The following is a 115,343-nucleotide window of genomic DNA, read 5'->3' as shown; positions in this document are numbered from 1 at the left end:
TGTAAATTCTAAATTTTCTTTCTTCATCAGTATCAACCCCAGTTTTGGCTACTTCTGTTACTGTATCAAAAATCTTCCCTACTATTGGAGGTTTAGGATAAAAACTATTAAAATCATCCATGGCTTTTTTAGCCTTTTTTGCCGTAGTTTCATCGCCTATTTCTATCGGCTCAGAAATTTTATCTTTTATATCTAGTTTCTTCTTGCTTATATTAAATAAATCCATTATTTATTCTCTTTTTTTAACAATTTCAATAAGTCTTTTTCATCATTTATAAGCGTTAGTACTTTCTGTAAAAGAATATAGCCTCTTGGGTCTTGTCCATGTTCTAAGAGTTTTTTAATTAGCTTAAATTTCTCTTCTTTAAATTCTTTATATTTTTGAGTTTTAATAAATTCTAATAGCTCAGGACTTGGGGACTGTCCTTCTAGTTTAACACCATTTTCTTCGAAAAAAAGCAAAAAGTCTAATCCTATTGAACCAGCCAACCATACATTAGGTACTGCACCTTTTTCTAAAATCTCGTCAATACTTTTAGGCTTATTTGCGCTATATGCAAATTCTAATAAACTGGCCTTCATTGTGAAATTCGGTAAATTTATACTAGCATTAGCATCACATCCAAGATCATCTATATAGTATTTTATATACTTAGTAGTTTCAGCGTCACTTAAATTTTTATTAAAAATGAGCCCAAACATATCCGTACAATTTGCTTCGTGTGAATATAAAGATGTTATGAGAAATATGATTATTGCCAATTGCTTCATTGCGCTAATTCCTTTTGAGTTCTATTCTTTAATAAATTATCTAGATCTTTTTCATCATTTACGAGTTTCAAAATGTATTTTAAATATTTGTAGTCTTTAGGGTCTTGTCCGTATTGTAGTTGCTTTTTAATTAATTTAAATTTCTCTTCTTTAAATTCTTTATATTTTGGAGTTTTTATAAATTCTAGTAGCTCCTTGCTAGGTATTTTACGCTCAAATCCAACTCCATTATCTTGAAAAAATAATAAAAATTCTGATCCCATAGAAAAAGCTAATCTATCATTTGGCTTTATGCCCTTATCTAAAAGGTTATCAAAAGTCTTAAATTTTTTCATTAAAAAGGCGATTTCTAATAAATTTGGCTCATATCTAAGTTCATTACTTTTAAAAGTTATATTCGCATCGCAATTAAACTTATCTATATAGTAATCTATGATTTTAATGGTATTTTCATCACTTATATTTTTATCAAATATAGCAGCGAACATATCCGTACAATTTGCTTCGTGTGAATATAAAGATGTTATGAGAAATATGATTATAACTAGGTGTTTCATATCGCATTTCACATATCATGTTAATTTAAAAGATAAAGATAAAAAGGGCTCATCTGTGTCCTTCTAGCTAGAAGATGATTTTATTAACCCTAGGGGTAAACCCTAGGTTGGTTTTAAGCTTTTTTAGTAGCTTCTCTCCAGTCATCGCTTCCGCTTGTACCTGCAGCTACGTGTTCCCAAACTATCTTTCTATAGTTCATTGAAACTTTGAAAAGCTCTGTTTTGTCGCTGTTTAGCTTATCTTGAGCATTTGGACTTACTAGAGTAATATCTGTTATAGTTGCATCTTCTAGTTTTGTAGTAAAGAAATGCTCCGCACCACCACTAGTTGATGTTCTATACCAATAGATCTCAACCTCTGGAAGTCTTTCACCTTGTGTTAAGGCATTGTAAAGAAGTGGAACAGCTTTATTTAGTGATGTAGTAAAACTAAATGGCTTATGGACTCTTTGACCTGATGGTTGGCCACTTTGTGGATCAGTTGGAACTGTTACTATATGAGAAACCTCTTGAGCCATAATCTCATCTTCGTGACCTGACTGATAGCGATTACCTATACTAGCTTCTGTTGAAGCACCACTTGAAATAAGTCCTTGTGTAGAACCTTTCACTTTAATATACACTGGTTGTGACATATTTACTCCTATTAAAAAGTTTGGATTATTCTATCTTTTATTTACTTTCTGTTTTATTAAAAACATTACTTTTTTAACATATAGCTTTGAAGAGCTTTATGTAATAGGTAATTAAAAGCTTCCTTATCTTCCTTAGTGCTTTTTAGTACGGCTCCTGAAAGATATTTAAAAAACGAGTTATTCTCAACTATATCATACATTTGGCTATATAACTCTTTGCATATAAGCTTAACCAAAACAGTATTTATTAGTTCTGTCGAGTCACTAAGAGGAAGAGTTTTCATGATTGTTTCCATATCTTTTGTATTTAAAGTCCTAGTCTGCTCACTTATAGGGCTCATATTTGGTTGCAATTTTATACTCTCAACTATCTTTGTCAAAAGCTCATCCATGCTTTTTGCAGTTAGCATATTTTGATTATTTGCATTTTCTTCTTCATCAAAATTTTGAGCTATCTCATTTAAATTTAAAACTGCATCGTGCGCATTTTCATTTAAAGTGATATCTTTTTTATCATTTATTAACGAGTTTATCTTTGGTTCTTCTTTAAAATCAACATTTGAAATTTTACCAACTGGCTCAAAACGTTTATCATCAAGTTTGTCAAAATTTTTCGTATTTTCTATTATCTTATGGGCTTTTCCTATATATTCATCAATCCTAGAAGGGTCTATAAATATAAATTTTAACTCCCCTATCCTAAAGACGTCGCCCAAATTTATGACACTCTCATAGTCATCCGGAAGCTTTGAATATGAATCACTATAAAAAATTTCACAATCTTTATAGCCACAAATTGTGAAAACCCCCTCTTCAAATCCAACATGAGCGTGTTTTGGTGCGATTGAATCGCTCATATCATTACAAGAAAATTTTGTAGTATCTAACGAGCCTATATCGCCACCATTTTCATCAAAAATGATAAATTGAGCTGAAAAGCTTGACGCTTTATCGTAATTTTGTATAACTGCTGCTATTTGTTGCATATTTTATCCTTAATAAAGCATCTTCTTTGGTAAATTTATCGTTGGTATGATATCCATAAGCTCTAAAAGCTCTCCTCCATTTGGTGTTACTTCAAAGCCAAAATACGAATCTCTTCTACCATCAAAATTAAGCGTACTAACGCCAATGCTACTAAAATTTGAAGCTTTTAATATCTTATACCAGCCCCACTCTCCATCAAAGCTTAGCTCTTTTCTCTCGCTTCCAGTACTTGAAACTGCATTGAATTTAAACTGTGTTGATATATCAAAATTTTTACTTGAAACTATCAAATTTGAGGCAATTGTATGATCATAAGTCAAAGAGTTATTAGAATAGCTAATATTTATATGGCTAAAATTTGCCGATAAGTCGACAGCTTTTAAATTATAATTTAATTTTAGCTCATCATTTGAATCAAGCATTAAATTTGAAATTCTGTCTATATAGGCAATATTTTTAAGGAAATCTCTGCTAAATCTTAGCTCTTTTGCATATTTTGGTCTTATTTTATAACCATCGGCAGTTTTGCTTAAGATTTGTTTTAGATATCTATCATAAAAGCTATTCCAAGTTCCGTTTTTGCCAAAGAATCTTTTAAATTCTTCTATACTGACAGCCTTTGGAGATTGTTCGTTAAATGGATAAAATGGCTTGATAAGACTTTCAAAATCATCAAAAACATCATCTCTATATGCTGTTGATAAAAGCGCTGAAGCGCCATTTTCTACTTGTTTCCACGCAAGTGTCGATAACTTTTGATAATATTCATTTAACTCATCTGGAAGCTTCTTAGCATCATTATTTAAGACAACAAATGGATCATTTTCGTTTTTTATGCCATTTATTGCATAAACTATTTTATCATCGTTGCTTTGAAGCATTTCAAAGTTATAGTCACTAACTTTTTTATAAACGCTTGTTACATCGTTACTTATAATATCTAGCAAGTCATTAGAATTTAACGCATGATAGTTAGTAAATTTAGCACTAAAATCGCTGAAAACACGCTTTATCTCACTTGAAGCAAATCCTAGAGAATAGATATATTTTAGTAAATTCTCATCATTTAAATTTGTATTTTGATTAGTTAATTTTATTAAAGAATTTAAAGGATTTTCTCTTTTTGACAAGATGTCGAGCTCTTCTATGACCTCTTTTTTTGTGGTAAATTCATTTGGTTCTATTTCTCTTAAAATTTGGCTCCACTTATCAGCATAGTTTTGCAAATAAAGCTCTATTACAGCAATGCTTAACTCTTTCTTATCATTTGAGCTAATATCTTTTAAAGAAGAATTTGTCTCCATTAGCCAAGATTCTATTCCAGCTGTTTGATCTATGTTTGAGCTAAGCTTTGATAAGAAATCTCTTAAATTTTCTTTTGTATAAATTTTATTAAATGGCTTAAATGCTTCTTTCTCTTGGACTACTGTGTATAAATTTTCAATATCTTTTTTAATATCATAAAAAGATTTATCATCTTTAAATGATATGAACTCAAGTATATAGTAGAGTCTTTGTGCTCTTTGGACAGGTGATAACCTCGTATTTGCTATACTTTGAGCAACTGTGTCCGCAGTTATGTTTAAATTTTCTGCCTTTAAAATAGCCTCAATATGAGCTAAGAATTCATCTTTTGCAACGCCATATTTTTCAAATTTATCCCAGTTTGTGCTAATCCAAATTTTAAATAAATCCACATTTGTGTAATCTTTGTCAAAGAGCGAATCATACATATAAAATGCTTTTATTAGCTTATCTGGATCGCTTTCATTTTTTAGTATATTTTCCATTTCAGTTAAAACTGTATTTTTGAAAAAATCAGCATTCAAATCATAGTAAAGTGCTTTAACTGGAGTGAAGCCTTTATACGAAGTATCTAGTGTTATATACTCAAATTTAGTATCACCGCTGAAGATTCTTGGATAGTCATTTAGACTTTGTTTTAGTAAATTTAGAAGCTCAATCTTTTGTGTTGGAGAGAGATCCTTGTATTTTTTGCCATCAAGGTATGAAGAAATTTTATTTGCATTGTTTATAGCATTTTGCTCTTTTATGTTTTTGGTATCTAGAATAAAACTAGCGCCCAAATATACTCCAGCACAAAGTATGGCTACTAAAACAAAATTTGCAAATTTTGTAAATCTATTTTGAGCACCAAATTTATTTAAGTTGGCTTTAAAAGCTATCTCTTTTAAAAATGATTTTACAAAATAGCTTTGTTTACTATAGTTATTTACTGCTCTTAAAAGTGGTTTTTTGATGTTATATCTATCGCAAATAGTATTTGTAAGGTAGTTTATAGGTATATTTTCTTGGTAAGCACTGACGAAATAAATTCCATTTATGGTTGAGCTATTTTTAAGTGCATTTTGAGAGCTTAGCTTTGTTACAAAATCTTTCACTAAAGCAAAAAAATTGTCAAGTTGTTTTAAAAAGAGATATGAGCGTTTTTTATCTTCCAAGAGGTGTGAAATCGAATTCTTACTCATGAGATGTTTAAATAATGACTCGCTTAGGTTTTTTAGTTCAGTTTCTAGTGATTGTTTTGAGAAATTTGGATCTAAGTTTATTCCTAGAGCTTTATTTGCCACATCTTCATTGAAAAGCCTAAAATAATCTCCCATACCATCTATTAAGTCAAGTTTGCTAAAAACAATATAAATAGGGAATTTAATATTTAGATGTTTCTCACAGTCATTAACCCTTTTTATCATATATCTAATTAATTCATCAAAATATTCTTGCGTGCCTTCGAGGAATTTTTTAGTATCTATGATTAAAACCGCGCCACTTAATCTAGCGTTAAAATCATTTCGTTTTAAAAAGTGTAAAAATTCACTCCAGATACTTTTTTTAAGCAAGTAATCCCTATTTTTATCCACATCATCTTCAGGAAGCTCTTCAGTAGCTGTTGGCTGATACAAACTCTCTTGTGCAAAATGTATGCCCTCAGTATCTAAAAGTGCGCCAAATTTTGAAATGTAAAGATTAAAGTTTGTTGTACTTTTGTGTATTTTTTTATAAGTATCCAAACTATCAGATAGTGGAAATTCGATATTTGAGTAGTTTATAAATGCGCTCTTTCCAGCACCTTCATTACCCATTATCATTATTAAAGGTAATTTTTTAAAATTTATATCTTTTTTCCATGTTGTTTTGGCATCTTTCAAAGAAAGCATAAAATTTCTTTTTGCCTTACCAAAGCTATCCATAGACTCTTTTTTTATCTCTTTTAGCTTATTATTTTTTTCATCTTTTTGAGATGCCAAATAGTGCATTAATGGTTTGATTAAAACAAAAAATAAAATAACTACCCAAAATGCAATTAATATAGTGACTCTTGAACTTATGCTAGCAAAGCTATATACATCATTAAAAGCTATAAGTGGAGCATAAAGCCAAAATAAGATACTTAATGCAATAGAAGCTACCAAAATGGTGCTGTGTTTAAATCTAAAAAAGACAAAAAATCTTCTTAGGTAATCGATAAATGCCATTGATGCACATCCTTTTACAAATAAATATATTTCTTTAATGTAATAATAACAAATATTTTAGATTTTATATCTGAAAATTTAAGAGCAGAGCCTAAATTTTATAAAATTTGACATATTTTTATTACTTTTAAGCCTTGCACCAAGGCCTATTTTACTATAACTTTCATCTATCCCAAGCTTTAATTGCATCTTTGGAGAATAGTTTATTTTTATGTATAAATCGGCAACAAATTCATTATTCGTAAAAAAGATAAGAGTATCTTGAAGCTCTTTAAACTTTCTTCTTTTTGGGAAAAAATCAATAGCTTCTTCATAATCTATGCCATTTATATAAACTGCTATCTTAGTTTGTTTCTCAAAAAGCTTTTTACCAAGTATAAAATTTCTACCCAAAGCCCTATTTTTGATACCAAGCGAATTTAAATTTGAAGGCGCTATAAAAATTTGATTTGGTAGATTTTCTAGCAAAAATAGCTTATTTTTTAAATTAAAATGACGCTGCAAGGCAAACTCGATCTCTCTTTTAGGCCTTCTTTGGCTAATAATAAGCGGAGAAAATGGTAAGAATTTTTTTGCTAATTTTTTATTACTTATGTTTAATATATCCAATAAAATCTTTGAAATTTTATCATCAAGTTCTTTTTCAAAAGATCTTGCATAATTTTTTAGACTAATGCTATCAAAGAAAAGCCAAAGCAAGTAATTGTCAAAAAAGTCAAAAAATTTCTCGAAATTATTATCGCTACTCTTTGAAATCTTCTCCAAGATATAGCTTGTAAGATGCGAGCCGCTTCCTAAAAGACCCATAAAATTTACGACAATTTTTACTGCTTCCTCTTTATTTAAGCTTTCAAGCTCATTAATTGGATAAGCAAAACTTGGGCTATTTTTTAAAAAAATATCTCTTCTGTCGTGATGCTTTAGGCAGTTTTTTACTAACTTAAAAAAAGAAGCTTGATTTAGTTCTTTGTTCATATTAATTTTTTTGTTCCACCTAAAAAGTCATAATTAAGCAAAATTTTACTCTTTATACACTTTATTTTAAGTTCACAAAATGAATTGATCGAGGCAAATTTTGATAAAAATTTAGCCAAATTTATACCTAAAACATAGACATTTCCGATACTCTCAAATTCACTTTCATCTATATAGAATATGCAGAGCAACCCTCTTTTTGCAAAGCCTTGGTCAACTCTATAAATTTGCTTCGTTTTTATATCATAAAGCGAGTTAGCAAATTTTTTAAAAAACTCATCATCTGGTATGCTAAAGGTATTAAGAAGTGCTAAAAAAGAGCCCTTCTCTAGTATACTTTGATAGCTAAAAGATAATATGCTAACCAGTTTCCAAAGAAGATTTCCATCTATTTTTACTCGCTTTACACTAGTTGGAATGGTTAAATTTTTAGTTGTTACACCTTGGTGGGACAAAACTCTATCTATCTCGCCAAGTTTTAGCTTGCAAGGTAAATCACCATTGCAACAAAGTGCATCTATGCTGATGGTCTGATCTTTAGGGTCGCTTTTAAAAAAAGAAATTTCTTTATAAGAGTTTAGTTTTATATCTGTTTTATTGCTGACAAAATAATAATCTTTTGCTCGCTCATCATTTAAAAATTCAAATCTCTCAAAACTTTTATAGTTTTTTAATATCCTTTTTTCATTATTATTGCTATGGGCGACCACCTTATTTATTGAAACGATTTCATAAGCATCGATATTTGAGCGATCTAGAAAAATTCTATATTCGCTTCGTCTATTGTTATTCAAAATAGGCTCGGCACTCATTGCAAATAAATTTATTACAGGTGTAGCAAAAAGAGAAAAATACTCTAGCCTTGGCACATATCCACTTGGCATATCTTTTGAAAATATGAATTTAATATTAAAGCTTTTTGTAGAAAAATTTTTAAGAAAGCTAAGGCCGTTTAATCGTACAAAATTTAACTTTGAAGGAAAAAATGATAGCTCTTTTAAAAGCTCAAATGCTTCAAATCCAAACTCATCACTCTTTATCAAACGCTCATCAAACTCATCTAAACTAAGTTTATCAGGGCTTAACTTTATCTCTTGATCGCTATCTTCAAAACTTATTGTAATAAATTTCAAGTAATTTTTTAGCCACATTAGGAGCGTAGAAGAGAAGTAAACATTATTTCCAAGATATAAATTTAAAAAATCTATATCAAGTTCTTTTGTGCTAAGCTCGTCCTTTGTAACGCTTATATTTAAATTTAGAAGATAATCACTCTTGTTGTTTGACATAAAAGCTTTTGTTATCTTTAAGGGAAGTAAATTTATGTCAAAGATCGTTTGAAATTTGCACGTTATGCCATTGATCTGCTTTGACTCGACTATACTTCCTTTTGGTATAAATTCTCTCACCCCAGAGAAGTCATCTCTTAAGGTAAATTCTTGCATACAAGCTGATGGAAAAGGATTTGTATAGCTTGGCATTAAGATATTTACTAAAGACTCAGCGATTAGTGGGATATTTTCATCTAGTTCTTGCCTAATCCTAGATGTCAAAATAGCCATATTTTCTATTATACTCTCGACATCAGGATCTTTGCTTTTAGTATCTAAAAAGGGTGCTACTTTTGGAAAATTTTTAATAAAAAGAGCTCTTGTTTCATCAAGATACGCCATCTCTTTTTGAAAATAAGCTAGATTATTTTCATTATAATCCATTATAAAATCTCACAATATCTATTGTTTTTAAAGATAACCTTTAGCAAATATTCTTTGAAATTATCGTTTTTATGCTTGTAGTTTATATTAAAGATGATACGCCAAGGCTTTAGTGAGTCATCATATCCGATAGATGTTACTTCTATTCTATTCTCATTTGAGCTGATTAATTCATATATTGCCATACCAAGTTTATGACCAAGCTCGTTTATCTCAACACCCATCGACCAAAGATCAATAATACTATCATTTAATCGGCCGTAGTTACCAAGTCTAGAGTTTAAGATAGTATCAATGTGATCTTTTATGTCGCTGTCTAGATCTTTAAAATATGGACGTAGCTTTGATTCATCACTAAATTCATACAAAATTTTATCTATCAGCGACATAGCAAGCTTACTCTTTGTCTAGTTTTCCGACCAAAGAAAGCTCGAAATTTGCTCCCATAAATTTAAAGTGAGGTCTAGCTAGAAGCTCTATTTTATACCAACCAGGCTCGCCGGCTATATCACTGACGATTACTTTTGCACTTCTAAATGGTCTTCTACTTCTAACATCTGCTGGTGGGTTTTCCTGATCTGAGATGTATTGTCTTAGCCATTCATTTAAGCCGCGCTCAACATCGCTACGCTCTTTCCATGTACCTATCTCTTCTCTTTGAAGCACTTTTAGATAATGAGCCAAACGAGAGATCAAGAACACATAAGGCAGTTGAGTTCCGAGCCTGAAATTTGTCTCAGCAGCTTTACCTTCTGGCGTATTTGGAAAAATTTTAGGCTTTAACGCAGAGTTTGCTGAGAAAAATGCAGCGTTATTACTATCTCTTCTTAAAGTAAGAGCGATAAATCCATTTTCTGAAAGTTCAAATTCTCTTCTATCTGTGATCAAAACTTCGGTTGGAATTTTTGTTTGGACGCTTCCATAATTTTCATAAGTATAAGTTGGAAGATCTTTTACGGCACCGCCACCTTTTGGCCCAATAATATTGCCGCACCATCTATAATCAGCAAAACTATCTGTAAGCCTTGTAGCAAACGCATAAGCTCCATTGCCCCAAAGCATATCATCATGATTATTTACAGTTTCTCTATAATTAAAGCTCTTTATAGGGTTATCTTCTGGCACATAAGGAGATCTTGTAAGAAATCTATTTACCATACATCCTGTGTATTTTGCATCTTCATTTTCTCTAAAAGTTCTCCATCTTGTATATTGTGGGCCTTCTAGCATGCTTTTTAGATCTTTTATATTTTCAAGCTCACCAAAATTATCAAGTCCGAAAAATTTAGCAGAAAGAGATGTAAGAAGCGGTGAATGGCTCATTGCAGCAATTGATGACATTTTATTTAAAAAAGTCATATCTTGATTTGATTTATCTAGCTCATAATCAGCCACTATCGCACCAACTGGCTCACCACCAAATTGTCCATATTCAGCTGAATAAATTTGTTTATAAAGTGTACTTTGAGTTATATCTAGATTATTTTCAAAATCATCTAAAATTTCTTCTTTTGTGGCGTCCAAAAGATCAATTTTTACATTTTCATTAAAATTTGTTCTCTCAACCAAAAACCTAATTCCACGCCAAGTTGATTCTAGCTCTTGAAAAGATTTATTGTGTAAAATTTCATCCATTTGAGCAGATAAAAGGGTATCAATGTGAGCTATCATCTCATCAAGTGCGAGCTTATTTATTTTATCTTCAGCATTATTTGTTGTGATTATATTTGAAATAAACTCAGCAACTCCTTGCTTTACAACACTATAACTCTCGTCATCTTTTGAATATTTACTCCTTTGCATTATGCTTTCAATGATAGGAGTTTTAACTTTAGTTTCAGACATTTTTATTCCTTATCTTGTTCGTCTTTAATCTCTAAAAGAAGTTGTTTTCTACTATCTTCATCTTTTATAGCTTCTAAAACCGCTTTTCTAAAATCAGGCATATTGCCCATAGGACCTTTTAGTGCAACTAAAGCTTTTCTAAGCTGCAAGAGTTTTTTTAGTTCAGGGATTTGATTCATAATGTTATCTGGATTAAAATCATGGATGCTCTCAAAATCAAGGTCAATATTTAAGTCTTCATTATTAGAATTTAGCTTATTTTTTACAGAGAAATTTGTATGAATATCTAAGCTTTTCATAACCTGATCAAAATTTATTTTATTGATAGAAATCACTTCACGATCTTCAAGTGGAGTTTGGTTTTTACCAGTTAAATTTGCAACTACCATAAGTTTTAATGGAAGCTCTACATCAGCCTCTTGGTCATTTGTCTTAGTTTTATAAACTATATTTATGCGTTCTTTTGGTGGGATTAGATTATCTGCCATAGCAACATCCTTTTTTCATAAATGATTTAAGAATTATATTTAAATAAAATTAAAGGTGATTTAAAAAAACATATTTTATCACACAAATGTTTTTGCCTTTATATATATGTCTGATAAATAATCTTTAAGCTCGGTATTTTCTATAAAATTAACTATTTGTGCATAGGTAGCTTTTGCATTATTATTCATACCTTGAGCAGTAAAAATTTTTGATAATTCAAGCATAAAATTAAGCTCACTTTGAGCACTTGAAGCATGCTTGCTTTTGTCTAGTTCTTTTATTAGATCTTCAAAACTCATATCTTTTTTACTATCACTGCTGGAAGTAAATTCCAAAGAGTTGCTTTTAATAAAAAATTTATTTATATCTTCGCTAAAAAAAGCTTCTCCGCTTTGAAATTTAAGCTTTTTTATATCTGGAAATTTATCAATAAAATTTAAAACTATATCACAAATAAGATCACTTTGCCTTGCAAGTCCAGCACTATTTAAAAACTCGCAAAATATCTTAATGCCTTCTATCCAAAATGGGTTAAGTGCTAAATTTCTTATAAATTTTTCTAAGTTGTCAAGATTTAGTTCGTTACTTTTTTTAAAAAGCATAATCAGATTTTCATCAGGATAACGTATCTGTGTTATTTGATCGCTACTTGATGGAAGCGCCTTTATTCTGCCCCACATTGCTTCAAAAATTAAAGTATAAGCGTTAAAATTTTTAATATCACTCTTTAAAAGCATTAGTGATAAATTTATAAAATATTCTCTAAAATCTCTATCATTAAATGTACTAATGTCATTGCCGCTAAATGAAACGTTTTGATGGTAAGTTGGCTCAGTTTTTGTAATTACTTTTAGCTCTTTGGCTTTTAAAATTTCTTCTTTTTTTTCTTCTATATAAAGCGTATCAAAATGCGTACCAAGCTCTTGCGAAAGCTCAGGCACAAGATCATTAAACGCTTTTGCGTCAGCTTGATCCAAAGCTTTATCATTAGCTTGCGTAAAAAGCTCTATTGTCTGAGCTATTATCTTTTTTTTAGCAGGTAGCTGCTTTTCGTTTTTTGCAAGCGAATTTGGCTCTTTTTTCAAAATAGATAGAAAAAAGGTAAAGGCTTTTATAAGTGTCTTAAAAGCCTCTTTGTCGTTTAAATTTATAGCAGAAATCGCTAAGAAATTTAAAAGCTTGGCGTCAAGACTAAATTCACTTAAGGCTTTTAAAGATGAGCTAAATACGTAATCCCACTTTATGCTATCATGCATCAAAGTTTTATACTTTGACATCTCATCAGTTAAACTAATATAAAGCTCATTCTCTAAAAAATCTTCATTAAATTTATTACAAAAATTATCTTGCACTTACTTGTTATCCATAAAATTCTCTATCTTGTTATTTAGGATACTATCGTTTCTGATATTGTTTTGATCCATAGAATATGTACTATATAAAAATGCAGCTGCGATCATAGCAATGGCTAGCAAAATGAAATAAAATTTTAAGCGCTTTAGCGAAAATACCTCAAGAAAGCTTTTCTTTGTCTGTTTTAAGTAACTCTTTTCAAATACATTTTCATCGGCCTTTATGAGCGGAGAAACGGCCGCAGCTATATTTTCACAAAGATAAGAGATTTTTTCATTGCAATCTTCTTGGGTTTCATATTTTCCTTTATAACCAAGCACCAAACAAGCATATATAAATTCCAAGAAATCTTTATTTTTGCCAACATTTTCAAACCACTTATCCATAATGCCAAAAAATTTATTTCCACCTAGATTTTCATTAAAAAATCTTGTTGTCAGTGTATTATTGGCCCAAAAGCTGTTCATAAAAATTTCATTTTTTAGCAAGCTCTCATCTATAAAAACACAAAGGCAATATCTAAGTCTAATAATATCGTCTTCCTCGTAAATACCTAGATTTGATATCTTTGAAGTAGTGCTTAAGATATCATTTATCAATTTTTCACGTAAATTTGCCATTTCACTTTGTGAAAAATTTTGTAATTTTGAAACCCTATTCGCCAAAAGAAGTAGTGGTAACACGTGATCTAGTGCAAGATTTGTGCCAAGACCCAAAAGATTTGTTTGACTTAAAACTGAGGTTTCATTTTGATTTTCGTTCATTTTTATCCTTATAATAAAGCCCACATTTTAATGTCAGCATTCGGTAAATTTGCCGTTATATAAACGCTAATCACATTTTGATTTGCAAAGCTTTTAAAAATTTCATCTTTTTTGTCTATCTTGTAATAGATATAATCATTTAACTTTGGTAAAGTACTAGGAACAACAGAAATTTGCTCCACGTTTATACCTCTTAGCTGTGAAGAAACTATGCCTTTTATATTTGATTGAGTATGGATTTTGCACTGCTCTTTAAAATTTTTAAGAAGATACTCATTTTTCGTATCGCTGTGAATAGCAAAATAAATTTCTGAGTTTTCAATAATGCTTGGATTATCAAAAATACAGTCATAAAAACCGTGATTATTTTTAACAATCTGTGCCATTATATATTTTGGAGATAAGATATGTGAGAATAAAAGTCTTAGATTATTTATCAAAGGCACAAAAGTTTGAGTTAGATTATTGTGATCGTATGATATAAATTCGCTAAAACTATTATCGTGACTAAGTGCCAACAGATCAGCCTGAAAATCAACTAATTTTTCATACAAATACTCTGGGTGAAATTTATCTTTCTTTAACAAATAAGAGAATATCAAATGCCATTTTTTTAGCATATTTAGTGTTAAATACGTTGAAAAATCAAGTCTATTTTTAGCTTGATCAACACCTCCTAGCAACCCAAAATAACTCTCTTGATGTTGCTTTGTAGCAAAGCTAAGTTCCTCTATAAAATTTGTTATAAAGGTATTTTTACTGATATCAATACAAGTTGGAATAAATTTTTCATCAAGTGTTATTTGTTTGTTTAGGTCTATATTTTTTATTTTACAAATTGGTATGCTAAGCTCGTAAGGCATCTTTGAGCCAAATACTCCAAGAGACGATCTTTGGCTCGCTAGGATTAGATTTTCTTTATCTTGTGTAAAGGCAGAAGATAGCTCAAAATCATCTTTATCATCTAGCTCGTTTAATATATCGTTGCTAGCTTCATCATGCACTCTTGAGCTAATAAGTGCTTGCTTGGCTATAAATTTTAAATTTGGTAAATTATTTTGCAAGCTAATATCGACCAAACCTGAGCTAATAGGTAGTTTTAGCACTATAATGGCTGAGTTTAGCTCACTTGGACTTATCTCAAGTGGTTCTGGTAATTCATCTTGATCTGGCGCGTTAAAAATCGTACCATCTTGAGAGATACAAGAAATTTTAGTTAGTCCTATTTTGCCTTGAAGCAAAAGATCGCTTGAAATTTCTAAATCTAAAACACCGTATAAATTTGAAAAAGAAGAGATGGTTTTTAAGTTTAAATTTCTCTCAAAATATCTTTCTTGTTGCTCGAAATGAACCTTATCAACGTTCATTCCGTTATACCAAACGACTTTTAGCTTTTCAGACATTTTATTTGCTTGCTTGTATTTTAGAGCTACTAGCGTCTAAAACATTTACGCCATTTTTTGTTATTTCAAAAACTATATTTTTTTCTTTTATCTCTTTTGTAGCCTTGTAAGCCTTGATATTTGTCTTGCTCTGATCAGCATAAAGTACCAAAATACCAACATACGGAACTTCATCAGGATATACATTTGTAAAAGCATATCTATTTGTATTTGGCTGAATTTGTGTTTTTATAGAGTCAATCTTATCATAACCTAGTATTTCACCATTTCTCTCGGCTAGATCGATAATGCTAGCTTCTTGAAATTTAGCCACATCTCTTAATTTATAAGCTATGATAGTTATAGGAACATTATCGCCATGATAGTTTAAATTTGAATTTGGCATATTGCTTATAATAAGATCTTTTGCACATCCTGCAAGAAATAGCATAAATACTAAAAAAGATAGAAATTTAAATATTTTTTTCATGAGTTCCTTTACCTGATTTTAATAATATTATTTTTGCGTAATTATATCTAAAAAATTTAGATGATGCTCATTTTAAAATTAATGTTCTTAAACAAAACTTTTATATCAGTTCTCATTCTTTTTTATCGTCTTTGTTATTTTTTATTATCTTTGCTACTCATACTATCTACAGCTACCTGAGTTATTCCAGTAAATATACTTGCTCCAGCTTCAGCCGCGGTCTTATTCTACTCGCCAACTTTTATGTTTATCCCCTTGTTGCATTGTAAAGAAGCCAAAATATAAAAACTAAAAAAGAGTGGATTAAAGCGATACCGCCTCTTTTTATTTCCATTTTTTGTATATATTCTTTTTTAAAATCGCTCTTTTTTATACCGTTTTTAATCATAAAACATACATTGGCAAATATTAGCAATACAGCCATGGCATCAATATAGTGTTCTCCAAAGAGAAGTTTTAGGATTATTATAAAGCCGATACATAAGATGCTACCAAAAAAAATAATTAGAAATTTTTTCATTTTTTGTTATCTTTCTTCTCTTTGTCATTTTTGCTTTTTATGCTATCGGCTACTGCCTGAGCTATTCCAATAAATATACTTGCCCCAGCTTCTGCTGCAGTCTGTAAATCTCCATCGCCGACTTTTATGTTTACCATCTTGTGGCGTTGTAACCAATCCACATTATAAATACAAATATAGCCTGTATCAAAGAAACGCCGCCTATCGTGACGTCCATTTCTTTCAAATTCTTTTTCGAAAAGTCACTCTTTTTTATACCGTTTTTTATCATAAAATATACATTTGTAAGTATAATTAATGCGGCTACGGCATCAACATAATATTCTCCGAAAAGAAGTTTTAGGATTACTATAAAGCCAATACATAATATGCTACCAAAAAAAATAATTAGAAATTTTTTCATTTTTTGTTATCTTTTTTGTCTTTATCGTTTTTACTTTTTATGCTATCGCCCACCGCCTGACCTGTTCCTGTCACAACTGATACTATACTTTCAGCCGCAGCCTGTAAATCCCCATCGCCGACTTTTATATTTTTACCAAAATTTCCTGCTATATTGCCGAATGCACCAAAAGTTCCACCGGCAAAACCTTTTCCGACCACTCTCTCTGCATCTACATCTTTTGATCTGTCTTTAAGCTGAGAGTATAGCTCAGTAGATGAGTTGACAAAAGCGCCTCTGACTATTGCTGAGAATAAACCGCTAGCAGCTCCGCCATATGCACCGCCTAATGCATTTATTACTACTTCTGTATGGTCAATATTTTTAAAACTATAGCCGTTATTTATATACTGCGATCCAATATCTATACCTCCGCCTATGGTGGCGCCTGCTACTATACCCGGGGTTTTTGAGCTATCATAAAATTTAATATCTTTTGTTGCGTCTTTTATTAAAGTACTAGGACTGCTTTGCGAAGCAGAGAGCTTTGGTTTAGAAGCTGTCACTAAATAACCTTTATCGTTAGTAATTTTATAAACCTCTACCGGTTTATTATTTTTACCTAATTGTTGATATATCACTTTATTTCCCGTTATATCCATACTATGAGCTACATACTCTTTGCCGTTATGTCTTAATATACCGTCGCTACCTAATTTTCCTCCTTTTGGAGTATTGGCCAATAGTTTTTCGTTTATTCTTTCAGTCATTCCTGTTTTAGAGATATTTTTAAAATTTCTATTTATCATCGCTGCTTTGTTTATTTTTTAATTTTACATTTGTAAAATTTAACGAATTCTTACTTTTTTCAAATTTAACTTTTTGCTTCTTTTGTTTTTTAGGGTTTCTATTCTGTGGTTTATCTGGTATAAATTTTTCAAGTCGAAAAGCCCCAAAAATCACGCCGATAGTAGAAATCCACGAAAAGATGCAAAAATAAACTAAATATCCATTTGATTTGTAGATTGTGAATTTAACGAGAAAGTAAAAAACAATAACAATAGGAATAAAAAATGATATACCTATTTTTAAAATTTTTATATTTTTAGATTTATTATAGATTATATAACAATGGCGAATAAACTTAAAACAAAAATATAGTACAAGCAAACCCAAAAAATATAAAATAATCCAAGCAACTAATGGGTGATGATTGGCTAAATATAGGATTAAATCTACGATTTTATATTGAAATTCTCGCCAGAAAGCATTTAAAAAATCATTCATTACCACTACCGCCGATAGTATTGTCTTTTATTATATTGCGAAGATCATAATTTGCTCCTTGAAAAATTGTATGTCTAAAAATATTTCCACCATTTTCTATCATATTATTTAATAATTTATCTTTCCTATTTATTGATTTTGTATTTAAGAAATCTCTCCATTGTTTTGATATTGCCCCAATTGGATGCTTTACTTCTCGCAAAATTTGAGAAATTTGATGCGTATTTGGTATCATCGTCTCTATTTTTATTTATATCCCTATGATATTGTATATCCATCGATCTTTGGTTTTCATGAGTTATGGTCTTTACCAGATCTTTCGTATCGGTTATGTTTTTGAAATTTATATAGCTGGCGCCGGTTTGCAAGCTTGTATAACCTTTTATTTCTTCGTCATTATATCCTCTTTCATTTTTTGTACGTAAGGCTATGCGGTATAGTCTTTCTCAAAGCTTTCTTGAAAGCCTTTAAGAAAATTCTTTACAAAGGCTCTACTATGAAGCTCTTCATCTTTACTGTTAAGCTTACTGAAGCTTAATGGCAGTATCTGGATATTCCTTGGGGTATTTTAAAGGTAACCTAAAATAAAAGATAGAAGCAAGAATTTAAAACAAATTTATTTTTATGGTATTAAAATGGTGATGACTTTATAATCATTGGAATTTTTAAGAGACTGTCCCACTTTAGTAACTAAGTATTCCACTCTTAAAGGAAATTTTAAAGAAAAGGAAAGAACAAAAGCATCACTGCTAGTGCCTAAAATAGGGTATTATGGTGTCACGGGGGAGACTTGAACTCCCGACCTCCGGCTTATGAGTGTTTAAAAATGAACCTTGTGTAAGCACCAAAAAGACGGCACACAGCCAGTTTCACACTAAGTATCTGCTACATTTTGCTACAAAGTTATATTGCATATGCAACAAAGATGCAATATCTAGTCAAACGAAATGGCATATACTACTTTAGAGTAGCTATCCCACTATATCTGAGGCCTTATTTTGGTAATAAAACCGAATATATAACCTCCTTCCTCACAAAACGCTTTGATACAGCAAAAAATCGTGCTAAGATCTACTCTATAATTTTTAACGCGATCAAAAAGGCATGGAAGATGAATTTGAGCAGCGAACTTATAGAGCACTTGGTGCTTATGCTTTTAAAAGCCAAGGAGGCCAAAAGTATCAAAGAGCATGATATACTTGGCAGATATATAAATTTAGATGGACTACTATCACTAAATTTGTTTTTAAAACAGAGTTTAAAAGAAGATAGCTTGCCCAGTGTAATATCAAAAGAGGTTGATGATATCTGCAAAAAGCTATCTTGCACTGACTCTCACACCAAAAAGCTTCTTGGCAAAAGAGTGCTTGAAGCAACGATAGATAACATAAATCACATATCATATAAGATGTGCAAAAACCAAAAGCTACTAAATGATAAGCAACAGACATTTGTACCACTTGGTAAAAAGCAAAAGAGTGCAAATTTAGATGAAAGCACCAAAGAGAAGATAGTAAAGAGCATCAATGAAGCTAATATCAATAGCTATCAAGATGATATAGAGACTTTAAAGAAGCAGAATTTGGTGCTGCCTTTTACTAAAAAGTCCTTAAAGCACTCTATTTGCGAGCTAACAGAAGCTATAAATGAGCTAGCTAAACAAAAGGGTGCATTAACAAACAATGATATATTGAGGCTATTTGGCTGTGAGCTAATACCAGATGGAGATAACGAGCTAAGCAGTGATCTAAAATTTGGGTATGGAAATTTAAATGATCCTACTTTTGGTGGTCAGATAAAGCTATACAAGGCAGATAAATATGAAGATAAAGGTATAGTTTTAAGTGACATTGAGACTAAAGATCTTGCAGTAGATGATACAAGTGATGTTAGTGGCATGACTTTCAATGAGGCTATAAATTTCTTTCAAAAGCTCTTCTCAAATAGAGCTAGAAGCTTTAAATCACAGCTAGTCTCATCTACTAAAAGCGAGAGCAAAGCTGACATGGTCACGCTAAAGAGTGCATTTGAAAACTATGTATCAAACACTAGTATTTCAAACAACTGGAGTGATAGCACATTTGGTCTTGTTAGACATGTAGGACGGCTAATGTTTATGAAATTTGGTGATGGGCTAGATATTAAAAAGATAAAAAGAGATGACTTGCTAAATTTTAGGAATGTCTTACTACAACTACCAACCAAGCTCTCTCAAAATAGTCTCTATAAAGATAAAAGCTTAGATGAGATCATAGCTTTAGCAAAGGATAGACCAAAAATTTCTAAATCAACCATTAAGAAGTATATCGTTAGAGTTAGTGAGTTTTTTAAATACTGCTACGATAGCGACTATATAGATAAGAACCCAGCTATAGATCTGCAAATAAATATAAACCAAGATGATGTTACAAATAAAAATCCTTATGAAGATAGTGACGTAAACGCACTTTTGGATATTGTGAACAAGATCAGATCAAGTGGTGATACTAAAAGTCAAAGAATTAGCAAAGATGAGCTATTTTTCGTTACCCATATAGCAGCTTATTCTGGCATGAGACTAAATGAGATAATCCAGTTAAACACAGATGACATAGTTGAAAAATATAACATAGTATGCTTTAGTTTAAATACAAAAATAGATGTAAAAACAGGCAAGAGTAAGACTTTAAAGACCAGAAACTCTGTAAGGATAGTTCCTATCCACTCTAAGTTAAGTAGCATTGGGCTATTTGAATTTATAGAGAGTAAAAAGAAGCTAGCTAGGAAATGTGGCAAAGCAGTTAGGCTATTTAGCTGTGACAATAAAGACTTTTCTGAGTATTTTAGAAAGAAGATCAATACTAAAGTTATAAAAGATGATGATAAGACAAGGACATTTCACTCATTTAGACACACTTTCATAAACAAGCTCATTCAAAGTGGTCAAAGGGTTGAACATATAGCTGCTCTTGTAGGACATGAACAACAATACAAGATCACCATGAACACTTATGGAGAGCCAGTAACTCCAAAAATTCTAAAGGATCTAGTTGAAGAGGTAAATTTTTATCAAGGAGGGGAAGGGTGAGCGTAGTAAACTATTTAGAATGATGGGATTGTTAACATAAATAGTAAAGGTTGATTTATAATTTAAGGTTATTTAAGATTCTGAAATTATGCTTAATTTTATGACTTTTTAATATTTTGCTATATGTTATTTTATTTATCTTAAACGGATCAATAAACAACGAAAAGCATAACCTGAACCAGCTTGCATATATATTCTATATATGGTATTTGCTATCAAAAAGCCATCTTGTATTTCATCTGGGCGAGGATACTTTTTGTCCGACAAGTCAGACAAAAATACCTCGTTAGGGATAGTCCCTAAAACCCCATATTTATTATACAGCCTAAAAAATTACTGTATTTTTTCCATAAGAACCAAACACTAATAACTCAAACGCATCTTTATTTTCAAAAAAATACCCTCCTTACTGGTTTGTCCAGTAAAGAGGGCACATATCAAAACCCTTCTCTTTTTCTTTTATAGAACTTTTGCGTTATATACTTCTTCGGGCTTAGCGGCCAATAGTCTTGCTGCCATATCTTTTTTCATCTGAATCAAAGTAGTCTCTTCTTCTTCACTTCTATCTTCTTTTCTTGATAATTCAATAAATTCTTTTAGTACAAAACCTGGCTTTATGGTTATAACGACTGTTTTATCTCTATACTTGAATTTAAAATAATATCTTCCATGGGGACTTTCTAAGACTTCTTCAGCTTCTTTTAAATTAATATCAACGGAAATTCTACCACCTGTTACGCATCTTGTTACCATTTCAAAAGCATCTAGCCCTCCCGGTCCCGGAAATGCTGTAATAAGATATATCTCTCTTCTTTCTAATAATTTCCCATCATCTAAAAGTGGAAAGGCTCTACTCATGACTTGAAATGCATGAGCTACTCCCCCGGGATAACCTACACCATGATAGTTTAGTAAATCATCAAAGCTATATTCTAATTCATGTCCTTTTTCTAATACTTTTATTTTATCCATGTTTCTTCCTTTCTTGTTAAAACTACTTCCTCAATATTGTAGCAACTTCATCATCTGATAATTTGTAATCATATTTCTAATACTTTTATTTATCCATGTTTCTTCCTTTCTTGTTAAAACTACTTCCTCAATATTGTAGCAACTTCATCATCTGATAATTTGTAATCATATACATATTCAAAGAAATTCTTTAACTCTACTTCCATGTCCATATCTGAAAACAATTGTGGATACTGTATTTTTGCAGCCCATTTAACTGTAAGCGGAGTTTCAACCCCAGGAGGATCCCACCTATAAACACCTATAGGAATTTTGTATACTTGTTTGTTAGCTACAGCTTTAATTGTTGACCAGTCTCTACCTTCCTGCTTATTTTCAATAAAGTCTTCCGGCATTAAGTCTGAATGATTTCCTAAATAAATGATATCAGGGTTCCATACAATCATCTGCTCCATGTCCACTTCAGCCAATTTACCCTTAAGCTCGTGGGCCGGATTATAGGCTCCACTTGGTTTCATCCAATGGTCGTATGTTTTTACAGCTATTTTCATGTCACTATAAAACTCTATAACTTTTGGTTTATCTTCATCTTTTATTTCAGCTAACTTTGATGTTACTTCATTAATTCCTTTGTCCATATATTCAACTAATAAGTCGCCACGTTCTTTCTTTTGAAGTACTTCAGATATCATTTTTATATTTTCTTTTATACTGTCAAATTCTGCCCTCTTTAAAGCTACTACCTTAAGTCCTGCAGCTTCCATTTTTTCAATTTCTTTCTCAATATTCGAATAAATAAACACTACATCCGGTTTTAGCTTCAATAACTCTTCCACGTTAACAACTGAGTCTTTTGAACACCATTTAGTATTCGCATTAGCTAGTTGTGGATACATGTTTTTTAAAACACTTTCTTCAAAAGCTTTAATAGAAGATGGGTTGCATCCTACAATTTTATCTGTCTTTCCATCAATTGCATATATTATAGACGGAAGAGGCTTGTCCACCGTTGCAATTCTTTCCGGTGTTTTTTCAAATTTAATCGTTTTTCCTCTAACATCAGTAACCGAGTATTCGCTTTCTTTTACCTCTTTAACTTCTTGCACTTGACTAGCTTCTTTTTCGCTGCCGCCACAAGCATTTAAAATTAATGCTAGTACTAAAAATAATAATAAACTAATCCTTCTTTTCATTTTTCCTCCTTTGAAAATTATACACTTAGTGGATAAACTCCAAACAAATCTGCAACTTCTTCTCTTAATATATGAGGTCTTTGTCTAAGAGCTTTGCCAACTTCTATCTTTCTTTCTAAATCAACTTGATTAATTCTTTCTTTTAATTTTCCTTCTTGTTCACTCCTTTCTTTAGCAGAGTAAGGTTCTTGATATAGGGTTTTAATAGCTTCATTAATTTCATCTTTTGAATTAAAGGTTCCCAGTACAGAATCTATAAAAGGAAAGGACAGAATATATGCATATGCCGCTTGAACCAAAGTTTGGTCTTCTTTTATACGAATAGCGTTAAATATATCTTCATAAAGCAACAAGTCTCCTGTTGCCAGCGGATTCATAGCTATTGTCCCTATATCTTTTTCATGAGTCTTCATTATTCCTTTTAATCTGTATTTGGAATTAATTATATTAAAGCCCTGTAAACTATAATCAAATTTATACTCCCCAATCATCTCAATTAGTTCTTTATTTTGTAAGTGTGAAGAAAAAGTAATATGCTTAATAAGTCCTTCTTCTCTTGCTTTTTCCATCTCTCTTATAGCTCCATAGTTTTTAGCTCCTCTCCATTCTTCAAAAGATTTTACACCCCAAAGACAAGTAAAGGAGTCAATACAACTTATTCCTAAATTCTTCAAAGAATTTTCAAGATTTTTTCGAAATGTTTTAGAATCTCCGGCATGTGTCTTTGACATAATATAAAATGGTTTTTTATGCTTCTTCATTTCTTTTATGGCTGTACCTAATATAAGTTCTGAACAATTGTTTCCATAAGTATCGCCGGTTTCAAAGAAATTTATTCCTTGTTTATATGCATAGAAGAAATTTTCTGCATGTTTATCTATATCTTGGGGATTCTTTAAGTGATGACTTCCCATAGATATTCTTGAAATTTGTATGCCTGTAGATCCTAATTTTCTATATTCCATTCATTAACCTCCTTCTAACAGTTCTATATGGTTTTATAAGGTGCAACTGTTTTGTATTCAACTTCTTCTGCTTGAAAAACTAAAATTTTAGCTTTGATCTGAAAATACTTTTGTAAGTTATCTTCAGTAATGGCTTTCGAACTTTCATCAAAGGTTGTTTTGTAGTCACTACCGATAAACAAAGTTTTGTCAGATATCTGCAATGCATGACTAGGAAAATGAGTGTTTATTATGCAAGCAGATTTTTTATTTACATTTATATGTTTAATTGCCTCTATGATTCTAATTTGATTCTTCATATCCAGGTTTGACTCCGGTTCATCTAAAATAAGAAGTTTTGGATTAGAAACAAGAGCTCTCGCAATCATAACCATTTGAAGCTCTCCTCCGGATAGCTCATCACAGTATCTATTTGATAGCTTTTCAACTCCTAATTCTTTTAAAGTTTCATAAGCTTTATCATAATCTTCCTTCGTAGGGATATGGAAAAAACTGTTTTCCTTGTCTAAACCCATCACAACCATTTCTAAAACCCCATAACTAAACACACTTTTCTTAACTTGAGGAACATAACTTAAGTTTTCCCATAATTCTTTTTCTGCATATTCATTTATATCTTTGCCGAACAATAAGGCTTTTCCCGTGTCCCATTTTAAAAACCCCATAAGACACCTTAAGAAAGTAGTTTTACCCACCCCATTGGGTCCAAGAATGGACATTATTTCTTCTTCTTTTAAATCAAATGAAATATCTTTTAAAATTTTTCTCTTGCCATATGAAAAAGTACCTTTTTTAACTTGGAGTATCATCTTCTTTCTCCCAAATTTTTTCTAAGTATAGTTATGAATAATGGCGCACCTATAAATGCTGTTAATATTGAAATGGGAATTTCATTGCTTGTAGCTGCTCTTGCAAGGGTATCTATCAGTAATAAATAAATTGCTCCCATAACACAACAAGTTGGAATAAGGTACCTATTATCATTTCCGATAACCATTCTGGCCAAATGGGGAATTATTAAACCTATCCATCCTATAATTCCACATACAGAAACTGTAGTTGCAGTTATCAATGTTGAGAGTAAAATAACCACAATACGTAATTTTTTTACATTAATTCCTAAAGACCTAGCCTCATCAGAATCTAGAGATAAAAGATTCAATTTCCACCTTAATAGAAAGAAGCCGAAAATACAAGGTATTATTATTATTGAACAAATAACAAGGTCTCTATAGGATACACTTGCTAAACTTCCCAGCAACCACATAGTGATAGTTGGAAGCTTATCTTCCGGATCTGCTATATATTTAATAAATGATATTGAAGCATCAAATAGTGACTTTACAATTACTCCGGATAAAACTAACACATACAAATCTGTTCGTTTTTTTACTCTGGATAGGTTTAAAACTATATAAACTGCTAAAAGCCCCAGAAGCAAAGAAACTTGCTGAGTCACTATCATGTCTAGGGATAATAATATAGATAAAGCCGCCCCAAAACCTGCTCCTGAAGACACCCCTAGTAAGTCCGGGCTAACTAAAGGGTTTGAAAAAACAGTTTGATATGCTGCTCCTGCCAGTGATAGCCCTGCACCTACTAAAACTGCCATAAGTATTCTAGGTAGTCTTATGTCAATTACTACACTAGTTTCATGTACGCCTAAGCCGCTAACATCTCCGGTTATTGTTTTGTATATAATCATAAATGCTTCATAGGGGCTAACCGGATATCTTCCTAAACAAATAAAAGTTAGTATTAAAAGCAATAGCAATACAGAGAGAACCAATATGCATAATTTTTTATTCTTAAAGAAACCTTTCCCCATTTATCCACTCTTTCTAATTAATAGTAAAAATCTTTTATATAGTCTCCTATCCTCAATATAAAGAAGTTAACAAAATCTTTTTAGATATTTGCTCTAAATTAGGACTTAAGGATAAGTCATAAGAGATTATTTCATTTGTATACATATCAAGTATTGGTAAAATGTAGCATTTGCCCCATGAAAAGTTAAATTGAGATACATCAGTACTCCATTTTTGTGACGGCTTATCAGCTTTAAAATTTCTGTCTATTATATTATCAGCAATCTTGCCTACTTTACCTTTGTATGAATGATATTTTTCTTTCCACTATTAAGAATCCTATTATGAGTTACTTCATAATCTCCGTTTGCCATGATTTACCCTATAACTTAGTTATATTATAGCACTTGTTATATTTGAAAGTCAAGATATTGATACGCATATTCATCTTTAAAATGGTCATCATCATACTCTTCATATACATAATCATAATTTAACCTAAAATGCACATTACCAATGTACGCATCTACCATTGTTGTATTAGCAGTCGGTTTTTTAGTGTAGGCTTCGATAGTTAGGCTTGCTGGCAAAAAAGATTCTTGGTAAGTAAATTCACTTTTGGCAATAACACATTTTTCATTTAGGTATGAATTGCAAAATTCTAAAAACTTAGCTCCTAATTCATCTGCTAGCTCTCTTTGTGTGCTAGCCAAATCTACAAACTGATGTGCCCCGTGAGGTAGATCACGTCGCCGATCTTGATATCTGCTAGATCCTCGGCGCTTATAGGCGTGGTTAAAATTTTCTTACTCATAGCGCAAACTCCTTGTGCGATTTTACGTCGAAATTTAGATCAGCGTCCCAGACGATATGACCTTTGCGGTGCGACCAACAGCCCACATTTACAGCAACGGCTATGACGCTTGGATGGCGGGCGCAGTTTTCTATATGTACGCCCATAACCGAGCTTGCACCGCTCATGCCTTGTGGGCCCAGACCTATTTTATTTATGCCATCTTCTAGCAGCTTTTCGGTTAGTGCGGCACGTTCGTTTGAATTTTTAGAGCCAAGCGGCCTCATCAGCGCCTTTTTAGACAGCAAAGATGCCACATCGATCGAAGTTCCCACACCAACGCCCACTAGTAGTGGCGGACAGGCGTTTATGCCGTAGCTTGTCATTATATCCATAGCAAATTTAACGACGCCCTCATAGCCCAGCCAGGCATCAGCACGGTCGCCTTGCCAGGTAGGCTACAGCCGCCGCCTGCCATATATGTGTCTATCTCACACTCGCTGCTATTTGGCACGATCTCCCAAAACAGGCTAGGCGTGCCCTTGCCGACGTTTTTACCGGTGTTATACTCGTCAAATGTCTCGACACTGTTATGGTGCAGCGGAGCCTCGTGCATCGCTCTCAGTACGGCCTCTCGAAGCAGCTCCTCAAGCTCTCCGATGAGCGGAAAATTTGCGCCACAACGGACGAAAAACTGGATCACGCCCGTATCCTGGCAGGACGGACGGTCTAGCTGCTTAGCTAGGCGCTGGTTTTCAAACATCGTTTTATAGATCTCTTTTGCCAGTGGTTGCGTTTCACGCTTACTAAGCTCAAGCAGCTTCGCCGTCACGTCATCAGGCAGCACCTTGCCCGTGTATCCAACAAATTTTGCCATAACCTCGGTCATCTTTTGCACGGCTTTTTCTTTATCCATCGCTTCTCATTTGCCAAATTTTACTTTCAAATTTTTCATAAGCGCCCGCTAGGACGCAGCCAACCGCGTAGCAGAGCAGATCGGCGAAATCAAACGTTCCGCCGATCATTACTTTTAAAATTTTATTTTCTATGCCTAGAATTTGCACGGCACCAAAATACTGCGCGAGCTCCGAGGCTGCCGCGAACGCGAAAATTTTAAGTGGCAAATTTGACGGCGGCGCGCTAAATGTAGCCCGCGTCAAAGCGTAAAGCAAGATAACCGCCAAAACGTCGCCCGTGTAGTGGCGCACAAAGCCGCCCTTTACGCAGATCGCGATGTAAATTTCTACCGCTAAAATCATGCCAGCCGCGGCTAAAAATACTAGCCTAGTTCGCGCGCTTTGCCTTGTTTGCAGCTTTTGCATGCGCTTTGCAGCACTTTTTTGCTCGCTTAAATTTTCCTCTAGCAACGCTTTTCTTTTAAATTTAGCCGTTAAATTTGCCTCGCAAGCGGCGTAAATTCAGAGATGATTTATCAGGCTCGCGTTATACGCGGCGCCGAATCCGTTGTCGATATTTACGACGCTGACGCCGTTTGCGCAGCTGTTTAGCATCGCTAGCAGCGCCGCCAGTCCGCCGAAACTCGCGCCGTATCCCACGCTGGTGGGCACTGCGATCACGGGTACGCTCACGAGGCCTGCTAACACGCTAGCAAGTGCGCCCTCCATGCCAGCAACGGCGATGACGACCTTTGCACCACGTATCTCATCGAGCTTTGCGACCAGCCTATGTAGTCCTGCCACGCCTGCGTCGCTAAATTTACGCGTGTCGTTGCCTAGAAATCTCGCCGTTTCGTACGCTTCCTCCACTACCGCGCCGTCGGCGGTGCCTGCGGAAACTATCGCGATGTAGCTTTGCGTGAGCGCGGGCTCTTTAAATTTGACGCTGATGACGCGGCCACGAGCATTAAAATTTGCCTGCGGAAAGATCTCACGTATGCGTTCAAAAACATTCTCATTTGTTCTTGTGATTAGGATATTTTCATTTTTTTCGCCGATCACACTAGCAATTTGCAAAATTTCATCATCTGTTTTATTTGCCCCATATATCACCTCACCAGTACCATTTCGCAAAGCACGCTGAGTGTCGATCTTGGCGCATCCCACGTCGCTAAAAGGAAAATCCCGTAAAAACTCTATCGCTTCGCGCTCGCTTTTTTCGCCCGATTTTACGGTACGAATGAAATTTAAAGCCTCATCTCTCGTCATTTAAAATCTCCCCGCGAAGCCCTTTTAAATCAAGCAAAATATCATACTCGCCAAGCGAAGCAATCTCGCGTACGACGGCGCTAAAATCTCCCGCGCAAAAGCGCCTAGTCTCGCTCGCACCCATTTGCAGCCTAAAGGCTTTGCCGTCAAATCGCGCGCGAATATTTAAAAATCCGTGCGAGATTAGCAGATTTTCGGCTCGCTCCACGAGCGAAATTTCCTCCGCGGAAAACTCCCTATCGTGCGGTAAACGCGTCAGAAGGCACGCGTAGCTGGGCTTATCCGCGGTCGGTAGTCCAAGCTCGCGGCTAAGCTCTCTAATCTCTGATTTTTTGAGGCCTTTAAGCGGCGAAAGCACGCCAAGCTCGTCTTTTGCTTTAAGCCCCGGGCGGTATTCGCCAAGGTCGTCTAAGTTCGTACCGTCGGCGACGTTTGTAAAGCCTAGATGCTTTGCCAGCTCGATTAGCCGCGTAAAAACCGCCTTTTTACAGACGTAGCAGCGATCTTGCGGATTATTTTTTACCGCTTCGGGCGCTTCTAGCTCTAAAATTTCGTGCCTGATGCCGTAAGTACGGGTAAATTCCACCGCCTCTTTTATCTCGCGCCCCGACATATAGGGCGATTTTAGCGTGATAGCTACCGCGCGCCGGCCTAGCGTATCGGCGGCAACGCGCAGCAGTAGCGAGCTATCCACGCCGCCGCTAAACGCTACGGCTAAATTTTCCAGCTTTTTTATATCATTTTTTAGAATTTCTAGTTTCGTCATATTTTTTTAAAGTCTCGTTTCTAACCTCGCAGATCGTCGTTTGAAATCTCTGCGCGGCTTTTTTGCAGTCCTCGAATTCGGGCTTGATTTTTAAAATTTCGGGGTAATTTCGGGCTAAATTTTCATCCGTCGAATTTTGCTCGGCGTTAAAACCGTAAACCCGGCCGCGCGAAATTTTAAGCCTTATTTTGCCGTATTTAGTCTCTACTTCGCAAAACTCGCGCGCAAGCTCGGTTTTCCTCACGGCGCACTCTCTAACTCCGATCGCCGTCGTATGCGCGAAAATTAGCCCCTTTATCCGCGCGGCGTCCTGCTTGCGGCACAGCGCGTTTAGCTCAAAGCCCGCGCGCCCCTTTTTCATAAAAATAGACCTGCTAAATACGTCCAGCGCGCCGCTATCTCGCAAAATATCGCACGCAAAGGCAAAGCTCTCGGCGTCCATGTCGTCGATATTAGTGGAGATTAAAATCCGCTCGCAAAGCTCGCCATAGCCGATCTGCACGCTCAAATTTGGCTCATCTTTTAAGCCTAAATCCTCGCTCGTTTCGCAAAGTATCACGCGAAGTGCGTTGGCAAAATCTGCGACGTCTTTATCGCCAGCGCCGTAGCCCGTGCTTAAAATTTTAAAATTTCGCGGCGACTCGCGGCGGTCTTGCTCCCTTAAATTTAGTGCGCAGGCCTTTAAAATCGCCGCTCCTGTGGGCGTAGTCATCTCGAAATTCGCTCGCCCTAGGCTTACTTGCGCGCCTTTTAAAATTTCGCAAACCGCAGGCGCCGGTACGGTCAGCCTGCCGTGAGCGCAGTGCGCAAAACCGCCGCCAAGCTCGATAGGCGAAGCAAAAATTTGCGGCGCACCCAAGGCCTCCAAGCAAATAGCCGCACCCACTACGTCCGCGATGCTGTCCGCGGCGCCCACTTCGTGGAAATGTACTTGCTCTGCGCTAGTGCCGTGGATTTTGGCCTCGGCCTGCGCGATAACGCTAAAAATTTCGCTTGCCGTTTTTTTTACGAAAGCGCTTAGGCTAGAACCCTCAATAAGCTCTAAAATTTGCGTGAAATTTCGCGGACGAGGATGGTTTTGGGCGGGCTTATCTGCTCTAAATTCGGCGCCGTGAATTTTGCCGTTTAAATTTTGACGCGGGCTAAATTTAGCGCCTAAGAGGCCAAGCGGAAGCTGACCCCGATTTGCCGCGCAGACGACGTCTATTTTGGTTGCGGAGATACCGTGTTTTAGCACTTTGCGCTTGCGTAGGTAAAACTCGCTAGCTAAATTTAGCTTAGCAAGCTCGGCGCAAAGATAGCTAAAATCCGCGCCCAGATCCACCAGCGCGCCTAAATTCATATCTCCGCTAATACCGCAGCTAGCATCATAGTATAAAATTTTAGCCATACTTAAACCTTAGGCACAGTCATAGAGCCAAACGGCAAGATGACTATTTTTGCGTCCGCACCCTTTTGCGCCTGATAAAGGTCGACGTCCATCGGATAGGGCGCGACCGAGATCACGATATCTGCCTTGCGCGGAATATTTACGCAAAAGACCTCGTCTGCCTTTTTCACGCAGTCATAAAAACTATCGTTTAGATCGCCAGCACTTGCGTAATAGACGCCATGTTCGCTATCAAGCACGGTTTGTATAGAAAATACGTCGATATTTGAAAGCACCTTCATCGCATCGATCATATCTTCATGCACGGGGTTACCTTCAAGGCGCAGTGCCTGAGCGTCAGGACTAAGGGCTAGTTTGTGGTTTTGTGTGATGCTCTCGTATGATGCGGTGCCTGGCAAAAAGGCCTTTCTGCCGCCAGTATAGCCTGCAAAATAATGTGGCTCAACCGAGCCTATGACGATCACCTTTTTCGCCTCGGCTACGATTTTGTTTAGATACATCTGCGTGCCGTTTTTGCTCTCGCCTAAAAATACCATCTCATCATGCTTTGAGTCATGATCATGCACTTCATTTTTGGCTCTAATCTCAAGGCAAATTTCTTTAGAAAATATCATATTGTATTCGTCTAATGTTCCCTCTCTATGGCAGCCCGTGGCGATGATGAAAATTTTATTCTTATCGCGAATTTTTGGGTAAATTTGCTTTAAAATTTTAGCTGTAGGAGTCGGACGAGTGCCGTCGTTTACGATGATGACGATTTTTTCATCGCCAGCGATAAACTCATCAAAGCTTTTTTGATTTATCGGATTAGCTAGAGCCTTTGCGATGAGTGTCGTTTCGTCGAATTTAGTCACGGGGTTGGGGTTAAAAACTCTCAGTAAATTTTTTTCCGGAACGCTTAGGTCGATAATATCATCTTTGCCGTAGCGAATAGGAATTTGCACGTTTACTCCTTAAGTATAATTATTAATTTTTTATCTTAGGATTATATTTAAATTTTTCTTTTAAATCTATGTAAAAAGGGTATTCAATTTTTAAAATTATAGAGCGGATAAAATTTATTATAGTTCTTTGTCAATAGTGGGGGTGTAAAAACACCTCTATCTATTGCAAAGACGTAAATATATCAATTTTCTAAATCTTTCATAGTTTCTTAGTCCATAAGATACTCTTTTTATTACTTTTATTTTGTTGTTATTTCCTTCTACAAACCCATTGTTTATTTTATATTCTACTATATTTATTATCTCTTTTTTCCAACTTGTTATTGTATCTGCTAGTTTTATACTTTGCTTTATATTAAATACTCTCAATTTTTCAATTAATTGTTCTATTCTCCTTCTCATTGTCTTTACTGTCTTGCTCTCAAACATCTTGTAAAATTCTTTTATTATTCTATACATCTTTTTCAATGTCTTATCTACTTTTAATATCTCTTTTAATATTTCTTTTTGTCTTTGACTAAACTGACTTATTGGGCTTTTACTTAGTATTTTCCAATATTTTTTTTAACTTCTTATACTTTTCATTGTCTTTGTTAAATAATTCTACTCTTAAATCTCTTAATGCCCATATCCCTTGTCTTATTACATGATATTTATCTGCTACTATTTGGGCCTGAACTATATTACTATTTATTACGCTTCTAAATGGCTTAAACATATCCATTACAACTACTTGTGGTTGTATTTCAAATTCGTTTATTATATTTTTTATTGTTTGTGAATGTCTATTTCTTAATATATCTACTAGTTTACGGTTTTTATCATACATCGCTAGCTGATATTTCTCTTTTTCTATATTTCCTTTAAATTCGTCTATATATATGACTGATGTATCTGGAGAGGTTTGTCTTTTTAGGGCGATTGCATTTTATGAGGGTGATATCAAGCACATTTATTTTGTCGCGGAGACTAAAGGGTCTATGAACTCTATGCAGCTTCGCCAAGTCGAAGAGTCCAAAATCCACTGCGCAAAGGAGCATTTTAAGGCTATAAGCAACGATAGCGTGGTCTATGACGTAGTGGATAGCTATAAATCACTACTGGATAAAGTTATGAGGTAAAAATTTATTGGGAAGTTAGGTCGCAATATAAAAGAGCCTGTGCAATATTCCAAAAATGGTTATTGTGCTGCTCCTTTTGAGGTAAAATTTGGCCACCATTTGTCAATATGAAAATCTGAGGTGATATTGCTTAAAACTCTACCAATAAAATACTCAGTGTGATGGAAAATCACAGTGACTGACTTAATCTTGCCAGTTTTAGTTCGAATTAAATTTAAATATACAATTATCTTAACCAAACCATCCTTGTAAATTTATATATATTGTAGTATTATACTCCTAAATATTTAAGGATAAAATACTATGTACATCAAACGAGCCGTAGCTGATGAGATAAAAGAGTATATGAAAAGCTTTCCTGTGCTTTTGATAAGCGGAGCTAGGCAAGTTGGCAAATCAACCCTTGCATTAAATTTAGATATACCAAATTACGTAACGCTTGACGATATTAATATATATGAATCCGCAAGAAACGACCCAAAAGGCTTTATAGAACACTGTAGTAAGCCTATCGTGATAGATGAGATACAAAGAGTTCCCATACTGCTTTTAGCTATAAAAGAATTTGTAGATAAAAACAGAACAAACGGTCAGTTCATACTAACCGGCTCTGCAAATTTAAAAGGCTTTAAAGATATATCAGACTCACTTGCTGGTAGGATAGGCATAGTGGAACTCTATCCGCTTTCTCAAAAAGAGTTAGGCCATAGTGATGAAAATTTGATAGATATTTTAAGTAGCGATATAGGCCATCTGGTGCTTAGAAAATATGACAACGACGGCTTATCTGAGAAGATCATAAACGGCGGCTACCCAGAGATCACAAAGATAAGCTCAGAGAAATCAAAATATCTCTGGTTTAGCTCATATATAAGAACATATATAGAATCAGACGCCAAAGAGATAGGCAACATCAGAAATATGGATAAATTTATCACTATGTACCGCCTATGTATGCTAAGAAGCGGCAACATCTTTAACAAAAACGAGCTATGTTTAGAGTCTGGGCTTGATAACAAGACCTTTGATAGCTATTTTAGCGTGCTTGAGCATACCTATCAGATCCAAAAGCTTCAGCCATACTTTAACAACGCTCTAAAAAGGCTCATAAAAACACCTAAAATTTTTGCTACCGACACAGGGGTGCTGGCACACTTACTTCAAATTTCTTCAGCGCAAGAGCTTGCAAATTCTTCATATAAAGGTGCCATATATGAGACGTTTGTATTTGATGAACTACTAAAGGCAAATACAAGTAGCAAAAAAAGAGCAAATATATATTATTATAGAACGAGCGATCAAAAAGAGATAGACTTTATACTTGAGATATCAGGTAAACTCATAGCCATAGAGGTCAAGTCCTCAAAAACAATCAGCAAAGATGACTTTAAACATATCTACCATCTAAAAGAGAATTTGCAAAGTAAATTTGACAAGGGCATAGTTTTTTATGCTGGAGATACGGCTATGAAGCTAGATGATGATATGTTTGCCTTGCCGTTTGGTTTTATGGGGTGAGAGATGGCCAAGAAGATATAATGCCAATAACTTGACCTCTATAACAGCTTACGATAATCTACCTTCCCAAACTATCATATCCTGACTTCACGTTTTGCTCTATAGCTTTTATCTCACTTGATTGTTGTGTTGATTGCTCCACTCCAAAGTCCTTATCAAGTCCTTGATCGCATAGCTCTTGCTTTGTTATTTTTAGTGAACCAAAAGATATATGGTCATTTGTTAGATAGATCTTATCTGTTTTATAACGCTCCTTTAGCTTATTAAAACCTTGCATATCCTGCCAATCTTTCATATAGGTTTTTATATTATAAATTAGGCCTTGGTAGTTAATTCGAACTATATCTGATAGATATTTTTTAAAGTTTTCTATTCTATTGATAAACACCAAATAGTACCTATTTATATCTAGATGACCATCAATACCTTTTACAAAGCCTTTATATTCATTTTGTGTAATACCTAGCTTTTTAATGAAATCATCATCATAAAATCCAGTTTTTATCTTTCTAGCTGCTTCATAAAATTTATCTCTAATGTAGATATATGGAGTATAGTGTCTATTTTGGCTAAAAGAATAGGCTGTGTTTTCTTCTGGCAAGTATAGATATCTACTGCTATTATTAAAAAGTATTTGATAATCTTTATATTTTTTAACCATAGTGCTCTCGTCAAAGTATTCTATTAACTCTTTTATTGAAATCTTTGATGATATAGCTTGGTAGCTTGCTCTTTTAATATGCGAGTTGGTATCTTTTGGTTCATGACTAAGCTCATATTTTCTTAGATTTTGTAAATCTTCATATATGGCTTTAATATCCATATTATTAATATCTGTTTTTAAGCCAGCATCTTCAATGGCTCTTGTATTATCAAAAGTTTTTCCACTAATGCTTACAAATTCAGATCCTGGCACTGGAGTGTAGTGAAATTTACTAGGATGCAAGCTGGAGTTATTTACTATGTTATATAACCCAAGCTCTCTTGTTATCTCTTTTATGTATTCGTCATATTCATTTAAGCTTGGAGCATCTGTTGTGGGTATGATGAGTTTAAATTTCTCTATTTTTGTGTCTGGCGCTTGATAGGTGGTTGGGTATATGAAGCCTTTTATTCCTTTACTTTGTAGTAAATTTTGAGCATCATTTGCAGTAAATTTTGAGTTATCTATATCATATATAAGTGTAGGAATTATGCTGTCAATACTGCTAGCTTCTTCACTTTTATCTTTGAAGCTTGCCACTGATATAGCTGAATAGTTTTTAAGTATTGATTTTAGATTATATGGCTCTATTTGTATCGTTTTCCAGCTATTTAACACTTGAGCTTTTGGGTCTTTATTTGGCGTGCCAAAGTCACTACTTACACTTAATGTTATCTTTGGCTCATTTTTATTAGCTTGAAGCTCTATAAGCATTTGCTCTAGCTCATTAACTACGTGAAATAACGCTCCTTTTCTACCATTATAGACTATCTTACACATTAGATCAGTTAGATTATAAGTCCCCTTAAAACCATCCACTCTTACTTTATATTTGTCATTTACCATTTCAGGTTTTGCGGTAATGTTAAATTTTGCATTGATCATAGGCAAAAATTCTCTTATATCCATTGCGTTAAGCCTCTTTGCTCTATCATGATAGTCTTTTTTGAAACTCTCATCTTCTTCTATCATTCTTAATAGATAATCAGCTGTAGAATTTCTAGCATCAGCTAGCAGCTCTTCAACACTTATATCCTGCTCTTTTGTATTAGCTTTTGGCTCGATCACTACATTTGTTTCTATCTTCATCTGTGTATCTTTTTCTTTGCCTTTTTTAACTTTTTGTGCTGCATTTTTAAAGCTTTCATATTGCTTATTTAGTTGGTCTTCATCCATACCTAAAGGCTCTATATTATTTAGACCATACTTGTTAGATAAGATGTCATTAACCACTCTTTTAAATTTCTCTGCTGATTTAGCCATAACAGCTTTTATTTGTTGCTTGGCTGCACCTTTTGTATATATAACTCCACCGGTTTTTACACTATGGGTAAATTTCATATTTTCAAAAGAGACTATTAGATGAACATGAGGCTCTCTTTTTAGTGGTTCACCATTTTTATGTTTCTTGTTTAATGTTCTATTTTCTAGCGCCCCTTCTGGGCGAGGAATGTATGGCTCTTCTTTGATTATAGGCAGATGAGCTTCAGCATAAAAAAGCAGCTCATCTATGTCGTGATTTGGGAAAGTTAGCCTCAAAAAATCCATTATAAGCTCATATATATTGCCACTTTCATATAGTCTGCTCCACTCCTCTGAAGTAAATGACAAGGATATATGATAGTAGTTATGTTTCTTGTTCTTTTTCTTGCTCTGGTACTTTTCAGACATCTCAATAAGATCTAAATTTCCAGCTAGTGGCAATCTATCATCTTTTTCATCTCTAGTTAGCTTTGAATCTCTTTTCTTGCCAGTTTTTAGATAATCAGCTATGCCTTTTTCTCCCTTTGAGATCTTAACTATCATAGCTACTCTTTATTAGGCTTAAAATTTCAGTTAGCACTGATTGAACTTTGTACAACTCTTCTTGTGTTTGCAGTATCACTTCTAAAGCTATATTACCACTAGTCTTATAAGCTATATTTAGTTTCTTTGCTATTTGATTAATGTTATTAAAAGGTCTAGCAAAATTTGCAATGATTGCTGGATATAGCTCTTTCTTTTTTATAGATTCAGAATTTATAGTGCCATTATCTATAAGATAGGAAATGATTTCTGATTTTGATATTTTTAGTTCTCTAGCTATATCAGATATTTTGCTATTTTGCTGAGAGGTGATCCTTGTGGAGAGCACCTTATCCTTGACATTTTTTGACATATGATATCCTTTCATAAAATGTGTTAGCGAGATGAAGCGTTTTAACGCTTCTTATATCTCGCATTGTAGCCCTCGGCAGAGCAAGATTATACAAGGTATGAAAACGAAGTGTCATACATTGTATGTGTCTTGCTATTAGAAAAATTTGCTTACTACTGAACATTACCATCACCATTTGTGTTTAGCCATTTAGTAAAATCTTCACTAGCTTTTTGACCATCTTGGTTGTAGATATGGATAATAAAGCCTTGAAGATTAGACACGTTATAAAGTGCTTTATCTAGCCTATTTTGTAGTGCAGATTTGGTTTCATTTGTCTTATGGCTATCATAAAACAAGTAGCCAAAAAAGAAGAGTGCTTCTATAAACACAATGGTAATTAACACATATGCTATCTTTTTCATCAAAGAGGTAAAAGATGAGTTAATCTTTGATATAGTTTTATCTGCACTCTTTAGAGTATTTTGAAAGTTGTTTTGAATCTCTTTTGTTGCATTTATAAGTTCAATACCTCCTTGCTCTATAAGTTCTATTTTTTCTTTAAAGCTTTTATCAAAGCTATCTGCGGCTTGATTAAAAAGTTCAATATTATTTCTAATATTTTCACTAGCCTTATTGCTCATTTCGATATGTTCTTGTAGAGCAATTACAGCATTTGCCGCAACTGCTGTATCGCTACTCTTGATTGTTAGTGCCATTGCTTAGCTCCTCATCGTTTTTTTTCGTCTTCTTTAACCTCAGGAATTTGATCTGTATGAGAGGCTTGATGTGTGTCTTTTGCATCATACTCTTTCCTCCATTTGGAAAACTCTTTATTTGATAGCTTTACGCTATAACGATTTTCGATTAGTAACTTGCATTCTTTGAATGTTACCTTTTCTGGAAAAAAGACATCCAAGCATGCTTTTTTAATCTCCTGTTTTGTTTTATTTTTTCTAATAGCTTTTAAATCATTTAAAAGCATTTTTTTATTCGCCATATTTTTCTCCTATGACTTTTTAAAAATTTTATAAAGACAGCAATAGCCATCTCACCGAATAGACATACTTATAGTGTGCCCAATAAACTCAATATGGTTGGTACTAATGAAGTTTTTTATTTAAGTAGTTTAAAAGTAGAGAACAATTACAATAAGGGTTCTCGCAACTTATCGTAGGGGTTCTCTTTAATTAAATACTTAAATAGAACCTCTACTTTTAATTAGTTTTATTCATGCTGGTTCCTTTTTTAATTAATATATTTTTAAAAATTGTGAGCATTATAATCTTTTTTTATAGTCGAGTCAATGAATTTGATAGTAAGTAGAATAAAAAAATGATTTTATGTTTTAAAAAGCACGATATATCAAGGGGTTTTTGCTTATAATTGATTGTATAGCATAAAAATACTTATGAATTACTTAATGCTAGTATTTATATGAGGAATCGAAACAAATATCTTAAAATTACCAAATAAAAATTATTGCATCATCATCAATTGCGCACCAAATACTCTCCAAGCAAATTCTCAAATTTTGCCTTTAAATACTCTGGCTCTTTTATCTTTATAAATGGGAGCCGGTATTTGACACACGCAGGATCTCGTGATGCTTATGCAGCCTATCTCTATTTTGTGTTTTATTGCTAGGAAATATGAATAAATCATAATCATCAAAAATATTTTTTAGCCCATATTCAATAGCTATAAACGCCATTTTTACTACACATCTATACTCATTTTATTTAAGTTATGATAAAAATTTAACACAGTAGAGTGACAGATTATATCATAGTAGATGATTCGTTAAAAAATTTTACTTGTTTTTTAAAATTTTACAAAAAACGTGTTAAAATTACTGCAAGCTTAAAAATTTGCTACATAAAATTTTGTTTTGCTACAAACATTAAGCTATATTTAATGAAAGGTAACTGCAATATAATATTGTAGAAACATCGTAGTTTAGGTATTTATGGTGTCACGGGGGAGACTTGAACTCCCGACCTCCGGCTTATGAGACCAGCGCTCTAACCAGCTGAGCTACCGTGACACTTTAAAATAAGTTTCGGATTATATAATTTTTAAACTTATTTATAGATAAAAACTATCTTTATCTACAAACACAAAGTAAAAGTACCAAGAATAGACAAAACGTCTATTTTACAAAATGATTTTGAGCTAGAGATTTATCCTCAGGTGTGATACTAAATTTCTCGCCAGCGACGCTAACTTCAAATTCATTCTCTTTACTTGCTTTTGTATAAGCTAATGCAAGCCTTGCAGCAAGCTTTTTGTCGGCTTTACTAGCGTTTTTGCTTATGAAGCTAACGGCTCCTACGATGTCATCGCTCTCTTTAAATTTTACTTGTTCAAATTTATCGTTTGGATGTGCTAAAAGTGCGTTATTATCGCTCTCGTCACGGCCTATTATCATTTTTGCACCATCTGGCAAGCGCAGATGCCTACCAAGCTTTAGCCACGTTACATCGATATCTCGCATCTCTTTATCAAAATTTAGATAATCCTTTATCTTCACAGCAAAGCTCTCGATCGTTAGCAAACATCCGCCTCCTGGCGTGGCAAAGTCCTCAAAGCCAAATTCCTTTGCCAAAGCAAGCTGCGGCTTTCTATCACGTCCACTTATATCAAGTAGCTTCTCTCTATCGACCCAACCCTCGCGCTCTGGCTTTGTTGGTGGTAAAAGCTTAGCGCACATCGGACGAAGTACTAGATCATCCTCATCATCAGCTAGACGCTTAACCTGAAAGAGTGCATCTCTTCGCTGGCTCATCGGCCTTTGACCCAAAACTTCGCCCGTGATGATAAAATTTGCATTTTCACTTTTTAGCATATTTAGAGCTGTTTTAAACATATATCCGTGACAATCAATACATGGGTTAAACTGCTTGCCGTAGCCGTATTTTGGGTTAAAAAGCACATCACGAAGATACTCATTTCTCATATCAACCACTTTTAAACTAGCCCCAGCCAAAGCTGCACGGCGTCTTAAAATTTCATGTTTTTCTTCATCTACGCCAAATCCAGTATCCATATAAAGTGCGACCACTTCGATGTTTTGATCGCTTATTAATTTCATTGAGAGCATGCTATCAAGCCCTCCGCTAAACAAAGCTAAAGCCTTCATTTTTATCCTGAAAGTAAAATTTAAAGCCTAAATTTACTAAATCTAGGCTTTTATGAAGTTTATTTAGCAGCGTTAATTACGATTTTTTTAATCACTTCACTCGCGGCTTTTAGACTGCTAACTGGCAAATACTCGAAGACGGAGTGAAAGTTATTTGCCCCTGTGAATAAATTTAGCGTTGGCACACCTTTTGCAGATATCACAGCGCCATCATATCCGCCACGCATCGGCTTTATATTTGGCGTGATATTTAGCTCGCTAAAGGCATCTTTTGCCAGTTTTATCGGGAGTGAATTTTCATCTTTTAAGAACTTAAAGACGTTTTCATAGCGTATTTTTAGCGTGATTTCGCAACGATCTCCATAAATTTTGTTAAATGAATTTGCCATATCGCTTAAAAACTCAAGCCTTTTTTGAAATTTCACCTCATCAAATTCTCTTATATCGATCTTAAGAGTTGTTTTCGCACTATTTCCGCTAAGCTCTTTTACCCAGAAGTAGCCCTCCTTGCCCTCGGTACACTCTGGTACTTCGCCACCTGGCAAAAGCGAGATAAATTTATGCGCAAGAAGTAGCGAATTTACAAGCTTACCCTTTGCGTTCATCGGATGAGCCGAAACGCCTTTAAAGACCATTGTGCAGTCAGCTGCGTTCCAGTTTTCATATATTAGCTCGCCTATCTCGCAGCAGTCTAAGCAGTAGCCAAAATCAGCTCCAAGTAAATTTACATCAAGCGCCTTTGCACCAAGCAAGCCCTGCTCCTCATCAGGCACAAAGCAGATCACGATCTTGCCATGCTTTACATCAGGATTTTGCATGAAAAAGCTAGCCATATTTACGATACTAGCGATCGCCGCCTTATCATCAGCGCCAAGCAAGCTAGTGCCGTCAGTCACGACTATATCGTCGCCCTCGTATTTTTTAAGCTCTGGGTTATCGCTAAATTTTAGATAAATTCCTTGCTCTTCGTTTAGGCAGATGTCGCCACCAGTGTATTTTACGATTTTAGCTTTGGTATCATTTTTTTGCTCACTACTTGTATCTAAATGCCCAAAGAAGGCAATGCTTGGAGCATTTTCGCAATTTGCAGGAATTTTTGCTATCAAGATAGCATTGTCTTGCAAAATGATATCTTTTATGCCTAGCGAGCTAAGCTCTTCTTCTAAAAACTTAGCCAGCTCGTACTCGGTTGGGTTAGAAGGCATGACACCTTTTAACCCATTTTCTTTATTTGTTGTGGTGTTAAATTTTGTGTAGTTTAAAAATCTCTCTACGATATCCATTTTTCATCCTTTTAGATGACAAAAAATGCAATCGCTACAACAGAGATAAACATACCTAAAAATGTTCTTTTAGCGATTTCAACTGGACTAACCATCGCAATGCCTGCACAAACGATAGCAGCACCGGCAATCGGAGAAGCTGATCTACCTAAAGCACCAGCAATAGCTGCTGCCATACCAAGCTTATCTTGTTCAAAGCCAAGTGCAGCGGCGTTTGTTGTGACAGCTTCGTTAAATGCAAATGTAGCAGCGTCGCCTGAACCTGTAACTATACCCATGATAAAAGGCACAAACGTTCCGCCAAATTTAACGTAACTTTGATCTGTTTTTAGCCATGCGATGACCACATCAACGGCTCCACATGCCTTTAAGCCAGCGACAAAGACACCAGCTGCGATGATGATACCCATAACGTCAGCATAAGCGTGGCCCATTCCGTTAAAAAATTCTTTTGTGATCTTTTGCGGATTTGTAAGCGTAGCAAAAATAGCTATGATAGCGCCTAGTATCATCGCCTCAGCAACGCCCATCTTTGTCCATGCAAGAAAGCTATAATCTTTTGCAAGGCTTGTTCCGCCAATAACCAATATAACAAGTGGAACTAGAGGCATAATGGCGTAGATGAAATTTACTTTAAATAGTGGTTTCTCTTCGCTAGCAGTACTACTTTCAAGAGTAAAATTTGTATTTTTTTGATAGTCTTTAAGCAGTATCGCAACAATAATTAATGCGATCACTACGATAACAAGAGCAGTAAATGCACTTGGAATTTGCACTTTTATGACATCTTGAACTGTGTAGCCCTCAACCGTTTTTTTAACAAGATCAGCTACATAGACGTTGTGAGCCGATCCCGGGCTTAAGACTCCACCAAATGTACCCGCAAAAACAGCAGCACCAGCCATAGCTGGGCGGATACCTGAAGCCATTAGAAGCGGTATAAGCGTTGCACCAACAGCAGCGGAACATCCTGCAGCTGAAGGGATAGCGATATTTATAAAATAAGTTAGCACGGTTGTTGCGGGGATCAAGATAAAACCCACATTTTTAAGTGGCTTTGTAAGAAGCGCAACAAGGTGTTTATCACACATTGTGTATTTCATAACAAACGCAAAACCCATACTGGCACAAATCGCCTTTATAAGCCCTGCTTTAGTCATATAGTCAGTAAAAGCACTTAGTGCCCCCATCGGTTTTAGTGCGATTATACAAAGCACCAAACCAACACCTATTAGCACCGTTCTTGTCTCTTTTTTTAAGACAAGAAGTGCCACAACAGCTGCAATGCCAAGAATGGCAGCAATTAGCTTAAATGTTTCCATACCTCTCTCCTTGTTTAGATTTTAAATTTAGTTCCAACTTCTATTTTTTCTATCTCTTTTTGATACTCAAATTTTAAAATTTCACTATGTCCTATGACCTCAGCATCGTTGTCCGCTATAAGCAAAGCTGTGCCCTCAGGCAGTGCGTAGATAGTATCTTTTGGATTAGCTATTAAAAATTCCTCCAACCTCTCCTCCCTGCTCTCGCCGTTATGGCCTGCTAGCTTGCCACTTATGAAGTGCGGGTTGATCTGATATGGGAAGATATTTAAGCTATCAAATGACTTTGGCATGATGATAGGCATATCATTTGTCGTCATCATCGTCTTGCCAGCTATGTTTGCGCCAGCCGACCAGCCAAAATACTTTGTGCCATTTGCCACAGCTTCTTTTATAGGCTCAATCAAATTTAGCTTGTAAAGAGTGTAAAGCAGCATAAAGGTATTTCCGCCGCCAACTGCGATACTGCTAGCATTTTTGATAGCTGAGATTTTATCCTCGTAGTGATGGATTGATTTTATATTGCTATTTTTTAATCTATCAATTACTTTTTGCTCATACTCGTCATTTGTTCGCCTAACTCCAGCGTAAGGGATAAATAAAATTTCATCCTTACCGCTCTCACCCAAAAAGTCCTTAACCCAGTTTTTGCAGTGCCTTAAATAGCCAGTATCTTTATAGCTTGAAGCGCTGATTAGTAAAGCGTTTTTCATTTTTTTACTCCATTTAGTTTGTAAGCAGATCTTAGATAGACATCAACTCCGGCTACCAAACACTCCTCGTCAAAGTCAAATTTGCAGTTGTGATGGCCTGCTTTTAGGTTTGTTCCTATCATCATATATCCGCTCTTTGCGCCTCTATCTTGCAAAGCTCTCATAAAATGAGCAAAATCTTCACAAGCACCAAAATCAAGCTCTTTTACGATCTTGTCATCATCTATAAATGGACTCTCTTTAGCTGCTTCATAGAAAATTTCTGTTACCTCTTTATCGCTATCGGCTCCACTTGTGCCACCAGTCATTACGACTTTACTCTCTACTCCGTAAATTTGGCTAACGCCTTTAACGATATCCATGCATTTTTCATACATAAATTCGTTTAAATTTGTATCCTCACCTCTTGTTTCGCAAGCTAGATAGCCGTTTGGTGCTATGACGTTTCTACCCTCACCTGCTTTTAAAACGCCTACGTTTATCCTAGTCACGCCTTTTGCATGTCTTGTGATACCATGCATGCTTAGCGCCATTTGAGATGCAGCTAAAAGGGCATTTGCGCCATCTTGTGGTGCTCCTGCTGCGTGAGCTGAACGACCGGTGATATGTACATCAAATTTTGAAGTTGCAAGTAGCTTATTTGTTCCACATATGATGCCTCTATTGGTTTTTGCTTGAAAGCCGATGTGACCACCCAGTAGATACTCTACACCATCAAGCACACCAGCAGCTTCCATAGCCACAGCTCCTCTTGTGCCCTCTTCTGCTGTTTGGAAGATAAATTTAAATTTACCGTTAAACTCATCTAAATTTTCAGCTATAAGTTTTGCCACACCAAGACCTATTGACATGTGTCCGTCATGCCCACAAGCATGCGTGATACCAGCGATATCTGCGCCAAAGCCCTCTTTGTAAGGTCTGTGATCAGCGTCTGCGCTCTCTGTCACATCGACGCTATCTATGTCAAATCTAAATGCTGTAAATTTACCAGGCCTTTTTGTATCTATAAAGGCAGTTAGGCCAGTTAGGCCATCTTTCATATAAGGAAGATATTTTGCTTCTTCAGGACTTAGGAGTTTTTTGGCTCTTTCTATTGCTTTTTCGCATTGCTCTTTTGAGCCAAGGCCAAGCCTTGCATCGGCTTTAACGACCTTGTCGCCAAGGCTTATTTCATAACCAAGATCGCTAAGTCTCTTTGCTAGTACGGCGGTTGTAAAAAATGTAAACCAGCCAGTCTCTGGATGTGAGTGAAAATACCTGCGATCCTTGATCAGCTCATCTTTTAAAGAAAGAGCCAAATTTGCTATTTTGTCCATAGGTTTCTCCTTATTCATTTGATAGTTTAATTAGTGCATTTGTTAAAATTTGTGTAGCTTTGAAAGCATCATCAAAATTTATAGCCTCTGCTATATTGTGACTGATGCCACCAACGCAAGGTATAAAAAGCATGCCAACACTACTTGCAAGTTTTGTTAGATTCATCGCATCGTGTCCGGCTCCGCTTGGCAAAGTAAGCGTTTTTATGCCAAGCTTAGCAGCCTCTTGGGTAAGTAAATTTATAGCGTGTTCGCTTAATTTTACCGGCTCGTCGCTGCTAAGTTCTCTTATCTCGTAGCTAAATTTTAGCTCACTGCTTAATTCGTTTATAAAATTTCTAAGCTCATTATTTAGCTCATTTAAGCTCGCTTTGTCTATATCTCTTAGATCAACTCCAAGCCTTACCTCGCCTGGTACGACGTTTAAAACGCCAGGCTTTGCATGAGCATAGCCAACGGTTGCTACAGCCGTTTTTTTGCTTTTGGCAAATTTATTTGCAGCGATTATGATGTGTGAAGCAGCTAGCAAAGCATCATTTCGCATATTCATCGGCGTTGCACCGCTGTGATCTGCCTTACCATGAATAATAATTTCAAATCTAATAGGAGCGGCGATACCGCTTACTACACCAACGCTTATATCACTTCGCTCAAGCACTGGGCCTTGTTCAATGTGAAGTTCTAAATATGAATGAAGTGAGTGTTCTTTTAAAATAGAATCATTTAAATTTTGTGGGTCAAGTCCAAATTTACTCATCGCCTCAAAGAGCGAGATACCATCTTCATCTTTTAGCTCATGAAGCCTTTGCAAACCAAGCTTGCCACTTATTATCTTACTTCCGATAGTTGCTGTCTTAAAGCGACTCGATTCTTCGCAGCAAAAGTTAATCAGCCAAAGCGGACGCTTTAACTTAATGCCAGCTTCTTTTATCGAGGTTAGCGCTTCAAGTCCTGCCATGACACCAAGCGTACCATCGTAAAAGCCACCATTTGGCACACTATCGATATGAGAGCCCACACAAACCGGCTTCTCGCCTGGCTCACAGCCATCGTCATATATGGCATATATGTTACCGACATTGTCGATTTTAAGCTTAAATCCATTTTCTTCTATTAAATTTACAAGAAAATTTCTAGCTTCCAGGTCTTCTTTGCTAAATGCAAGCCTTGTAAGACCACCTCCTTTTAATGCTCCAAATCTGCTTATAGCATTAAAATTCGCTTCAAATCTTTTAAAATTTATCATAATAAACCCTTAAAAAATAAAACTAATCTTAAAAACATTTATTACTTTACGCATTTTACATTTAGTTTTATGATTTAAAGCTGAATAAGTGTTAAATTTTGAAATCTAATTTTTTTGTAGCTTGTTGTGTAAGCCTTTAATGATCTCTGAAATTTTTTGCATTATTTCGATTTTATTTGGTTTTTGTGATTTTCTAGTATCTTCGCGAAACTTCTCATAGTATTTTAGTTTTAGCTTTAAAATGGCCTCTTTAAGGCTATCTTCACTAGAAGCTACGTTTGAGCTCTCATCAACATAAATTTCTCTAACAAGCACCGCATTATCTTCAATATTTGGCAATAAAACAGCCTGAAAATAATCTTTATGGTGCAAGAAGAATTTCTCCTCAAGCTCGTTTAAAACGATAGCTTCGTAATTTTTATTTGCTAGCATACTCTTTAAAACACTAAATTCCAAAATATCAGTTTTATCTTTTTTTTGAACCGTTTGCTTATTTGTTGTTGTAGCATTTGTAAAATTTTGATCTTGTCTATTTATATATCTTTGTCCGTGAAGGCTAAAAGTATTTAGCTCTATTTTGAGTAAATTTGATACCAGCAATTCGTAGCTTTTTGCGATTATTGGCTTTAGAGAATTTGTAAATTCCACTATCTCTTCTAGGCATTTTTGCTTTTGTACTGGACGTGATATGTCGTATTTCTTGGCAACTTGCTCGATATAAAACTCACCAAGCTCAGTCCCAGAGCCAAACATCTCTTTTAGCTCGTTACTTCTACCTGCAAAAACCATATCCGCAGGGTCTGCACCATCTTTTATGATTACAACGCTTCCATCTATTTCGTTTTGCACCAAAAGACGAGATGACTTTATAGCGGCATTTATACCAGCCGAGTCGCCATCAAAACAAAGCACTACGCTTATCTCACCTCTTTTTAAAAGCGGTAAGTGATTAGTCGTAAGCGCAGTCCCAAGCACGGCAACAGCGTTTGTAAAGCCTGCAAAGTGCAGCATGATAACATCTAAATATCCCTCTGTGATGATGATCTGCTTCTTTTCAAAAATACTTTGCCTAGCTAAGTGGTAGCCGTAAAGTAGCTTTGACTTGTCAAAAACCATGCTTTGTGGAGAATTTACATATTTTGCAGGATGATCTGAGATCGTTCTGCCACCAAAGCCAACTAGCTTTGCCGTATGTGCATATATGGGAAATGTAATACGCTCGATAAAACTAGCATAAATTCCCTTCTCGTTTTGCTTTACGATTCCAACTTCAAGCGCCTCTTTTGGCTCGATATTTTCATTTTGCAAAAGTCTAATGGTACTAGCGCTCTCCCCTGCCCAGCCAAGCTCAAATTTCTCGATCATCGCATCATTTATGCCACGAGAATAGATATATCTCACAGCGGCTTCATGCTTGAAAAATTCGCTCCTATAAAAGGCATTTACCTTTTCTAAAATGTGCTTATTTTCTTTTTGTGTTGGGGCTTTATCGCTTGTGTATTCGAGGCTAAAATTTACAAGGCTAGCTATTCTTTCGATAGCTTCTGGATAGGTTAATTTCTCATAATCCATTACAAATTTGATCGCATCTCCGCCGGCCTTGCAAGCAAAACAGTGAAAAATTTGCCTACTTTGACTTATGCTCATGCTAGGATTTCTATCGTCATGAAATGGGCAGACACATTTGTAGTTTGCACCCATTTTTTTAACTGGCAAATAGTGCTCTATAATGTCAACGATATCGATTTGATTTTTGAGTTTTTCTATGGATTTTGGATCTATCATAAGCAAAATTATACAACCGCTTTGTTATAATTAAAGTAAAATTTTATTACAAAGTATGAGCGTGGATATTTTTTTCATTGGACACAGAGATCCGATATTTAGCCTTATTATTTTATTTAGCATTATTTTGATGATAGCCGCATTAAGCTATGCTTGGGGTATTTTTTCGAGCAAAGATGAGAAAAAAAGAATCGAAAAATTTATAAGAAAATTTGATAACAAAGACGGTATAAGTAGCGAGCATAAGCAAATGCTACAAAGCCCAGAGATAGACGCTCAAAGCCTTTGCATGCTAGGGCAAACTTTCGCTAAAAATGGTGATTTTGAAAAATCAATTAGTGTTTATCTCATAGCGCTTGGCAAAGTTAGAGATAAAAATGAAAAAGAATTTATCCTAAACGAGCTTGGAGAGGTCTATTTTAAGGCTGGATTTTTAAAAAAAGCTAGCGAAGTCTTTGAAAAAGTGCTTGAACTAAGCCCAAGAAATGTGCTTGCACTTCGCTTTTTAACGATGATAGATGAAAAACTTAAAAACTACAAAGAAGCCCTTTATGCGCTAAATTCTCTTGAAGAGCTTGGTGTAAATGTAAAAGATCAAAAAGCCTATATAAAGGCGATCAGCACGCTTGATGATAGAAATTTAAGCTTTAATGAAAAGGTAGAAATTCTCTCCCACCTTAGCCAAAATTTTGAGCTTTTAAAGCGTATGATCTTGGCACTTTTCATAAGGCACAATGAAAATTTAGAAAATTTAAAAGATTTTGCTCGTTTTGAAGATGTGATCGATCTGCTTTACAACCTAAAAACGCCTATAAATTTAAGCGATCCAAAGTACAAATCACTCTTTTACGCAAAGGGCGATATAGATGAGCCATGTGAAATTTATGGTTTTGAGCTAAACGTCATCAAAAAGCTAAAAGACGCTAAATTTGACGCAGCAGGACTAAGCTTTAACTACGTTTGCAAAAGCTGCAAAAACTCATTTCCTATGCATTTTTACCGCTGTCCAGTCTGTCACGAGCTAGGAAGTGTCAAAATTTTATCCCACATCACAGAAAAAGCAAGTGAAGATAGTAACACTTTTTAGCGACGGCTCGTGTCTTGGAAACCCTGGAGCTGGTGGCTGGGCATATATATTGAGATTTAACGAAGCACAGAAAAAAGCAAGCGGCGGCGAGGCATATACGACAAATAATCAAATGGAGTTAAAAGCTGCGATAATGGGGCTAAAAGCGCTAAAAGAGCCCTGTGAAGTGAGGCTATTTACCGATAGCTCATACGTGGTAAATAGCATAAATGAGTGGCTTTCTAACTGGCAAAAGAGAAATTTTAAAAACGTAAAAAATGTAGAGCTTTGGCAGGAGTATTTAGAAATTTCAAAGCCTCACAAAGTCGTGGCAAGCTGGGTTAAGGGGCACGCTGGACACCCTGAAAACGAGGAGTGCGACCAGATGGCAAGGGACGAGGCATTAAAAATAAAAGATGAGAATGAAAGATGAAAATTTTAGAAGAATTTGAAAATAGTCTTGGATATAAATTTAAAAAAACTGAACTTTTAGAAGAGGCACTAACACACAAGAGCACCAAACAGGCGTTAAATAACGAAAGGCTCGAGTTTTTGGGCGATGCGGTGATGGATCTGCTCGTGGCTGAGTATCTTTTTAAAAAATTTAGCAAGATCGCAGAGGGCGACATGAGTAAGCTAAGAGCTGCGCTTGTAAATGAAAAAAGCTTTGCAAATATGGCAAGGCATCTAAAAATGGGTAAATTTTTAAGGCTAAGCACGGCTGAAGAGAATAATGGCGGACGCGAGAAAGATAGCATTTTAAGCGATGCATTTGAGGCAGTGATAGGCGCTATCTACCTTGAGGCTGGACTTGATAAGGTGCGAGAAATTTCGATCGCTCTGCTTGAGCTTTGCTATCCACAGATCGACTTTGCACACCTAGAAAAGGACTACAAAACCGCTCTTCAAGAGGTCACTCAGGCCAGTCTTGGTGTAATACCATCGTACGAGCTCATCGGTACGTCAGGTCCTGATCATAAGAAAGAATTTGAGATAGCCTTGCTACTAAATGGTAAAGAAATTTCACGTGCCGTTGGTAGCTCTAAAAAGCAAGCCCAACAGCTCGCAGCAAAAATCGCACTAGAAAAAATCAAAAAATAGGAAAAATTTTGAATACATTTGGCAAAAAACTAACATTAACAACCTTTGGCGAGAGCCACGGGGTGGCGATCGGCGGTGTGATAGACGGACTTCCAGCTGGGCTAAAGATTGATACAGATTTCATCCAAAGTGAGCTAGATAGACGCCGCCCTGGACAAAGCAACTTTACAACTGCAAGAGATGAAGCCGATAAGATAGAAATTTTTAGTGGCGTCTTTTATGGCATGAGTACTGGTGCGCCAATAGGTTTTGCCATTTTTAATAACAACCAAAAGTCAAACGACTATGAAAATTTACGTGAAATTTTTCGCCCAGGCCATGCAGATTTTACATATCTTAAAAAATATAGCTTTAGAGATCACAGAGGCGGCGGACGCTCAAGCGCAAGAGAAACGGCCGTTAGAGTAGCTGGTGGGGCTTTTGCGCAGCTGCTTTTAAATGAGTTTAATATAGAAATTTTAAGTGGAGTACTTGGCATAGGCAAAGTTTTTAGCGACAAAATAGACTTTAACTTTGCTAAAAATTCTCAAATTTATGCTCTTGGCAATGAAGAAGCGATGAAAGAAGTGATAAATAAAGCTAGAAGCGAGCACGATAGCGTAGGAGCTGTGGTTTTAAGCGTGGCTAGAGGAGTGCCAGCTGGTCTTGGTGAGCCACTTTATGATAAGCTAGATAGCGCGTTAGCAGCGGCTTTGATGAGCATAAATGGTGTAAAGGCCGTTGAGATAGGCGCTGGCGTGAATGTAAGCTCTATGATGGGCTCAGCAAACAATGACGAGATGGACGAGCTTGGCTTTTTGAGCAATAACGCTGGTGGCATACTTGGCGGTATAAGCAGTGGTGCCGAGATCGTGCTAAAGAGTCATTTTAAGCCAACACCTTCGATATTTAAAGAGCAAAAGACGCTAAATTTAGCTGGCGAAGTGGTAGACTTTGAGCTAAGAGGCAGGCATGATCCTTGTATAGGCATACGAGGAAGCGTCGTTGCAACCGCGATGATAAGGCTAGTTATCGCCGATATGTTACTACTAAATGCTAGTACAAAGCTTGAAAATTTAAAGAAAATTTACGGTTAAATCTATAAAAATGAGTAAAATTTAGTGGCCTAAAAGCCACTAAATTTTAGAATCTATAAGCAAACTGAAGTTTTGTGCTGCTTTGATCTTTTTTACCAAAAGATTGTGCTATGCCAAAATTTATGAGTGTTGCATAAGTTGGCGTATATCTTAGACCGACCTTAACCTCCGAGCTTGTTCCTTTTTGAGTTAGGCTGATCTCCTCGTCTTCTTGGATCACTGCTATTTTTGATTTTGTATTAAATTTATACTCAGTGCTAATTTTTCCATAAGGATTAAATTTACCAGCATCATAGGCTATTTTTGAGTAAATTTTAGCTCTACTTGATGTAACTCTGCTAAATTTTAATGTGCTTTGTCCGATATCTGCCTCATCGCTACCGACATAAGAGAGTGCGTAGTTTAGCCCACCATCAAGTATAAAGCTATCAAATTTTATCTTTTTGCCGACACCAAAGCTAGCATTGTAGTATGGCATCGAGATTTTATAATCTACATCTTTTGCATCAACCTTAGTTTGACTCCTACCAGCTTTTTGCCATGAGATCGATATAAAAATCACGTGAAAAATTTAGCCTTAAAAAATACCAAGTCCATAGTTTCTAACTCTACCATCTATTTTGACATCTTCATCGCTGTTATCAAATGTTGGTATAGCAAAAGCTCCGAGCATAGACTCGCCATTTTTATTTTTACTTTGCTAGAATTTACATCACTTCTATCTGTTAAACCAATATAAACACCTGATTGTCTACTTTTTTCAATAGAAGGTCCAGTTAGTTATATTAACTTCTTTATGCATTGCATTTACCCTAACTCCGCTAGTAAAATTTATCCATTTTACTTATTTTGTTTCTAAAAAATTTTTATTAGAAATTTTAGCCTTAAGATCAATTTTTCAAAAACGAACTTTTACTAATTTTCATCTATAATCACTACATGAAAAACGAAGCACAAAAATTTTATGCCGTCATTGATCTAAAGTCATTTTACGCCTCAGTTGAGTGTGTGGAGCGAGGGCTTGATCCGTTTAAAGCCGATCTAGTCGTGGCTGACGATAGTCGTGGCAACGGAAGTGTTTGCCTAGCCGTTAGCCCAGCTCTTAGAGCAAAAGGTGTGAAAAATAGATGCAGGCTTTTTGAGATACCAAAGGCTATAAAATTTATCATCGCACCGCCTAGAATGCAGTTTTACATCGACTATGCTGCTAAAATTTATGAGATATATCTAAAATACGTCTCAAAAGATGATATCTATGTCTATTCTATCGATGAGGCCTTTATCGATCTTACTTCTTATGTTAAATTTTATAATACCGATGCAAAATCCATAGCCAAAAAGATAATGGATGAAATTTTAAAAACTACTGGCGTGACGGCCACCTGTGGCATGGGTACAAATTTATACCTCGCAAAAATTGCCCTTGATATCCTGGCTAAGCACAGTGATGATGGGATTGCATTTTTAGACGAGCAGCTTTACAAAGAACGTCTTTGGACGCATCAACCGCTAGATGACTTTTGGCGTATCGGTAAGCAAACTAGGCTAAAGCTGGAAAAACATGGAATTTTTTGTATGAAAGATATATCAAATGCTCCGCGAAGCTTACTTGAGAAATTTTTTGGAGTTGATGCCTATATAACGATAGATCACGCAAATGGCATAGAGCCAACGACAATAGCTGACATAAAAGCCTATAAACCAAGCACAAAATCCTATTTTAGCTCTGAAATTTTACCAAGAGACTACGAACGTTGTGAGGCGGTAGTCGTACTAAAAGAAATGGCTGATAGACTAGCACTTAGGATGATCAACAAAGAAGTAATGGCGAGCGGAATAACGATAAATATAAAATTTGCCGACAAACTCGAGCCACACCAGCGTGCTAGCGTTCGGTTTAAGACACCAACAAATGTTTCAAGCATGCTGATGAATTCAGCCGAAGAGTTACTCTTAAATAAGATAAAAAATGTTGGACTGATTAGGCAAATTAGCATCAGTGCAAATGACGTAGTAAAAGAGAGCCTCGCTCACTCTAGTCTTTTTGAGGATGATACTAAAGAAAAGGCTGTTTTAAAATCCCTAAATCTCATAAAAGAAAAATTTGGTAAAAACTCGGTTTTAAGAGCGATCGATCTACTGCCAGAAGCCACTGGAAAAGATAGAAATAAAAAGATCGGAGGGCACAAAAGTGGCGAGTAAAGATAGAGCAAAAATTTTTAGCTCGTTTAATCCTCTCTCAACCTTAGAGCGAACCCTGCGGTCAAGAGAGCGAGAAAAATGCGAAAAACTAGAGCTTGACGAGAGCAAGGTCGATGAAATTTTAAAAAAGATAAGCGAGCTAAGACCGGCTGATGAAGTATATGTGAGCTATCATGACGGCTACGCCTATACAAGTGCTAGCGGACTAATATCTGACGTAAATTTCAAAAATAAAACTCTTATGATCGTAAAAACTAAGATCAAATTTGAAGATATAAATGAGGTGGAGATAGTTAGAAGACATTAAACCATTTTAAAATTTAGCCCCCAAGCGAGGGCTAAATTTATATAAATTCTACAAAGATTGTAAAATTTTTGGTTTAGAAAACGCAGTGATCGGCTTGATCTCGCCTTTATATTTTTCCAAATTTGCAAGGATCGTGTGTCCGCAGTTGCTTTGAGCGATACTAGATGTACCTTTGTCGCGAGTTAGGACATTGACGCAGCCATGCTTGCAAAGGCTCTTCTCACCTAGCACTTCAGGATCGTACCATGCGCCTTCGCAGATGGCGATGACGTGCTCTGGGATGATGTCAGTGACAAGCGCACCGACCAGAATTTCGCCCCTGTCGTTAAATACTCTCACCACGTCGCCAGTTGCGATGCCTTTTGCTTTGGCGTCATTTACGTTTATTAGCATTGGCTCGCGCGCGCATACTTCAGCGTAGTTTCTGATCACGGAGTTATTTAGCTGTGAGTGGAGGCGGTATCTTGAGTGCGGGGTTGTGACGCTAAATGGATACTTTTTGGCTTTTTCGCTGCCAAGCCACTCAAACGGCTCGATCCAAGCAACGTGTGGCGCAAAGTCTTTGTAGCCAAATTTAGCGATAGTTGGAGAGTAGAGCTCTATCTTGCCAGATGGCGTGCCTAGGCGGTTTTTGTGAGGATTTTCTCTAAAAGCACTAAGTCTTGTGTAGTATCTGCTCGCTTCGTCATCTTGCTCAAATCTAACATATCCCTCTTTCCAAAACTCGTCAAAGCTTGGCATCTTGACATTTATGCCCTTAGCTTGCTCAGCTGCGTCTGCGTAAAATTCTTTCGCCCAGCCAAGCTCATCTTTGCCCTCTGTAAAGACCTCTTCTCTGCCCCAGCGTTTGCAGATTTGTGAGCAGATCCAGTAATCGCTCCTGCTCTCGCCCATAGGCTCTACGACAGGCTTATAAGCCACGATGTACTCGTTTGTAGGCACGCTTTGGTTGATGTCATTTCTCTCGACTTCAAGGGCTACTGGCAAGACGATGTCGCTTAGTTTTGCTGTGCTTGTCCAAAATGGCTCAGCGGTTATTACGGTGTCAAATTTACGCCACGCTTTTACGGCGTTATTTACATCCTGATGTCTTGTAAACATCGATCCAGACGCCATGTAAGCCACTCTCATGTGTGGTAGCTTGATCTTTGAGCCGTCATAGTCTATCTCTTTGCCAGGGTTTTGCAAAGCCTCGATCGATCTTGAAGATGGGATGGTGACGTTTTTAAATTTCTTCCAAGGAGCGCCATCTACGTTGTCGTATTTCTCGCTGATGCTGGTGCTGATGCCTTTTAGTGACGGAGCGATCTTGTCTGTAGCGCCATTTGAGTGGTAGAGGTTAAACTCAAACCCAAGACCCTCTTTGCCAATCTGACCTAGCATCGCACTAAGTGTTACGATGCCCCAAAAGCCCATCTCGCCGTGATCTTGTCTTTGAAGTGACCTGCCTGCGATGATGACGCTTGGCTCTTTCGCAAGCGCTGTTGCAAATTTAGCGATATCTTCGGCTTTTACGCCACAAATTTTGCTCGCCCAGTTGATATCTTTGACCACTTTGTCGGTTGTGCCAAGTAGGTAGTCTTTAAATTTATTAAAGCCAACTGTGTATTTTTTGATAAATTCTTCGTCATAAAGCTTGTTTTCATATAGATAGTGGCACATGCCAAGCATCATTGCTACGTCGGTATTTGGACGAACGATGATAGCTTCAGAGTCAAGGTATCTTGTGGTGTCGTTTTTAAAGACGCAAACGCTATAAGTTTTTATGCCTGCCTCTTTTATCTTTTTGATGCCAAGATAGCCATCATGTGTTGGTGGCTGCCATGAAATTTGATCAGTTACAAGTGGGTCAGTGCCCCAAAATACAACATTTTTAGCGTTTTTAGCGATAGCCTCCCACTTTGTCGGAGCATCATAAACGGCGCTGTTGCCTAGGACGTGAAGCATGATAACAAGGCCAGCACCCGTTGAGTAGTCGCCGCTCTCTTCTACATATCCGCCAAGCACTTTTAGCATCCTGTGACCAACAGTCCTACCCCAGCTGATCTTGCCGCTACCGCCCCACCAGTAGCACTCGCCGTAGATGCTCTCAGGGCCATACTTATCAAAATTTTCTTTTAAGGCTTTTGCTGCTAGATCAAGGGCAGTATCCCAGCTAACGCGCACAAATTCCTCTTTGCCACGAAGCTCGCTCTTTGCTGCGCCTTTTGCTTTTAGATAGCTCTTTCTCACGTATGGATAGAGCACGCGGCTCTCGTTTTGGATGAGGTCTGGCAAGCTGTTGTTCATGGTATTTGGAAATTTATCGCCCTCAAACGGATCGACGGAGACGATTTGGTTTGAGTTGGTATTTGCCCAAAATAGCCCAAATCTATTTGCGCCAAAGGTCTTGCTTTGATCAAAGATGGTCTTTGTCACGCCCTCTATCTTGTTTGCCTGCGCTGCTGTGGCAGCAAGTGCAGAAAATTTTATAAAATCTCGTCTTTTCATATTTTCTCCCTTATGAAAATTTATTTTACTTTTTTGGCATTGTGTTGTAGGTATTTAAGCACTAAATTTAGGTCAGTTTCGTCAAGTGCAACAAATTTCGCATCGACCATTCCAGCTAAATTTGCTGGCCACTGAGCCGCTGTAAAGCTATTTGGCTCATGAAGTCTATGACATGCTGAACAAGTCTCTTCGTAAATTTGTTGTGCTTTTGCATAAAGATTTTTTGTATCGCCACCAAGTACGTCATTTGGTATCTCATAAACACCCTCTGCTTGGTACCATACTTCGCCATACTCATCTTCAATATCTTTTACTTTTTTAAAATTTGTCCCACTTTCATAATTAAAAGCAATAAAAACTTCCGGATCTTCTATACTTCTTTGAAGCTGGGCTAAATAGTTCGTTGAAACCACACCATTAACTTTTATCTTGCTCGTCTTTTCACCTTTTTCTATAACCTCAACTGGCGTTAAAACCTCGATCTTTCCGATCATCTTGCCATCTAGCGTTATATTGGCATCTTTTGCGATGACATCGGCACTAAAAGCAAGACTACATGCTAAGACAGGGGCTAAAAATAGCATTTTCATATTGCAATCCTTAAAAATAAAATTTAAAAAAATCTTATAACCTAATGGCTTAAAATTACATTGTTATATTTAGCTTTATTTAAGAAAGTTAATATTCATTTTTATTAAAAATAAGATTTGGCAGAAAATTTATCAATGAGTTTTATTGGATGGCTTAATTGCTGAAGGTATAAGTAAAATTTTTCTAGCTTACAAGCTCTGTAAAAATTTTAATTATGGATCTAGTGAAGTAAAAATTTAACTTTACTTCACTAGCTACTATAAAAAGTATGGTAAAGTTTTTATAAACTTAAAAACATAAATTAGTAAACCTCTTACAGTATTTATAAATATACTAAAAGTTACTACTCTACATTGCTGGCTATGCTAAGACTTTCTAGAGTTTTATCGTTTTAAAATTTTTGTCAAAACGCCTTATTGTCAATTTAACAGCTTTGCTTACCGCCTAGCTCGCACGCCTTTTTTCGCATTTGCTTTGCCTTTTTCGCGTCTTTTTTTACTTGCTCGTATCTGTTTTCGTTGAAATTTCCCTCATACAGCCACGCCGCTCTCGCGCAGCCGCCTACGTAGCCTAGCTTACACGAGCGCTCGTAATACTCCATCATCTCGCCAATATCGCCTCCCGTTCGCTCTATCATCCAACCCACGTTGTAGCATCCGGGAGCGTATTTTTTGTTGCATAGGGTATTGTTTATCGCAAACGACTGCACCTCGTCGCCCAGCTCTTCTTGTATGAAATTGGCTAACGCCAAGCAACCGGGTAAATACTCGTAAAGGACGCAGCTAGCCTTGTAATACGCGCTAATCTTAGTCTCGCGCTCGCTCTTATCCGCGGCTTTTACTAGATTATTTTTATAAAGTTCGCCCAGATAAAAGCAGCCCTCGCCGTCTCCTTTGGCGCAGGCTAGGCTAAATAGCCCCTCCGCCGCGCCGTAGTCTTGCTTTAAGTTTGCCGCTACCATGCCCGCTTGCACGCACTCTTTAGTAGCGTTTAAGTCGGGATTTTTGCATTTTTTGAGCTTTTCTAGCGTATCTGCGGCTAGCAAGGGCGAAAGGCCGGGCTCGCTAGCGAATAAATTTATCGCCGCAAGCAGCGCAAATAATAAGATTTTCATTTTTATCCTTTAAATTTACCTAACCCCGCGCTTTGGCGATGCAAGCGGCGACGGCATCCATCAAGGCGCCGCGAAATCCGCCTTTTTCAAGCGCGGCAAGTCCTTCGATCGTGGTTCCCGCCGGCGAGCAGACCTCGTCTTTTAGCGCGGCCGGGTGCTTACCGCTTTGGATCAGATGCGTCGTCCCTTCCACGGCTGCCGCAACGGCGTCGTAGCAAAGCTGTCTAGGCAGTCCGCCCCGCACGCCGGCATCGGCCGCAGCCTCGATAAAGGCGCACGCATACGCGGGCAGGCTTCCCGCGATGCCCGTAAATGCGGCAAAACCGACCTCGTCTATCTCGTAAATTTTGCCTATTTTTGCGATTATCTCGCGCACGGTCTCTTTCTTAGGCTCGCTAAATCCCGCGTCAAAGCAAAGAGCCGTGGCCGACGCGCCGATGCAAGCTGCGATATTTGGCATCGCGCGAGCGATATAAACGCCCTCGCCCGTGATTTGCCTAGCGCGCTTTATGCCAAAATTAGGCGCTAAAAGAAGCAAAATTTTGCCCGCAAGCTCGGGTGCGATCAGGCGCAAGATAGCCTCGTAGCTAGCGGGCTTAGTAGCCAGCACGACCGCGTCCGCTTCGCGCGCTAGATTCGTTTCGCTCGCGGCTATTTTTACGCCAAATCTCTGCCGCAAAGCTTCGTTTTTGCTTCTAGCATAGGCTATGATTTCAAATTTCGTCTTTTTTTCGCATTCGCGCGGGCTCGCGTTTTTATCCGTTTGCGCTAAATTTTCCGCCCCGCGCGCCTCGCTGACATCTAATTTTTGCTCGTCCTCGGCCGAGCTTTGCACTGCGTCGGCCTCGTCAGATTGCGCTCGCCAAAGTGCCTCTATCATCGCGCCGCCCATATTTCCGCCGCCGATAAAGCCGATTTTAGGATTTTTCATTTTGCCGCCTTTTTTATAGTGCCGATTTTGACCGCCTTGCCGGCAAGCGCCTCGCGTACCGCCGCGCTATCCGCCCAGACGGCGCCCGTAACCTGCCCGGGCATCAAGGTATAAACGCCGCCCGTCTGCGTCTCATCGCTAGCCTTAAACTCGTTGCCCACGACTAGCTCATAGACGTCCTTCGTGTCGTTTTCAAATTTGATCGCCGCTTTTAGCGTCGGCGCTTCGCCCTGTTTTGCTGCGCCCGCATACTGCTCGAGCATGTTTTTACTAAGCTTGCCGTAGACGTCGCCGTCTTGGCCTAGATATATCCGCACGGCGCGCTTATCCGAGTTTTTGCCGCCCTTTTCGCCCTTGCCTACGCTAACGCTCATCTCGTAGGCGGTTTCTCCCGTCGGGAAATCCTTAAATTTAGCGTCCGGGACGAAAACCCGCACGTTGTCCGTTACCGTTTTCGTCTCGTGCGTCTGCGGCGTTATACCCGTTAGCACTATCGTGGATTTCACGTCCGAGCCTTTATCCGAAACAAGCGCAGAAATCGGCACCCGCGTAAGCAGCGTCGTCTCGTAGCAGCCGCTAAAAATAAACGCCGCGGCGAGAGCAAAGATAAATTTTAGTTTTTTCATCGGTTTCCTTTAAATTTTCGCCGATTCTAGCATAAACTAAGCATTTTTATATTGATTATATTAAAAGTAAAAATAGAAAAGTAAGTATGGTATTTTAAAGCATAAATGGTTTTAAGATTGATAAATTTTAAATGAGAGAGAGTGGCTCTATTTCGTCTTAAACAAAGCCAACTTAAATAAATAATGCAAAAAAGTATGAGAAATTTATGTAAATTTTTTGCTGTTTTTAGAGTTTAATTATTAGCCCCTTTACAAAGGGGCTAGATGATAAAATTTGATTAGAGTTTTGCTTTTCTTTTGCGTTCTGTTGGATCTAAATAGCGCTTGCGAACGCGGATATTTATAGGTGTAACCTCGACTAGCTCGTCATCCTCGATCCACTCTAGCGCGCGCTCAAGGCTTAGCTTTCTAGGTGGCACTAGTTTGATCGCATCGTCGCTACCGCTAGCACGCACGTTTGTTAGGTTTTTACCCTTGATAGGATTTACGTCAAGGTCGTTTGGACGGCTGTGCTCACCGATGATCATGCCTACATAGACTTTTGCTTGCGGATCAAGGAAAAGCACACCACGATCTTGTAAGTTAAATAGCGAATAAGCAAGCGTTACGCCGTTTTCCATCGAAACTAAAGCACCATTTGTTCTGTGTTCGACGGTGCCACTTAGTGGTCTAAATTCCAAAAAGCTGTGGTTCATAACGCCCTCGCCCTTTGTATCAGTCAAAAACTGGCTTCTAAAGCCGATAAGCCCGCGCGCTGGGATCTCAAACTCGATCCTTGTTTGGCCGTCACCTGTTGGGTTCATAGAGACCATTTCAGCCTTTCTTTTGCCTAGTTTTTCTATGACTGTGCCTGTCGTATCATCAGGTGCGTCGATAACCAAAAGCTCATATGGCTCACATTTTACGCCATTTATCTCTTTTACTATAACCTCAGGTCTGCCAAGTAAAAATTCATAGCCCTCGCGGCGCATATTTTCAGCCAAAATAGTAATCTGAAGCTCACCACGGCCACTTACTTTAAATTTGCCCTCGCCGATATTTTCGTATTTCATCGCGATATTTGTCTTCATCTCGTTTGCAAGGCGCTCATCGATTTTGTTTGATGTGACGTGTTTGCCCTCAGTGCCTGCTAATGGGCCGTCATTTACAGAAAATACAACGCTAAGTGTTGGCTCTTCGATATGGAGAGGATCGAGCGGATGAGGATTATTTGGATCAACGACACTATCGCCAACATCAAGCGCATCAAAACCAGCGATCGCTACGATGTCACCAGTGCCAGCCTCGTTAATATCGGTTCTTTCAAGACCCATAAAGCCAATTAACTTTGAAATTCTACCAGTTGTCTTTGTGCCATCAGCCTTTGCAAGCATAACATTTTGGTTTTTAGATATCTTGCCGTTAAAAATTCTCGCAATACCGATCTTACCGACGTAGTTATCATAATCAAGCGTGAAAACTTGAAGCTGAAGTGGGTTTTCATCACTACCGCTTGGAGCTGGTACGTGAGCTAGGATAGTCTCAAAAAGTGGCTGCATATCTTTGTTTTCATCGCTTAGTTTTAGCTTTGCGTAGCCATTTTTAGCAGCGGCATAAACGACTGGAAATTCTAACTGCTCGTCGTTTGCGTCAAGTGCGACAAAAAGATCAAAAATTTCATTTATAACGCGGTCTGGATCGCCTGCTGGCTTATCTATCTTATTTACGACGACAATTGGGCGAAGTCCTAGTGAAAGTGCTTTTTTGACGACGAATTTAGTTTGTGGCATAACGCCCTCTTGCGCATCGACAAGTAGCAAAACGCCATCAACCATCTTAAGAACACGCTCTACCTCACCACCAAAGTCGGCGTGGCCTGGGGTGTCAATGATGTTGATCTTTGTATCTTTGTAACGAATGGCGGTGTTTTTAGAAAGGATCGTGATGCCACGCTCTCTTTCGATGTCATTGCTATCCATTACACGCTCGCCAAGGTTTTGATGCTCATTAAATGTTCCTGACTGTTTCAAAAGCTCATCAACCATTGTTGTTTTACCGTGGTCGACGTGTGCGATAACGGCTATATTTCGTATCTTTTCCAAATTTTTCTCCGTTTATTAGTTTGCTATTTTTCGTTTGTCAGTTTTAAAATAGGGGCAGATTATAGCCAAATTTTTATAAATTTTAAGCTGATATCAAGAAATTAATTTTTGGAATAGATTTTGCATGTTTGGCATTAAGTTTAAAAATTTGAAAGGTTTAAATGCAAGCTTATACAGCGAAAAACAACGTAGATTTGCTGGCTCCTGCTGGAGGTAAAAAGCCATCTGCTTCTAAGAAATCCCAAAACAACGGCGAATTTTTGTCGATGGTTTTAGATGCAGCTGCGAGTAAGGCAAATAGCGGCCAAAAAATCACTGAAAAAGATGTCAAAGAGATAGTAAAAACGGTTAATACTCAAAAAGAGATACTGCAAAAAGCTCAAAGCGAAAATGCAGCAAAAATTTCGGCCGCACTTGAAGAAAATTTAGACGAAAATACAAAAAATGAGCTCTATGAAAATGCAAATTTCATGCAGCTTTTGCAAGTTTTAGAAATTCTAAATGGCAATGAAAAAGTAAGTAAATTTCCAAATTTTAGCGACAAAATAGCAAATTTCTTAAGTGTGCCTGAAAACGTCGAAGAGCTTAGTAATGTTAAGAGTGTTAGCGATCTTATCGACCTTGCCAAGAAATTTGACCTTGGCCTTGAAAATATAGAAATTTCAAATGAAGATGTGCCAAAACTAAATGAGATGTTTAAAAATTTAGGCAAGAAAGAATTTTTCACACCGATAAAGACCGAAGAGAAGTCTTTTTACCTAAAAGAGCTAAAAAATGAAGTCGAGCAAACCATCATCAAAAATGAACCAAAAGAGGTCGTAAAGCTTGATACCTTATTAAAAGAGGTAGTGGCAAATCCAACTAATGAAACTAAAAATTTAGTCAAAGAAGAGCCTAAAAAGCTAGATGATAGCGAAGTAAAGCTTGATGATGAGATAGTGGATGTTGAGCCAGAGGAGCAGCCTAAAGTAAAGGTAAATTTACACGAGCAAAAGGCGCAAAAAGCTCCAACTCTTGAGTCGCTACTCTTCCCTGAAAGAGAACAGCAAAAAAATGAGAATTTAGAGAGCAAAGAGACATTTAACAGCGATAATAAATCAGAACTAAATCAAATGGTAAAAGATATCGTTAGTAGCGCCAAACACCAGCTTCAAACAAAGGCTGAGATAAAAGAGACGCTTAGTAACTTCTCTTCTACACTAAAAGAGCAGGTTCAAAACTACAAAGCTCCAATCACTCGTTTTAACATAACGCTTAATCCTCTAAATTTAGGCGAGGTCGAGATCACAATGGTAAATCGAGGCAACAACTTACATGTAAATTTTAACTCAACCACGGCTACGATGAATCTCTTTTTACAAAACCAAGCTGAGTTTAAAAATAGCCTTGTAAATATGGGATTTACCGAGCTTGAGATGAATTTCTCAGATCAAAACCAAAGACAAGACAAAAGAGAACAAGCAAAAAACAAATATAGCTCAAATCAAAGTGATGAGAGCGAAAACGCTCAAGCGGAACAAAGCTTGCTTGAGCTAGTAATACCAAGATATATTTAGGAGAGATTATGGCTTCAGTTTCAGATATCACAACACAAACAACACAACAAAAAAATGCTGAAAGAAAAGCTGCAGCAAAGCAGGCAGCCGCGAGTAGTACAGGAACAAACCCAAATTCTCAGCTAGATAAAGATGCATTTATGAAGCTACTTTTAACAGAGCTTCAGTATCAAGACCCAACAAGCCCTATGGATACTGAAAAAATGCTTACGCAAACTAGCCAACTAGCTTCACTAGAGATGCAACAAAATACAAACTCAGCTATGAAAGAGCTTGTAAATCAATTAAAATCAAATGCAAATGCCTACGCCATATCAGCTCTTGGCAAAATGGTCTCAACTGGTTCAAACTCAGTTTTACTAACAGATGAGCAAAAAACTGTGAATTTTGCACTTTATTTTAAATCAGATCTTGCAAATGGTAAGCTTGAAATTAAAAATGCAAATGGAGAGGTCGTTCGTTCAATCGATATAAAAGATCTAAAATCAGGAGTTCGCAGAATATCTTGGGATGGTAAAGATGATTCTGGAAAACAATTACCAAATGGTGCATATACAGTCTCTGTTAATTACACTGGAAAAGATGGTAATTCATACAAGACTCAAGTAGGTAGCTATCCGGTTGAAGCAGTAAAATTTGTAGATGGTAAAGCCATGATAAAAATCGCAGGCGAATATGTCCCAATGGATAAAATATCTGAATTTTACGAAGGATAAAAGCCATGATGAGAGGTTTTTACAACGGAATTAGTGGCATTAAAACACAAAGCTTTGGTATGGATGTTTGGGCAAATAATATCTCAAATATCAACAACGTAGGTTTTAAAGCTTCAATTCCTGAGTTTAAAAATTTAATCAATCAACATATGGCTTCCGCTGGAAGTGGTCCAACTAACAATCAAGTAGGTCTTGGAGCTACGAAACAAACGACAGCTTTAAAGATGACAAATGGTAGTTTTCAAAATACTGATAATAACTTTGACCTAGCCATAGGCGGTAAAGGCTTTTTTGGTGTCGTTGATAAAAATGGTAGAAACTACTACACAAGAACAGGTAGCTTCGATATAGATGGGGCTGGAAATTTAGTAGACAATAAAGGTAACCTGCTTCTTGGTACGTTAACAAGTTTTACTCCAGTCACCCCAAGTGCTAATGCTCTTAGAAAATATGGTCAAACAAAAGGTACCACGCAGGCATTTACTGCAAAAGAAGAGGATCTAAAACTAGGCGATACTGGCTCACAAAAAGGTATAAATTTACCTCATTTTTTATATATGCCAGCCAAGCAAACAAAAAATATAAATTTAAAAGGTAACCTAGACTCAAGCCTTATAACAGATAAGCGAACAACAGCCATTGATGCGGCAAATTTTAATTATACACTCGATAATACAAACAAAACTATCTCACTAAATGGACAAATCCCACTAAGTCAGACGAACTTTGGCGCAAAAGCAGGTGACAGCGTGGTGGTAAAAGTAAAAGACGGTGATGGTAAAATTAGTGAGTTTTCAACCACACTAGAGAGCGATGGTAGCTGGCATATAAACAATAAAAGCCTAAAATTTATGAATTTTGCTAGCTTAGATGTAAAAGCCGAAGTTACATCACTAGTTGAAGTAGCTAATAAAGAAAAACTAAGCTCAGAGATATATAACAGTGATGGTACAAAGAGCTTATTAACTATAAATTTTATAAAGCAAATCCCTCAAGGTGGCAATCAAACTACCTGGAATGCCACAGCTACTATAACTGATGCTAATGGTGTTGTACAAAACACAGCCATGGGAACACTTACTTTTGATGGTAGCGGCAGGCTTGTTACAAATACATTAACAAGCGTTGGAAACGTGGCTTTAAATTTTCTTGGCGATGGAGATGCAAATGTCTATAATGGCATAACAAGCTCGGCTAATTCAAAAAAAGACTTTGTCATAAAAGCAGATGGCTACGCCGAAGGAAATCTCTCAAAATATAGCGTCGATGACCGTGGAAATATCATGGCAAATTTTGACAATTCTCGTTCATTTATAGTTGCAAAAATAGCACTTTATCACTTCCAAAACGACCAAGGTGTGGCAAAAGTTGGTGATAATCTCTATGAAGCAACTCCAAATTCAGGCGAAGCATTTTTTTACAAAAATAAAGCTGGTGAGACCATTTATGGTTCACAAATTCTTTCAAATAAACTTGAAATGAGTAACGTCGATCTTGGTCAAGCGCTAAGTGAGGTTATCGTTACGCAAAAGGCTTATGAGGCTAGTGCAAAAAGTATCACAACAAGCGACGAGATGATTCAGACTGCTATTCAGATGAAGAAATAATCTTCATATTAAACGATGACTAATATTTAAATTAAAAATTTAAATATTAAATAGTAGCTTCAAGAATAGATTTTGACTTCACTGATCAAAAACTCATAAACCCTTTGTTGCACTAAAATTTCTTCCTCACAGCCACTCATCAAGCGACGAAGATGTGAAAAATCTATCTTTTTAGCGTATCGCTTGTGATCTTTTAGATCTTTATCTATACTTAAAAGAAGTGCATCAAGCGTGATCCTGTCGTTTCTTTTAACTCTTGCTATATACTCTCTAACAGTTTGTATTAAGAAGTCTTTTCTAGTTTGGTCGTTTTCATAAATTTCACTTACGATGTCATTTAAAACGTAAAAATCATCTTCATCTGGGTCAAATTTAGCTGAAATCATAGCAGCAAAAATTTTTGCACGAAACTCTAAAGACTTGTGGTGATAGATGAAAAAATCCCTAAAAGCCGATAAAAAGCGAAGTTTGATCTTTCCTGGCATTGCCCTACTTTTCGTGAAATTTATGTGAGATTATATACTCTTAAAGCTAAATTTTAAAAAATGTAACTATAAAACAAAATTTAAGTATAGTTTCTGTATGATTGCGAAGCTCCTTCTTAGACCTGTGCAATGCTTTTTATGAGCACCGCTTCAGGGTGGGAACACAGCAGAGCACTTGTATTAAGTGTGTGCCGCAGTTATCTGAGAGGGGGTCTTTCTAAACCAAAATGTTCATTAAAATCATCGCAAATTTCTAGAAAATCCACTCCATCAATCTTAGGTTTTTCACTAAAAAATTTATACATATTATTAAAGCCGTCAGTTAGCTCTTTTGACTTGACGCCGTAGCTTATAGAAATTCCAGCTTCTATGTAGGCTGAGAGCTTGTCGCAGTATTTTAGCGCTTTGCCATCGATTGGGTTAAATTTATCCTCATTTACGTTCTCCATAGTCCCTTCGTGGCAGATGATCTTGCGCTCATATGTTCTATTTTCAAACTCATCTTTGATAAATTTCTCACCATCTTTTCTGATGCCAAGGATGTAGCTAAACTCATCTTTGATCTTTTCCGGTACAAATGGCAAAATCCTCTCATCAATAAGCCTCATCTCATACTCGCTGATGATCTCATTTAGCCCCTTTACGCCGTATTTTACAGGGCTTATGATATCTCTTGTGAGACTCTCTGGTAGGTCGTGAAATAGTGCGCAAAAGAAGTTATTTTCTAAACGTTTTTTGCAAGCTTTTGCTTTTAGCGAGTAAAAGTAGCTAAGTATCGCAACAACTAGCATATGTCCTAAGACCGCAGTTTCGGGAATGCGAGGCGTTTGCGCCCAGCGTTTTTGAAACCTTAGCCTACCACTTAGATCAACAAGGCGGGCTAATTTTTGATTCATAGCGATCTTTCTAACACCAATTAGCTCATAATAATCCTCCATCTCCTCTTCAACCTTCGCCTTAAGCTCGTCGATGTCGCTTAAAAACTGGCTCGTTTGATAGACGATGGAAAATTCCCATCTCGTGGCAAGATAGCTGGCTGCTTTTAAGATAAGACGCTCTTTTTCGTGAGTTTTGTCGTTTTTATAGTGGTTTTTAAACCTCTCCAAAAACTCGCCACCCTCGATATCCGAGATGAGCGTTTCAAGGTTACTTAAAACCCAGCTATTTATCTGCTCTTTTTTTGTCTTTTGGATGTGGTGAAAGACGTCTGGACGTATGTCAGTGACTACGACCCTACTTAAAAACTCAAAAATTCCAGCCTCAATGATATAGTTCATATCGGCATCTTGCTCTTGTTTTGCTATGAAATAAGCGATGATAAATTTATGAGCCTGCTTATCAAGCTCGACTAAATTTGCCATCTTTGGATAGTCGTTCCAACGTGATATAGATGCTGCTTTAAAGATATGTTCTATAAGCTTAGCACTTATCATTATTTATCCTTTTTGACTACTTTTGGCTTCTTATCATCTGCGTAGCTTATCTTTCTAAAGCCCTCTTTATTTGAGCTTCTTCTTGGTTTGTCATCTTTTTTGAATTTATCATCTCTGCCGCCTCTGCTGCCAGTGCCTCTACTGCTAATACGATCGCTTGTACTACGTCTTTCGCGTGGAGCTCTGTCGCTAAAGCTACTTCTCTCTCTAGTTCTTGGAGTAAATTCTTTCTCCTCAACTGGCTTTTTCACCACTAGATCAGAGCTGATCTCAATAACTGTATGGACATTTCCACGTGGGTTAAAATCCCCTACTATCTTCATAAATTTTGGCTCAAGTTTTTTATCTAAAACAGAATAAATTTCATTTATACTATCTTCGTGGCTGATGTTGCGGTTCATAAAGCTATTTATATAAAGCTTTATCGCTTTTAGCTCAACAACTAGCTTATTTGGAATATACTCAAGATATATCGTCGCAAAGTCAGGATAACCAGAGCGAGGGCAAAGGCAGCAAAATTCAGGCAGAGTGATCTTTATGACATAGTCCCTTGTTTGCTTATTTTCCCAGACCTCAAGGTCACTCTCTACGTCAAATTCTTTCAAAATTTTCTCGCCATATTTCATCTCTAGCTCTTCGCTCATTTTTTATCCTTTATTTTTTGCTAATTAGATCAAATTTAATTTGATCACCTTTTAAATATCTAAGTGTTTAACGTCTTTTGCATGGTCTTGGATGTAGTTTCTTCTTGGCTCGACCTCATCGCCCATAAAGAGATTAAACGTGTCAGAAGCACTTATAGCATCGTTTATATCGATCTTTAAAAGTCTTCTGTTCTCAGGGTTCATCGTAGTCTCCCAAAGCTGCTCAGGGTTCATCTCACCAAGACCTTTGTAGCGCTGGATGTATGCACCTTTTTTAGCATTTTTCTCTACTTCATCAAGCACGTCTATAACATCACTATGCAAGTCTAGGCCACGCTCTTTTATCTTTTGGCTGATGTAAAGCGCCTCTTCATAGAGTGGGTTTGTAAATAAATTTTCATTTACCACAAGCTCTTCTAGGCCGCTTTCAGTTTGGACATAAATCCTAACCTCACCTTCGCTAACGTAGTGATTTAGGATGTTGTGACCCTCAGCTTTTAAGAAATTCTTTAAAATTTCAAAAATTTCATTGTAGCTTTTTGAAACGATGTCTGGATTTTCTATCATATAGCGGATCGCTGAAAGGACGTTAAAGCGTTTTTCAAGCTCTTTTAAGACGCTTCTATAAGCTGCAACGATCTTTAAGAAATCAATCAAATCAGCACTACCGATACCCTCTATATCAACGCCTTCGATACCAGTTTCGATAAGAAATTCATTTAATGCCTTTTCATCTTTTAGATAAATTTCTTTCTTACCTTTTTTATAGCGGTAAAGTGGCGGCTGAGCTAGGTAGATGTGACCATTTTCAACAACTTTATTTAAAAATCTAAAGAAGAAAGTTAAAAGTAGTGTCTGAATGTGGCTACCATCGACGTCGGCGTCGGTCATAATGATGATCTTATGATATCTAAGCTTCTCAGCGTCAAATTCATCTCCGATACCGCAACCTAGCGCTGTTATCATATTTTTTATCTCATCAGACTTTAAAATTTTATCTAGTCTTGCCTTTTCAACGTTTAGAATTTTACCCTTAAGCGGCAATATCGCTTGAAAAACTCTATCACGACCCTGCTTTGCAGAACCGCCCGCAGAGTCGCCCTCCACTAGATATAGCTCGCTAATTACTGGATCTTTGCTCTGACAATCAGCTAATTTGCCAGGGAGTGTGCCTACACTCATGCTCTCTTTTTTGCGAGTTAGATCCCTAGCTTTTTTAGCAGCTTCTCTACCACGAGCTGCCATTAGAGCTTTATCCATTATCGCTCTTGCTTCGATAGGATTTTCTTCAAAATACTTTGTAAGCACATCAAAAACCATCTTTTGAACGATAGGTTTTACGTAGCTTGAGCCTAGTTTGCCCTTTGTTTGTCCCTCAAACTGCGGCTCTGGCACCTTTACGCTAACAACTGCGATAAGTCCCTCGCGGATATCTTCGCCAGTTATTTTTGTATCTTTTTCACGTGCAGCAGCGTTTGCTGAGACATAGTTCGTGATAACTCTTGTAAGGCCCGCTCTAAATCCGGCTTCGTGTGTACCGCCATCTGGAGTTTTGATATTATTTACAAAGCTTAGTAAATTTTCACTATAAGTGTCATTATAAAGCAAGGCAAAATCAACCATAACGTCATCTTCGCCGCCACTAAATGAGACTGCTTTACTAACAGCATTTGCCTTGTTCATATCAGTTACAAAGCTCTCTAACCCGCCCTCAAAATGAAAGCTCTCGCTTCTGCCATTTCTTTGATCTTTGAAATTTATAGTTATCTTTGGGTTTAGATAGGCTAGCTCGCGAAATCTTTTTACTAAAATTTCATCGTCAAATTCAGTCACTTCAAATATGCTATCATCTGGCCAAAACTCGACTTGCGTACCTGTGCGGTTTGTAGTTTTTATAACTTCAAGATCGCTTTGTGGGATACCTTTTGCAAATTCTTGTCTGTGAAGCTTGCCATCGCGTTTGATATTTACGACTAGCTTTTTAGAAAGGGCATTTACGACAGATACACCAACGCCGTGAAGACCACCAGAGACCTTATAAGTATCCTTGTCAAATTTACCACCTGCGTGAAGCACTGTCAAAACAACAGTCGCAGCTGAAATTTTCTCAGTTGGGTGCATATCTACTGGGATACCACGGCCATTATCGCTAATGATAGCTGAGCCCTCACGTGTAAGCTCAACGTCTATCGTATCGCAGTATCCTGCCATCGCCTCGTCGATAGAGTTATCAACGACTTCGTAGATCATATGGTGAAGACCGCTTATGTTAGTGTCACCTATATACATGCCTGGGCGTTTCCTGACCGCCTCAAGCCCTTTTAGTACTTTAATATTTTCTGCGCCGTAATTATTTTCCATAATCTTGCCTTATCTTATAAATTTATCGGCATTATTATTGTTGTTAATTCTTTTGAATTTACAACAAATGCTAGTGAGCTTTCATTAAATCCAAGCTCAAAATTTTCGTCCTCGATACTACTTAAAAAGTCAAGTAGATATCTATTTTTTATACCTATGAAAAATTCATCTCCGAGCTCTAAACCAGTTTGATAATCTATCGTAGTTTTTGCTTCAGAATTATCTTCTATAACACTTTCAAATGTTATATTGTCTTTTGCAAAAGATATTTTCATTGTATCGCTTAGCATTGAGATAGTTTTTATGCCTTCTATCATCTTATCTCTACTTAGCTGAAGTCTTTTTCTGACCTCTTTTGGTATGACACGCTCATAGTCTGGAAATTTACCATTTATAAGTTTTGTGAAAAATTCAAAATTTTGGCTTTGTGCGATTAAGATATTTTCATCATAGTAAATTTCTATCTTGTCAAAAAATAGTTTTTGTATTTCATTGATAGCTTTTTTAGGGATTATTAGTGAAAATTCTTTTTCTGTTGGTGTTTGAAATTTAAATACACTAAGTCTTCTTGTATCAGTACCAACGATGTTTATAAAGTCTTTTTTAATATCAAGAAAAGCTCCATTTAGTTCAAATTTTGGGTTATTACTATCAATACTTGGTAAAATTTTCTTTAAACTTCTTCCTAACATAACAGCATCAACATCAAATTTTGATTTACCCTCAATCGTTGGAAATTCTGGGAAATCTTCAAATTTATACATTGGAAGTTTATATTTTGAGTTTTTTTGTTTTATATAAAGATAGTTATTTACAGTTTCTAACATCACTTCTTCGTCTTTTAGACTTTTTATAATGTCAAGTAGCTTTTTACCATTTGCAGTTGCGTAACCTTCATCAACGATTTTTGCATTACTTAGCTTGTATGCTAGACCTATTTCATGATCAGTTGCTTTTATGTTTAAAACACCATCTTTTGCTGAGATATAAATGTGAGAAGTTATAGCACTAAGATCTCTTTTTTCAAGATATGGATTTGTATTTGTTACTATGCTTTCAAGCATATTTTTGTTTATTAAAACTTTCATTAAAAACTTCCTTCTATTTTTAAATTTAATTTTTTTGTTTTAGTAGGTGATGTTAAAAAGTGAAAAGTGCTTTCAAACATCGAAATACAGCTATTTGAAATGTGAAAAATTATATTTTCTTTTTCACATTTATTCACAAATTTCATATTGTATTTTATCCTTTTGTCAAAATTTTGTTTTTTAATTCAGTAACTTTTAGACTAAAAATTTCATTAGTTTGTATTAGCTCATTTATCTTTTTAATATTATGACTAACGGCACTGTGATCCTTCATACCAAAATAGTTTGCGATTTGTGGCATTGAGTTTGTTGTAAGCATCTTTGCAAGATATATGATGATTCGTCTTGCTTCTACGATATTTGTAACTCTTGATTTGCTTTTTATATCACTTTGTTTGATATTTAGCTCTTTACTAACTATTTCAACGATAGTATCGAAATTTATATTTTCACGTTTTTCTTTGATCAAATCTTTTAATATACTTTTTGCAAGATCAAGTGTTATCTCTTCTTTCATAAGAGTTTTAAATACGTTTAAATTTATGATAGCTCCCTCGATCTCACGGATATTATCTCCCATATTTGTAGCTATGTAGTTTATGACCTCTTTATTTAGATCGATTTTATCAAACTCGCATTTTTTGATGATGATAGCTATCTTTGTATCAAGTTCAGGCGGCGTAATATCAGCCATAAAAGCCTTATCAAATCTTGAAATCATCCTATCCTCAAAGCCTTTTAGTGTCTTTGGAGGTCGATCTGAAGTCATAACTATTTGACCATTTTTTGCTAAAAGCTCATTATATGTGTTGAAAAATTCCTCTTGGATTTTATCAGTTTTACCAAGAAACTGCACATCGTCTATTAGTAAAACATCGCAGTTTCTATATTTTTCACGAAATTTTGGCATTGAGTGGTTATTTATGTGACTGGTAAAATCTATCATAAATTGTTCGCTAGTTACGCAAATAACGGTTTTTCCTTTATTTAGGCAGTGATTTCCGACTGACTGGAGTAAATGTGTCTTGCCAAGTCCCGTCGTACCATAGATAAAAAGTGGATTATAAAGTACACCAGGTTTTTCTGCGGCTGCTTTTGCGCTTAAAAATGCGTATTGATTTGATGCACCGCAGACAAAATTTTCAAATGTGTAGCTTGGATTTAAAATGCTACTTTGTGTTTTTATTTGCTTAACATTTATTTGATTTTGTTTTGATACCTTACTACTTTTAGTAGATGAAATTTCTATATTTGGTTTTATGCCTGTTCTAACTTCATATAGATGAGCGATTTTATCAGCATATCTTGTATTTATAAATTTAGCCATCAACTCATTTGGTGCAGTAAATACGATAATATGATCGTCTGAAGCCTTTTCGTTAAATTTTAATTGCTTGATATAACTTTGGTATTCTTCAGGTGAAATTTGTGTTGAAAGATTTTCTAAAATTTCGTCTGCTATCAAATTTTTATGCCTTAAATTTCGAGAATTTTTATAGTGATACTATCTTAATTTTAATAAAACCTTTGTTAAACTCTGACAAACTTTTTCACATCGTGAAAAAGTCGTGAAAAAGTATTGAAAAGATAGTGATGAAAATTTTAGGAATCGACCCAGGCACGAAGAATTGTGGTTATGCAATACTTGAAAAAAATAAATTTAAAACTATTCTTCTTGAAGCAGGACTCATAAAAATAAAACCAAATACACTTCAATATCAAATTACCGAGCTTTGCGAGGGACTCGACTTGATTTTTAAAAATCATAAATTTGACGAGGTCGCGATCGAAAATATATTTTTTGCTTATAATCCAAAAACGGTTTTAAAGCTTGCTCAGTTTCGAGGGGCACTTAGCCTTAAAATTTTACAGCTTCATGGTGATTTTGCCGAGTATACACCGCTTCAGGTGAAAAAGACGGTCACTGGCAAGGCTAAAGCTGATAAAGAGCAAGTGGCATTTATGGTGAAGAAAATTTTAGGAATAAATAAAGAGATAAAACCGCTTGATATCACCGATGCGATCGCGATCGCACTAACTCATGCAAATAATTTAAGAATAAGCTAAATTTGATAGGAAAAAGATGGCGATAGTAAAAGCATTACTAATTGGCGAGGTGAAAAACTATGGCTCGCAAAGTGCAACTGATAAGTTAAATACACCATGGAGTTCAGCTATATTTAAAGTAGCTCAAAATGGTAAAATTTTTGCAAATGAACTTGGCTTTGAGGGTGATAGTGTCGCTGATACAAAGCACCATGGCGGCCCTGAAAAGGCAGTTTTTGCAAATTCATTTGCAAATTACGCCGATTGGGAGAGTTTTTTAGGATTAAAAAATATGGCTTATGGAGCTATGGGTGAGAATTTATGCATTGATGGACTCGATGAGAGTAATGTCTGTATAGGTGATATACATAAAATCGGCTCACTAATCCTTCAAGTATCGCAGCCTAGAAAGCCTTGCTTTAAGCTCTCAAAAAGATGGGGCAATGAAAATATGGCTACTCACATCTTTGAAACTGGTCTTACTGGCTGGTATTACCGCGTCATAACACCAGGATCGTGCAAAGTGGGCGACGTGATAGAAGTTATAGAAAAAGATCCAGTTCATATGAGCATTTTAGAGATAAACAGGCTCTTTTACGCTCCAAATGAAAATTTAAATTTACTAGAGAAATTTAACTCTCTTACCACTCTTCCAAAAAGTTGGTATAGTGACATGGAAAGACGTATTCAAGGTATTTATAGTACGGAATATATGAGAAATTTATAATAGTAATTAAAAATTTTATTATTTTAATACCCACAAACATTCAAATATTACAAGGCTTATGTGAAATTTTGCATGAGCCTTTAAATTTTAAACATTTTTTACGCTAGAATTACCAAAAATTTAAAGGAGAAGATATGCCATTACTTGATAGTTTTTGTGTAGATCACGTAAAAATGCAAGCCCCAGGAGTAAGACTAGCAAAAAGTATGAAAACACCAAAGGGCGATGATATCAGTGTTTTTGACTTGAGATTTTGCAAGCCAAATGAAGAAATTTTGCCAGAAAAAGGTACTCATACATTAGAGCATTTGTTTGCTGGCTTTATGAGAAATCACCTAAACGGCAACGGCGTGGAGATCATCGACATCTCGCCGATGGGCTGTAGAACTGGCTTTTATATGAGTGTGATCGGCACACCTAGCGAAGAAGCCGTAAAAAAGGCATGGTTAGCCTCTATGAAAGATATTTTAGAAGTCAAAGACCAAGATAAAATCCCAGAGCTAAATAAATTTCAATGCGGTACTTACAAGATGCACTCACTTGATGAAGCACACGCAATAGCAAAGAAAATTCTAGATCAGGGTCTAGTCATCATAAACAACGAAGAGATCAAGCTTGACGTTGATGCTATGGGACTAAAAAAGCACTGATTTGAAGCCAGTAAAACAAGAAAATCAAGCCTATCTAAAAGAGCAAATTTTAACCTATCTTGGTAACAAGCGCTCTCTTTTAGGGTTTATAAATCTAGGTGTAAAATACGCAAAAGACGAGCTTAAAAAAGAAAAACTTAGCTGCTGCGACCTCTTTAGTGGAAGTGGCGTGGTGGCTAGGTTTTTAAAACAAAATAGTGAATTTCTAGTCGCCAACGACTTGGAGCTTTATAGCTTTATCACAAACTCATGTTACCTGCAAAATGCCACAAATGAGCTAAAAGATGAGATAAATTTCTGGCAAAAAAAGCTTGAAAAAGAGATAGAAGATAATCTTTCTGAAGGCTTTATAACAAAACTTTACGCCCCACAAGATGATAAAAATATTACCGAGGGCGAGCGGGTCTTTTACACAAGAAAAAATGCTATCTTCATCGACACCGCAAGAAGGCTCATAGATGAGCTAATGCCAGAGGAGATGAGAAAATTTTTCATAGCTCCACTACTTTATAATGCAAGTGTACATGCAAATACAAGTGGAATTTTTAAAGGTTTTCATAAAAATAAAGATGGCATCGGTCAGTTTGGAGGACAGGGGCAAAACGCCATCTCAAGGATCACTTCTGATATAAATTTGACTAAGCCAATCTTTTCAAATTTTAACGTACCATTTGAGGTCTATCAAAAGGACGCAAATTTACTAGCAAAAGAGCTTGACGGCCTTGATCTAGTCTATCTTGACCCACCTTATAATCAGCATCCATACGGCTCAAACTACTTCATGCTAAATCTCATCGCAAGCTACGAGGAACCAAGTAAAATTTCAAAAGTTTCAGGCATCGCAAAGGACTGGAACAGATCAGTCTTTAATAAAAAATCATCAGCAAGCGAGGCATTTTTCGAGTTGATAGCAAATTTAAAAGCGAAATTTGTGCTTATCTCGTTTAACTCAGAGGGCTTTATCAATCAAGATGAATTTGATAAAAACCTAAATAAAATTGGCAAGGTTCAACTATTGCGCCAAAAGTATAACGCCTACCGTGGTAGTAGAAATTTAAAAGCTAGAAACATCCACGTAGACGAGCTTCTTTATGTTTTACAAAAGTAAATTTAGTGCTCGTTTCATCACTTCTAAACCATAAACTACACTAACATAAATGTTAGTTTTGCTCATCCTCTGGCAAGCACTTTTCAAATATAAATTTATGCTCTTCAGGCAAGGCATCGTAGATAGCATTTGCTAAATTTCTTATCTCCCAAAGGGCTGATTTTGAGCTTCTTAGTGAGATGAAATTTTGCAAGCTTCTAGCATTTATGCTCCATGTAAGCTCAGTTTTATAGCACTCTGGCAGGCAGTATTTGACGATGTCTAGGCTCTTTGTCGTTGAGGCTAAAATTTCACGTAAATTTTCAAGCGCTTTTATGCTTGCGTTATCGACTAGTTCGTCATTTGTTAGTACGATAAATTTAGCCGCACGCTCAAACTGCCCTGCTTCAAATTTCTCCTCTTTTTTTAGCTCTTTTAGTGTGTAGCGAGTTGATTTGACGCTTAAGCTCGCTAAGCGGTGACGAGCTAGCTCTTGAAGCAGCGCACGAGAGATACCTTGGATGTAGAAGTTATAGTATAGGTGCTCTAAGGTGGAGGCGTGTTTAAATTTATTGCCTACTCTATCTATTAGCTCAACATCTTTTTCGCCGCCGTTATCGCCTTTATCAAAGCTTTGCCAGCATGTGCGGATAGCGTGAGAGCAAATATTTAGTGGAGTGTGATTTAGTAGTGTTACTTGCATTTTTTCTCTTTTGTAAAATTTTTTAACATTTTACAAAAAGAAGGCTGATTTTATTTGTAAATTTAAAGCATAAATTTTAAAGGGAGACAAACGCTCCCTTTTGTAAAAGTCTTAGTTATTATTGTTTTAATTGAAGAAGTGTATTTAGCATCTCATCACTTGTTGTGATCGTTTTTGAGTTTGCTTGGAAACCTCTTTGGATAACAATAAGATCTGTTAGCGCACGGCTTAGATCGACGTTACTAGCTTCAAGTTTTGAAGCCGCGATCGTTCCTTTATCGCCTGTACCAGCTGCACCGATAACTGCTTCGCCTGAGTTTGCGGTTTGTGAAAAGACATTTCCGCCCTCGCTTTGAAGACCTTCGTTGTTTGTAAAGGTAGCAAGTGCTACTTTAGCTAGGCCAAAGCTTTGACCATTTGAAAATGAGCCTATTATCGTTCCAGTCTCATCTATTTTTATGCCGTTTAATGTGCCTCCTGTGTAGCCATCTTGCGAGATTGACTCAGTTGATGAGTCTTTATCAAAGCTTGTTAAGCCGTTAAAGTCAGTTCCAAGACCAAAATTTAAACTAATGTTTTGGCCACTTTGTGAGCCGTTGTTAGCTGAAAATGTTATCGTTGCTGGGTGAAAACTTGCAAGTGAGCCATTTGCGTTAAATCTAGCTGTTCCAGTTATAACGTTATCTGGGCCTTCGCCTGTGTAGTTTATCTTAGCTGGCTCTGGTACTTGTATAACCATACTCCACTCAGTTCCGCCATCTGTTGTAGTGCCTGTCTTTGTCCATTTGACACTAACTGTGTGTTTTGAGCCAAGTGAGTCAAAAATTTCTGCCGTTGAGCCGTGACTTGACATCATCATCTTTCCACTTGCTCTTAGAGCTTGGCCCGGGCTTAGTGCGCCATCAAGTGCTTTCATAATAGTTGTAAGTCTCACATTTTCATTTACTGCTGAATTATTTGTACCTTGAGCCGGCTTTGTAAGAGCAGTTGTTGTCATATAAAGGGCTTGATCAGCGATTTCATTTGTTGGGTTTTCTAGCTGGAACTGACCTAATTTATTTACAGTAACCTTTACACCATCGTTTGTATCATCGCCTGCAAGTGCTTGAAGTGCCGCTATACCAGCTGCATGACCAGCAGCTTGCTTTTGATCCACCGTACCAGTTGTATTATTATAAGCAGTGGTATAAGCAGTGTTATAGGCTGTTTGGTATGCAGTGTTTGTTATGGCTGCCCCGCCAGTTCCAGGTGCTATTCTATGTGCTGCAGTTGCTAGTTTTGCGGCATCAAGTGCATCTGAGTTCGCGTTTATTTGGCCATCTCCGTTATAGTCAACGTGGTTTCTAGCATCTTCTTGCATAGCAGCACGAAGATCTTCTGTTGTTGTTACTTGTCTTGCGATTTTATCGTTATTTGGATGAACAGCTGTTGTTTGTGAACTTGTATAGACATATTGATAAGCTGTGATGATATCTTTATCAGCTAAACCAGCAACTGTATTTCCACCATTTAATTTTAGATGGATATTTTTTGTCTCTTCAGTAGTGCCTGAGTTATTTCTATTTATAAGTGTTAGTTTATTACCTTCTGAAATTTCAGCTCTAACACCAGTTTTATTGTACTGAGCATTGATCGCAGCTGCAACATCACTGATACTTGATATTGCATTATCTTGAGATTTTATAGTAGTACCATTTATTGTGATATTAAGTGTTGCTTTTGGATTTATCTGTCCGATACTTTGTGGCAATCCACTTCCTACTGTAAATTTTTCGGTTTTAGCATTTGCATAGCTCACCCAAATACCTTGTCCATCTCTTAGAGCAAGGCCATTTCCAAGCTCATCAAATGTAACACCAAGATCGACGCCACGCTCTGTTAAATTTTGCTCTTTTTTCGAGTTTGTATAAAACTGATCATTATTTACATCATTCTCGTTATGGACTTCGTTTGCATTTAAAATTCCGTCATTGTTATAGTCACGTCCGCCAGCAACAGAGTCTAGTGAATAAATAGGAGTGCTTCTTTGGTCGATGGTGTTGCCTGAGTCAAGGTTACCTTTTATCTTTACTTCTGTTGTCGCTCTTGCTGGAGTAGTAAGACCCTCTTTGATCACAATATTTTTTATCGGTCCAGTTGAGTCGATAGTGCCAGTCTCTTCATCTCTTGTCCAGCCTTGAACGATATAACCACTATTGTTTACAAAATTTCCAGCTTTATCACGGACAAAGTCACCATTTCTTGTATAGTATCTTGTTGTTCCGCCATCTGGAGATACGACGAAGAAACCATTTCCTTGAAGTGCAAGGTCTGTTTGCTTATCAGTAGATGTTAGTGTGCCTTGAGAGAAAATTCTTGTAGTCGAGTTTATAGTCGTTCCTAGACCTATTTGCATAGCGTTTTGACCGCCTAGCTGACCTTGTGGAGCAGTAGCAACTCTTGGAGTTTGGCTTAGTATATCAGCAAAATTTGCACGGTTGTATTTATAACCATAAGTATTGACGTTTGCGATATTGTTGCCCTCTACGTCCATGGCTATCTGGTGGGCTTGCAGGCCTGAAACACCAGACCAAAGTGATCTCATCATTGACTTATCCTTTTTGCATTTTAAATTTTTATATTTGTCAAAAGCAAAAGATGTTCCAAAATTTATATTGATAAAAAGCAGAAGAAATAAAAAGAAATTTGGCGTAATTAACGCCAAATTTTATCCAAGTATCATAGCTCCAACTATACCACCGATGATAAGTGGGATATTGAAAAATACAAATGTAGGCACACAAGTATCATATATGTGATTGTGCTCATTATCAGCATTTAGACCGCTTGTTGGCCCAAGTGTGCTATCGCTTGCTGGGCTTCCAGCATCTCCTAGAGCTGCAGCGATACCAACTAGCAAGATGATAGCTGGCACGCCAAAGCCAAGGCTAAGGCAAAGTGGTACATAGATAGAGGCTAAAATAGGTATCGTACCAAAGCTAGTGCCTATGCCCATTGTGACTAAAAGACCAATAAGTAGCATCAAAAATGCACCGCCTATCTTGCCGCCAGATACCAAGCTAGCGTATTTTACAAGCTCATCGATACCGCCACTCTCTCTTAAGATAGTGCCATAACCTGCAGCAACTAGCATGATAAAAGCGATAAATCCCATCATAGCAAGGCCGTTATCCATGATCTTATCTACTTTTTTGTATTCGATACCACCAAAAACGACCATAACCAAAAGTCCAAGTAGTGCGCCAAGAGGTAGCAGCTCAGTATAAATTTGCACACCAAAAGCCACAACTGCACCAGCTAAAACCGCCCACTCTTTTTTAGTCATCTCAAGGCTTTTTGCGCGCTCGATCTCATCAAGCTCTTCTTTTTCAAATTTTGAAGTTTTATAAGCTCTTTTTTTACCATAAAAAAGTATGGCAAGGATAAGTCCGATAAGCATAGAAGCGCCGCCTATCCACATAACAGAAGAGATATCAGAAATAGATGTGGTTATGCCGTTATTTGCTAGTTCTTTTTTTAAGATATTGTGAAAAAGCAGACCAAAGCCAACGCTAAGGCTTACATAAGGTGCTTGAAGACCAAACGTCAAAGCACAAGCTACGGCACGTCTATCTATTCCCATTTTGTTCATAATAGCAAGAAGTGGCGGGATTAAAATAGGTATAAAAGCTATGTGAACTGGGATTAAATTTTGAGATAAGCATGCTATAAATGCAATAGTTAGTATAAAAATCACTTTATTTGAGCTAAGGAATTTACTCAAAGCATTTATCAAGATAGCAGTTAAATTTGTATTTGCGATGGCGGCTGCTAAAGCACCAAGCAAAATATAACTAAGCGATGTTTCAAGATTGCCTTGCATACCGCTTATGAGGCTTTGTGTAGTCTCTTTTAGGGCTGTAAAGAGGCTATCAATCCCATCTGCAATGCCACTTTCAAATCCACTAAATCCATGCTTATACATTACTCCCGCAACAAGAGCAGAGATAAGGATAGAAAGCAAAATGTTAAAACGCAATAGACAAAGTATCGTCATTACCAAAATGCTAAAAACAACTGGGTTAAATATAAGCATGAGCGTCCTTTTTGTGAGTGTTGAGAGATTATACAAATGTGTGGCTTATTAAATTTTAAAAAGAGTGGCTTAAGTGGGCTTGTGTTAAGATTTTGAGTAAATTTTAAAAGGAAAAAGCGATGGATTTAGAGAAAATTTATAAGGACGCTGGGGCGTATTTGGAGGGACACTTTTTGCTAAGCAGTGGTAACCACTCGCAGTTTTATCTGCAAAGTGCGAAGATACTTGAAGACCCAGCACTTGCTGCAAAGCTAGCAGATGAGTTAGCGCGTGTGATAGAGAAATTTGGCATTAAATTTGATAGCGTTTGTTCTCCTGCACTTGGTGGAATTTTAGCTGGATATGAGCTAGCTCGTGCGGCGAAAAAGCGCTTTATATTTACAGAGCGCGTTGATAGGGTGATGAGCCTAAGGCGCGGCTTTGAAGTGAAAAAGGGCGAGAAATTTATAGTTTGTGAAGATATCATAACAACTGGTGGCTCAGCACTTGAAGCAGCGCACGTGATAGAGAGCCTTGGGGGCGAGGTGGTTGGCTTTGCGGCACTTGCAAACCGCGGCTTTTGTAAGGTTGCAAATTTGGGCAATGAAGCTAAAGTAAATGCAAAACTGCCAAGTGACAAGCCGTTTTTTGCTTTAGGGAATTTTGAATTTGAAATTTACGAGCCAGAGCGCTGTCCGCTTTGTAAGAGCGGCAGCAAGGCTATTAAGCCTGGAAGCAGAGGCAACTAAAATTTATACTATAAATATAGCTATCTTTCTTTTTTAAATTGATCGATAGCTAAAATTTTTATAAAAATCCAAAAATAGTACTCATAAAAAATTTTAATCAAGACTTCAAGTCACTTCAACAAAAATTTATAGTTTAATTTTTAAAAGCAATCTATCTTTTATATCGGTATGAATTATTTTTTAGATAATCTTATTTTTTAAGCTACCAAGTGATAATATCTGCTCAAAAAGCGAGATGAAGCTATGCAAGAATATGATATTTTAGACGTTTTATCAAACAAAAAGGTCCTTTGCCTTGAAGATGAAGAGGCGATTTTAAAAAATATTTGTGCTTCTTTGGAGCTATTTTTTGCCGAGGTAAATGGCGTAACAGATGGCTATGATGCACTTGAGCTAGCGATGAGCGATGCTTATGATGTTTTGGTACTTGATATAAGCGTGCCAAATATTGATGGCCTAGAGATCGCTAAAAAAGTAAGAACCATAAATCAAAAAATTCCTATCGTGATCTTATCAAGCCACATCGAGCAAGAGTATTTGTGGAGAGCGGTTGAGCTAAAGATCACAAGATATCTTGCAAAGCCATATGATAAAAAATCATTTATAAAAGCCCTAGAAGACGTTGCTTTAGAGCTTGTTGGACGCAAGCCGACTCTTAGGCTAAATGATGAATTAGAATACGATTTTGGCAAAAAAGTACTTTATATAAATGGTGAAATTTCTCATCTAAGCAAGAGTGAAAGTAGGCTTTTAGAGTATTTTTTAAACAATAAAAATCAAACTATAACTTATGAACAAATTTTTGATTATATTTGGGAGTATGAGCAGCCAAGCAAAGAGGCGATAAAGACGATCGTAAAAGAGCTTAGAAGGAAGCTTGGCAAAGATGTGATTAAAAATTTATACGGTGTAGGTTATCTTTGTGAAATATAAATTTAAGCTAATCGTTAGTGTTTTTATCTTTGTTTATCTCTTAATATCCGCACTTGTTTTAAATTTTTATAATAATCTTGCAATGAAAGATGCCAAAAAAGAGGCGTACTACGTCCTTGAGAGTATAAATTCTGTAAGAGAGTACATTGCAGGCGTTCAGCGTCCGCTAATAGAGCAGCTAAAGCATGATGGCATTATAAAAGAGGATTTTTTTGACGAGAGATTGCTCTCATCTTCATATATAAGCCGTGAAATTTATAATATCCAAAAGAAAAAATACAATCTTGACTTTGACTACAAACTAGTCGCCATGGCACCTTTAAATAAAGCTCATGAGCCAAATGAATTTGAAGCGCAGGTGTTAAGAGGCTTTAAAGAGAATAAATTCAGTGAGTTTTCAAAGATTATAAAAGATGAAAACGGCTCACAATTTTTTGTAGGGCTTCCTATAAAAAGTCAAAATACATCTTGCCTAGCCTGTCACAATAGCGAAAGTGCTCCAAAACAGATGTTGGATCGTTATGAAATTTCAAATGGAAAAATTTCTGAGGCAAGTGAGATGATGGCAATGCTATCTTTTAAAATCCCACTACGTGCCATTTTTTCTTACCATTTAAAAGAGGTTGTCATCATAATGAGCGCGATAGCCTTTATATTTGGGATATTTTTGCTACTTGTTTATAAGATGCATAGGCGTGGCGAAGAGAGTAAAAGGCAGACCGAGCAGCTAATGATACATCAAAGTCGTCTAGCTTCGATGGGTGAAATGATAGGCAATATCTCACATCAGTGGAAGCAGCCTTTAGCTCAAATCAGCTCAGCTTTAATAAATTTAGAACTCTATCAGGAGCGAAAAAAGCTTGATGAAGCAAAAATTTATGAGTTTATAGAAGAGACTAGCAAGCAGATAAATTTCATGTCTGAAACGGTTGATGATTTTAAAAACTTTTTTAAGCCAAATACTTTAAAAAGGGAGTTTAGCGTAGAGGAAGTAGTAAATCAGACTATAAAAATTCTAAACGCCTCACTTAAGAAATATCAAATCGAAATAGAGATCGATATAAGAGAAAATTTTACGATTTTTGCAAATTTTAATGAAATAATCCAAATTTTAATAAATATTATAAATAACGCAAAAGATGCATTTAAACAAAGCTATGTAAAGCCAAGAGTAATAAAAATTTATACTTTTATAAAAGATAATCGTAAAAATTTATGCGTTCAAAATAATGCAGGAGCGATAAAGACTTCGTTTTTAAAAGTTATCTTTGAGCCACACTTTAGCACAAAAGAGTCTGGCAGCGGGCTTGGCCTATATATGAGCCGGCTAATCGCTAACAAAAATAACGCGCTAATCTTTGCTAGAAATGTAGATGAAAATAGTATTACATTTACAATTAGTTTCGAAAATTTATAATTTATTAAAATTCCCCCTTTTCTACCCTTTTTTGGTGTTAGTATTATCAGTATGAAATCATTTTGATTTTAGGATAAAAATTTAAAGGAGGGCACATGAGAAATCTACAAAAAGCCTTAGCTGGTTTGCTCATGGGTGTTAGCATCTTCGCTTCACAAGCCTGTTGCGAAGAGCATAATATGCAGATGTCCGATAAAGCACGTGATGTTATCGCAAATCCTAAAGGCACACTGCAAAGTAGAGGTGTTATCTCCTTGCAAGACTACGTTGTAGAAGAGCAAGAGATGTATAACTGGTTATTTAAAAACCACCCTATTTTTACAAAATATGGTGGTAAAACCGTCGGTAAAATGGTCGTTCACGACCGTGGCTTAGAGTGGCTTGCCGAGGGACATGGCTTTGATATGTCAAAGCTTAGTAAAAGAGATGGCGGTAAGGGCTATAGCTCTATGATGTATAGAATTCCAGCCACTTCATCGCTTCAGTTTCCTAACAAATTTGTAGGACCAGAAAAGTGCGGTGAGTGTCACCCAGCTCAGTATGAAGTATGGAGCAGATCTCGCCACGCAACTACTATGCGTTTCCCTGGTGAGCACCCAGAGGTTAATAACAACCTAACTGAGCCAGTATTTGACAAAGATACCGCTTCTATCCTTCCAAAAGGTATCACACCAGATGTGATCTATGCAACTGTTGGTCACTTAAGAACAAAAATGGGCTACGTAGATGCATGGTTACTTCGTGGTACTTATTACGTTGAGGGCGGCTTGCTAAGAGATGGCACAGGTCAGATCGTAGCTGGCGGTAACCAATGGCAAAGAACATGGGCGTTAAATTTAGACGACGCAACTGTTAAAAAGATAAAAGAGCTTGTCCCAGAATTTCCTGGCACTCTTGAAGAGTATGGCGACAATGGCGGATATGTTAGAGGTCTAGCTTCATACGCCGCAAAACACAAAAAGTCGATGTTTTTCCAAGCGAACTCATCATATTGTGAAGTTTGTCACCCAGTTAAATTTGATTTCAAATCAAAAGCAGAATTTTACGCAGCACTTGGTAATGCCAAAGAGCTTCAAAAACACACTATCTCAAAAGGTGTAAGCTGTGAGGAGTGCCACGGAGCTGGCGGTCACCTTGATGGGGCTACAAATTTTAGAACATCAAACTGCGAACGCTGCCACCAAAGGTTTAACTTTAGTCCAGATCTAGCTCGTGCTAATCCGCTTAATAACGGTAAGCTTGATCTTTCTTTAAGCTCTAAATTTAAATCAATGGGACCAGGATGTGGTTCTGAAGGTTCACAATCATACTTTACAGCTCACTATGATAAAGGTATGAGATGTGTTACTTGCCACGATCCACACGATAACACAGGTCCAGTTGTAGGTGATAAGAGTGTAACAGGTATGAACTATAATTCAGAGCAAGGCTATCTAAGCTCATTCTATACTAAACCAAAAATTAGAAAAGAGTGTAAAGATTGCCACGAGACTCAAGCATATATCGCATCTAAAGCAGATACTCACAAAGACAACACTTGTGCATCTTGCCACATGCCATTTATGATGAGTTGTGAGAATTTCTACGCTGTTCAGTTCCAAGACAACGCTGGCTTTGATACTCAAAGAAGATCTCACATCTGGAAGATCATGGTTGATCCAAAAGAGAAATCTCTAGTACCAGGCGATGCTGCTAAAGGTCCAAGAGATGCTAAAGATTGGCACTTTGAGAGAGATAAAAATGGCCATAACTACGTTGACTTGATGTGGGCTTGCGCTAGAACATCTTGGGCTGATAAAGATATGAAAGATACCAAAGGCTGCCACAGCCCAGTACTATCTGAGCTAAAACCAACACTTCACTTCAAAAACCAAAAACAAGTTTATGATGAAGTTATGGGATGGCAAACTCCAGTTAAGAATGAATTCTCTGAAGTTAAGATTGGTATTGAAGGACTTTACTCACTACTTGAGACTAAAAAACTTGATGCAAGTGATAAAGTAAGAGTTTATGAGCTTATCCAAAATGCTCAAGAGATCATCGATATGGTTGAAAAAGATGGTTCGTGGGGTATGCACGGATTTAAATTTACTAAACAAAAACTCGATGCATCAAAAGAGTATATAAAAGAAGCTCAAAGAATTTTGAATAAAAATTTATAGAGCATTTAGGGGCTAGTTTTAGCCCCTTTAATCTTAAGGGTTTGATATGAAAAATAAGGTTTTAAAATTTACGCTACTTCTTAGCTTAAGTGCTTCTAGTTTGCTTGCAAATGTAGATTCAAATGAGTCTTATGCTATGGGAGCAACAAGTGGTGGATATGTTTTAAAAGGGTTACTTGAACAAAAACAAATAGGCATTAGCTACGATGCTGAGGCCGTTATCAAAGGTTTTAGTGATGCACTAAAAGGAGAGCTAAAACTAAGCGATGATGAGATAGCAAAGCTACTAAACAAAAGAGCTGAAAATTTAGACAAGATAGTAAAAGAAAAAGAAGCCGCCATACTTAAAGAGAATTTAAAGCAGGGCAATGCTTTTATGGATAAAAATGCAAAAAATAAAAATGTAAAAACGACAAAATCAAAATTGCAATATGAAATTTTAAAATCAAGCAAAAAGGGAGCGACTCCAAAACAAGAAAGTATCATCATAGCAAACTACAAAGCTAGCTTTATCGATGGTAAGGTCTTTGATGAGACAAAAGAGGCTCCAGCCCATCTTTCTATGCTAAATTTGATCCCAGGCCTTGAAGAGGGCTTAATGCTCATGAAAGAGGGCGATAAGTTTAAATTTGTTATCCCGTCAGAACTTGCGTACGGTGATAGCGGCATGGAGGGCATACCTGGAGGCGAGACTATTGTTTTTGAGATAGAGCTTGTTAAGGTCTTAAAGCCAGGTGAGTTAGCCGAGGCTGCAAAGAAAATTCACGAAAAAGAACTAAATGAGGGCATTAAAAAGCCTCATTAAGATATAAAAATGGAGTTAAAAATGCAAAATCAAAAAAATAGAAGAGCCTTTTTAAAAAGCATGGTAGTTGCGGCTGCTGGTGCTGGTGCGGCAAGTAGTGGTTTTGCTTTTAAGAGTGAAGAAAGTGTAAAAAAACCACACTTTGGTATGATATTTGACCAAAATAAATGTGTTGGCTGTACAGACTGCGAGATAGCTTGCAGAAAGGTAAATTTAGTCCCAAAAGGACAGATGAGACTTTTTATAGAAGATAAGACTAATCCTAAAAATTTACTCGATAAAAGATTTGTAAGAGTGTCTTGTCAGCAGTGCGTCGATGCGCCTTGTGTAGCTGTTTGTCCGACCAAGGCTTGTCATAAAGACGAAAAAACTGGCATACAAACTACAAATATAGATGATTGTATCGCCTGTAAATACTGCATCGTAGCCTGTCCATATGATGTGAGATATATCGATAAGGTTACTCATTCAGCTCAAAGCTGTAACTTTTGCGTAGATACAAATTTAAAGGACGACAAAGAGCCAGCTTGCGTAGAAGCTTGTAGATATGAGGCGATCGTCTTTGGTGACCTTAACGATGAAGATTCGCACATCAGCAAACTACTAGCCGTAAAAGATAGCATAAGACTAAGAGCAGAGCTTGGCACAAAACCAAGCCTTAGATATATTCCTAAAGTAAAAATGGGGGTGTAAGATGGATGGTGCATTAAATTTTACTGCAACATTTTCGCATGGAGTAGAGTGGGGCTGGCCGATCGCTGTTTATCTTTTGCTAGCTGGTATGAGTGGTGGAGCGCTAATCGCTGCTATACTTTTAAAACACTATAAAAAGCAAGAGAGCTTTAGCCCATTTTTTAAGGCTGCTTCGCTTTTAGCATTTGTTAGTATCATGCTTGGTATGGTTTGTTTGATAGCTGACCTTGAAAAGCCGCTTTTATTTTGGAAAATTTTGATTAATTATAATTTCACATCAGTTATGTCTATCGGTGTTGCCGGACTTTGTGTATTTATACCGCTTAGCTTTTTGATGTGCCTTTATGCATTTAATGATGAGATTTCAAATTTCTTAGCCAAAAGTTTAAAATCCTTTAGCACTCTTTTTGCACTAATAATGAAAATTTTAATACCGCTTTATCCATTTTTAAGTCGTATTTGTCTCATTTTTGCTGTAATAATTTGTGCTTATACTGGATTTTTGATCTCAGTTTTGATTAGATTCCCACTCTTAAACACAGCTGTGCTTCCAGCTTTATTTATAGCTTCAGGACTAAGTGCTGGCATAAGTGGCAGTAGCTTGGTTGCAGCAGCTTTATTTAAAGAAGATCCACATTCAAGCGACCTTCATTCGCTTCATAGCGTAGAATTTAGCGTTTTAGGAGCTGAAATTTTACTCATTTTAATGCTTTTTGTATCGCTTCTGCTTGGCTCAAGTTATCAGCAAAATGCAGCTGTTGCTTTTTATAGCGGTGTTTGGGCAAATTTCTTTTGGCTTGGTGTTGTGCTAGTTGGCTTTATTGTGCCTTTTGTTTTAAATTTCGCATTTGGCAAAAAAGTAGCTAGCCTAAAATTTAGCTTTTATATCAGTTCATTAGCGGCTGTTATTGGTGTTTTACTGCTTAGGGTGTTTATACTTTATGCGGGACAAACTTATAGCATTTAAAGTAGAGGCGAGCGATGAGAATTTTAAATATCTACCGCTTGTCTTTGATATTATTATTTATTCTTGCTTTTGGTGCAGGGCTTGCGACTTTTTTAGAAAATTTTTATGACACACAAACGGCTAGAGTGCTTGTTTATGAAGCGCTTTGGTACGAGTGTGTTATGCTTGCTTGCACTATTTGTTTAGCCATTAGTATCGTAAAAACCAAGATGTATAAGAAATTTGGCGCATTTTTGATACATCTTGCTTTTATCGTTATCTTCATTGGGGCTGCGCTTACAAGGTATTTTGGCGAAGAGGGCGTTATGCATCTTAGAACCTTGCAAAGCTCAAATGTGATGCAAAGCGTCAAGCCTTATCTTAGAGTCGAAATACTTGGAGAAAATTTTAGTTATCCATTAAAATTAAGCTTATTTGGTAAAAACGACTTTGAGTTTAAAAATTTTATAGTTGGCAAAGAATTTATAATTAACTTACTTAAGTATAAAAAAGATGAGAAAAATGCTCCTGCTACGCTTAGTTTAGAGATAAGTTTTAACGGCGAAAAAAAGAGTGTTAAGCTAAAAGGCGGAGCTGGATATGAGCTAGAGCCAAGTGTGCTAAGTTTTGGTGGGCAAGAGGCGAAATTTTACTTTAGCTCAAAGGCTTTAAATTTGCCATTTTCATTAAAGCTTGACGAGTTTATTTTAGAGCGATATGCGGGGCTAAATAGTCCATCATCTTATACAAGTAAAGTAAGTATCGCTGGCGGCAAGTACGACATCTCGCTAAATAATCCACTAACGATTGAAGGCTATAAAATTTTTCAGTCTTCATACGATCCTGACGAGCTTGGAAGCGCTTTTGAGATCAGCCGTGATCCTGGCAAAATCCCAACTTACATAGGATATTTTTTACTTTGCCTTGGCTTTGTGGCAAATTTATTTATCAAAAAGAGCCGTTTTTTTAGACTGCTAAATTTTATAAAAGGTTCGCAAATCGCATTTTTGGCTATTTTGCTTTTAAATGCTACTCCAAATTTTGCTAATGAAAATAATAAAAATTTAGACGCCCACTCAAGCAAATTTGCCAAAATTTTGACTCAAGCTGATAGCAGAATCGCTCCAGCTGGCTCTTACTCAAGAGCTGTGATAAGTAAAATTTCAACCAAAACTACGCTCTTTGGGCTTAGCAGCGAGGAGCTAATGCTCTCTTTTGCCATCTCACCAAAAGAGTGGATGGATAAAAGGATAGTAAAAATCACAAGTGAGCGCGTAGGCGAGCTTTTGGGTATTAATGAAAAATTTGCTAGTTTTAACGATGTCTTTAACGAAAATGGCGAGTATAAGCTGGCTAAATTTGTAGAAGCTGCAAATGAAAAATCCGCCTCTAAAAGAGATAAATTTGACAACGATGTGATCAAATTTGACGAGAGATTAAATATCTTATACCTTGCGCTAAAGGGAGAAATTTTAAAATTTATACCAGCTAAAAATGGCGATAAATTAACGTGGCTAGGCGTAAATGAAGCCTTTGGCTCAAGTGAAATTTCAAGCGAGCTTAAAAGTGTTTTAGGCGCTTATATAGAAAATTTAAGCCTTTGTGTAAAAAGTGGTGAGTGCAAAGAGGCTGATAGGAGCTTGGAGAAAATTTCAAGCTATCAAAGAAGCACTCTAGGCTCCCTTGCGCCAAGCAAGGCAAAGGTGGAGCTTGAAGTGCTTTATAATCAAATGGAAATTTTTAAATTTCTTATATATTTTTACATGATTCTTGGGCTAGTTTCGCTCGCTCTTGGTTTTTATAGGCTATTTTCTGGAAAGAAATTTAGATTTGAGAGCGCATTAAGCCTTGCATTTTATTTTGGCTTTGCGGTGCATTTGTTAAATTTAGCTCTTCGTGCTTATATCTCAGGGCATGCACCTTGGAGTGATGCTTATGAGAGCTTAGTCTATATCTCGCTTGCAAGTGTACTAGCTGGAGTTTTATTTTTTAAACATCAAAGCTTTGCTCTTGGAGCTGCTTCACTTTTTGCAAGTGTGAGCTTGCTTGTGGCTCATCTAAATTTTATAAATCCACAAATAACAAATCTAGTTCCAGTTTTAAAGTCATTTTGGCTTAGCGTGCATGTAAGCGTCATCACAGCAAGCTATGGCTTTTTAGGTTTTAGCTTTGTGCTCGGGCTTCTTGGACTTCTTTTAATGGCTATAAAAAATCAAAAAAACGAGCAAAAGCTTAGTGAGCAGATAAGATACCTCGCCGCAACTAATGAGCTAAGCCTCATCATAGGACTTAGTTTGCTAACTATTGGAAATTTTCTTGGCGGCGTCTGGGCGAATGAGAGCTGGGGCAGATACTGGGGCTGGGATAGCAAAGAGAGCTGGTCGTACATTACGATAATTATTTATGCCATTGCGCTCCATTTAAGATTTATCCCAAGATTAAAAAATATTTTTACCTTTTTGGTAGCTAGCGTGCTCTCTTTTGGTTCAGTTATTTTTACCTATTTTGGTGTAAATTTCTATCTAAGCGGACTTCACTCATACGCAAATGGCGATGGATTTAGCGTTTCAAATTTGCTTTATTTGCTTTTAATGCTCTTGGCTTTGCTAATCGCCTTTGCTTATAGAGGTAAGGATATAAAAGAGATTTAGGAGATATGATGAAAAAGAGTTTGGTTTTATTATTTGCTAGTTTGTGTGTTTTAAATGCTGGCTACATCAAAGAGGCTTTGAGTGCAAAAGAAGACCATAATAAGCTAGCACAAATTTATGAAGATGCTTGTGATAAAGAGAAAAAGGCATCAGGCTGCTACAATCTAGCTGTGCTTTACAGCAGAGGTGATGGCAATGTCAAAAAGGACGAAGCAAAGGCAGCAATGCTTTATGAAAAAGCTTGTGATCAAAACTTCTCTATGGCTTGCAGCAACCTTGGCTACGTCTATGAAAAAGGCAAAGGTGTGGAAAAAGACCTAGCAAAAGCAGTTAAATTTTATGAAAAAGCATGTAGCGACAACGAGGGTTGCACGGAGCTTGGCTTGCTTTATGCAAATGGCACCGGCGTGACAAAGGATATTAAAAAGGCAAAAGAGCTTTATGAAAAGGCTTGCAAAGCAGGGGACGGCATAGGATGTAGTAACCTTGGCTATCTATACGCGCAGGGTGAAGGTGTCGAGAAAGACTATGCAAAAGCCAAAGTAAACTACGAAATGGCTTGCGCAAACGAAGCTGGCATAGGGTGTGATAATCTTGGCTTTTTATATGTTTATGCACAAGGCGTTGATCAAAACCTCACAAAAGCCACAAAACTTTATGAGCAAGCGTGTATATATGGATATGAAAAGGGCTGCAATAATTACGCTATCATGCTAGCTGAAGGTAAAGGCGTAAAAGAAGACGTGGAGAAAGCACGTGAAATTTTTACTAGAAGCTGCAAAAATGGCTTAAAAGAAGCGTGCGAGAATTTAGAAATTTTAGGAAAGCATTGATGCTTGATAAAGTTAGCCCAGTGGCATTTAAAGCTTATAAATATAAAAATAAAAAATACTAAAGGAGATAATTATGATTTTACGTTCTATCTTGAGTTCAGCACTACTAGCAACCATACTTTTTAGTGCTTCTACAAATGAACAAGCCGTCAAAATGAAACCGATGTTTCAAAGCGTGGATCCTAGCAAGGCTACACTAGTAGGAAATGGCGAGGGCAAGGAGTACTGCGCCGTTTGTGGAATGAATTTGGTTAAATTTTATAAGACTAATCACGTATATAACGGCAAGCAAGTAGCATCACTTCACTGCTTATACGAGCTAACAGAAGGTAAGATCCCAAGCGACGCGCAGGTCGTCGATACTAAAAATCTAAATTTAATCGATGTAAATAAAGCTTTTTATGTCGTTGGTAGTAGTGTTAAAGGCACAATGACTAGAAATAGCAAATACGCCTTTTCAACCGAGGCTGACGCAAAAGAATTTCAAGCAGAAAATGGCGGTGAGATAATGAATTTTGCTAAAGCTTACGAGATCGCTGGACAAGACTTCGCAGGCGACAATAAGATGATCAAAGCTAAGCGTGAGGACGGCGTTTACGCGCATGGTAAGGAATTTTACGAGGCAAACTGCGACAAAACTGATCCAAAAAGCTTTAAGGCTATCTCTGAGCTAAAAGCTCATCTCAAAAAAGTATGCGACGCAAAAGAGGCCAGCAAAGCCCCAGAGTACGACAAGCACTTGCAAGCCGCTGCTCTTTATCTATGGGATGCTCCGGCAAATGTAGGCGCTAGCAACCAAGCTTCAAAAGCTAAACAAGAAATAAAAAAACCTGAGAGAATAGTCGTACCAAAAGGTGCAAGATGTGCGGTATGTGGCATGCTTGTCAAAAATTCTCCATGGGCAACACTCATCAAAGCAGATGGCAAGGATTATTATTTTGATGGTGTAAAGGATATGGCACAATTTTACTTTGCGGATGGCAAAATGAAAGATGCTTATGTGAGTGATTATTACACGCTAGAAAAGCTTGATGCAAAAGATGCGTTTTATGTTCACGGTTCAAACGTTTATGGACCAATGGGTGATGAGTTTATCCCATTTAAAGATGAAGCAAAGGCAGAGAGCTTTTTAAAAGATCATGCTGGCAAAGGTGTCATAAGATTTGACGAGATAAAGAACTTTATCGGTAAATAGTGTGAAATTTCTAGTTTTTTTAGCGTTATTTTTTGGACTTTCTTATACGCTTTTAGCGGCACACTATCTTAGCTTTGATCATAAAGCAAAGCAAGATGAACTAAGAGAAATTTCTAAGATAACAAGAGCAAATGCTGCTTTTAGTTTTAACCAAAAGGGGCAAAAAGGCTTTGTCTATGATAGGTAAAAATTTTATAAACTATGCTGTGGTTCTGCTTTTTAAAGATAGGAAGGATCACCTTTTTAGCTTTTGCCTCTTTGCACTCATTATCTTTGTGCTAAGCTCGGTACTTTTTATCTCTGGATCGATCCAACATGATCTTATAAATTTAGTAAAAGATAGATCAAGTATCGTAGTGAGTGCATTTCGTGCTGGCAAAAATGATCTCATGCACCCTGGCTATATCTACGACATCTCAAAGATTGATGGCGTGGCTGACGTTAGGGGCGTGGTTGATGGAGAGTACTACTTCGTTCAAAAGCGTGTTTGGTTTCATCTATATGAAGATGATAGCTTAAAAGAGGATGAGATGATCGTCGGAGAAGGTGTAAAGGCGGCGATGAATGAGCTTTACTACGACGAGAGCTTTAATTTTCTAACTGAAGAGCGCATGATACCAGTAAAGATATTAAAGACCATGCCGGCACAAAGTGGTTTAATCTCAAATAACGCTATATTTTTGCATCCAAATACGCTAAGGGCTATCTTAAATTTAAAAGATGAAGAGTATACAAAGCTCTACGTTGAGGTGCCAAATACCGATGAGATCAGTGAAGTAGCTTTAAAGATAGAGAATTTATATCCAAATTCTTTCGCTCTTAGTATAGAAGATGAGGTGGCTAAGGTTAGGCACCTTTACTATTATAAGGGTGGAATTTTCATGAGCATTTACGTTAGTGTTATGCTTATATTCTTTGTCTTGCTTAAAAACCAAATTTCACTCGCCTATGGTAGTAAAAAGCGTGAAATAGCTATTTTAAGAAGCATCGGTTTTTGCATAAAAGATATTATATTTTTAAAATTTATACAAAATTTCATCGTGAGCGTTAGTGCTTTTTTACTAGGTGTTATGCTGGCTTATCTCTTTGTTTTTGTATTAAATGCTCCACTTTTAAAAGGGATATTTTTAGGCGATGAGCTTTTAAATTTTACAAATTTCACGCCTATTTTAGAGTTTGATAAACTCTTTTTGATCTTTGTTTTTGGTGTGATACCATTTTTGGCGTTTGTACTCATACCTTCATGGAGAGTAGCAAGTAGTGACATAAATGAGGGGCTAAAATGATAAATATAAGAGGTGTTAGCCTAGTTTATAACCAAAACAAACAAAATGAGTTTTGTGCTTTAAAAAATATAAATTTAGATATTAATGACGGCGAGATAGTGATACTAAAAGGCATTAGTGGAAGCGGTAAAAGCACCTTGCTTTCGCTTATCGCCCTACTTCAAAAGCCAACTAGTGGAGAAATTTTGATAGATGGCACTAACATCGCAAAGCTTCCTGATGCCTTTTGTTCTGAGCTTAGACACAAGAGGCTTGGATTGGTTTTTCAAAATTTTAACCTTATTGATGGCTTGAGTGTATATGAAAATTTACTAGCTCCATTTGCTCTAACAAATTTCAAGGCAAATGTGCGAGATGAGATGATAAAGAGAGCGCTTGATCTTGCAAATATCGCTCATAAAAAAGATGAGAACGTATCAAATTTAAGTGGTGGCGAGCGTCAAAGATGTGCGGTAGCTAGGGCTTTATCTATGGATGCTAACATCATCTTGGCTGATGAGCCAACGGCAAATTTAGATAGAGATAATGCACGTGCATTTTTAGGCTTACTAGAGTCTTTTAAAGCTCTAAAAAAGAGTGTTATTGTCGCTACTCACGATAGCATTTTTGATGAGCTAAGTGCAACAGGTAGGGTTGTTTCTTTACAAAACGGAGAGATAGTATGAGTGTCTTTTTATCAAACGCCGTTATCGCCTTTTTGTTAGCGGAGTTTGTACTGTTAGTTTTGATGAGTATTTCGCTTTTTTATGTCATTAGGGTCGTGAGATCGTGGGACTACAACGCACTAACATCGCTTCAATACTCGCTTGAAAAACAAAACTACCTTGTAAATACGATCTTGCTTTTTTGTGTTTGTATCAAGATCGTATTGTTTATATTCTTTGCACTTTGCCTAAATGAACTCTCTGATATTGTGCCTGGTGCCATGTGTTCAGCTGGCGTGATCGGCTCGAATAAATTTGGTGGTATATTGATGCTCACTAAAATTTTGCTGATCTTTGGGCTTGGCATTTGGCTGGTTATAAATAAGCTTGACTTGCAGGCTCTAAATTTCCCTTATCTAAAGAAAAAATACGCCATTTTTATCTGCCTTTTTGTCATGATATTAGTCGAACTTGGTATAGAAATTTCGTTTTTTTACAATATTCCACTAAAAGTGCCGGTCTTTTGCTGTTCTGTTACTTTTCAAGCTCCAAAGCTACCATTTGGCTATACAAATTTTGGCTTAGTGAGTGCATTTTATGTGCTCTTTTTTGTCATTTTGGTGCTAAATTTTTTAAAGCAAAGTATGGCGAGCTTTGTGGCAAATTTATTGTTTTTGGTGCTTAGCTACTATGCAATTACCTACTTTTTTGGCCTTTATGTTTACGAGCAACCAAATCACAAATGCCCATACTGCATGCTAAAAGGTGACTATTTTTATATTGGCTACCTCATCTGGGGCAGTTTGTTTCTCGGTGTATTTTACGGTCTTATGCCATATCTTGTTGAGATTATCACAAAGACAAACTACTCACACAAGCTTAAATTTTCATCGATCTGGCTAAGTGTTTGCGTGCTGATCTGTGCGCTTTATGTCCTAAAATATTATTTGTTAAGAGGATTTTTATTTTGATAAAACAAATTTTTTCTTTGTGTTTGTTAGCTCTAGTCTTAGCCGTACTTGCCTATAATGCCGACATAAGTGATGATAAAATTTTGGTTTTAAATAACGGCAAATCAGAGCCGATCGAAGAGCTAACACCAAATAAATATATATGTTATGAGAGTAGGACGCTTATCGCTGATAACAACGACACAGCTCAAGCCATCATGCCAAATGGCAATATCTACTTCTTTAACGATATCACAAATTCTTTTATCTGGTATATGGCAGAAAAAGATAAAGAAAAGATAAAGCTATATGTATACACAAAGGATACAAACCGCTATATCCTGGCACAAGACGCTTGGTACTCAAGGGTCGACATCACACCGATGGGATATGGCATAGGGGCATATGAGTTTCACTTGTATGGCATATGTGATAACTATTTTAAAGAGGTCTTACTATACGCAGCACGTGGCGAAACGCTCATAAACCCATATATAAACATCCTACTTTCAGAAAATAAGATATAAATTTACGAAGTTAGTAGATTTGCTTTAGATGATTGATAGTTTTACTCATAGTTTTAAATATGATCTCAATCTTTTCATCATTGTCATCTGTAGCGTTGCTGTCAATCATTTTATTAAGATAGTCGCATCCATCTTGAAAACCTAGAGTGCAAGCTTTAAAAACGTATCTTTTTGCCAAGCGATAGTCTTGATTTACCCCCATTGCCTAGCGCATATAAAACCCCTAAGTTATGGCAAGCTTGAGCGACATCGCCGTCGCAAGCCTTTTTGTATAGATTGATAGCCTTGATATAGTCTTGTCCTATGCCTTGATCTTTTATATATAAAGCCCCTAAATTTAGACAACTACCAACAAATCCTCCATTACATGACCTTTTATATAGCTCGGCTGCTTTGCGGTAGTCTTGTTTTACACCTTTAGCATCCTCGTATAAAATTTCTAAATTATGACAAGCACGGGCGACATTATCGTCACAAGCTTTTTGCCATTGCTGGGCAGCTTTATCAAACTCGCCTTTATTATAAGCCTCAAACCCAAGCTTAAAAAGATCCTCGCAAAAGCTGGTAGTTAGTAAGATCATGGATAAAAGAACAATCTTTTTCATCTCTTCTTCATTTTTGTAAATTTGACTTGTCTCTTTGTTAGAGAAACAAGTCTAATGTTAGTGTATAAATTTCACACCTATTGTACAAACGACAACTACTTTAAAGATGCTCTACGCAGCACGCGACGAAACGCTCATAAATCTATATATAAACATCCTACTTTCAGAAAATAGGATATAAATTTAGAGAAGCTCTAAATTTGTTAGAGCTTACTAGGTTGTTTTTGATATCAAGGCGCTATTCGTTTAATTTTTTGTAAAAATCGCATCCTGATTGAAACCCTAATTTGCAAGCCTTATCAAAATATTCTTTTGCTATGTGATAGTCTTGTTTTGCACCTTTGCCTTTTAGATAAAAAGCTCCTAAATTAAAACAACCGCGATTGTATCCACCATTGCAAGCTTTTTTATACAATTCTACTGATTTACTGTAGTCTTGTTTTACACCTTGACCGTTTTCATATAAAATTCCTAAACTAGAACAGCTATCACTAACTCCATCATCACAAGCTTGTTTGTATAGATCGGCTGCTTTATAATAGTCTTGTTTTACACCTTGACCAATATTGTATAAAATCCCTAAATTGTAACAGCTAGTGCTATATTTGTCACTGCAAGCTTTTTGCCATAATTGAGCTGCTTTATAATAGTCTTTCTCTACGCCATGACCGTTTATATATAAAACTCCCAAATTATGGTAGGCTTGGGCAACATTGCCATCACAAGCTTTTTTGTATAGTTTGACAGCTTTGGTATAGTCTTGCTCTACTCCTTGTCCTCTTTCATAAAAACCACCTAGATTATAGCAACCAATAGCATCTTTACTATCACAAGCGTGTTTATACAAGGCGGCTGCTTTATTATAGTCCTGCGCCACACCTTGACCGTTTTCATATAAAGTTCCTAAATTAGTGCAACTATCAATATTTCCATCATTACAACCTCTTTGCCATTGCTTGGCAGCTTTATCAAACTCGCCTTTATTATAAGCTTCAAGCCCAAGCTCAAAAAGATCTTCGCAAAAGCCAGTGGTTAACAATATCACAGATAAAAGAACAGCCTTTTTCATTTTTTCTCCATTTTGCAAATTCGTAGTTATTGTGGTCTGGCCTGCCTCTTTGTTAGAGAAGCAAGCCTGATGTTAGTATCTAACGTTATTAACTTTTAAAAAGTCTCTTAGATCTTCGTATTCGCTGTTTTCGAAGTAGCGCCATTTGCCAGGCTTTAGCATATCAAGGCTAACGCGCCCAAAACTAACACGTTTTAGGTCCATTACTTCAAGGTCAAAGTAGCCAAAGAAGCGGCGTAGCTCTCTGTTTTGCCCCTCGTTGATGATGACCTTTAGTTTTGTGTAACCACCGCTTGAGCCAAAGACTTTGTAGGCTAGAAATGGCTTAAATTCCATTGATTTTATAGTGGTTTTTGCGTGCGCGCCTTTGGTGGCATCCTTGGCGAAAAAGCCATTTGTCATCGCCTCTATTACCTCTTTTGTCACCTCGCCTTTTACTTTTAGGTAGTATTCGCGCTCTAAGTCGCTATTCATGAGCGCTGTGGCGATCGCTGGAGCGTCAGTTAGCAAAAGTAGCCCCTCGCTTGCGTAGTCTAGGCGTCCCACGCTAACAAATTTAGCAAATTTCTTATCTAACGTGTCATATATCTTCTTTCGTCCGCGGTCATCTTTTTTGCTAACTAGCTCGCCCTTTTGTTTGTGATAAACGATAACGGTAAATTCTTTTTTTAGCTTTATCAAACGGCCATTTATACGCACTTTGTCATCTTCATCTACGCTTGTAGCAAGGTCGCTAACCACACGCCCTGCTATGCTAACCTTGCCAGCTTTTATCAGCTCATCTGCCTCACGGCGTGAGTAGTTTGTGTTATGCGAGATAAATTTATTTAGTCTTGTTTTTTCCATTTTATAGTCCTAAATTTGCAAGGTCATGGATGTGTAAAACACCCACAGGCACGCCATTTTCTACGACAGCTAGAAGCTGAATTTTGTATTTTTCTATCAAGGCTAACGCATCTACGGCTAACATCTCTTTGTCGTTTATCTCTTTTGGATGCAAGGTTGCAAATTTCATCGCTGGCTCGTCTAGGTCAAAGTCCTCTCTCATAAGTGCACGCCTAAGATCGCCGTCACTTAAAAGAGCGTCTAGCACGCCATCTTTATTGATGATAAGAACCGTGCCAAGCTTGCCATGCGTCATCGTATCGATCGCACTTTTTAGGCTTGCATCCCAGCGGACTATCGGTAAATTTTCGCTTCTCATCACATCTTTGACCTTTAAAAACAGCCTCTTGCCAAGGCTGCCACCTGGATGAAAATTTGCAAAGTCCTCTTTTTTAAAGCCTCGCTTTTGCATCAAACAAACAGCTAACGCATCGCCAAGAGCTAACGTTAGCGTGGTTGATGCTGTTGGGGCGGCATTTAGTGGGCACGCCTCTTTCTCTACATTTATATCTATAAAAGCGTCGCTAAATTTACCAAGTGAGCTTGTCTTGCTCCTTGCCATGGCGACGATTTTTACGCCAAAGCGCTTTACGTGAGGCAAAATTTTGATAAGCTCATCACTCTCGCCACTAAAACTAATGGCTAACAAAATGTCATCTTTTTCTATCATGCCAAGGTCACCATGCATGGCCTCTGTCGGGTGTAAGAAAAAGCTTGGCGTGCCAGTGCTTGCAAGCGTGGCAGCGATCTTTGCGCCCACGTGACCGCTCTTACCCACGCCTGTTACTATGACTTTGCCTTTTGCGTTAAATATCAAATTTACAGCATCTTTTATCTCTACGCTTTTAGCGTGTCTTAAAAGCTCGTTTGCTTCTATCTCTAAGACTTCAGCGGCGATTTGGTTGGCTTTTTGCATAAATTTTCCTTACATTAGATAGATGATCGGCACGATAGTTGGGTACTTTTTGACCTTTCTAAAGATGTGCTTTCTGATAACTTGGCGCACTTGTGACTCAAGTAGTCTGCTATCTTTCAAAAGCTCCTCTTTGACGTTGCTTAGGTATTGCTCTAGCACGCCCTCCATCTCTTTTCTAAACTCGGCGTCTTGCTTGTCGCCCACAAGGCCGTAGCTGATGACGCGAGGTTTGTTGATGAGTTTTGCGCCGTGACGTGAAATTTGAGCGATTATCATAACAACCCCTGCTTCAGCTAGGTTTTGTCTGTCGATGACGACGTCGTCCGCGATTTGTTTATTTATTTGATTGTCTATGAAGACTTTGCCAGTTTTTACAGTTTTTACACGTTTTAGGTATTTTTGACAAACCTCCATTTGATCGCCGTCACTCATTAGATAGATATTTCGCTCATCCACACCACAGCTAATGGCCGTCTCTTTGTGCTTTGCGATGTGGTTGTACTCGCCATGCACTGGCAAGAAAAATTTTGGTTTTATGAGGCGAAGCATCAGCTTTTGCTCTTCTTGTGCTGCGTGACCGCTGACGTGGATCTCACTAAAGTCTTGATAAGCGACGCTCGCACCTGATTTTAGTAAGAAATTTAGCACCGTTGAGACGCTGTTTTCGTTGCCTGGGATCGCTTTTGAGCTGATTATTATCTGATCGGTCGGCTTTATCTTTATATATTTGTGCTCGTCTGTCGCCATGCGGTAAAGCGCGCTCATAGTCTCGCCCTGAGAGCCAGTAGTGACGATAAGTACCTCGTCATCTTTAAATTTACCAACCTCGTTTGCATCGATAAAAATTTTCTTATCAAGCTTGATGTAGCCAAGCTCCATCGCAGTGTATAAATTTCTCTCCATTGATCTGCCGATGACACAGACTTTGCGGTTGTATTTTAAGCCCCATTCGATCGCTTGATAGACGCGGTGGATGTTTGAGCTAAATGTGCTCATTATGACGCGTCCTTTGGCCTTTGAGAATATCGCATCAAAGGTCTTGCCAACACTGCTTTCGCTTTTGGTAAATCCTTCGCGGTAGCTGTTCGTGCTATCGCTCATGAGGCACAGTACGCCGCGCTCGCCGTAGTATGCAAGTCTGCCAAGGTCAGTTGGATAGCCGTCGATCGGCGTATGGTCGATCTTAAAGTCGCCCGTATGGATGATGGTGCCTGCCTTTGTCGTAATGGCTAGCGCGCTAGCATCGATGATAGAGTGGGTGATGTGTATCCACTCAACCTCAAAGTCGCCTATAAGATATGGCTTTCGCTTCTCTACCGATCTAAAAAGCGAACGTTCTTGTTTTAGCCCGTGCTCTTCAAATTTGTTATTTATCATACCAAGCGGTAGCGGCGTGGCATAAATCGGAAATTTAAACTCTTTGTAAAAATATGGTACTGCACCGATATGATCTTCGTGCGCGTGAGTGATGATGACACCTTTTATCTTGTCTTTTATCTTGCGAACGTAGTCAAAGTCAGGGATTAGTATATCCACGCCGTGCATACTCTCGCTTGGAAAGCTCATGCCGATATCCACGATGATCGCGCTCGTATCAGTCTCAAATATCGTCATATTTCCGCCGATCTCGCCCAGCCCGCCAAGTGGAGTTATACGAATTTTATGCTCACTTGAGTTTAGATACTTCATCGGCTCCAGACGAAGCTCGTGAACGGCCTTGTTTGCCACCATTGCACTTGCGATATCTTGCTGCCATTGTTCATTGCCGTTTAGCTTAGCTGGTAAATTTTTCTTTGGCTTTTTAGCCTTTTTTGGCTTTTCTTTTTGTTCTTGTGTTTTGGTTTTTGTTTCTTGTGATTCTTGTTTTTGCTCTTTTGGATTATTGTTTTCGCCATTTTTGTTTTGATTTTTGTTATTTCTTGGCTTTTTTGGACGAGAATTTTGGCTCTTTGGCTCGGCGTGCATTTCAGCTTCAGCCTGCTCTGCTGCAAAGAAGTTATCTATTACGCTTTTGCTTGCTAGTGAAGCTTGCTCGGTAGTTTCGCCATCTTGTTTTTGTTTGTTTTTTGGTCTAAATCTTCGTCTTTTGTTATTTTTGCTTTGGTTAGTTACAACTTTCTCTTCGTTTTTGTCGTTCATTATCTTCCTTTAATCTTTCAAATACTTTTAGATAAGAATCGACATCTAGCTCGTGTGGACGTAAATTTTGAGCTAAGTCTAGGTCTTCAAAAATTTCTTCTAACGCCTCTTTGTCAAAATTTATGGATAAATTTTTCAAAAGCGTCTTTCTTGGCGAAGCAAATGCAGCTCTTAAAAATACTTTAAAAGCCTCGTATTGTTTTGCATCTTTGAAAATCCCGTCTTTGCCAAAAACCTTTTTTGTTTTTTGCAGTTTGATGACTGAGGATGTGACCTTTGGGGGTGGATTAAAAAGCTTTGCATCCACGTCAAACAAAAGCTCGCACCTACCTTGAAGTGAAGCGAGGATCGATAAAGCGCTAAATTCTTTATCCTTGCTCTTTGCACTAAATTTAAGAGCAACCTCTTTTTGTATCATCACAATAAGCCCAAGGCATTTTTCGTCATCTATCGCATTTAGTATCATTTTTGTAGCAATGTAATAGGGTAAATTTGCGACTAAAAAGTAGTTCTCGCTACTTAGTCCGCCCTCTTCTTGCCACTGCTCTAATGCATCTTTACAAAAAAGTTTTAATTGTCCATTTTGGATCTCATTTGCAAATTTGGCCTTTAAAATTTGAAATAGCTCACAATCTATCTCAAAACAGGTCGTCTTGTAAATTTGCAAAAGTCTAAATGTCAAATCACCTAAGCCAGGCCCAATCTCAACGACGTTTGCTACGTCATTGGGTATCGCTTGGATGATCTTATCTAGTGTCGCTTTGTCCTGTAAAAAATTCTGTCCAAAGTGCTTTTTTGCCTTTATCATAGCCGCGATATTAGCCAAAAATTACTTATACAATGATTACAAGTTTAGTTTAATCATATATAAAATGGATTATAATCACTAAATAATAACGAAATAGGGCATAAATTTGAGCAAGGCAAATACCTTAAAATACTTTTTATTATCACAATATTTAGAGCCAAAAACCTTAGACGAGCCAAAAAAGACAAATACTAGATTTAAAAAATCAATAGATCTTGACATTACAAATTTTGATGAGAAATTTCTACAAATTTTAAGAGCATTTGACAGGCCGCTTTTAAAAAATGGTATAGAAATTTCAATTTATGGCGGTATTTTTGAGACTGACTTGCTTGCCATTTATATCTCAAAGCTAGCAAATTCAAAATTTGAAAAAGAGCAAATTTTAGAGGAACTACGCTCTGAGCAAACGAGCTTTGATAAGGCATTTTGCTATAAATTTAAGCTTGCTGGTGATTTGGTATTTTGTAAAGATGATCAAAATTTTGCTTTAAAAGATGTAAATTTAGATGTTAATTTAATTCCGTTTTTTACACCAAGCTCATCTGATGATCTTTTCATCTCAATAGCTCCTTGGGCAATGGCCCGCCTAAATCATCTAAAAGAGATAAGCCAAAGTGACTTTAGCAAAGAGTGCGAGCGCATAAAAGACAAGCTATCTATCTATAAAGAAAAAATGGAATTTGGCAAATATATAAAGCTTATAAACGATGAGCTAAAAAGTGCACTTAAAACACCATTTTGTAATGATTTCTTAAGGCTTGAAGTAAAGATCATAAATCCAAATTTTAAAGAAAATGATAGCCTTTTAAATAGCTTTTTCATAGATGATATAAATTTGCTTATCAAATTTTACGAGTCAGGCAGGACGCACGAGCTAACGGATCAGTTTTTGGATGAGGGCAGTGAGAATAAATTTGAAAGACTTGATGTAAGAGATGAACAAAATAAAAGGCTTGTTAGAGATTTTTTTAAAGCAGAAGAGTATCCAAGATCGGCCTTTGCTAGTGATTTTGCTCTAAATTTCTCGCAGCAAATTGCTGTTAATAACATCATTAAAAAATTTAAAGAAAAAAGTGGTGGAATTTATAGTGTAAATGGCGCTCCAGGTACTGGCAAAACAACGCTTTTAAAAGATGTAATGGCTGAAGTTGTTACGCTTAGAGCGATGAAACTCGCGCAAATGAGCAGACATGATATCTTTGCTCCAGTTCGAGATAGTAGCGATAAGGTGCTTTATTTTACTCTAAATAAAGAACTTCAGGGCTATGAGATGGTTGTTAGCTCTTGTAATAATGGTGCGGTTGAAATTTTAAGTAAAGAGCTTAGCCAACTAAAAAGTATCGGTAGTTACGCAGGCGAGATTGATTATTTTAAATTTATAGCTACAAGGCTTCTCTCGGCTGATGAAAAGACAAATTTTGGAGAAAAATCTTTTATCTCAAAACCTGCATGGGGGCTTTTTTGCATACCTCTTGGCTCAAAGCAAAATAAGTCAAATTTTGTTTTTAACGCGATTAATGGCGTAAAGATCGAAAAAACGCATAGTCAGTTTGAAGATATTTCAAAAGAATTTAAAGAATTTATAGAGCAAGATGGCTTTTTAGTGGGGCTTGGCAAGTATTTGGCTACCGGCAAAGGAGTTGATGATTACGATGCGGCAAAGGAGAAATTTAATCAAGCCCTACACGAAGTAAATCTACTTTTTAGCGAGATCAGGATCAAAGAAGAGGAGCTAAAAAGTATAAATAGTGAGCTTATAAATATCGATAAAAGACTTGATAACTATAATTCAGCAAAGCAAATAGAAGAGCTTTTAAGGCCACTAATAGATGAACTAGATTTGAGCAAAAATGAGCTAGAGCAAAAGACTACTGAAGCTAACGAGCTAACAAAGCTTATTGACCAAAATGAAATTTTGCAAGAGTATCTGAGTGCGCCTATAAAGCCATCATTTTTTATTTTCCAGCAAATTTTAAGGACACAAGCTTTTGAAAAATATAACAATGAAGCGCAAAAAGTTAGTGAGATAAATCGCCAAATAGCTGAGCAAAATTTGAAAGCAAGTAAGCAAAATAGTGAAAATAAAGAGAAGAATGAAGCAAAATTAAATGAACTAAAAGCTCAAATAACTCAGCTTGAAGAGAAAATTTTAGAACTTAACACCAAAATAGACCATCTCAACAAGCTTAATGATGACTTTGTTAGACGTCAAAAATTAATTGGTAGAAGCGAAGAGCTTGATAGCTTTTTAAATGGTAGTTTTAATCAGAGTAATGAAGAAATGCAAAAGAGTATGCCATTTATGATGGAGCTTGGCCTTGATGAGAAATCCCACAAGACGAAGCTTTTTAACGCAAGAATCAAGCTTTTTAAAGAAGCACTTAATCTGCATAAAGCCACTATCTTTGCTTGCAAAGAAGCTGTTAGAACAAATTTACGAGCTCTTAGTGTTATATTTAATGATGAAAAAATGGCTGAGAAAAACGGGCTTGAGGCTAAAGATAGACGTGAAATAATAAAAGGATCGTTCTTACTAACGCCAGTTGTTAGTTCTACTTTTGCATCTTTTAATAATACCTTTAAAGAGCTACTAAATGGCGATATAGGCTTGCTCTTAATAGATGAAGCAGGGCAGGCAAATTTAACTAACGCATTAGGCGCATTGCTTCGTTCAAACATGGCTGTTGTAGTTGGTGATCCACTTCAACTTGAGCCCGTTGTAACATTACCACCAGCTTTAAATAACGCTATTTTGCGCTACTGTGATGCAAAAGATGAGTTTAATTTACTAAAATCATCAGTTCAACTTCGAGCCGATAAAGTACAAAATATTGGTACATATATAAAAGGAGAGGGTAAGTCCATTTGGGTTGGTTCGCCACTTATCGTTCATAGAAGGTGCGCTAATCCTATGTTTAAAATTTCAAATGAAACAACATATGATGATATGATGATACTTGGCAGAAGTAGTGAAAGTAAACTTAGTGATCCTAATATCAAAACAGAATGGATTGATGTTAGTAGTGATGAATGGATAGGTAATTATAATAAAGCTGAAGGTATGATCGTTAAAAAGCTTTTAGATGGTAAGCTAGCCAAGCTAAAAGATAGTGTTAAAATAATAACACCTTTTAAAGATGTTTGTAAAAATTTAAAAGGGGCTGGCACCATTCACACCATGCAAGGCAAAGAAGCCGATGTTGTTATCTTTGTTCTTGGTGGTGCCACAAAAGGTGCTAGAGCATGGGCTGCTAGTACGCCAAATTTACTAAATGTAGCGCTAACAAGAGCAAAAGAGGTTGTTTATATAGTTGGCAACCGAGAAAATTGGTCTAATTTGCCATATTTTGAGGTAGCAGCTAGAAAAATAGATAAAGGACAGATTTGAATCATTTTGCAAAACGCATAATCCCATGCCTTGATGTAAAAGATGGCAGAGTCGTAAAAGGCGTAAATTTCGTAGGGCTTGTCGATGCTGGAGATCCTGTTGAGATAGCTAAAAGATACAATGACGAGGGCGCTGATGAGCTTTGCTTTTTGGATATCACTGCCTCTCATCTTGGGCGTGATACGATAGTTGATGTCGTAAAAAAGGTTGCAAGTAAGCTTTTTATCCCGCTAACAGTTGGTGGCGGTATACGCACGATCGATGATATTTCTCGCCTTTTAAATGCTGGCTGCGATAAAGTAAGCTTAAATTCATCAGCTATACAAGAGCCAAATTTGATTGATGAGGCAGCTAAGAAATTTGGCTCGCAATGTGTCGTAATTGCGATCGATGCGAAGAAGATCGAAAATGGTTATAGTGTTTTTATAAATGGTGGCAGGATCGATACCAAAAAAGATGCCTTTACCTGGGCGAAAGAGGTCGAGTCGCGTGGAGCAGGGGAGATATTGCTAACCTCTATGGACAATGACGGCGTCAAACAGGGCTTTAATCTTGAGCTAACAAAGATATTTAGTACGCTTTCTATACCAACTATCGCAAGTGGCGGCGCTGGTAAGATGGAGCACTTTAAAGAGGCTTTTGAAGCCGGGGCTGATGCGTGTTTAGCTGCTTCGATATTTCACTTTGGCGAAATCGAGATAAAAAAACTAAAAGAGTATCTCAAGGCAAATGGCGTTGAGGTTAGGCTCTGATGTTAGTTATCTCTGCTGGAAAAAACGAAATTTTTGACTTTGCTTTGCCAATGGGTGTGGGGCTAGTTGATATGGCGATAAATTTGACAAAGTTTTTGCAAAAAAGATTGTGCGTGGGAGAAGATGAAAAGAATATAAATTTAAAAAACATTGATCCTCACTATCTTGCAAGGATCGAGGCTAAATTTGCAAACTCATCAAATCCAGAGTTACAAAATCTAATCCAAAATTTGTCAAAAAATCCTGAGCGAAATCTATACCAGATGCCAGAAAAGATAGTTTTTGTTGGCTCGGCAGGTTTATATAAAGATGGTGAAATTTTACAAATATACGAAAGCTCGGTTGGGGCAAATATTGAAATTTCTAGCATAGAAAATAGATCTTACTCGCCTATCGAGTGTGAAATTTCTTCTATCGTTTCACGTGGAACTATCAAAATAAATTCGTCAAATTTTATAACGACTGATAAAAATTTAGCTCATAAGATGTTTGAAAAAGGGTATTTTTTAGAAAATATGGAGTTTTATTCTGTTCTAAAAGTAGCTCAAATTTTTAAAATTCCAGCTTATGGAATTTTCGTAGCGACAAATTTTTGTAATAAAAATGCACATGCTGATTTTGTAAAAAATCACGCAGAGGCCAAGAAAATTTTAACAAAATATATAAAGGAAAATATGTGATAAATTTGCTTGATCTTAGTATTGATGAGCTAAAAGAGTTAGTTTCTCCACCATTTAGAGCAACACAAATCTACGAGTGGGTATATAAAAAAAATGTAACCGAATTTAGCCAAATGCTAAATTTGCCTAAAGATATGCGTCAGAATCTAACCGAGAAATTTTATCTCGATCCTCTAAAATGTGTAAAATTTGAGCAAAGTAGTGATGGTTCGATTAAGTATCTTTTTGAGCTAAAAGATGGGCTAAAGATAGAGAGTGTCTTACTCCCGATGAAAGAGGAGATTAGTGATGAGAATGGAAAGATCAGTCGCCATGCTCGTTATACAGTTTGTGTTAGTTCACAGGTTGGCTGTAAAATGGGATGTGCTTTTTGTCTAACAGCAAAGGGTGGGCTTGTTAGAAATTTGACTGCAGGCGAGATTGTGGGGCAAATTTTATGGATAAAAAGAGAAAATAAAATACCTTATGAAAGACGTATAAATGTCGTTTATATGGGTATGGGTGAGCCACTCGATAATCTTACTAACGTTAGTAAAGCGATCAAAATTTTAGCTCTTAACGAGGGTCTAGCCATATCGCCACGTCGTCAAACCGTTTCAACTAGTGGCCTTGGTAGCCAGATAAACAAGCTTGGCGAGATGGATCTTGGTGTATTATTGGCCATATCGCTTCATGCTGTTACTAATGAACTCAGAAGTCGCCTGATGCCGATAAATAAGGCGTATAATATCGAGGCTGTTATGGATGCTGTTAGGGGATTTCCTATCGATATGCGAAAGCGCGTGATGTTTGAATACCTTGTTATCAAGGATTTAAACGATAGCGTGAGTGATGCCAAAAAGTTGGTAAAATTGCTTCATGGTATAAAAGCGAAGGTAAATCTTATATATTTTAACCCACATGAGGGTAGTGAATTTGGACGACCTGAGCTTACCAGCATGCTAAAATTTCAAGAATATCTAAGAGATCATGGCATCACTTGTACGATTAGACAGAGCAAAGGACTTGATATAAGTGCAGCTTGTGGACAGTTAAAACAGCGAAATGAAAATGCAAAATTAAAGCTATTTCCAGCGATAAAAATTTAAAAATACATTCGCTTGAAGATAATAGTAAAGCTAGTATGAGTTAGAATGAGTGTACTTGATATAGCCGAAATAGTCTTTGTTGCTGTTGTGGTTTTACTTGGATTAGGGCTTATTTTAAAAGTTTTAAAAGATGAAAAAGATAGGTATAAATTCTGAGTCTTAATATCAAGATAAAATCTAGCTCTCATAAAGAAATAAAGTGGAGCATTAATTGCATAAACTACAAAATTATCATTGTGGTATCTAAAAGCGATAAACTTTGGCAAAAGTAGGTAAAGATTTATTAAAAAAAGAAAATTTTAGACTAAAGTAAACCTTCTTTTGCAAATTTATAAAACTCATTTTCGGCGTCAAATTTGCTCTTTATCTTGTAAAAAATTTCATCAAATTTAAATGAAATTTCGTCCGAGTGAAGCAAGAGCCTTTTTGCACCAGTTAAATTTATCCGTTCGCACTCGCTCATCTCTTTATCTAAAATTTTCTCGATCTGCGGACGTGACAAACCATAAAGTGGTTCGCCAAGTATCTTGTGTTTCACATGAAACAAATGTAAGCGAATTTGATGTTGTCTGCCAGTGAGTGGGATAGCCCGAAGTAAAGTCGTATCGATATCGTCAAAATATCTGATCGGCAAAATTTTAGTCACAGCACTCTTGCCGTTCTCACAAATTTGCATTCGCATTTTCACATCGTCGTAGTTATTTGCTAGATCCATTTTGGCATCGATCGTAAATTCTCGCTTGATCTTACCTTGTACCATCGCGACGTAGCTTTTAAAAACCTCTCTATTTTCAAAGATTTTCTTTAGTTTTATCGTAGAATTTCTATCTTTGCCCACGACTATCAAGCCGCTTGTCTCAAAGTCTAGCCTATGTGCCACGCTCGCATCTCGCCCAAAAAGTGTATAAATTTCATCATTTAGAGAGTACTCACAGTGTCTGCCATTTGGGTGGCTCAGTACACCGCTTGGCTTATCAAATACAGCAAAGCTTTCACACTCAAAGATTGGCTTAAGTCCCTTTGGCTCCGCCTCATAGTCGATCAAAAAAATATCGCCATGCAAAATAGCATTTTTCTCGCTCACGACACTGCCGTCACAAATCAGCCTGCCTTTATCTATGAGTCGTTGCGCTTCTCTCATGCTAAAGCCAGTTTTTATTAAAATTTCATATGCTTTTTGTTTGTTTGCAGTGGTAATAAATTTATTTACGTATGGCAAAAATGATCCTTTAAAAAAGAGCGAGCTATCTTAAGCACAAATTTATAAGCGTATAACCGACATTTCAGCACGGATTTTATATAATCCAAACTTAAATTTTATAAAATTATACTATGTGATTTTTAGCTTCCAAGACTAAAAATTACTTTTATGATAAAGAAAACTAATACAAAAAGGTTCAACAATGGTCGAAAGATACTCGCGTAAAGAGATGGCTGATAAGTGGAGTATGCAAGCAAAATACGACGCTTGGCTCAAGGTGGAAAAAGCTGCTGTTAAAGCTTGGAATAAGCTTGGCTTCATAAGCGACGGCGACTGCGAGAAAATTTGCAAAAATGCTAAATTTGAAGTGGCTCGCATCGATGAGATAGAAAAGACGACAAAGCACGACGTCATCGCATTTTTAACAAGCGTCAGCGAGAGCCTTGGTGAGGAGAGCAGATTCGTGCACTACGGCATGACCTCAAGCGACTGCATTGACACAGCCGTCGCACTTCAGATGAAAGAGAGCCTAGAGCTCATCATCAGCGACGTAGAGGAGTTTATGCAGGCGGTCAAAAACAGAGCAAACGAGCACAAACACACGCTCATGGTTGGCAGAAGCCACGGCATCCACGGCGAGCCGATAACCTTTGGCCTAGTGCTTGCCATCTGGTACGACGAGATTGCAAGGGCACTAAAGCTCATCAAAGACGCAAAAGATACTATCAGCTACGGCAAGCTCTCAGGCGCCATGGGAAATTTAGCCCACGCTCCGATGGAATTTGAAGAGCTAACATGCGAAGAGCTAGGTCTTAAAGCTGCCCCAGCGTCAAACCAAGTGATCCAGCGCGACCGCTACGCACATGTGGTAAGCGCTATCGCTATCTTGGCTTCTACTTGCGAGAAGATCGCAGTTGCCATTAGACACTACCAAAGGACGGAGGTTTATGAGGCGGAGGAGTATTTTAGCCCAGGACAAAAGGGCTCAAGTGCTATGCCACATAAACGCAATCCAGTCCTTAGTGAAAACATCACCGGCCTTTGTAGAGTGCTACGCTCATACGTCACACCTGCACTTGAAAACGTCGCCCTTTGGCACGAGCGTGACATCAGCCACAGCTCGGTCGAGAGATTTATCCTACCAGATATGTTTATCACCGCTGATTTTATGCTGGTTCGCATCAAAAATTTGATAGCAAATTTAGTCGTCTATCCAGAAAATATGATGAAAAATTTAAATTTAACAGGTGGCTTAGTCTTTTCACAGCGCGTGCTTTTGCAGCTACCACAGCGTGGAATCTCTAGAGAGGATGCTTACAAAATCGTTCAGCGCAACGCCATGAAGGTCTGGGCGGACTTACAAGAGGGCAAAAAAGCGATAGACGAGCAAGGTCACAGTCTATTTTTACAAAATTTGCTAAACGATGAGGACCTAACTAAGAGCCTTAGCAAAGATGAGATCAAAGAGTGCTTTGACTACAACTACTACACCAAAAATGTAGATAAAATTTTCGCTAGAGTCTTTGGTAAGTAAATTTAAATGCAAGAAGCAAATTTATGCTTCTTGCTTCAAGACATCGCTTCAAAAATTTTTACAATCATTTTAAAATAAGATCAAATTTTTTAATTTTTTAAAAATAAAATATTATTTTTCGAATTAAATTTTATATCTAAAATCACTTTTTTAACAAAGAGAGTTTTTATCTCCTTTTGGATAAAATCCCAAATTAAAATTTAACATGGAGAGATATTTTTGAAAGTTATAAAACGTAATGGCAGAACAGAAGAGCTTGATATAAGTAAGATTAAAAAATATACAAATGAAGCCGTTTTTGGCCTTAGCAACGTAAGCCTTAGTGAACTTGAAGTAGATGCGAAAATCCAGTTTAGAGATATGATAACGACTGAGGAAATTCAGCAAACTCTTATAAAAACAGCAGTTGATAAGATCGACATCGACCGCCCAAACTGGACATTTGTTGCAGCAAGGCTATTTTTGTTCGACCTTTATCACAAAGTGACCGGCTTTAACGGCTACAATCACCTAAAAGACTACCTAGTAAAAGGCGAAAAAGTAGGTCGCATCATCCCTGGACTAAAAGAGAAGTACGATCTTGAGGATCTAAACGCTTACATCAAGCCTGAGCGTGACCTTCAGTTTGCATACCTTGGTATCAAAACGCTTTATGACCGCTATCTTATCAAAGACAAAAATGGCATGCCGATCGAACTGCCACAGCATATGTTTATGGCGATTGCTATGTTCCTTGCGCAAAATGAGCTAGACAGTCAAGGCTGGGCTAAGAAATTTTACGACCTCATCTCTAAATTTGAAGTGATGCTAGCCACTCCGACGCTCTCAAATGCCCGTACGACGCGTCACCAGCTAAGCAGCTGTTACGTAGGCAGCACGCCTGATAATATCGAGGGCATTTTTGATAGCTACAAAGAGATGGCGCTACTTTCAAAATTTGGCGGCGGTATCGGCTGGGACTGGAGCAAGGTGCGTGCGATGGGCGGCAGTATCGACGGACATAAAAACGCAGCTGGCGGTATCATACCATTTTTAAAAGTGACAAACGACATCGCAGTAGCGGTCGATCAGCTAGGCACTAGAAAGGGCGCGATCGCCGTTTATATCGAGCCTTGGCACATGGACGTGAGCGATTTTCTCGATCTTCGTAAAAACTCAGGCGAAGAGAGACGCCGTGCGCACGAGCTTTTCCCTGCACTTTGGATAAACGACCTATTTATGAAGCGTGTCAAAGAAAATGGCCGCTGGAGTCTTTTTGACCCAGCTCAAGTAAGCGACCTTTGCGACCTTTATGGCGAGGCGTTTGAGAAGAGATATTTAGAGTATGAAAATGACGAAAATATCCAGAAAAACACCATCCTTGCAAAAGAGCTTTGGAAGAAAATTTTAACTAGCTATTTTGAAACGGGCATGCCATTTTTATGCTTTAAAGACAACGCCAACAAAGCAAATCCAAACGACCACGAGGGCATCATCAGAAGCTCAAATTTATGCACCGAAATTTTCCAAAACACAGCGCCAAACTACTATAAGATCAAGATCACTTATGAAGACGGTGGCGAGGAGCTATTTGACGAAGAAGAAGACATCATCGTTGATAGTGGCATAACTAAAAAGGCCAAAAAGCTTAGCGCGCTTGATAGCCTAAAAGGCAAGCAAATTTTCATCGTAGAAAAAGAGAGCATCGAGGGCAAAACGGCAGTTTGCAACCTTGCAAGTATAAATTTAAGCAAGATAAACAGCAAAGAGGACATCGAGCGTGTCGTGCCGATAGCTATCAGGATGCTTGATAACGTTATAGATCTAAATTTCTACCCGCACAAAAAGGTAAAACACACAAACCTATCATCTCGCTCGATTGGCCTTGGCGTCATGGGCGAAGCGCAAATGCTAGCTGAGAAGAACGTAAAATGGGGCAGCTATGAGCATTTGGTGCTGATTGATAGCATAATGGAAAACATAAGCTACAACGCGATCTACGCTAGCTCAAATTTAGCCGTAGAAAAGGGCATATATCCAAAATTTGAAGGCTCAAAATGGAGTAAAGGTATCATGCCGATAGACACCGCAAACGAGAACGCAAAAGCGCTTTTAAACGACAAAGGCGGGCTATTTGACGAAAATGTCTGCGACTGGGACAAGCTAAGAGAGAAGGTCAAGCGTGATGGCATGAGAAATGGCTACCTAATGGCGATTGCTCCAACTAGCTCGATCTCGATCCTAGTTGGCACTACTCAGACTATCGAGCCAGTCTATAAGCGCAAGTGGTTCGAGCACAATCTAAGCGGTATGATCCCAAATGTCGTGCCAAATTTAAGCCCTGATACGTGGCAGTTTTACACGCCAGCTTACGAGCTTGATCAAAGAATTCTTATAAAAGCAGGCGCTATCCGCCAAAAATGGATCGATCAAGGTCAAAGTCTAAATATCTTCATGAGCTTAGACAAAGCAAGTGGCGGATATCTAAGTGAAATTTACACGCTTGCATGGGAGCTCGGACTAAAATCAACCTATTATCTACGCTCAGAGTCGCCAGACAGCGAAAAACTAAACGACGTAGCTGACCGCTCTATTGAGTGTGAAGGTTGTCAGTAGAGAACTTTTTATAATAAGACATTTGATTTGTTTTCTTGTTTAGGAGTAAGAAAGCTATGAAAGTATGGCTATTATATTTTATAAAATGTATTTATAAAATTTTAAAAAATAAAGATACTTATTCTATTCTTGGTAATATTGCAACTATTATTGTTGCAATAACTGCCATATATGGGTATATTTATACAATTAAGCCAACATTTGAAATGAAAATGCTAGAAAAACAAGTAGCTACATTAAATGAAAAAGAAAAAAATATTACTATTGAAAATCAAAAAATCAGCAAAGAATTGTTAAAGAAATCAAATGAACTTAATATGACTAATATTAGAATAGCCGAACTTAATGAGAAAGAAAACGATCTTAAAAACACCAATAATGCATTAATTAAACAAATGGAAGAATATGGAAAAAGTATACAAGATTTACAAAATAAAGAACTAGTTTATAAACAAAATTTAATAAATTTAAAAAAATTATATACTAGTAAAACGATTGAATATATCTCCTATGAAAGCAAGATAACCGATTTATTTGATGATAGAAATGTATCTAATATTTTTAAAATAAAAAATGTTAACAATATTGAACAAGATTTAAAAAAATCTCTGATTTTGCCCATTGATAGAATAAAACAACAACTTAATAAATTATATGAATATTTAGGCAATGCTAAAAGCAGTTCAGAAAAAGATAACTATCAAAGTATAATAAAAACATACTCATCTAATATGAAAAAATTTCAAGAAATTTTGCACATTCAAGAACCCGATTATAAATTATGGAAAGATAGTTTTTTAAAAGCAGTAGAGACAAAGCAAAAATTTGTAAATATATGTAAAAACGATTATGAAAAAGAATTTATAGAAATTAATATAAAAAATAGTAATTGGAATGATAATGATTTAAAATATATGCGAGAAAGTGGCGAGATAACAAAAGCAGTAGAAAAACATAGCGATTGTGAAAGGAATATTAACTTTCATATAGAATATTTATTTTTTGAAAAGTGGTTAAAAAATCAAAATATTATTTCAGACATAGGATTTGATATGTTGGATCTTATATATGGAAAAATAGATATAAAACAGTTAAAATCTCACGAATTATTATCTCCACCAAGTGAAGCAGATATAGAAAAGTATATTC

105 protein-coding genes, 1 tRNA gene, 1 other RNA gene and 2 pseudogenes (1 of these 109 running past the window's edge) are annotated in these 115,343 nt (G+C 36.8%); 39 read left to right on the top strand and 70 right to left on the bottom strand.

Annotated features, from left to right (window positions below; genetic code table 11):
- The 20 genes from CYP28_RS08195 to CYP28_RS10125 form a co-directional block, all read right to left on the bottom strand.
- Window positions 1–226 carry the 5' portion of a hypothetical protein gene (locus tag CYP28_RS08195; protein WP_103593809.1) on the bottom strand. The gene continues 107 nt to the left of window position 1, outside the view, so 226 of the gene's 333 nt are visible here — the first part of the coding sequence; the start codon lies at window positions 224–226; its stop codon lies beyond the left edge, outside the window.
- Complete coding sequence (locus CYP28_RS08190) at window positions 226–771, bottom strand: hypothetical protein (protein WP_242047072.1); 546 nt, start codon at window positions 769–771, stop codon at window positions 226–228. Before CYP28_RS08190 ends, CYP28_RS08195 begins: the two co-directional genes overlap by 1 nt.
- The gene (locus CYP28_RS08185) at window positions 768–1,259 is read right to left on the bottom strand and encodes a hypothetical protein (protein ID WP_103593808.1); all 492 of its coding nucleotides are present in this window, start codon (window positions 1,257–1,259) and stop codon (window positions 768–770) included. Before CYP28_RS08185 ends, CYP28_RS08190 begins: the two co-directional genes overlap by 4 nt.
- Window positions 1,260–1,441: 182 nt before the next feature.
- On the bottom strand, window positions 1,442–1,963 hold the full coding sequence (locus CYP28_RS08180) for an Hcp family type VI secretion system effector (protein ID WP_054195925.1): 522 nt from the start codon (window positions 1,961–1,963) through the stop codon (window positions 1,442–1,444).
- A gap of 65 nt (window positions 1,964–2,028) precedes the next feature.
- Window positions 2,029–2,949, bottom strand: a complete 921-nt coding sequence (locus CYP28_RS08175) for a hypothetical protein (protein WP_085658348.1) — start codon at window positions 2,947–2,949, stop codon at window positions 2,029–2,031.
- Window positions 2,950–2,958: 9 nt separating this feature from the next.
- Entirely contained in the window at window positions 2,959–6,447 is a 3,489-nt protein-coding gene (gene tssM, locus CYP28_RS08170; RefSeq protein WP_103593807.1) for a type VI secretion system membrane subunit TssM, read from the bottom strand.
- A 78-nt stretch (window positions 6,448–6,525) separates the two neighbouring features.
- Window positions 6,526–7,422 carry a type VI secretion system baseplate subunit TssG gene (locus CYP28_RS08165; protein WP_103593806.1) on the bottom strand — a complete coding sequence of 299 codons (897 nt, stop codon included), beginning with the start codon at window positions 7,420–7,422 and terminating at the stop codon, window positions 6,526–6,528.
- Complete coding sequence (gene tssF / locus CYP28_RS08160; RefSeq protein ID WP_103593805.1) at window positions 7,419–9,137, bottom strand: type VI secretion system baseplate subunit TssF; 1,719 nt, start codon at window positions 9,135–9,137, stop codon at window positions 7,419–7,421. Before tssF ends, CYP28_RS08165 begins: the two co-directional genes overlap by 4 nt.
- The gene (locus CYP28_RS08155) at window positions 9,137–9,526 is read right to left on the bottom strand and encodes a hypothetical protein (protein ID WP_054195920.1); all 390 of its coding nucleotides are present in this window, start codon (window positions 9,524–9,526) and stop codon (window positions 9,137–9,139) included. The genes tssF and CYP28_RS08155 overlap by 1 nt, the downstream gene beginning before the upstream one ends.
- A gap of 7 nt (window positions 9,527–9,533) precedes the next feature.
- Complete coding sequence (tssC, locus tag CYP28_RS08150; RefSeq protein WP_054195919.1) at window positions 9,534–10,982, bottom strand: type VI secretion system contractile sheath large subunit; 1,449 nt, start codon at window positions 10,980–10,982, stop codon at window positions 9,534–9,536.
- Window positions 10,983–10,984: 2 nt separating this feature from the next.
- Window positions 10,985–11,470, bottom strand: coding sequence for a type VI secretion system contractile sheath small subunit (gene tssB, locus CYP28_RS08145; protein WP_103593804.1), 486 nt, complete (start codon window positions 11,468–11,470; stop codon window positions 10,985–10,987).
- Window positions 11,471–11,548: 78 nt separating this feature from the next.
- The gene (locus CYP28_RS08140; protein ID WP_103593803.1) at window positions 11,549–12,823 is read right to left on the bottom strand and encodes a type VI secretion system domain-containing protein; all 1,275 of its coding nucleotides are present in this window, start codon (window positions 12,821–12,823) and stop codon (window positions 11,549–11,551) included.
- Window positions 12,824–13,588 carry a type IVB secretion system protein IcmH/DotU gene (gene icmH, locus CYP28_RS08135; RefSeq protein WP_084110013.1) on the bottom strand — a complete coding sequence of 255 codons (765 nt, stop codon included), beginning with the start codon at window positions 13,586–13,588 and terminating at the stop codon, window positions 12,824–12,826.
- An 8-nt stretch (window positions 13,589–13,596) separates the two neighbouring features.
- On the bottom strand, window positions 13,597–14,991 hold the full coding sequence (gene tssK, locus CYP28_RS08130; protein ID WP_103593802.1) for a type VI secretion system baseplate subunit TssK: 1,395 nt from the start codon (window positions 14,989–14,991) through the stop codon (window positions 13,597–13,599).
- A 1-nt stretch (window position 14,992) separates the two neighbouring features.
- Window positions 14,993–15,460, bottom strand: coding sequence for a type VI secretion system lipoprotein TssJ (gene tssJ / locus CYP28_RS08125; protein ID WP_103593801.1), 468 nt, complete (start codon window positions 15,458–15,460; stop codon window positions 14,993–14,995).
- A 247-nt stretch (window positions 15,461–15,707) separates the two neighbouring features.
- Window positions 15,708–15,980, bottom strand: coding sequence for a hypothetical protein (locus CYP28_RS08120; RefSeq protein WP_103593800.1), 273 nt, complete (start codon window positions 15,978–15,980; stop codon window positions 15,708–15,710).
- On the bottom strand, window positions 15,977–16,117 hold the full coding sequence (locus tag CYP28_RS10405) for a hypothetical protein (RefSeq protein WP_180997958.1): 141 nt from the start codon (window positions 16,115–16,117) through the stop codon (window positions 15,977–15,979). The genes CYP28_RS08120 and CYP28_RS10405 overlap by 4 nt, the downstream gene beginning before the upstream one ends.
- A gap of 262 nt (window positions 16,118–16,379) precedes the next feature.
- A complete protein-coding gene (locus tag CYP28_RS08110) occupies window positions 16,380–17,171 on the bottom strand; it encodes a hypothetical protein (protein ID WP_103593798.1) in 792 nt (263 codons plus the stop codon).
- On the bottom strand, window positions 17,161–17,649 hold the full coding sequence (locus tag CYP28_RS08105; protein ID WP_103593797.1) for a hypothetical protein: 489 nt from the start codon (window positions 17,647–17,649) through the stop codon (window positions 17,161–17,163). Before CYP28_RS08105 ends, CYP28_RS08110 begins: the two co-directional genes overlap by 11 nt.
- Window positions 17,642–17,884 (bottom strand): hypothetical protein, encoded by a 243-nt coding sequence (locus CYP28_RS10125; RefSeq protein WP_141089910.1) that lies wholly within the window; start codon window positions 17,882–17,884, stop codon window positions 17,642–17,644. Before CYP28_RS10125 ends, CYP28_RS08105 begins: the two co-directional genes overlap by 8 nt.
- 690 nt (window positions 17,885–18,574) lie before the next feature.
- Here CYP28_RS10125 and CYP28_RS08095 point away from each other — a divergent pair.
- Window positions 18,575–20,716 carry a site-specific integrase gene (locus tag CYP28_RS08095; RefSeq protein ID WP_103593835.1) on the top strand — a complete coding sequence of 714 codons (2,142 nt, stop codon included), beginning with the start codon at window positions 18,575–18,577 and terminating at the stop codon, window positions 20,714–20,716.
- Between the two features lie 459 nt (window positions 20,717–21,175).
- On the opposite strand, the gene CYP28_RS08085 is transcribed toward CYP28_RS08095, so the two are convergent.
- The 14 genes and pseudogenes from CYP28_RS08085 to CYP28_RS08010 all read right to left on the bottom strand — a co-directional run bounded on the left by CYP28_RS08085 (window position 21,176) and on the right by CYP28_RS08010 (window position 32,541).
- Window positions 21,176–21,688 (bottom strand): hypothetical protein, encoded by a 513-nt coding sequence (locus CYP28_RS08085; RefSeq protein WP_034965947.1) that lies wholly within the window; start codon window positions 21,686–21,688, stop codon window positions 21,176–21,178.
- A 119-nt stretch (window positions 21,689–21,807) separates the two neighbouring features.
- Window positions 21,808–22,881, bottom strand: a complete 1,074-nt coding sequence (locus tag CYP28_RS08080) for an ABC transporter substrate-binding protein (protein WP_009649437.1) — start codon at window positions 22,879–22,881, stop codon at window positions 21,808–21,810.
- Window positions 22,882–22,898: 17 nt separating this feature from the next.
- Window positions 22,899–23,846 (bottom strand): aldo/keto reductase, encoded by a 948-nt coding sequence (locus CYP28_RS08075; RefSeq protein ID WP_009649659.1) that lies wholly within the window; start codon window positions 23,844–23,846, stop codon window positions 22,899–22,901.
- Window positions 23,847–23,869: 23 nt separating this feature from the next.
- The gene (locus CYP28_RS08070; RefSeq protein WP_009649680.1) at window positions 23,870–24,655 is read right to left on the bottom strand and encodes an ABC transporter ATP-binding protein; all 786 of its coding nucleotides are present in this window, start codon (window positions 24,653–24,655) and stop codon (window positions 23,870–23,872) included.
- Window positions 24,652–25,674: a FecCD family ABC transporter permease gene (locus CYP28_RS08065; RefSeq protein ID WP_009649720.1), complete on the bottom strand. Its 1,023-nt coding sequence runs from the start codon at window positions 25,672–25,674 to the stop codon at window positions 24,652–24,654. Before CYP28_RS08065 ends, CYP28_RS08070 begins: the two co-directional genes overlap by 4 nt.
- A 390-nt stretch (window positions 25,675–26,064) precedes the next feature.
- The gene (locus CYP28_RS08055; protein ID WP_034965946.1) at window positions 26,065–26,367 is read right to left on the bottom strand and encodes a hypothetical protein; all 303 of its coding nucleotides are present in this window, start codon (window positions 26,365–26,367) and stop codon (window positions 26,065–26,067) included.
- Window positions 26,368–26,464: 97 nt separating this feature from the next.
- Window positions 26,465–27,363: pseudogene (ttdA, locus tag CYP28_RS10815) on the bottom strand (L(+)-tartrate dehydratase subunit alpha).
- Window positions 27,356–27,814, bottom strand: a complete 459-nt coding sequence (locus tag CYP28_RS08040; RefSeq protein WP_103583799.1) for a DUF2809 domain-containing protein — start codon at window positions 27,812–27,814, stop codon at window positions 27,356–27,358. The pseudogene ttdA and the gene CYP28_RS08040 overlap by 8 nt, the downstream one beginning before the upstream one ends.
- 51 nt (window positions 27,815–27,865) lie before the next feature.
- A complete protein-coding gene (gene larB / locus CYP28_RS08035) occupies window positions 27,866–28,612 on the bottom strand; it encodes a nickel pincer cofactor biosynthesis protein LarB (protein ID WP_103593795.1) in 747 nt (248 codons plus the stop codon).
- A complete protein-coding gene (gene larE / locus CYP28_RS08030; RefSeq protein WP_103583798.1) occupies window positions 28,599–29,378 on the bottom strand; it encodes an ATP-dependent sacrificial sulfur transferase LarE in 780 nt (259 codons plus the stop codon). Before larE ends, larB begins: the two co-directional genes overlap by 14 nt.
- Window positions 29,350–30,768: a nickel pincer cofactor biosynthesis protein LarC gene (gene larC, locus CYP28_RS08025; protein WP_009649430.1), complete on the bottom strand. Its 1,419-nt coding sequence runs from the start codon at window positions 30,766–30,768 to the stop codon at window positions 29,350–29,352. The genes larE and larC overlap by 29 nt, the downstream gene beginning before the upstream one ends.
- A 53-nt stretch (window positions 30,769–30,821) precedes the next feature.
- A pseudogene (gene larA, locus CYP28_RS08020) lies at window positions 30,822–31,712 on the bottom strand (nickel-dependent lactate racemase); the annotation flags it as partial.
- A gap of 156 nt (window positions 31,713–31,868) precedes the next feature.
- On the bottom strand, window positions 31,869–32,243 hold the full coding sequence (locus tag CYP28_RS08015; protein ID WP_343219159.1) for a transposase: 375 nt from the start codon (window positions 32,241–32,243) through the stop codon (window positions 31,869–31,871).
- Between the two features lie 7 nt (window positions 32,244–32,250).
- The gene (locus CYP28_RS08010; protein WP_258032505.1) at window positions 32,251–32,541 is read right to left on the bottom strand and encodes a transposase; all 291 of its coding nucleotides are present in this window, start codon (window positions 32,539–32,541) and stop codon (window positions 32,251–32,253) included.
- A 52-nt stretch (window positions 32,542–32,593) separates the two neighbouring features.
- Here CYP28_RS08010 and CYP28_RS08005 point away from each other — a divergent pair, with 52 nt between their 5' ends.
- Window positions 32,594–32,833 (top strand): hypothetical protein, encoded by a 240-nt coding sequence (locus tag CYP28_RS08005; protein ID WP_087580539.1) that lies wholly within the window; start codon window positions 32,594–32,596, stop codon window positions 32,831–32,833.
- A 303-nt stretch (window positions 32,834–33,136) separates the two neighbouring features.
- Complete coding sequence (locus tag CYP28_RS07995; RefSeq protein ID WP_009649509.1) at window positions 33,137–34,351, top strand: ATP-binding protein; 1,215 nt, start codon at window positions 33,137–33,139, stop codon at window positions 34,349–34,351.
- Between the two features lie 58 nt (window positions 34,352–34,409).
- Here CYP28_RS07995 and CYP28_RS07990 read toward each other — a convergent pair whose 3' ends face one another.
- The 12 genes from CYP28_RS07990 to dnaG form a co-directional block, all read right to left on the bottom strand.
- Window positions 34,410–36,860 carry an aminotransferase gene (locus CYP28_RS07990; protein ID WP_103593792.1) on the bottom strand — a complete coding sequence of 817 codons (2,451 nt, stop codon included), beginning with the start codon at window positions 36,858–36,860 and terminating at the stop codon, window positions 34,410–34,412.
- Complete coding sequence (gene mobC / locus CYP28_RS07985; protein ID WP_103593791.1) at window positions 36,850–37,212, bottom strand: plasmid mobilization relaxosome protein MobC; 363 nt, start codon at window positions 37,210–37,212, stop codon at window positions 36,850–36,852. The genes CYP28_RS07990 and mobC overlap by 11 nt, the downstream gene beginning before the upstream one ends.
- A gap of 152 nt (window positions 37,213–37,364) precedes the next feature.
- Window positions 37,365–37,910: a hypothetical protein gene (locus CYP28_RS07980; protein ID WP_103593790.1), complete on the bottom strand. Its 546-nt coding sequence runs from the start codon at window positions 37,908–37,910 to the stop codon at window positions 37,365–37,367.
- An 11-nt stretch (window positions 37,911–37,921) separates the two neighbouring features.
- On the bottom strand, window positions 37,922–38,191 hold the full coding sequence (locus CYP28_RS07975; RefSeq protein ID WP_181000437.1) for a hypothetical protein: 270 nt from the start codon (window positions 38,189–38,191) through the stop codon (window positions 37,922–37,924).
- 970 nt (window positions 38,192–39,161) lie between these two features.
- Window positions 39,162–39,238, bottom strand: a tRNA-Met gene (locus CYP28_RS07965).
- A gap of 105 nt (window positions 39,239–39,343) precedes the next feature.
- Complete coding sequence (locus CYP28_RS07960; RefSeq protein ID WP_103593789.1) at window positions 39,344–40,333, bottom strand: argininosuccinate synthase domain-containing protein; 990 nt, start codon at window positions 40,331–40,333, stop codon at window positions 39,344–39,346.
- 59 nt (window positions 40,334–40,392) lie between these two features.
- Window positions 40,393–41,616 carry a peptidase T gene (pepT, locus tag CYP28_RS07955; protein ID WP_103593788.1) on the bottom strand — a complete coding sequence of 408 codons (1,224 nt, stop codon included), beginning with the start codon at window positions 41,614–41,616 and terminating at the stop codon, window positions 40,393–40,395.
- An 11-nt stretch (window positions 41,617–41,627) separates the two neighbouring features.
- Window positions 41,628–42,938, bottom strand: coding sequence for a C4-dicarboxylate transporter DcuC (dcuC, locus tag CYP28_RS07950; protein ID WP_103593787.1), 1,311 nt, complete (start codon window positions 42,936–42,938; stop codon window positions 41,628–41,630).
- A 14-nt stretch (window positions 42,939–42,952) separates the two neighbouring features.
- A complete protein-coding gene (pepE, locus tag CYP28_RS07945) occupies window positions 42,953–43,651 on the bottom strand; it encodes a dipeptidase PepE (RefSeq protein WP_103593786.1) in 699 nt (232 codons plus the stop codon).
- A complete protein-coding gene (locus CYP28_RS07940) occupies window positions 43,648–44,967 on the bottom strand; it encodes an amidohydrolase (RefSeq protein WP_103593785.1) in 1,320 nt (439 codons plus the stop codon). The genes pepE and CYP28_RS07940 overlap by 4 nt, the downstream gene beginning before the upstream one ends.
- A gap of 10 nt (window positions 44,968–44,977) precedes the next feature.
- A complete protein-coding gene (locus tag CYP28_RS07935) occupies window positions 44,978–46,213 on the bottom strand; it encodes a M20 family metallo-hydrolase (RefSeq protein WP_103593784.1) in 1,236 nt (411 codons plus the stop codon).
- Window positions 46,214–46,318: 105 nt separating this feature from the next.
- A complete protein-coding gene (gene dnaG / locus CYP28_RS07930; protein WP_103593834.1) occupies window positions 46,319–47,998 on the bottom strand; it encodes a DNA primase in 1,680 nt (559 codons plus the stop codon).
- A 55-nt stretch (window positions 47,999–48,053) separates the two neighbouring features.
- Between dnaG and CYP28_RS07925 the strand changes: the two genes are divergently transcribed.
- From CYP28_RS07925 to aroC, 4 genes are read left to right on the top strand one after another with little or no spacing between them, the layout of a single operon-like run.
- Window positions 48,054–49,085 (top strand): tetratricopeptide repeat protein, encoded by a 1,032-nt coding sequence (locus CYP28_RS07925; RefSeq protein ID WP_258032504.1) that lies wholly within the window; start codon window positions 48,054–48,056, stop codon window positions 49,083–49,085.
- Complete coding sequence (rnhA, locus tag CYP28_RS07920; RefSeq protein ID WP_021090299.1) at window positions 49,063–49,497, top strand: ribonuclease HI; 435 nt, start codon at window positions 49,063–49,065, stop codon at window positions 49,495–49,497. The genes CYP28_RS07925 and rnhA overlap by 23 nt, the downstream gene beginning before the upstream one ends.
- A complete protein-coding gene (gene rnc / locus CYP28_RS07915) occupies window positions 49,494–50,165 on the top strand; it encodes a ribonuclease III (RefSeq protein WP_103593782.1) in 672 nt (223 codons plus the stop codon). The genes rnhA and rnc overlap by 4 nt, the downstream gene beginning before the upstream one ends.
- 8 nt (window positions 50,166–50,173) lie before the next feature.
- The gene (aroC, locus tag CYP28_RS07910; RefSeq protein ID WP_103593781.1) at window positions 50,174–51,241 is read left to right on the top strand and encodes a chorismate synthase; all 1,068 of its coding nucleotides are present in this window, start codon (window positions 50,174–50,176) and stop codon (window positions 51,239–51,241) included.
- Between the two features lie 46 nt (window positions 51,242–51,287).
- Here aroC and CYP28_RS07905 read toward each other — a convergent pair whose 3' ends face one another.
- Window positions 51,288–51,803 (bottom strand): autotransporter outer membrane beta-barrel domain-containing protein, encoded by a 516-nt coding sequence (locus CYP28_RS07905; RefSeq protein WP_103593780.1) that lies wholly within the window; start codon window positions 51,801–51,803, stop codon window positions 51,288–51,290.
- A gap of 377 nt (window positions 51,804–52,180) precedes the next feature.
- Between CYP28_RS07905 and CYP28_RS07900 the strand changes: the two genes are divergently transcribed.
- On the top strand, window positions 52,181–53,443 hold the full coding sequence (locus CYP28_RS07900; RefSeq protein ID WP_103593779.1) for a DNA repair protein: 1,263 nt from the start codon (window positions 52,181–52,183) through the stop codon (window positions 53,441–53,443).
- On the top strand, window positions 53,433–53,750 hold the full coding sequence (locus CYP28_RS07895) for a YolD-like family protein (protein WP_258032503.1): 318 nt from the start codon (window positions 53,433–53,435) through the stop codon (window positions 53,748–53,750). Before CYP28_RS07900 ends, CYP28_RS07895 begins: the two co-directional genes overlap by 11 nt.
- Before the next feature lie 48 nt (window positions 53,751–53,798).
- Here the strand turns inward: CYP28_RS07895 and CYP28_RS07890 are convergent, their stop codons facing one another.
- From CYP28_RS07890 to typA, 6 genes are all read right to left on the bottom strand, one after another.
- The gene (locus tag CYP28_RS07890) at window positions 53,799–56,240 is read right to left on the bottom strand and encodes a molybdopterin-dependent oxidoreductase (RefSeq protein ID WP_103593778.1); all 2,442 of its coding nucleotides are present in this window, start codon (window positions 56,238–56,240) and stop codon (window positions 53,799–53,801) included.
- Between the two features lie 20 nt (window positions 56,241–56,260).
- Entirely contained in the window at window positions 56,261–56,830 is a 570-nt protein-coding gene (locus CYP28_RS07885; protein WP_103593777.1) for a hypothetical protein, read from the bottom strand.
- A gap of 425 nt (window positions 56,831–57,255) precedes the next feature.
- Window positions 57,256–57,945: a tetratricopeptide repeat protein gene (locus CYP28_RS07880; RefSeq protein ID WP_103593776.1), complete on the bottom strand. Its 690-nt coding sequence runs from the start codon at window positions 57,943–57,945 to the stop codon at window positions 57,256–57,258.
- A gap of 19 nt (window positions 57,946–57,964) precedes the next feature.
- Entirely contained in the window at window positions 57,965–58,876 is a 912-nt protein-coding gene (gene proC / locus CYP28_RS07875) for a pyrroline-5-carboxylate reductase (RefSeq protein ID WP_103593775.1), read from the bottom strand.
- Window positions 58,873–59,313 (bottom strand): hypothetical protein, encoded by a 441-nt coding sequence (locus CYP28_RS07870; protein WP_242047068.1) that lies wholly within the window; start codon window positions 59,311–59,313, stop codon window positions 58,873–58,875. Before CYP28_RS07870 ends, proC begins: the two co-directional genes overlap by 4 nt.
- 467 nt (window positions 59,314–59,780) lie before the next feature.
- Complete coding sequence (gene typA / locus CYP28_RS07865; RefSeq protein ID WP_072595308.1) at window positions 59,781–61,583, bottom strand: translational GTPase TypA; 1,803 nt, start codon at window positions 61,581–61,583, stop codon at window positions 59,781–59,783.
- A 161-nt stretch (window positions 61,584–61,744) separates the two neighbouring features.
- Here typA and CYP28_RS07860 point away from each other — a divergent pair, with 161 nt between their 5' ends.
- Genes CYP28_RS07860 through CYP28_RS07850 form a run of 3 tightly spaced genes read left to right on the top strand, consistent with a single transcriptional unit; the run spans window position 61,745 to window position 65,462 of the window.
- Window positions 61,745–63,139 (top strand): flagellar hook-length control protein FliK, encoded by a 1,395-nt coding sequence (locus CYP28_RS07860; protein WP_103593773.1) that lies wholly within the window; start codon window positions 61,745–61,747, stop codon window positions 63,137–63,139.
- An 8-nt stretch (window positions 63,140–63,147) separates the two neighbouring features.
- The gene (locus CYP28_RS07855) at window positions 63,148–63,855 is read left to right on the top strand and encodes a flagellar basal body rod modification protein (protein WP_103593772.1); all 708 of its coding nucleotides are present in this window, start codon (window positions 63,148–63,150) and stop codon (window positions 63,853–63,855) included.
- A gap of 5 nt (window positions 63,856–63,860) precedes the next feature.
- Complete coding sequence (locus tag CYP28_RS07850) at window positions 63,861–65,462, top strand: flagellar hook protein FlgE (RefSeq protein WP_180997956.1); 1,602 nt, start codon at window positions 63,861–63,863, stop codon at window positions 65,460–65,462.
- A 59-nt stretch (window positions 65,463–65,521) separates the two neighbouring features.
- Here CYP28_RS07850 and CYP28_RS07845 read toward each other — a convergent pair whose 3' ends face one another.
- Window positions 65,522–65,947 (bottom strand): hypothetical protein, encoded by a 426-nt coding sequence (locus tag CYP28_RS07845; protein ID WP_103593771.1) that lies wholly within the window; start codon window positions 65,945–65,947, stop codon window positions 65,522–65,524.
- Window positions 65,948–66,060: 113 nt separating this feature from the next.
- On the opposite strand from CYP28_RS07845, the gene ffs reads away from it, so the two are divergent.
- Window positions 66,061–66,158, top strand: an RNA gene (gene ffs / locus CYP28_RS07840) — signal recognition particle sRNA small type.
- Here the strand turns inward: ffs and CYP28_RS07835 are convergent.
- The 5 genes from CYP28_RS07835 to dnaA form a co-directional block, all read right to left on the bottom strand.
- Window positions 66,145–67,380 carry an HD domain-containing protein gene (locus CYP28_RS07835; protein ID WP_103593770.1) on the bottom strand — a complete coding sequence of 412 codons (1,236 nt, stop codon included), beginning with the start codon at window positions 67,378–67,380 and terminating at the stop codon, window positions 66,145–66,147. The genes ffs and CYP28_RS07835 overlap by 14 nt on opposite strands.
- Entirely contained in the window at window positions 67,380–68,024 is a 645-nt protein-coding gene (gene queF / locus CYP28_RS07830) for a preQ(1) synthase (RefSeq protein ID WP_258032502.1), read from the bottom strand. Before queF ends, CYP28_RS07835 begins: the two co-directional genes overlap by 1 nt.
- 51 nt (window positions 68,025–68,075) lie before the next feature.
- Entirely contained in the window at window positions 68,076–70,385 is a 2,310-nt protein-coding gene (gyrB, locus tag CYP28_RS07825; protein WP_103593769.1) for a DNA topoisomerase (ATP-hydrolyzing) subunit B, read from the bottom strand.
- 14 nt (window positions 70,386–70,399) lie between these two features.
- Entirely contained in the window at window positions 70,400–71,473 is a 1,074-nt protein-coding gene (gene dnaN, locus CYP28_RS07820; protein WP_103593768.1) for a DNA polymerase III subunit beta, read from the bottom strand.
- Between the two features lie 154 nt (window positions 71,474–71,627).
- Window positions 71,628–72,938 (bottom strand): chromosomal replication initiator protein DnaA, encoded by a 1,311-nt coding sequence (gene dnaA, locus CYP28_RS07815; RefSeq protein ID WP_054195855.1) that lies wholly within the window; start codon window positions 72,936–72,938, stop codon window positions 71,628–71,630.
- A 122-nt stretch (window positions 72,939–73,060) separates the two neighbouring features.
- Between dnaA and ruvC the strand changes: the two genes are divergently transcribed.
- The 4 genes from ruvC to CYP28_RS07795 all read left to right on the top strand — a co-directional run bounded on the left by ruvC (window position 73,061) and on the right by CYP28_RS07795 (window position 76,004).
- On the top strand, window positions 73,061–73,540 hold the full coding sequence (gene ruvC / locus CYP28_RS07810) for a crossover junction endodeoxyribonuclease RuvC (RefSeq protein ID WP_180997959.1): 480 nt from the start codon (window positions 73,061–73,063) through the stop codon (window positions 73,538–73,540).
- Window positions 73,541–73,556: 16 nt separating this feature from the next.
- The gene (locus tag CYP28_RS07805; RefSeq protein WP_103593766.1) at window positions 73,557–74,246 is read left to right on the top strand and encodes an MOSC domain-containing protein; all 690 of its coding nucleotides are present in this window, start codon (window positions 73,557–73,559) and stop codon (window positions 74,244–74,246) included.
- A gap of 134 nt (window positions 74,247–74,380) precedes the next feature.
- Window positions 74,381–74,896, top strand: a complete 516-nt coding sequence (luxS, locus tag CYP28_RS07800) for an S-ribosylhomocysteine lyase (RefSeq protein ID WP_103593765.1) — start codon at window positions 74,381–74,383, stop codon at window positions 74,894–74,896.
- A gap of 1 nt (window position 74,897) precedes the next feature.
- Window positions 74,898–76,004 carry a DNA adenine methylase gene (locus CYP28_RS07795; protein WP_103593764.1) on the top strand — a complete coding sequence of 369 codons (1,107 nt, stop codon included), beginning with the start codon at window positions 74,898–74,900 and terminating at the stop codon, window positions 76,002–76,004.
- Between the two features lie 52 nt (window positions 76,005–76,056).
- Here the strand turns inward: CYP28_RS07795 and thyX are convergent, their stop codons facing one another.
- The 3 genes from thyX to CYP28_RS07780 all read right to left on the bottom strand — a co-directional run bounded on the left by thyX (window position 76,057) and on the right by CYP28_RS07780 (window position 80,761).
- The gene (gene thyX, locus CYP28_RS07790) at window positions 76,057–76,686 is read right to left on the bottom strand and encodes an FAD-dependent thymidylate synthase (protein ID WP_103593763.1); all 630 of its coding nucleotides are present in this window, start codon (window positions 76,684–76,686) and stop codon (window positions 76,057–76,059) included.
- Window positions 76,687–76,804: 118 nt separating this feature from the next.
- The gene (flgE, locus tag CYP28_RS07785) at window positions 76,805–79,273 is read right to left on the bottom strand and encodes a flagellar hook protein FlgE (protein ID WP_103593830.1); all 2,469 of its coding nucleotides are present in this window, start codon (window positions 79,271–79,273) and stop codon (window positions 76,805–76,807) included.
- 120 nt (window positions 79,274–79,393) lie between these two features.
- On the bottom strand, window positions 79,394–80,761 hold the full coding sequence (locus tag CYP28_RS07780; protein ID WP_103593762.1) for a Na+/H+ antiporter NhaC family protein: 1,368 nt from the start codon (window positions 80,759–80,761) through the stop codon (window positions 79,394–79,396).
- Between the two features lie 119 nt (window positions 80,762–80,880).
- Here CYP28_RS07780 and pyrE point away from each other — a divergent pair, with 119 nt between their 5' ends.
- From pyrE to CYP28_RS07705, 15 genes are all read left to right on the top strand, one after another.
- Window positions 80,881–81,489: an orotate phosphoribosyltransferase gene (gene pyrE, locus CYP28_RS07775; RefSeq protein ID WP_103593761.1), complete on the top strand. Its 609-nt coding sequence runs from the start codon at window positions 80,881–80,883 to the stop codon at window positions 81,487–81,489.
- A gap of 243 nt (window positions 81,490–81,732) precedes the next feature.
- Window positions 81,733–82,422: a response regulator transcription factor gene (locus tag CYP28_RS07770; RefSeq protein WP_054197345.1), complete on the top strand. Its 690-nt coding sequence runs from the start codon at window positions 81,733–81,735 to the stop codon at window positions 82,420–82,422.
- Complete coding sequence (locus CYP28_RS07765; RefSeq protein ID WP_103593760.1) at window positions 82,412–83,839, top strand: c-type heme family protein; 1,428 nt, start codon at window positions 82,412–82,414, stop codon at window positions 83,837–83,839. Before CYP28_RS07770 ends, CYP28_RS07765 begins: the two co-directional genes overlap by 11 nt.
- Before the next feature lie 95 nt (window positions 83,840–83,934).
- Entirely contained in the window at window positions 83,935–86,001 is a 2,067-nt protein-coding gene (locus tag CYP28_RS07760; protein WP_021090404.1) for a multiheme c-type cytochrome, read from the top strand.
- 46 nt (window positions 86,002–86,047) lie between these two features.
- Window positions 86,048–86,806: an FKBP-type peptidyl-prolyl cis-trans isomerase gene (locus CYP28_RS07755; RefSeq protein WP_103593759.1), complete on the top strand. Its 759-nt coding sequence runs from the start codon at window positions 86,048–86,050 to the stop codon at window positions 86,804–86,806.
- Window positions 86,807–86,827: 21 nt separating this feature from the next.
- Window positions 86,828–87,499, top strand: coding sequence for a 4Fe-4S dicluster domain-containing protein (locus tag CYP28_RS07750; protein WP_103593758.1), 672 nt, complete (start codon window positions 86,828–86,830; stop codon window positions 87,497–87,499).
- A gap of 1 nt (window position 87,500) precedes the next feature.
- The gene (nrfD, locus tag CYP28_RS07745; RefSeq protein WP_087584878.1) at window positions 87,501–88,466 is read left to right on the top strand and encodes an NrfD/PsrC family molybdoenzyme membrane anchor subunit; all 966 of its coding nucleotides are present in this window, start codon (window positions 87,501–87,503) and stop codon (window positions 88,464–88,466) included.
- Window positions 88,467–88,480: 14 nt separating this feature from the next.
- Entirely contained in the window at window positions 88,481–91,096 is a 2,616-nt protein-coding gene (gene ccsA, locus CYP28_RS07740; RefSeq protein WP_103593757.1) for a cytochrome c biogenesis protein, read from the top strand.
- 5 nt (window positions 91,097–91,101) lie between these two features.
- Window positions 91,102–91,929, top strand: a complete 828-nt coding sequence (locus CYP28_RS07735; protein WP_103593756.1) for an SEL1-like repeat protein — start codon at window positions 91,102–91,104, stop codon at window positions 91,927–91,929.
- A 73-nt stretch (window positions 91,930–92,002) separates the two neighbouring features.
- Entirely contained in the window at window positions 92,003–93,124 is a 1,122-nt protein-coding gene (locus CYP28_RS07730) for a nitrous oxide reductase accessory protein NosL (protein WP_103593755.1), read from the top strand.
- Window position 93,125: 1 nt separating this feature from the next.
- On the top strand, window positions 93,126–93,311 hold the full coding sequence (locus CYP28_RS07725) for a hypothetical protein (protein WP_054197437.1): 186 nt from the start codon (window positions 93,126–93,128) through the stop codon (window positions 93,309–93,311).
- On the top strand, window positions 93,301–94,410 hold the full coding sequence (locus CYP28_RS07720) for an ABC transporter permease (protein WP_103559505.1): 1,110 nt from the start codon (window positions 93,301–93,303) through the stop codon (window positions 94,408–94,410). Before CYP28_RS07725 ends, CYP28_RS07720 begins: the two co-directional genes overlap by 11 nt.
- Complete coding sequence (locus CYP28_RS07715) at window positions 94,407–95,075, top strand: ABC transporter ATP-binding protein (protein ID WP_103593754.1); 669 nt, start codon at window positions 94,407–94,409, stop codon at window positions 95,073–95,075. Before CYP28_RS07720 ends, CYP28_RS07715 begins: the two co-directional genes overlap by 4 nt.
- Window positions 95,072–96,025: a hypothetical protein gene (locus CYP28_RS07710; protein WP_103593753.1), complete on the top strand. Its 954-nt coding sequence runs from the start codon at window positions 95,072–95,074 to the stop codon at window positions 96,023–96,025. The genes CYP28_RS07715 and CYP28_RS07710 overlap by 4 nt, the downstream gene beginning before the upstream one ends.
- The gene (locus CYP28_RS07705; protein ID WP_103593752.1) at window positions 96,022–96,531 is read left to right on the top strand and encodes a hypothetical protein; all 510 of its coding nucleotides are present in this window, start codon (window positions 96,022–96,024) and stop codon (window positions 96,529–96,531) included. Before CYP28_RS07710 ends, CYP28_RS07705 begins: the two co-directional genes overlap by 4 nt.
- Window positions 96,532–96,541: 10 nt before the next feature.
- Here the strand turns inward: CYP28_RS07705 and CYP28_RS10400 are convergent, their stop codons facing one another.
- The 7 genes from CYP28_RS10400 to rsmA all read right to left on the bottom strand — a co-directional run bounded on the left by CYP28_RS10400 (window position 96,542) and on the right by rsmA (window position 102,953).
- Window positions 96,542–96,709 (bottom strand): hypothetical protein, encoded by a 168-nt coding sequence (locus CYP28_RS10400; RefSeq protein ID WP_180997955.1) that lies wholly within the window; start codon window positions 96,707–96,709, stop codon window positions 96,542–96,544.
- Window positions 96,687–97,136, bottom strand: a complete 450-nt coding sequence (locus CYP28_RS07700) for a tetratricopeptide repeat protein (RefSeq protein WP_103593751.1) — start codon at window positions 97,134–97,136, stop codon at window positions 96,687–96,689. The genes CYP28_RS10400 and CYP28_RS07700 overlap by 23 nt, the downstream gene beginning before the upstream one ends.
- 238 nt (window positions 97,137–97,374) lie before the next feature.
- Window positions 97,375–98,205 (bottom strand): tetratricopeptide repeat protein, encoded by an 831-nt coding sequence (locus CYP28_RS07695; protein ID WP_103568649.1) that lies wholly within the window; start codon window positions 98,203–98,205, stop codon window positions 97,375–97,377.
- 72 nt (window positions 98,206–98,277) lie between these two features.
- A complete protein-coding gene (locus tag CYP28_RS07690; protein ID WP_103593750.1) occupies window positions 98,278–99,051 on the bottom strand; it encodes a pseudouridine synthase in 774 nt (257 codons plus the stop codon).
- Window position 99,052: 1 nt separating this feature from the next.
- Window positions 99,053–100,006, bottom strand: coding sequence for a KpsF/GutQ family sugar-phosphate isomerase (locus CYP28_RS07685; protein WP_103593749.1), 954 nt, complete (start codon window positions 100,004–100,006; stop codon window positions 99,053–99,055).
- Between the two features lie 9 nt (window positions 100,007–100,015).
- Window positions 100,016–102,145: a ribonuclease J gene (locus CYP28_RS07680; RefSeq protein WP_180997954.1), complete on the bottom strand. Its 2,130-nt coding sequence runs from the start codon at window positions 102,143–102,145 to the stop codon at window positions 100,016–100,018.
- Window positions 102,111–102,953, bottom strand: coding sequence for a 16S rRNA (adenine(1518)-N(6)/adenine(1519)-N(6))-dimethyltransferase RsmA (rsmA, locus tag CYP28_RS07675; protein WP_103593829.1), 843 nt, complete (start codon window positions 102,951–102,953; stop codon window positions 102,111–102,113). The genes CYP28_RS07680 and rsmA overlap by 35 nt, the downstream gene beginning before the upstream one ends.
- Window positions 102,954–103,059: 106 nt before the next feature.
- Here rsmA and CYP28_RS07670 point away from each other — a divergent pair, with 106 nt between their 5' ends.
- Genes CYP28_RS07670 through rlmN form a run of 4 tightly spaced genes read left to right on the top strand, consistent with a single transcriptional unit; the run spans window position 103,060 to window position 108,864 of the window.
- On the top strand, window positions 103,060–106,344 hold the full coding sequence (locus tag CYP28_RS07670; protein ID WP_103593748.1) for a DEAD/DEAH box helicase: 3,285 nt from the start codon (window positions 103,060–103,062) through the stop codon (window positions 106,342–106,344).
- Entirely contained in the window at window positions 106,341–107,096 is a 756-nt protein-coding gene (hisF, locus tag CYP28_RS07665; protein ID WP_103593747.1) for an imidazole glycerol phosphate synthase subunit HisF, read from the top strand. The genes CYP28_RS07670 and hisF overlap by 4 nt, the downstream gene beginning before the upstream one ends.
- Window positions 107,096–107,776 (top strand): purine-nucleoside phosphorylase, encoded by a 681-nt coding sequence (locus CYP28_RS07660; RefSeq protein ID WP_103593746.1) that lies wholly within the window; start codon window positions 107,096–107,098, stop codon window positions 107,774–107,776. The genes hisF and CYP28_RS07660 overlap by 1 nt, the downstream gene beginning before the upstream one ends.
- Window positions 107,773–108,864, top strand: coding sequence for a 23S rRNA (adenine(2503)-C(2))-methyltransferase RlmN (gene rlmN, locus CYP28_RS07655; protein WP_103593745.1), 1,092 nt, complete (start codon window positions 107,773–107,775; stop codon window positions 108,862–108,864). The genes CYP28_RS07660 and rlmN overlap by 4 nt, the downstream gene beginning before the upstream one ends.
- A 304-nt stretch (window positions 108,865–109,168) precedes the next feature.
- Here the strand turns inward: rlmN and CYP28_RS07650 are convergent, their stop codons facing one another.
- Window positions 109,169–110,083: a pseudouridine synthase family protein gene (locus tag CYP28_RS07650; protein WP_103593744.1), complete on the bottom strand. Its 915-nt coding sequence runs from the start codon at window positions 110,081–110,083 to the stop codon at window positions 109,169–109,171.
- Between the two features lie 184 nt (window positions 110,084–110,267).
- Here CYP28_RS07650 and purB point away from each other — a divergent pair, with 184 nt between their 5' ends.
- The 3 genes from purB to CYP28_RS07635 all read left to right on the top strand — a co-directional run.
- Window positions 110,268–111,599: an adenylosuccinate lyase gene (purB, locus tag CYP28_RS07645; RefSeq protein WP_103593743.1), complete on the top strand. Its 1,332-nt coding sequence runs from the start codon at window positions 110,268–110,270 to the stop codon at window positions 111,597–111,599.
- A 219-nt stretch (window positions 111,600–111,818) separates the two neighbouring features.
- Window positions 111,819–114,194 (top strand): ribonucleoside-diphosphate reductase subunit alpha, encoded by a 2,376-nt coding sequence (locus CYP28_RS07640; RefSeq protein WP_103593742.1) that lies wholly within the window; start codon window positions 111,819–111,821, stop codon window positions 114,192–114,194.
- A 56-nt stretch (window positions 114,195–114,250) separates the two neighbouring features.
- Window positions 114,251–115,343: hypothetical protein (locus CYP28_RS07635; RefSeq protein ID WP_141090920.1), on the top strand; the 1,093-nt coding region annotated here is incomplete at its 3' end.

The organism is Campylobacter concisus, from assembly GCF_002914195.1.
In the GTDB taxonomy this organism is placed as follows: domain Bacteria; phylum Campylobacterota; class Campylobacteria; order Campylobacterales; family Campylobacteraceae; genus Campylobacter_A; species Campylobacter_A concisus_M.
Note: the sequence above shows the minus strand (reverse complement) of the source record. Positions and strands in the feature narration are given on the sequence as shown.

Coding starts and splice junctions, on each gene's coding strand:
- luxS (WP_103593765.1), top strand. CDS start 74,381: ATGCCATTACTTGATAGTTTTTGTGTAGATCACGTAAAAATGCAAGCC.
- CYP28_RS07715 (WP_103593754.1), top strand. CDS start 94,407: ATGATAAATATAAGAGGTGTTAGCCTAGTTTATAACCAAAACAAACAA.
- CYP28_RS07960 (WP_103593789.1), bottom strand. CDS start 40,333: ATGAAGGCTTTAGCTTTGTTTAGCGGAGGGCTTGATAGCATGCTCTCA.
- CYP28_RS07710 (WP_103593753.1), top strand. CDS start 95,072: ATGAGTGTCTTTTTATCAAACGCCGTTATCGCCTTTTTGTTAGCGGAG.
- CYP28_RS07805 (WP_103593766.1), top strand. CDS start 73,557: ATGGCGATAGTAAAAGCATTACTAATTGGCGAGGTGAAAAACTATGGC.
- CYP28_RS08010 (WP_258032505.1), bottom strand. CDS start 32,541: ATGTATGATAAAAACCGTAAACTAGTAGATATATTAAGAAATAGACAT.
- tssF (WP_103593805.1), bottom strand. CDS start 9,137: ATGGATTATAATGAAAATAATCTAGCTTATTTTCAAAAAGAGATGGCG.
- CYP28_RS07990 (WP_103593792.1), bottom strand. CDS start 36,860: ATGATAGTTAAGATCTCAAAGGGAGAAAAAGGCATAGCTGATTATCTA.
- CYP28_RS08180 (WP_054195925.1), bottom strand. CDS start 1,963: ATGTCACAACCAGTGTATATTAAAGTGAAAGGTTCTACACAAGGACTT.
- CYP28_RS07700 (WP_103593751.1), bottom strand. CDS start 97,136: ATGAAAAAGATTGTTCTTTTATCCATGATCTTACTAACTACCAGCTTT.
- tssJ (WP_103593801.1), bottom strand. CDS start 15,460: ATGAAAAAAATATTTAAATTTCTATCTTTTTTAGTATTTATGCTATTT.
- CYP28_RS07885 (WP_103593777.1), bottom strand. CDS start 56,830: ATGAAAATGCTATTTTTAGCCCCTGTCTTAGCATGTAGTCTTGCTTTT.
- CYP28_RS07660 (WP_103593746.1), top strand. CDS start 107,096: ATGTTAGTTATCTCTGCTGGAAAAAACGAAATTTTTGACTTTGCTTTG.
- CYP28_RS07850 (WP_180997956.1), top strand. CDS start 63,861: ATGATGAGAGGTTTTTACAACGGAATTAGTGGCATTAAAACACAAAGC.
- rnc (WP_103593782.1), top strand. CDS start 49,494: ATGAAAATTTTAGAAGAATTTGAAAATAGTCTTGGATATAAATTTAAA.
- flgE (WP_103593830.1), bottom strand. CDS start 79,273: ATGATGAGATCACTTTGGTCTGGTGTTTCAGGCCTGCAAGCCCACCAG.
- pepT (WP_103593788.1), bottom strand. CDS start 41,616: ATGGATATCGTAGAGAGATTTTTAAACTACACAAAATTTAACACCACA.
- proC (WP_103593775.1), bottom strand. CDS start 58,876: ATGAAAAATCCTAAAATCGGCTTTATCGGCGGCGGAAATATGGGCGGC.
- gyrB (WP_103593769.1), bottom strand. CDS start 70,385: ATGGAAAATAATTACGGCGCAGAAAATATTAAAGTACTAAAAGGGCTT.
- purB (WP_103593743.1), top strand. CDS start 110,268: ATGGTCGAAAGATACTCGCGTAAAGAGATGGCTGATAAGTGGAGTATG.
- CYP28_RS07735 (WP_103593756.1), top strand. CDS start 91,102: ATGATGAAAAAGAGTTTGGTTTTATTATTTGCTAGTTTGTGTGTTTTA.
- CYP28_RS08005 (WP_087580539.1), top strand. CDS start 32,594: ATGACTGATGTATCTGGAGAGGTTTGTCTTTTTAGGGCGATTGCATTT.
- dcuC (WP_103593787.1), bottom strand. CDS start 42,938: ATGGAAACATTTAAGCTAATTGCTGCCATTCTTGGCATTGCAGCTGTT.
- ccsA (WP_103593757.1), top strand. CDS start 88,481: ATGAGAATTTTAAATATCTACCGCTTGTCTTTGATATTATTATTTATT.
- rsmA (WP_103593829.1), bottom strand. CDS start 102,953: ATGATAAAGGCAAAAAAGCACTTTGGACAGAATTTTTTACAGGACAAA.
- CYP28_RS08120 (WP_103593800.1), bottom strand. CDS start 15,980: ATGAAAAAATTTCTAATTATTTTTTTTGGTAGCATCTTATGTATCGGC.
- thyX (WP_103593763.1), bottom strand. CDS start 76,686: ATGCAAGTAACACTACTAAATCACACTCCACTAAATATTTGCTCTCAC.
- CYP28_RS08105 (WP_103593797.1), bottom strand. CDS start 17,649: ATGAATGATTTTTTAAATGCTTTCTGGCGAGAATTTCAATATAAAATC.
- CYP28_RS07845 (WP_103593771.1), bottom strand. CDS start 65,947: ATGCCAGGAAAGATCAAACTTCGCTTTTTATCGGCTTTTAGGGATTTT.
- pyrE (WP_103593761.1), top strand. CDS start 80,881: ATGGATTTAGAGAAAATTTATAAGGACGCTGGGGCGTATTTGGAGGGA.
- dnaG (WP_103593834.1), bottom strand. CDS start 47,998: ATGATAGATCCAAAATCCATAGAAAAACTCAAAAATCAAATCGATATC.
- tssB (WP_103593804.1), bottom strand. CDS start 11,470: ATGGCAGATAATCTAATCCCACCAAAAGAACGCATAAATATAGTTTAT.
- icmH (WP_084110013.1), bottom strand. CDS start 13,588: ATGAACGAAAATCAAAATGAAACCTCAGTTTTAAGTCAAACAAATCTT.
- CYP28_RS07685 (WP_103593749.1), bottom strand. CDS start 100,006: ATGCAAAAAGCCAACCAAATCGCCGCTGAAGTCTTAGAGATAGAAGCA.
- dnaN (WP_103593768.1), bottom strand. CDS start 71,473: ATGAAAGTTTTAATAAACAAAAATATGCTTGAAAGCATAGTAACAAAT.
- CYP28_RS08095 (WP_103593835.1), top strand. CDS start 18,575: ATGCAATATCTAGTCAAACGAAATGGCATATACTACTTTAGAGTAGCT.
- CYP28_RS07980 (WP_103593790.1), bottom strand. CDS start 37,910: ATGGCACTAACAATCAAGAGTAGCGATACAGCAGTTGCGGCAAATGCT.
- CYP28_RS07730 (WP_103593755.1), top strand. CDS start 92,003: ATGATTTTACGTTCTATCTTGAGTTCAGCACTACTAGCAACCATACTT.
- CYP28_RS07935 (WP_103593784.1), bottom strand. CDS start 46,213: ATGATAAATTTTAAAAGATTTGAAGCGAATTTTAATGCTATAAGCAGA.
- pepE (WP_103593786.1), bottom strand. CDS start 43,651: ATGAAAAACGCTTTACTAATCAGCGCTTCAAGCTATAAAGATACTGGC.
- CYP28_RS07975 (WP_181000437.1), bottom strand. CDS start 38,191: ATGGCGAATAAAAAAATGCTTTTAAATGATTTAAAAGCTATTAGAAAA.
- CYP28_RS08070 (WP_009649680.1), bottom strand. CDS start 24,655: ATGATACTCCAAGTTAAAAAAGGTACTTTTTCATATGGCAAGAGAAAA.
- CYP28_RS08085 (WP_034965947.1), bottom strand. CDS start 21,688: ATGGATAAAATAAAAGTATTAGAAAAAGGACATGAATTAGAATATAGC.
- CYP28_RS07860 (WP_103593773.1), top strand. CDS start 61,745: ATGCAAGCTTATACAGCGAAAAACAACGTAGATTTGCTGGCTCCTGCT.
- CYP28_RS07690 (WP_103593750.1), bottom strand. CDS start 99,051: ATGGAAAAAACAAGACTAAATAAATTTATCTCGCATAACACAAACTAC.
- larB (WP_103593795.1), bottom strand. CDS start 28,612: ATGACGAGAGATGAGGCTTTAAATTTCATTCGTACCGTAAAATCGGGC.
- queF (WP_258032502.1), bottom strand. CDS start 68,024: ATGAGCGAAGAGCTAGAGATGAAATATGGCGAGAAAATTTTGAAAGAA.
- CYP28_RS07780 (WP_103593762.1), bottom strand. CDS start 80,761: ATGCTTATATTTAACCCAGTTGTTTTTAGCATTTTGGTAATGACGATA.
- CYP28_RS07695 (WP_103568649.1), bottom strand. CDS start 98,205: ATGAAAAAGGCTGTTCTTTTATCTGTGATATTGTTAACCACTGGCTTT.
- CYP28_RS08110 (WP_103593798.1), bottom strand. CDS start 17,171: ATGATAAATAGAAATTTTAAAAATATCTCTAAAACAGGAATGACTGAA.
- CYP28_RS10405 (WP_180997958.1), bottom strand. CDS start 16,117: ATGGTAAACATAAAAGTCGGCGATGGAGATTTACAGACTGCAGCAGAA.
- CYP28_RS08065 (WP_009649720.1), bottom strand. CDS start 25,674: ATGGGGAAAGGTTTCTTTAAGAATAAAAAATTATGCATATTGGTTCTC.
- CYP28_RS07995 (WP_009649509.1), top strand. CDS start 33,137: ATGTACATCAAACGAGCCGTAGCTGATGAGATAAAAGAGTATATGAAA.
- CYP28_RS08155 (WP_054195920.1), bottom strand. CDS start 9,526: ATGTCGCTGATAGATAAAATTTTGTATGAATTTAGTGATGAATCAAAG.
- CYP28_RS07720 (WP_103559505.1), top strand. CDS start 93,301: ATGATAGGTAAAAATTTTATAAACTATGCTGTGGTTCTGCTTTTTAAA.
- tssC (WP_054195919.1), bottom strand. CDS start 10,982: ATGTCTGAAACTAAAGTTAAAACTCCTATCATTGAAAGCATAATGCAA.
- CYP28_RS08185 (WP_103593808.1), bottom strand. CDS start 1,259: ATGTTCGCTGCTATATTTGATAAAAATATAAGTGATGAAAATACCATT.
- CYP28_RS07925 (WP_258032504.1), top strand. CDS start 48,054: ATGAGCGTGGATATTTTTTTCATTGGACACAGAGATCCGATATTTAGC.
- CYP28_RS10125 (WP_141089910.1), bottom strand. CDS start 17,884: ATGATACCAAATACGCATCAAATTTCTCAAATTTTGCGAGAAGTAAAG.
- CYP28_RS07770 (WP_054197345.1), top strand. CDS start 81,733: ATGCAAGAATATGATATTTTAGACGTTTTATCAAACAAAAAGGTCCTT.
- tssK (WP_103593802.1), bottom strand. CDS start 14,991: ATGTCTGAAAAGCTAAAAGTCGTTTGGTATAACGGAATGAACGTTGAT.
- CYP28_RS07835 (WP_103593770.1), bottom strand. CDS start 67,380: ATGATAAGTGCTAAGCTTATAGAACATATCTTTAAAGCAGCATCTATA.
- CYP28_RS08175 (WP_085658348.1), bottom strand. CDS start 2,949: ATGCAACAAATAGCAGCAGTTATACAAAATTACGATAAAGCGTCAAGC.
- mobC (WP_103593791.1), bottom strand. CDS start 37,212: ATGTCAAAAAATGTCAAGGATAAGGTGCTCTCCACAAGGATCACCTCT.
- CYP28_RS07760 (WP_021090404.1), top strand. CDS start 83,935: ATGAGAAATCTACAAAAAGCCTTAGCTGGTTTGCTCATGGGTGTTAGC.
- CYP28_RS08075 (WP_009649659.1), bottom strand. CDS start 23,846: ATGGAATATAGAAAATTAGGATCTACAGGCATACAAATTTCAAGAATA.
- tssM (WP_103593807.1), bottom strand. CDS start 6,447: ATGGCATTTATCGATTACCTAAGAAGATTTTTTGTCTTTTTTAGATTT.
- CYP28_RS08080 (WP_009649437.1), bottom strand. CDS start 22,881: ATGAAAAGAAGGATTAGTTTATTATTATTTTTAGTACTAGCATTAATT.
- CYP28_RS07890 (WP_103593778.1), bottom strand. CDS start 56,240: ATGAAAAGACGAGATTTTATAAAATTTTCTGCACTTGCTGCCACAGCA.
- larE (WP_103583798.1), bottom strand. CDS start 29,378: ATGACGAAACTAGAAATTCTAAAAAATGATATAAAAAAGCTGGAAAAT.
- CYP28_RS07900 (WP_103593779.1), top strand. CDS start 52,181: ATGAAAAACGAAGCACAAAAATTTTATGCCGTCATTGATCTAAAGTCA.
- CYP28_RS07880 (WP_103593776.1), bottom strand. CDS start 57,945: ATGAAAATCTTATTATTTGCGCTGCTTGCGGCGATAAATTTATTCGCT.
- CYP28_RS07755 (WP_103593759.1), top strand. CDS start 86,048: ATGAAAAATAAGGTTTTAAAATTTACGCTACTTCTTAGCTTAAGTGCT.
- CYP28_RS08190 (WP_242047072.1), bottom strand. CDS start 771: ATGAAGCAATTGGCAATAATCATATTTCTCATAACATCTTTATATTCA.
- CYP28_RS07940 (WP_103593785.1), bottom strand. CDS start 44,967: ATGGACAAAATAGCAAATTTGGCTCTTTCTTTAAAAGATGAGCTGATC.
- CYP28_RS08165 (WP_103593806.1), bottom strand. CDS start 7,422: ATGAACAAAGAACTAAATCAAGCTTCTTTTTTTAAGTTAGTAAAAAAC.
- CYP28_RS07750 (WP_103593758.1), top strand. CDS start 86,828: ATGCAAAATCAAAAAAATAGAAGAGCCTTTTTAAAAAGCATGGTAGTT.
- nrfD (WP_087584878.1), top strand. CDS start 87,501: ATGGATGGTGCATTAAATTTTACTGCAACATTTTCGCATGGAGTAGAG.
- CYP28_RS07855 (WP_103593772.1), top strand. CDS start 63,148: ATGGCTTCAGTTTCAGATATCACAACACAAACAACACAACAAAAAAAT.
- larC (WP_009649430.1), bottom strand. CDS start 30,768: ATGGCTAAAATTTTATACTATGATGCTAGCTGCGGTATTAGCGGAGAT.
- CYP28_RS07680 (WP_180997954.1), bottom strand. CDS start 102,145: ATGAACGACAAAAACGAAGAGAAAGTTGTAACTAACCAAAGCAAAAAT.